The sequence below is a fragment of the Enterobacter sp. Sphag1F genome, assembly GCF_014193275.1.
GTDB classification, from domain to species: domain Bacteria; phylum Pseudomonadota; class Gammaproteobacteria; order Enterobacterales; family Enterobacteriaceae; genus Pantoea; species Pantoea symbiotica.
In genome coordinates this window covers 57,672-159,943 of the sequence record NZ_JACHZD010000009.1, presented here as the reverse complement: position 1 = coordinate 159,943, position 102,272 = coordinate 57,672, and the positions used below count along the sequence as shown (strand labels likewise).

The 102,272-nt window shown below is 56.1% G+C and carries 95 protein-coding genes, 2 tRNA genes and 1 riboswitch (1 of these 98 only partly in view); of the genes, 58 read left to right on the top strand and 39 right to left on the bottom strand.

Features of this window, described 5'->3' with window-relative positions; genetic code table 11:
- Window positions 1-17: 17 nt before the first annotated feature.
- Both FHW71_RS22640 and FHW71_RS22635 read left to right on the top strand, forming a co-directional pair.
- Window positions 18-94, top strand: a tRNA-Asp gene (locus FHW71_RS22640).
- Window positions 95-102: 8 nt separating this feature from the next.
- Window positions 103-178, top strand: a tRNA-Trp gene (locus FHW71_RS22635).
- 105 nt (window positions 179-283) lie between these two features.
- Here FHW71_RS22635 and hdfR read toward each other — a convergent pair.
- Window positions 284-1,105, bottom strand: a complete 822-nt coding sequence (gene hdfR, locus FHW71_RS22630; protein WP_008106614.1) for an HTH-type transcriptional regulator HdfR — start codon at window positions 1,103-1,105, stop codon at window positions 284-286.
- Between the two features lie 121 nt (window positions 1,106-1,226).
- Here hdfR and FHW71_RS22625 point away from each other — a divergent pair, with 121 nt between their 5' ends.
- Window positions 1,227-1,565: a DUF413 domain-containing protein gene (locus tag FHW71_RS22625; RefSeq protein WP_008106616.1), complete on the top strand. Its 339-nt coding sequence runs from the start codon at window positions 1,227-1,229 to the stop codon at window positions 1,563-1,565.
- A gap of 30 nt (window positions 1,566-1,595) precedes the next feature.
- Here the strand turns inward: FHW71_RS22625 and FHW71_RS22620 are convergent, their stop codons facing one another.
- Window positions 1,596-3,116: a YifB family Mg chelatase-like AAA ATPase gene (locus tag FHW71_RS22620; protein WP_008106618.1), complete on the bottom strand. Its 1,521-nt coding sequence runs from the start codon at window positions 3,114-3,116 to the stop codon at window positions 1,596-1,598.
- Window positions 3,117-3,444: 328 nt separating this feature from the next.
- Here FHW71_RS22620 and ilvL point away from each other — a divergent pair, with 328 nt between their 5' ends.
- From ilvL to ilvA, 6 genes are all read left to right on the top strand, one after another.
- Window positions 3,445-3,543, top strand: a complete 99-nt coding sequence (gene ilvL, locus FHW71_RS22615) for an ilv operon leader peptide (protein ID WP_071531048.1) — start codon at window positions 3,445-3,447, stop codon at window positions 3,541-3,543.
- Window positions 3,544-3,692: 149 nt separating this feature from the next.
- Window positions 3,693-5,339, top strand: a complete 1,647-nt coding sequence (gene ilvG, locus FHW71_RS22610; protein WP_179453148.1) for an acetolactate synthase 2 catalytic subunit — start codon at window positions 3,693-3,695, stop codon at window positions 5,337-5,339.
- Complete coding sequence (gene ilvM / locus FHW71_RS22605; protein WP_008106624.1) at window positions 5,336-5,593, top strand: acetolactate synthase 2 small subunit; 258 nt, start codon at window positions 5,336-5,338, stop codon at window positions 5,591-5,593. The genes ilvG and ilvM overlap by 4 nt, the downstream gene beginning before the upstream one ends.
- An 18-nt stretch (window positions 5,594-5,611) precedes the next feature.
- On the top strand, window positions 5,612-6,541 hold the full coding sequence (locus FHW71_RS22600) for a branched-chain amino acid transaminase (RefSeq protein WP_007888821.1): 930 nt from the start codon (window positions 5,612-5,614) through the stop codon (window positions 6,539-6,541).
- Between the two features lie 62 nt (window positions 6,542-6,603).
- Window positions 6,604-8,454 carry a dihydroxy-acid dehydratase gene (gene ilvD, locus FHW71_RS22595; RefSeq protein WP_008106626.1) on the top strand — a complete coding sequence of 617 codons (1,851 nt, stop codon included), beginning with the start codon at window positions 6,604-6,606 and terminating at the stop codon, window positions 8,452-8,454.
- 3 nt (window positions 8,455-8,457) lie between these two features.
- Complete coding sequence (gene ilvA / locus FHW71_RS22590) at window positions 8,458-10,005, top strand: threonine ammonia-lyase, biosynthetic (RefSeq protein ID WP_179453147.1); 1,548 nt, start codon at window positions 8,458-8,460, stop codon at window positions 10,003-10,005.
- Here ilvA and ilvY read toward each other — a convergent pair whose 3' ends face one another.
- Window positions 10,006-10,887: an HTH-type transcriptional activator IlvY gene (gene ilvY, locus FHW71_RS22585; RefSeq protein WP_008106630.1), complete on the bottom strand. Its 882-nt coding sequence runs from the start codon at window positions 10,885-10,887 to the stop codon at window positions 10,006-10,008.
- A gap of 161 nt (window positions 10,888-11,048) precedes the next feature.
- Here ilvY and ilvC point away from each other — a divergent pair, with 161 nt between their 5' ends.
- Window positions 11,049-12,524 (top strand): ketol-acid reductoisomerase, encoded by a 1,476-nt coding sequence (gene ilvC, locus FHW71_RS22580; RefSeq protein ID WP_061719835.1) that lies wholly within the window; start codon window positions 11,049-11,051, stop codon window positions 12,522-12,524.
- Window positions 12,525-12,691: 167 nt separating this feature from the next.
- On the opposite strand, the gene FHW71_RS22575 is transcribed toward ilvC, so the two are convergent.
- The 3 genes from FHW71_RS22575 to FHW71_RS22565 all read right to left on the bottom strand — a co-directional run bounded on the left by FHW71_RS22575 (window position 12,692) and on the right by FHW71_RS22565 (window position 16,268).
- On the bottom strand, window positions 12,692-14,026 hold the full coding sequence (locus FHW71_RS22575; protein ID WP_179453146.1) for an MFS transporter: 1,335 nt from the start codon (window positions 14,024-14,026) through the stop codon (window positions 12,692-12,694).
- 289 nt (window positions 14,027-14,315) lie between these two features.
- Window positions 14,316-15,323 carry an inner membrane protein YhjD gene (yhjD, locus tag FHW71_RS22570; protein ID WP_008106636.1) on the bottom strand — a complete coding sequence of 336 codons (1,008 nt, stop codon included), beginning with the start codon at window positions 15,321-15,323 and terminating at the stop codon, window positions 14,316-14,318.
- Between the two features lie 45 nt (window positions 15,324-15,368).
- Window positions 15,369-16,268, bottom strand: a complete 900-nt coding sequence (locus FHW71_RS22565) for a LysR family transcriptional regulator (protein ID WP_179453145.1) — start codon at window positions 16,266-16,268, stop codon at window positions 15,369-15,371.
- Window positions 16,269-16,383: 115 nt separating this feature from the next.
- Here FHW71_RS22565 and FHW71_RS22560 point away from each other — a divergent pair, with 115 nt between their 5' ends.
- The gene (locus FHW71_RS22560; RefSeq protein ID WP_179453144.1) at window positions 16,384-17,142 is read left to right on the top strand and encodes an SDR family oxidoreductase; all 759 of its coding nucleotides are present in this window, start codon (window positions 16,384-16,386) and stop codon (window positions 17,140-17,142) included.
- Window positions 17,143-17,212: 70 nt separating this feature from the next.
- Here FHW71_RS22560 and FHW71_RS22555 read toward each other — a convergent pair whose 3' ends face one another.
- Window positions 17,213-18,061, bottom strand: a complete 849-nt coding sequence (locus FHW71_RS22555) for a PhzF family phenazine biosynthesis protein (RefSeq protein WP_179453143.1) — start codon at window positions 18,059-18,061, stop codon at window positions 17,213-17,215.
- Between the two features lie 113 nt (window positions 18,062-18,174).
- Here FHW71_RS22555 and FHW71_RS22550 point away from each other — a divergent pair, with 113 nt between their 5' ends.
- Window positions 18,175-18,798, top strand: coding sequence for a glutathione S-transferase (locus FHW71_RS22550; protein ID WP_008106644.1), 624 nt, complete (start codon window positions 18,175-18,177; stop codon window positions 18,796-18,798).
- Here the strand turns inward: FHW71_RS22550 and FHW71_RS22545 are convergent.
- Window positions 18,765-20,255 (bottom strand): PLP-dependent aminotransferase family protein, encoded by a 1,491-nt coding sequence (locus FHW71_RS22545; RefSeq protein ID WP_179453142.1) that lies wholly within the window; start codon window positions 20,253-20,255, stop codon window positions 18,765-18,767. The genes FHW71_RS22550 and FHW71_RS22545 overlap by 34 nt on opposite strands.
- A 136-nt stretch (window positions 20,256-20,391) precedes the next feature.
- Between FHW71_RS22545 and FHW71_RS22540 the strand changes: the two genes are divergently transcribed.
- The gene (locus FHW71_RS22540) at window positions 20,392-20,979 is read left to right on the top strand and encodes a LysE family translocator (protein ID WP_061719830.1); all 588 of its coding nucleotides are present in this window, start codon (window positions 20,392-20,394) and stop codon (window positions 20,977-20,979) included.
- Window positions 20,980-21,053: 74 nt separating this feature from the next.
- Here FHW71_RS22540 and FHW71_RS22535 read toward each other — a convergent pair whose 3' ends face one another.
- The 4 genes from FHW71_RS22535 to FHW71_RS22520 form a co-directional block, all read right to left on the bottom strand.
- The gene (locus FHW71_RS22535) at window positions 21,054-21,359 is read right to left on the bottom strand and encodes a hypothetical protein (protein WP_179453141.1); all 306 of its coding nucleotides are present in this window, start codon (window positions 21,357-21,359) and stop codon (window positions 21,054-21,056) included.
- 38 nt (window positions 21,360-21,397) lie between these two features.
- Entirely contained in the window at window positions 21,398-21,835 is a 438-nt protein-coding gene (locus tag FHW71_RS22530; RefSeq protein ID WP_179453140.1) for a DUF417 family protein, read from the bottom strand.
- A gap of 257 nt (window positions 21,836-22,092) precedes the next feature.
- Window positions 22,093-23,703, bottom strand: a complete 1,611-nt coding sequence (mqo, locus tag FHW71_RS22525; RefSeq protein ID WP_179453139.1) for a malate dehydrogenase (quinone) — start codon at window positions 23,701-23,703, stop codon at window positions 22,093-22,095.
- Between the two features lie 535 nt (window positions 23,704-24,238).
- Window positions 24,239-24,478 (bottom strand): DUF1158 domain-containing protein, encoded by a 240-nt coding sequence (locus FHW71_RS22520; RefSeq protein ID WP_007891898.1) that lies wholly within the window; start codon window positions 24,476-24,478, stop codon window positions 24,239-24,241.
- Window positions 24,479-24,762: 284 nt separating this feature from the next.
- Here FHW71_RS22520 and mntP point away from each other — a divergent pair, with 284 nt between their 5' ends.
- The 10 genes from mntP to FHW71_RS22470 all read left to right on the top strand — a co-directional run bounded on the left by mntP (window position 24,763) and on the right by FHW71_RS22470 (window position 36,011).
- Window positions 24,763-25,332: a manganese efflux pump MntP gene (mntP, locus tag FHW71_RS22515; protein ID WP_061719827.1), complete on the top strand. Its 570-nt coding sequence runs from the start codon at window positions 24,763-24,765 to the stop codon at window positions 25,330-25,332.
- A 488-nt stretch (window positions 25,333-25,820) separates the two neighbouring features.
- A complete protein-coding gene (gene dgcN / locus FHW71_RS22510; RefSeq protein ID WP_179453138.1) occupies window positions 25,821-26,828 on the top strand; it encodes an N-acetyltransferase DgcN in 1,008 nt (335 codons plus the stop codon).
- A 2-nt stretch (window positions 26,829-26,830) separates the two neighbouring features.
- Window positions 26,831-27,796 (top strand): N-acetyl-D-Glu racemase DgcA, encoded by a 966-nt coding sequence (dgcA, locus tag FHW71_RS22505; RefSeq protein WP_179453137.1) that lies wholly within the window; start codon window positions 26,831-26,833, stop codon window positions 27,794-27,796.
- A gap of 18 nt (window positions 27,797-27,814) precedes the next feature.
- Complete coding sequence (locus tag FHW71_RS22500) at window positions 27,815-29,677, top strand: ABC transporter ATP-binding protein (RefSeq protein WP_179453136.1); 1,863 nt, start codon at window positions 27,815-27,817, stop codon at window positions 29,675-29,677.
- Window positions 29,678-29,698: 21 nt separating this feature from the next.
- Window positions 29,699-31,240 (top strand): glutathione ABC transporter substrate-binding protein, encoded by a 1,542-nt coding sequence (locus FHW71_RS22495; RefSeq protein WP_179453135.1) that lies wholly within the window; start codon window positions 29,699-29,701, stop codon window positions 31,238-31,240.
- Window positions 31,241-31,332: 92 nt separating this feature from the next.
- Window positions 31,333-32,262: an ABC transporter permease subunit gene (locus tag FHW71_RS22490; RefSeq protein WP_154193928.1), complete on the top strand. Its 930-nt coding sequence runs from the start codon at window positions 31,333-31,335 to the stop codon at window positions 32,260-32,262.
- Window positions 32,262-33,146 carry an ABC transporter permease subunit gene (locus tag FHW71_RS22485; RefSeq protein ID WP_007891891.1) on the top strand — a complete coding sequence of 295 codons (885 nt, stop codon included), beginning with the start codon at window positions 32,262-32,264 and terminating at the stop codon, window positions 33,144-33,146. Before FHW71_RS22490 ends, FHW71_RS22485 begins: the two co-directional genes overlap by 1 nt.
- Before the next feature lie 2 nt (window positions 33,147-33,148).
- Complete coding sequence (locus FHW71_RS22480; protein WP_179453134.1) at window positions 33,149-34,195, top strand: P1 family peptidase; 1,047 nt, start codon at window positions 33,149-33,151, stop codon at window positions 34,193-34,195.
- A gap of 49 nt (window positions 34,196-34,244) precedes the next feature.
- On the top strand, window positions 34,245-35,066 hold the full coding sequence (locus FHW71_RS22475) for a M55 family metallopeptidase (protein WP_154183244.1): 822 nt from the start codon (window positions 34,245-34,247) through the stop codon (window positions 35,064-35,066).
- A gap of 108 nt (window positions 35,067-35,174) precedes the next feature.
- Window positions 35,175-36,011: a fumarylacetoacetate hydrolase family protein gene (locus FHW71_RS22470; protein ID WP_179453133.1), complete on the top strand. Its 837-nt coding sequence runs from the start codon at window positions 35,175-35,177 to the stop codon at window positions 36,009-36,011.
- Between the two features lie 77 nt (window positions 36,012-36,088).
- Here FHW71_RS22470 and FHW71_RS22465 read toward each other — a convergent pair whose 3' ends face one another.
- From FHW71_RS22465 to FHW71_RS22440, 6 genes are read right to left on the bottom strand one after another with little or no spacing between them, the layout of a single operon-like run.
- A complete protein-coding gene (locus tag FHW71_RS22465) occupies window positions 36,089-37,600 on the bottom strand; it encodes a serine hydrolase domain-containing protein (protein ID WP_179453132.1) in 1,512 nt (503 codons plus the stop codon).
- Window positions 37,597-38,337, bottom strand: coding sequence for an ABC transporter ATP-binding protein (locus FHW71_RS22460; RefSeq protein WP_179453131.1), 741 nt, complete (start codon window positions 38,335-38,337; stop codon window positions 37,597-37,599). The genes FHW71_RS22465 and FHW71_RS22460 overlap by 4 nt, the downstream gene beginning before the upstream one ends.
- A 3-nt stretch (window positions 38,338-38,340) precedes the next feature.
- Window positions 38,341-39,168 carry an ABC transporter ATP-binding protein gene (locus tag FHW71_RS22455; RefSeq protein WP_179453130.1) on the bottom strand — a complete coding sequence of 276 codons (828 nt, stop codon included), beginning with the start codon at window positions 39,166-39,168 and terminating at the stop codon, window positions 38,341-38,343.
- A complete protein-coding gene (locus FHW71_RS22450) occupies window positions 39,169-40,068 on the bottom strand; it encodes an ABC transporter permease (RefSeq protein ID WP_154157288.1) in 900 nt (299 codons plus the stop codon). It lies immediately after the preceding gene.
- Window positions 40,065-41,075 (bottom strand): ABC transporter permease, encoded by a 1,011-nt coding sequence (locus tag FHW71_RS22445; RefSeq protein WP_008106687.1) that lies wholly within the window; start codon window positions 41,073-41,075, stop codon window positions 40,065-40,067. Before FHW71_RS22445 ends, FHW71_RS22450 begins: the two co-directional genes overlap by 4 nt.
- Window positions 41,075-42,670 carry an ABC transporter substrate-binding protein gene (locus FHW71_RS22440; RefSeq protein ID WP_179453129.1) on the bottom strand — a complete coding sequence of 532 codons (1,596 nt, stop codon included), beginning with the start codon at window positions 42,668-42,670 and terminating at the stop codon, window positions 41,075-41,077. Before FHW71_RS22440 ends, FHW71_RS22445 begins: the two co-directional genes overlap by 1 nt.
- 198 nt (window positions 42,671-42,868) lie before the next feature.
- Between FHW71_RS22440 and FHW71_RS22435 the strand changes: the two genes are divergently transcribed.
- Window positions 42,869-43,924: a dipeptidase gene (locus FHW71_RS22435; RefSeq protein ID WP_179453128.1), complete on the top strand. Its 1,056-nt coding sequence runs from the start codon at window positions 42,869-42,871 to the stop codon at window positions 43,922-43,924.
- Between the two features lie 2 nt (window positions 43,925-43,926).
- Complete coding sequence (locus FHW71_RS22430; RefSeq protein WP_179453127.1) at window positions 43,927-44,841, top strand: LysR family transcriptional regulator; 915 nt, start codon at window positions 43,927-43,929, stop codon at window positions 44,839-44,841.
- Window positions 44,842-44,895: 54 nt separating this feature from the next.
- Here FHW71_RS22430 and FHW71_RS22425 read toward each other — a convergent pair whose 3' ends face one another.
- Both FHW71_RS22425 and FHW71_RS22420 read right to left on the bottom strand, forming a co-directional pair.
- A complete protein-coding gene (locus tag FHW71_RS22425; protein ID WP_008109477.1) occupies window positions 44,896-46,248 on the bottom strand; it encodes an MFS transporter in 1,353 nt (450 codons plus the stop codon).
- A 174-nt stretch (window positions 46,249-46,422) separates the two neighbouring features.
- A complete protein-coding gene (locus FHW71_RS22420; protein WP_061723481.1) occupies window positions 46,423-47,325 on the bottom strand; it encodes a GntR family transcriptional regulator in 903 nt (300 codons plus the stop codon).
- 135 nt (window positions 47,326-47,460) lie between these two features.
- Between FHW71_RS22420 and FHW71_RS22415 the strand changes: the two genes are divergently transcribed.
- From FHW71_RS22415 to FHW71_RS22405, 3 genes are all read left to right on the top strand, one after another.
- A complete protein-coding gene (locus FHW71_RS22415) occupies window positions 47,461-48,489 on the top strand; it encodes a zinc-binding alcohol dehydrogenase family protein (RefSeq protein ID WP_179453126.1) in 1,029 nt (342 codons plus the stop codon).
- 125 nt (window positions 48,490-48,614) lie between these two features.
- A riboswitch (Fluoride riboswitch) is annotated at window positions 48,615-48,690 on the top strand.
- Between the two features lie 90 nt (window positions 48,691-48,780).
- Window positions 48,781-49,158, top strand: a complete 378-nt coding sequence (gene crcB, locus FHW71_RS22410) for a fluoride efflux transporter CrcB (RefSeq protein WP_039333080.1) — start codon at window positions 48,781-48,783, stop codon at window positions 49,156-49,158.
- A gap of 106 nt (window positions 49,159-49,264) precedes the next feature.
- Complete coding sequence (locus tag FHW71_RS22405; protein WP_179453125.1) at window positions 49,265-50,062, top strand: sugar phosphate isomerase/epimerase family protein; 798 nt, start codon at window positions 49,265-49,267, stop codon at window positions 50,060-50,062.
- On the opposite strand, the gene FHW71_RS22400 is transcribed toward FHW71_RS22405, so the two are convergent.
- From FHW71_RS22400 to FHW71_RS22390, 3 genes are all read right to left on the bottom strand, one after another.
- Window positions 50,059-50,664 (bottom strand): prolyl oligopeptidase family serine peptidase, encoded by a 606-nt coding sequence (locus FHW71_RS22400; protein ID WP_179453124.1) that lies wholly within the window; start codon window positions 50,662-50,664, stop codon window positions 50,059-50,061. The genes FHW71_RS22405 and FHW71_RS22400 overlap by 4 nt on opposite strands.
- 11 nt (window positions 50,665-50,675) lie before the next feature.
- Window positions 50,676-51,617: a glutathione S-transferase family protein gene (locus FHW71_RS22395; protein WP_179453123.1), complete on the bottom strand. Its 942-nt coding sequence runs from the start codon at window positions 51,615-51,617 to the stop codon at window positions 50,676-50,678.
- Between the two features lie 99 nt (window positions 51,618-51,716).
- Window positions 51,717-52,616: a LysR family transcriptional regulator gene (locus FHW71_RS22390; protein ID WP_154157279.1), complete on the bottom strand. Its 900-nt coding sequence runs from the start codon at window positions 52,614-52,616 to the stop codon at window positions 51,717-51,719.
- 187 nt (window positions 52,617-52,803) lie between these two features.
- Between FHW71_RS22390 and FHW71_RS22385 the strand changes: the two genes are divergently transcribed.
- Window positions 52,804-53,928 (top strand): GNAT family N-acetyltransferase, encoded by a 1,125-nt coding sequence (locus FHW71_RS22385; RefSeq protein ID WP_179453122.1) that lies wholly within the window; start codon window positions 52,804-52,806, stop codon window positions 53,926-53,928.
- Here the strand turns inward: FHW71_RS22385 and FHW71_RS22380 are convergent.
- Complete coding sequence (locus tag FHW71_RS22380; RefSeq protein ID WP_061719804.1) at window positions 53,925-55,757, bottom strand: ABC transporter ATP-binding protein; 1,833 nt, start codon at window positions 55,755-55,757, stop codon at window positions 53,925-53,927. The two genes, FHW71_RS22385 and FHW71_RS22380, sit on opposite strands and share 4 nt — an antisense overlap.
- Before the next feature lie 64 nt (window positions 55,758-55,821).
- On the opposite strand from FHW71_RS22380, the gene FHW71_RS22375 reads away from it, so the two are divergent.
- Complete coding sequence (locus FHW71_RS22375; protein WP_008109463.1) at window positions 55,822-56,313, top strand: GNAT family N-acetyltransferase; 492 nt, start codon at window positions 55,822-55,824, stop codon at window positions 56,311-56,313.
- A 93-nt stretch (window positions 56,314-56,406) separates the two neighbouring features.
- On the opposite strand, the gene FHW71_RS22370 is transcribed toward FHW71_RS22375, so the two are convergent.
- Window positions 56,407-57,321, bottom strand: coding sequence for a sugar ABC transporter substrate-binding protein (locus tag FHW71_RS22370; protein WP_008109461.1), 915 nt, complete (start codon window positions 57,319-57,321; stop codon window positions 56,407-56,409).
- Between the two features lie 413 nt (window positions 57,322-57,734).
- On the opposite strand from FHW71_RS22370, the gene FHW71_RS22365 reads away from it, so the two are divergent.
- The 8 genes from FHW71_RS22365 (at window position 57,735) to FHW71_RS22330 (ending at window position 68,238) form a co-directional block, all read left to right on the top strand.
- A complete protein-coding gene (locus tag FHW71_RS22365) occupies window positions 57,735-59,114 on the top strand; it encodes an MFS transporter (protein ID WP_179453121.1) in 1,380 nt (459 codons plus the stop codon).
- Window positions 59,115-59,277: 163 nt separating this feature from the next.
- Window positions 59,278-60,441, top strand: coding sequence for an HD-GYP domain-containing protein (locus tag FHW71_RS22360; protein WP_179453120.1), 1,164 nt, complete (start codon window positions 59,278-59,280; stop codon window positions 60,439-60,441).
- Between the two features lie 109 nt (window positions 60,442-60,550).
- On the top strand, window positions 60,551-60,640 hold the full coding sequence (gene kdpF, locus FHW71_RS24190; RefSeq protein ID WP_081113208.1) for a K(+)-transporting ATPase subunit F: 90 nt from the start codon (window positions 60,551-60,553) through the stop codon (window positions 60,638-60,640).
- Complete coding sequence (gene kdpA, locus FHW71_RS22350) at window positions 60,640-62,319, top strand: potassium-transporting ATPase subunit KdpA (RefSeq protein WP_179453119.1); 1,680 nt, start codon at window positions 60,640-60,642, stop codon at window positions 62,317-62,319. The genes kdpF and kdpA overlap by 1 nt, the downstream gene beginning before the upstream one ends.
- 7 nt (window positions 62,320-62,326) lie before the next feature.
- Window positions 62,327-64,375 carry a potassium-transporting ATPase subunit KdpB gene (kdpB, locus tag FHW71_RS22345; protein WP_154193973.1) on the top strand — a complete coding sequence of 683 codons (2,049 nt, stop codon included), beginning with the start codon at window positions 62,327-62,329 and terminating at the stop codon, window positions 64,373-64,375.
- An 11-nt stretch (window positions 64,376-64,386) separates the two neighbouring features.
- Complete coding sequence (kdpC, locus tag FHW71_RS22340; RefSeq protein ID WP_179453118.1) at window positions 64,387-64,956, top strand: potassium-transporting ATPase subunit KdpC; 570 nt, start codon at window positions 64,387-64,389, stop codon at window positions 64,954-64,956.
- Window positions 64,957-65,001: 45 nt separating this feature from the next.
- Window positions 65,002-67,674, top strand: a complete 2,673-nt coding sequence (gene kdpD / locus FHW71_RS22335) for a two-component system sensor histidine kinase KdpD (protein ID WP_179453117.1) — start codon at window positions 65,002-65,004, stop codon at window positions 67,672-67,674.
- 54 nt (window positions 67,675-67,728) lie between these two features.
- On the top strand, window positions 67,729-68,238 hold the full coding sequence (locus FHW71_RS22330) for a TIGR00645 family protein (RefSeq protein WP_008109449.1): 510 nt from the start codon (window positions 67,729-67,731) through the stop codon (window positions 68,236-68,238).
- Between the two features lie 78 nt (window positions 68,239-68,316).
- On the opposite strand, the gene FHW71_RS22325 is transcribed toward FHW71_RS22330, so the two are convergent.
- A complete protein-coding gene (locus FHW71_RS22325; protein ID WP_179453116.1) occupies window positions 68,317-69,249 on the bottom strand; it encodes a LysR family transcriptional regulator in 933 nt (310 codons plus the stop codon).
- 92 nt (window positions 69,250-69,341) lie between these two features.
- Here FHW71_RS22325 and FHW71_RS22320 point away from each other — a divergent pair, with 92 nt between their 5' ends.
- The 4 genes from FHW71_RS22320 (at window position 69,342) to FHW71_RS22305 (ending at window position 73,381) form a co-directional block, all read left to right on the top strand.
- On the top strand, window positions 69,342-70,547 hold the full coding sequence (locus FHW71_RS22320) for an MFS transporter (protein ID WP_061719794.1): 1,206 nt from the start codon (window positions 69,342-69,344) through the stop codon (window positions 70,545-70,547).
- Window positions 70,548-70,600: 53 nt separating this feature from the next.
- Window positions 70,601-71,950, top strand: a complete 1,350-nt coding sequence (locus tag FHW71_RS22315) for a sodium:proton antiporter (RefSeq protein ID WP_061719793.1) — start codon at window positions 70,601-70,603, stop codon at window positions 71,948-71,950.
- Window positions 71,951-71,976: 26 nt separating this feature from the next.
- Window positions 71,977-72,324, top strand: coding sequence for a hypothetical protein (locus tag FHW71_RS22310; protein WP_179453115.1), 348 nt, complete (start codon window positions 71,977-71,979; stop codon window positions 72,322-72,324).
- A 160-nt stretch (window positions 72,325-72,484) separates the two neighbouring features.
- Window positions 72,485-73,381 (top strand): alpha/beta hydrolase, encoded by an 897-nt coding sequence (locus tag FHW71_RS22305; protein WP_036649417.1) that lies wholly within the window; start codon window positions 72,485-72,487, stop codon window positions 73,379-73,381.
- An 89-nt stretch (window positions 73,382-73,470) separates the two neighbouring features.
- On the opposite strand, the gene FHW71_RS22300 is transcribed toward FHW71_RS22305, so the two are convergent.
- Complete coding sequence (locus FHW71_RS22300; protein ID WP_179453114.1) at window positions 73,471-74,388, bottom strand: bestrophin family ion channel; 918 nt, start codon at window positions 74,386-74,388, stop codon at window positions 73,471-73,473.
- 253 nt (window positions 74,389-74,641) lie between these two features.
- On the opposite strand from FHW71_RS22300, the gene FHW71_RS22295 reads away from it, so the two are divergent.
- Entirely contained in the window at window positions 74,642-75,283 is a 642-nt protein-coding gene (locus tag FHW71_RS22295) for a hydrolase (RefSeq protein ID WP_008108119.1), read from the top strand.
- Between the two features lies 1 nt (window position 75,284).
- On the opposite strand, the gene FHW71_RS22290 is transcribed toward FHW71_RS22295, so the two are convergent.
- Window positions 75,285-76,187 carry a LysR family transcriptional regulator gene (locus tag FHW71_RS22290; protein WP_179453113.1) on the bottom strand — a complete coding sequence of 301 codons (903 nt, stop codon included), beginning with the start codon at window positions 76,185-76,187 and terminating at the stop codon, window positions 75,285-75,287.
- A gap of 95 nt (window positions 76,188-76,282) precedes the next feature.
- Here FHW71_RS22290 and FHW71_RS22285 point away from each other — a divergent pair, with 95 nt between their 5' ends.
- Window positions 76,283-77,104: an SDR family oxidoreductase gene (locus tag FHW71_RS22285; protein ID WP_179453112.1), complete on the top strand. Its 822-nt coding sequence runs from the start codon at window positions 76,283-76,285 to the stop codon at window positions 77,102-77,104.
- Window positions 77,105-77,182: 78 nt separating this feature from the next.
- Here FHW71_RS22285 and FHW71_RS22280 read toward each other — a convergent pair whose 3' ends face one another.
- From FHW71_RS22280 to gorA, 5 genes are all read right to left on the bottom strand, one after another.
- Window positions 77,183-77,551: a helix-turn-helix transcriptional regulator gene (locus FHW71_RS22280; protein ID WP_179453111.1), complete on the bottom strand. Its 369-nt coding sequence runs from the start codon at window positions 77,549-77,551 to the stop codon at window positions 77,183-77,185.
- Window positions 77,552-77,638: 87 nt separating this feature from the next.
- Window positions 77,639-77,914 carry a hypothetical protein gene (locus tag FHW71_RS22275; RefSeq protein WP_008108126.1) on the bottom strand — a complete coding sequence of 92 codons (276 nt, stop codon included), beginning with the start codon at window positions 77,912-77,914 and terminating at the stop codon, window positions 77,639-77,641.
- 253 nt (window positions 77,915-78,167) lie between these two features.
- The gene (locus FHW71_RS22270; RefSeq protein ID WP_179453110.1) at window positions 78,168-78,947 is read right to left on the bottom strand and encodes a Sua5/YciO/YrdC/YwlC family protein; all 780 of its coding nucleotides are present in this window, start codon (window positions 78,945-78,947) and stop codon (window positions 78,168-78,170) included.
- Window positions 78,948-79,207: 260 nt separating this feature from the next.
- On the bottom strand, window positions 79,208-80,140 hold the full coding sequence (locus FHW71_RS22265) for a nucleoside recognition family protein (protein ID WP_179453109.1): 933 nt from the start codon (window positions 80,138-80,140) through the stop codon (window positions 79,208-79,210).
- A 252-nt stretch (window positions 80,141-80,392) separates the two neighbouring features.
- On the bottom strand, window positions 80,393-81,745 hold the full coding sequence (gene gorA / locus FHW71_RS22260; RefSeq protein ID WP_179453108.1) for a glutathione-disulfide reductase: 1,353 nt from the start codon (window positions 81,743-81,745) through the stop codon (window positions 80,393-80,395).
- A 126-nt stretch (window positions 81,746-81,871) separates the two neighbouring features.
- Here gorA and rnz point away from each other — a divergent pair, with 126 nt between their 5' ends.
- Window positions 81,872-82,783, top strand: a complete 912-nt coding sequence (gene rnz / locus FHW71_RS22255) for a ribonuclease Z (protein ID WP_179453107.1) — start codon at window positions 81,872-81,874, stop codon at window positions 82,781-82,783.
- Here rnz and FHW71_RS22250 read toward each other — a convergent pair.
- Together FHW71_RS22250 and FHW71_RS22245 are read right to left on the bottom strand one after the other, a co-directional pair.
- Window positions 82,780-83,592, bottom strand: coding sequence for a CPBP family intramembrane glutamic endopeptidase (locus FHW71_RS22250; protein WP_179453106.1), 813 nt, complete (start codon window positions 83,590-83,592; stop codon window positions 82,780-82,782). The two genes, rnz and FHW71_RS22250, sit on opposite strands and share 4 nt — an antisense overlap.
- Window positions 83,593-83,631: 39 nt before the next feature.
- Window positions 83,632-84,474 (bottom strand): 23S rRNA (adenine(2030)-N(6))-methyltransferase RlmJ, encoded by an 843-nt coding sequence (locus FHW71_RS22245; protein WP_007889903.1) that lies wholly within the window; start codon window positions 84,472-84,474, stop codon window positions 83,632-83,634.
- A 329-nt stretch (window positions 84,475-84,803) separates the two neighbouring features.
- On the opposite strand from FHW71_RS22245, the gene FHW71_RS24105 reads away from it, so the two are divergent.
- The 4 genes from FHW71_RS24105 (at window position 84,804) to rsmJ (ending at window position 89,806) form a co-directional block, all read left to right on the top strand.
- Window positions 84,804-85,253, top strand: coding sequence for a hypothetical protein (locus FHW71_RS24105; RefSeq protein WP_231103509.1), 450 nt, complete (start codon window positions 84,804-84,806; stop codon window positions 85,251-85,253).
- A 331-nt stretch (window positions 85,254-85,584) separates the two neighbouring features.
- The gene (locus FHW71_RS22235; RefSeq protein ID WP_179453105.1) at window positions 85,585-86,865 is read left to right on the top strand and encodes a hypothetical protein; all 1,281 of its coding nucleotides are present in this window, start codon (window positions 85,585-85,587) and stop codon (window positions 86,863-86,865) included.
- A 140-nt stretch (window positions 86,866-87,005) separates the two neighbouring features.
- Window positions 87,006-89,048 (top strand): oligopeptidase A, encoded by a 2,043-nt coding sequence (gene prlC / locus FHW71_RS22230; RefSeq protein WP_179453104.1) that lies wholly within the window; start codon window positions 87,006-87,008, stop codon window positions 89,046-89,048.
- An 8-nt stretch (window positions 89,049-89,056) separates the two neighbouring features.
- A complete protein-coding gene (rsmJ, locus tag FHW71_RS22225; RefSeq protein WP_179453103.1) occupies window positions 89,057-89,806 on the top strand; it encodes a 16S rRNA (guanine(1516)-N(2))-methyltransferase RsmJ in 750 nt (249 codons plus the stop codon).
- Between the two features lie 47 nt (window positions 89,807-89,853).
- On the opposite strand, the gene uspA is transcribed toward rsmJ, so the two are convergent.
- The gene (uspA, locus tag FHW71_RS22220) at window positions 89,854-90,291 is read right to left on the bottom strand and encodes a universal stress protein UspA (protein ID WP_007889892.1); all 438 of its coding nucleotides are present in this window, start codon (window positions 90,289-90,291) and stop codon (window positions 89,854-89,856) included.
- Window positions 90,292-90,708: 417 nt separating this feature from the next.
- Here uspA and uspB point away from each other — a divergent pair, with 417 nt between their 5' ends.
- Window positions 90,709-91,044, top strand: a complete 336-nt coding sequence (uspB, locus tag FHW71_RS22215; protein ID WP_008108136.1) for a universal stress protein UspB — start codon at window positions 90,709-90,711, stop codon at window positions 91,042-91,044.
- Window positions 91,045-91,102: 58 nt separating this feature from the next.
- On the opposite strand, the gene pitA is transcribed toward uspB, so the two are convergent.
- The gene (gene pitA / locus FHW71_RS22210; RefSeq protein ID WP_139221449.1) at window positions 91,103-92,602 is read right to left on the bottom strand and encodes an inorganic phosphate transporter PitA; all 1,500 of its coding nucleotides are present in this window, start codon (window positions 92,600-92,602) and stop codon (window positions 91,103-91,105) included.
- Between the two features lie 242 nt (window positions 92,603-92,844).
- Here pitA and FHW71_RS22205 point away from each other — a divergent pair, with 242 nt between their 5' ends.
- Window positions 92,845-94,029: an NAD(P)/FAD-dependent oxidoreductase gene (locus FHW71_RS22205; protein WP_179453102.1), complete on the top strand. Its 1,185-nt coding sequence runs from the start codon at window positions 92,845-92,847 to the stop codon at window positions 94,027-94,029.
- On the opposite strand, the gene FHW71_RS22200 is transcribed toward FHW71_RS22205, so the two are convergent.
- A complete protein-coding gene (locus FHW71_RS22200; protein ID WP_179453101.1) occupies window positions 94,026-95,372 on the bottom strand; it encodes an autotransporter domain-containing protein in 1,347 nt (448 codons plus the stop codon). The genes FHW71_RS22205 and FHW71_RS22200 overlap by 4 nt on opposite strands.
- 215 nt (window positions 95,373-95,587) lie before the next feature.
- On the opposite strand from FHW71_RS22200, the gene FHW71_RS22195 reads away from it, so the two are divergent.
- Window positions 95,588-95,935, top strand: a complete 348-nt coding sequence (locus FHW71_RS22195; RefSeq protein ID WP_061719844.1) for a hypothetical protein — start codon at window positions 95,588-95,590, stop codon at window positions 95,933-95,935.
- Here the strand turns inward: FHW71_RS22195 and FHW71_RS22190 are convergent, their stop codons facing one another.
- Window positions 95,936-96,631: a cysteine hydrolase family protein gene (locus FHW71_RS22190; protein ID WP_179453100.1), complete on the bottom strand. Its 696-nt coding sequence runs from the start codon at window positions 96,629-96,631 to the stop codon at window positions 95,936-95,938.
- A gap of 100 nt (window positions 96,632-96,731) precedes the next feature.
- On the opposite strand from FHW71_RS22190, the gene FHW71_RS22185 reads away from it, so the two are divergent.
- From FHW71_RS22185 to yfaU, 6 genes are all read left to right on the top strand, one after another.
- Entirely contained in the window at window positions 96,732-97,733 is a 1,002-nt protein-coding gene (locus tag FHW71_RS22185; RefSeq protein ID WP_179453099.1) for a helix-turn-helix domain-containing protein, read from the top strand.
- A 162-nt stretch (window positions 97,734-97,895) separates the two neighbouring features.
- Window positions 97,896-98,510 (top strand): DUF1640 domain-containing protein, encoded by a 615-nt coding sequence (locus FHW71_RS22180; RefSeq protein WP_179453098.1) that lies wholly within the window; start codon window positions 97,896-97,898, stop codon window positions 98,508-98,510.
- Between the two features lie 177 nt (window positions 98,511-98,687).
- Window positions 98,688-99,470: an IclR family transcriptional regulator gene (locus tag FHW71_RS22175; RefSeq protein ID WP_154194003.1), complete on the top strand. Its 783-nt coding sequence runs from the start codon at window positions 98,688-98,690 to the stop codon at window positions 99,468-99,470.
- A gap of 13 nt (window positions 99,471-99,483) precedes the next feature.
- Window positions 99,484-100,686 carry an L-rhamnonate dehydratase gene (gene rhmD, locus FHW71_RS22170; RefSeq protein WP_179453097.1) on the top strand — a complete coding sequence of 401 codons (1,203 nt, stop codon included), beginning with the start codon at window positions 99,484-99,486 and terminating at the stop codon, window positions 100,684-100,686.
- 48 nt (window positions 100,687-100,734) lie between these two features.
- On the top strand, window positions 100,735-102,021 hold the full coding sequence (locus tag FHW71_RS22165; RefSeq protein ID WP_179453096.1) for an MFS transporter: 1,287 nt from the start codon (window positions 100,735-100,737) through the stop codon (window positions 102,019-102,021).
- Between the two features lie 13 nt (window positions 102,022-102,034).
- On the top strand, window positions 102,035-102,272 hold the beginning of the coding sequence (yfaU, locus tag FHW71_RS22160) for a 2-keto-3-deoxy-L-rhamnonate aldolase (RefSeq protein WP_179453095.1). 563 nt of this gene lie beyond the right edge of the window; 238 of the gene's 801 nt are visible here — the first part of the coding sequence; the start codon lies at window positions 102,035-102,037; its stop codon lies off the right edge, out of view.

Sequence of the window (102,272 nt, the reverse complement as noted above, 5' to 3'; positions counted from 1 at the left end):
ATCAGTACAGAATCGGTGGAGCGGTAGTTCAGTTGGTTAGAATACCTGCCTGTCACGCAGGGGGTCGCGGGTTCGAGCCCCGTCCGTTCCGCCACCCTAATTAGGGGCGTAGTTCAATTGGTAGAGCACCGGTCTCCAAAACCGGGTGTTGGGGGTTCGAGTCCCTCCGCCCCTGCCAGAAAATAATCCTTTGCCTCGGCAAAGGATTTTTTTTGTGCAAAATTCGTCAGTGGAATGAGTTTGAGTTTCACTGCGATCCACTCAAACTCCCTCATTTATTATCTTATTGTGTCAAAACCGGATATTTAAGCAGCTGACGAATGTGACTTTGCTGATCGCTATTCTGCAGCCACACCGCATATAACGGTCGCACGGCGACGGGTGTATCTGGAATAACCATCAAATCACTATAAATGCCGTGCCAAAAATCAGGTAAAAATGCACATGCACCGGTGGTATGCAGTAATTCGCGCGTTAAATGTGCCGATGTCGTAGTTAATACTGGGACATCATCACTGGACAGATAACTTTCATGCTGATGAAAATCTGCGCCCCATTCCAGCTTGATATAGTCATATTTTTCACGCTTCTCAGTTTTGCGTGCCCGGAATAATGCGAGCGAAATATGACCTATTTGCTGGCTGGTTAACTCATCCATTTTTGGTGCTTCGGTAGTGATCAACAGGTCCAATTGACGTTCATGCAATTGCTTAACCAGCAAATGTCGCTGGGCGATACGTGCCTCAAGATGAAGGCTTTCGCGATTCTCATAAAGTGTTTGCAACCAAGGAGTTAAATACGCTTCCCAAAGGGATGCGCTACCTCCTATCGAAAGCTCATGATGCTGCTGTGTATGTGAAACTTCCTTTTTGGCCATCAACCAGGTACTCATCAAGCTTTCGGCATAGGGCAATAAACGCTCGCCCGCTGAAGTCAGCCGGATGTTATTACGGTGACGAGTAAAAAGGTTTACGCCCAGCTGATTTTCCAGCTGACGAATGCGAAAACTAACGGCAGATTGCGTGAGGTAAAGCGCTTCAGCAGCACGCCCGAAATGGCGTGTTCTGCTCACTTCGAGGAAAGTTTTCAGTAATTCCGTATCCACTGCATTCTCCCAAAAATTGTTTGTCGTACTGATTTAAATGTTTTGTTTTACACTCTGTCAAGCCTATCTAATACTCCGCGCCATAAATAGCACGGCCATATGAGAGTCAGGAGCGTGTAAAATGGCGGATAGCTTCGCAACAACGAATCGTTTCTTTGATAACAAACATTACCCACGTGGTTTTTCGCGTCATGGTGATTTCACCATTAAAGAAGCTCAGCTTCTGGAGCGCCACGGTTACGCCTTTAATGAACTGGATCTCGCTAAGCGTGAACCCATTACAGAAGAAGAGCGTTCATTTTTAGAAGTATGTCGTGGTCTTCGTGAGCCGCAAACTGAAGCTGAACGTGTATGGTCGAAATATACCGCACGTATCAAACGACCTAAGCGTTTCCACACGCTATCTGGCGGCAAGCCGCAGATGGACACGGTGGAAGATTTTAGCGATAGCGATGATTAAGAATAGCGGGGCTTATATAAGCCCCGTTTTTTATTCCAGAGTTTTGTGCAGATAGATCATTAAGCGGTCGATGCTGCGATATCCCACTGCTTCCTGCAAATGGCTCCGCGTAATCAGCTCTTCACCTGCTAAATCAGCGATTGTCCTCGCCACCTTTAAAATCCGCTGCCAGGCGCGTACCGAAAGCCCCAACGAATTCAACACCTCTTCCAGCCATTCAGCATCCTGCTGCTTCAATGGACACCAACGTAAAATCTCCGGGTTTGAGAGATGAGCATTCACTTTTCCGCTGCGTGCTGTTTGAATCTGTCGCGCGGCAAGGACGCGTGCTAAAACCTCAGCGCTGCTTTCGCTGACTTGTTGTTTCTTACTCAGCGATCCGCTCGGAAGAAGTGGAACTTCTAACGATAGATCAAAGCGATCAAGAAAAGGTCCTGATAGGCGATTGAGATAGCGCAACACCTGCTGAGGTGATGAGCGATTATGGTTGCCCTGATAATGCCCAGTCGGGCTAGGATTCATTGCACCGATCAATTGAAAGCGCGCGGGATAAGTCACTTTAGCGCGCGTGCGTGAAATGGCGATTTCCCCGGATTCGATCGGTTCGCGCAACGCATCCAGCGTTCTGCGCTCAAACTCGGGCAGTTCATCGAGGAATAACACACCGTTGTGTGCCAAAGATATTTCCCCAGGCCGTGGCAATGAACCGCCACCAACCAACGCATACAGTGATGCACTGTGATGAGGCGCTCTGAACGGCCGTTTGCGCCACTGATGATGGAGATTGCCACTGCTTACCAGACTGGCGATAGCGGCGCACTCCAGTGCTTCCTGGTCGTCTAATGGCGGCATGATACCGGGCAGACGCGTTGCCAGCATGGTCTTGCCGGTGCCCGGCGGTCCAATCAGTAACAGGTTATGCCCGCCAGCTGCAGTGATCTCCAGTGCTCGTCGGCCCTGATCCTGACCAATGATATCGCTGAGGTCCTGCTTTTCCTGTTCAAGCGTTTCAGGGTGATAATGCGCGACGGTGAGGGTAGTTTTGTTATGTAGAAACGCACAGATTTCTACCAGATGTTTGCCAACCAGCGTCTCGCCTTGTTGAATCAACCCGACATCCTGTTGATTCTGTTCAGCTAACACCATTTGTCTGCCCGCTTGCAGCGCCGCCATCGCCGCCGGAATAGCGGCCTGAACGCCACAGAGCGCGCCGTTAAGCGCTAACTCCCCCAGGAATTCATATTGCCCTAGTTTTGCGTCTGGCAGCTGCTCAGAGGCAGCCAGAATGGCGATTGCGATGGGGAGGTCATAGCGTCCGCCTTCTTTTGGCAGATCGGCAGGTGCCAGATTGATGGTGACGCGTTTCGCCGGAAAGGTAAATCCGCTATTAATAATCGCGCTACGCACCCGTTCCCGCGCTTCTTTTACCGTGGTTTCAGGCAGTCCAACTAGCGTCAGGGCCGGCAAACCGTTGCTAATGTGTACTTCCACCGTCACCAGCGGAGCCTGAACACCTAGCGCAGCTCGTGTTAATACTTTGGATAAAGACATAACCGCTCCTTGTTGTCCTTATCATCAGAGCAGCCAGGTGGATGAACAATGGCTATCTGCTCAACATCAGAACCAGATTCCTGACATTCGCTGAGAATTGCAGCTGTTTCACTAAAAATCAGAGCCTGTTCGTAAACCGCAAATGAAGATTACGAAGCGGGCGTTATGAATTTTTATCACAAATGTAAATAACCTTTTACTTACAATGTGATAACGCAAAACCGCCAACGCCGTCATAAAAATTCCCAATGAAAATTATTGTCAATGACGTGCTAACTATGATAACTCTGTAGGTATTACTTCGAACAATCGAAAAAACAAACAACACATGAAAGCCCTTCTACAAGTGATTAGCCTAGTCGTGATTAGCGTGGTGGTGATTATTATCCCACCGTGCGGGGCATCGCTTGGAGAAAGAAAGGCTTAAAAATCAAGTCTGGAATTCCAAAAACCCCCGCACCGAAAGGTCCGGGGGTTTTTTTTTAACCAGGCTAAATATCAGCAAATTAGCGAGGAACAGATTATGAGCAGTAGCATAAAATTCTGTTGTTCCCCTAGGAATACAGGAGAATAACCATGACAGGTGCACAGTGGGTAGTTCAGGCTTTACGCGCGCAGGGTGTCGATACAGTGTTTGGCTATCCTGGCGGCGCAATCATGCCAGTGTACGATGCGCTCTACGATGGCGGCGTGGAACACCTACTGTGCCGTCATGAGCAGGGTGCGGTGATGGCGGCCATCGGTTATGCCCGCGCAACCGGCAAGACTGGCGTCTGTATCGCCACTTCGGGTCCGGGCGCCACCAACCTGATCACCGGTCTGGCGGATGCGATGATGGATTCGATCCCGGTTGTAGCGATCACTGGCCAGGTCTCATCGGCCTTTATCGGTACCGACGCCTTCCAGGAAATTGACGTTCTCGGTTTATCCTTAGCCTGCACTAAACACAGTTTCCTCGTTGAATCCCTTGATGATTTACCTTCGGTGATGGCAGAAGCCTTTGCTATCGCGCAATCGGGTCGTCCCGGCCCGGTTCTGGTTGATATCCCAAAAGACATTCAGATCGCCAACGGCGAACTGACGCCGCATCTGCTGCCGGTTGAGGAAGAAATCAGCCACTCAGCGCAGCACATTGCGGAGGCGCGCGCATTGATGGCGCAGTCGCATAAGCCGATGCTGTATATCGGTGGCGGCGTTGGCATGGCGCAGGCGGTTCCTGCCTTACGTGCCATGGCGAAGGAAACCGGCATCCCGATGGTTTCCACCCTGAAAGGGCTCGGCAGCGCGGATGCCAGCAGCGATCTCTATCTCGGCATGCTTGGCATGCATGGCACCAAAGCCGCTAACCTCGCAGTACAATCCTGTGATTTGCTGATTGCCGTCGGCGCACGCTTTGACGACCGCGTTACTGGCAAGTTGGATACCTTCGCGCCGCACGCCAGCGTTATCCATATCGATATCGATCCTGCCGAACTGAACAAACTGCGCCGCGCGCACGTTTCACTGCAGGGCGATATGAATCAGGTTTTGCCCGCACTGAGCATGCCGATGCACATTGATGGCTGGCGCCAAGAAGTCAGCGCGATGAAAAAAGAGTTCGACTGGCGTTACGATCACCCAGGCGAAGCAATCTACGCGCCGTTGTTGCTGAAGCAGTTGTCCGATCGTAAAGCGGATAGCGCAGTGGTCACCACCGACGTCGGCCAGCACCAAATGTGGGCCGCACAGCATATGAGTTTCACCGCGCCAGAAAACTTCATCACCTCCAGCGGCCTCGGCACCATGGGCTTTGGCTTGCCGGCGGCGATTGGTGCACAGGTTGCACGTCCAGAAGATACGGTTATCTGCGTATCTGGTGACGGTTCCATCATGATGAACATTCAGGAGCTGGGCACTATCAAGCGCGGCAAATTGCCGGTGAAGATTCTGCTGCTGGATAACCAGCGTCTCGGCATGGTGCGCCAGTGGCAGCAATTGTTCTTTGATGGTCGCTACAGCGAAACCATTCTTACTGATAACCCCGATTTCCTCACGCTGGCCAGCGCCTTTGATATCCCAGGCCAGCGCATTAGCCGTAAAGATCAGGTCGACGCCGCCCTCGATGCTCTGCTGAACAGTGAAGGTCCTTACTTCCTGCATGTTTCGATAGATGAGCATGAAAACGTCTGGCCATTGGTACCGCCGGGTGCCAGCAACGCAAACATGATGGAGAAAACCGCATGAATCAGCATCAATTGTCTATCGAAGCCCGCTTTCGTCCTGAAATATTGGAGCGCATTTTGCGTGTCGTGCGTCACCGTGGTTTCCAGGTGTGTGCGATGAATATGGCCTCCGCGGTCAATGCCGAGAACATTAATATCGAAATGACCGTTGCCAGCCAACGCTCAGTCGATTTACTGTCTTCGCAGTTAAGCAAACTTATGGATGTCGCTTGCGTCGAGATCCAACAACAGACAACACAACAAATCCGCGCATAGTCGCCAAAGGAAAAAGCAATGAGTACGAAGAAAGCAGACTTTATTTGGTTCAATGGTGAGATGGTTAAGTGGGAAGACGCCAAGGTCAGCGTTATGTCTCACGCACTGCACTACGGTACTTCTGTGTTTGAAGGCGTGCGTTGCTACGACTCACACAAAGGTCCAGTAGTGTTCCGCCACCGTGAGCACATGAAGCGTCTGCATGAATCCGCCAAAATTTACCGTTTCCCGATTAAAGCCAGCGTTGATGAGTTGATGGAAGCGTGCCGCGAAGTAATCCGCGTGAACAAACTGAAAAGCGCTTATATCCGTCCGCTGGCCTTCGTCGGTGACGTGGGTCTGGGTGTGAACCCGCCAGATGGCTACACCACCGATGTAATCATCGCCGCCTTCCCTTGGGGTGCTTACCTGGGCGCTGAAGCGCTGGAAAACGGTATCGACGCGATGGTTTCTTCGTGGAACCGCGTTGCACCAAACACCTTGCCGACCGCCGCGAAAGCGGGTGGTAACTATCTTTCTTCTCTGCTGGTCGGTAGCGAAGCGCGCCGCCACGGCTATCAGGAAGGTATCGCCCTCGACACCAACGGCTATATTTCAGAAGGTGCTGGCGAAAACTTGTTCGAAGTGAAAGATGGCATTCTGTTCACGCCACCGTTCACCTCTTCTGCGCTGCCAGGCATCACTCGTGACGCCATCATTAAGCTGGCGCAAGACATGGGTATCGAAGTGCGTGAGCAGGTTCTGTCGCGCGAATCCCTTTATCTGGCAGACGAAGTCTTCATGTCAGGTACTGCAGCGGAGATCACTCCGGTGCGTAGCGTCGACGGCATTCAGGTCGGCGAAGGTAAACGTGGTCCGGTCACCGGTCGTATCCAGAAGGCATTCTTTGGCCTGTTCACTGGCGAGACGGAAGACAAGTGGGGCTGGTTGGATCCGGTTAACGCATAACGAGATTTTTTGCGGGCGTCAGATGGCGCCCGCAACCTGATTATTACTGGAGTAAATAGAGCATGCCTAAGTACCGTTCCGCCACCACCACCCATGGACGTAACATGGCCGGTGCCCGTGCCTTGTGGCGCGCGACAGGAATGACCGATGACGATTTCGGTAAGCCGATTATCGCCGTGGTCAACTCATTCACCCAATTCGTACCGGGCCACGTGCACCTGCGCGATCTTGGCAAACTGGTTGCTGAGGAAATCGAAGCAGCTGGCGGCGTGGCTAAAGAGTTCAACACCATAGCGGTGGATGACGGTATCGCCATGGGTCATGGCGGCATGCTGTATTCACTGCCTTCACGCGAGCTGATTGCCGATTCAGTGGAGTACATGGTTAATGCGCACTGCGCCGATGCCATGGTCTGTATCTCCAACTGCGACAAAATCACCCCGGGCATGCTGATGGCGTCACTGCGCCTTAACATTCCGGTGATCTTTGTGTCTGGCGGCCCGATGGAAGCCGGTAAAACCAAACTGTCTGATCAAATCATCAAGCTGGATCTGGTTGATGCAATGATTCAGGGCGCCAACCCGAACGTCAGCGATGCCGACAGCGATCAGATCGAACGTTCTGCTTGCCCAACCTGCGGTTCCTGTTCCGGTATGTTTACCGCCAACTCGATGAACTGTCTGACCGAAGCGCTGGGCTTATCTCAGCCAGGTAACGGTTCACTGCTGGCCACGCACGCAGATCGTAAAGAGCTGTTCATCAATGCCGGTAAGCGCATCGTTAGCCTGACCAAACGTTATTACGAGCAGGATGACGTCAACATGCTGCCGCGTAACATCGCTACCAAAGCGGCGTTCGAGAATGCGATGACGCTGGATATCGCCATGGGCGGTTCCACCAACACCGTTCTTCACCTGCTGGCAGCGGCGCTGGAAGGCGAAATCGACTTCAACATCTCCGATATCGATCGCTTGTCTCGCAAAGTACCGCAGCTATGTAAAGTGGCGCCAAGTACGCCGAAATATCACATGGAAGATGTGCACCGTGCGGGTGGCGTTATCGCCATTCTCGGTGAGTTGGATCGTGCCGGTTTGATCGACACCAGCGCGCGCAACATTTTGCAGCAGAGCATGCGTGAAACCCTGGATCAGTACGACATCATGCTGACCAAAGATCAGGCGGTGAAGGATATGTTCCGCGCCGGTCCTGCTGGTATTCGTACCACCAAGGCGTTCTCGCAGAATTGCCGTTGGGACACGCTGGATGACGATCGTACCGATGGTTGTATTCGTACTCGCGAACACGCTTACTCGCAGGATGGCGGCTTAGCCGTGCTTTACGGCAACATTGCGGAAGATGGCTGCATCGTTAAAACCGCGGGTGTAGACAAAGAGATCCTCACCTTCAAAGGCCCGGCCAAAGTGTACGAAAGCCAGGATGATGCGGTTGAAGCGATCCTTGGCGGCAAAGTTGTGGCTGGCGATGTCGTAGTAATCCGCTACGAAGGACCGAAAGGCGGGCCGGGCATGCAGGAAATGCTCTATCCGACCACATATCTGAAATCCATGGGCCTCGGCAAAAGCTGCGCACTGATCACCGATGGTCGCTTCTCTGGCGGTACGTCGGGCTTGTCGATTGGTCACGCCTCTCCGGAAGCGGCGAGCGGTGGCACCATCGCGCTGGTGAAAGATGGCGACATGATTGAAATCGATATCCCGAACCGTGGCATCAAGCTGGCGGTACCGGATAACGAACTGCACGCACGTCGTGAAGAAGAGCAAGCGCGTGGCGATGCGGCTTATACCCCGCACGGCCGTGTGCGTGAAGTCTCCTTTGCCCTGCGCGCCTATGCATCACTGGCGACCAGCGCAGACAAAGGCGCGGTGCGCGATAAGTCTAAGCTGGGAGGCTAACCCATGGCTGAGTCTCAACCGCTCTCCGCAAAGCCAAACGGCGCGGAGTATTTGCGCGCAGTGCTGCGTTCACCGGTGTATGAAATTGCTCAGGTGACGCCGCTGCAAAAAATGGAAAAAATTTCATCGCGTCTTGGCAACACCATTCTGGTGAAGCGTGAAGATCGTCAGCCGGTGCACAGCTTCAAGCTGCGCGGGGCCTACGCGATGATTGCCGGGCTGAACGAAGAGCAAAAAGCGCGCGGCGTGGTGACGGCTTCGGCCGGCAACCATGCGCAGGGCGTGGCGCTCTCGGCCAGCACGCTTGGCATCAAATCACTGATTGTGATGCCGTTGGCCACGGCAGACATCAAGGTTGATGCAGTACGCGCATTTGGCGGTGAGGCTTATCTGTTTGGTGCTAACTTCGACGAGGCGAAAGCCAAAGCGATTGAGCTGTCAGAGCAGCAGGGTTACACCTTCGTTCATCCGTTTGACCATCCGGCGGTGATCGCCGGGCAGGGCACGCTGGCGATGGAACTGCTGCAGCAGGATGCGCATCTCGATCGCGTCTTCGTGCCGGTCGGCGGTGGCGGTCTGGCGGCGGGCGTTGCGGTGCTGATCAAGCAGCTGATGCCGCAGATCAAAGTGATTGCCGTGGAGTCGGAAGATTCTGCCTGTCTGAAGGCGGCGCTCGATGCGGGTGAGCCGGTAGATTTGCCGCGCGTGGGTTTGTTTGCTGAAGGCGTGGCGGTCAAACGCATCGGCAGCGAAACCTTCCGCCTGTGTCAGGAGTATCTCGATGACATCATCACGGTGGATAGCGATGCGATTTGTGCAGCGGTGAAAGATCTGTTCGAAGATGTGCGCGCCGTGGCGGAACCTTCAGGCGCGCTGGCGCTGGCGGGCATGAAGAAGTACATCCAGCTGCACGACATCAAAGGCGAGCGCCTGGCGCACGTGTTGTCGGGTGCCAACGTGAACTTCCACGGCTTGCGCTATGTCTCCGAGCGTTGCGAACTGGGCGAACAGCGTGAAGCGCTGCTGGCGGTCACCATTCCAGAGCAACAGGGCAGTTTCCTCAAGTTCTGTCAGACCATCGGCGGGCGCTCTATTACCGAGTTCAACTATCGTTACGCGGATGCAGACAACGCCTGCATTTTCGTCGGTGTGCGTTTAACGCGCGGGCTGGAGGAGCGCAGTGAGATCATCAGCCAACTGAGCGAAGCCGGTTATAACGTGGTGGATCTGTCGGATGATGAAATGGCCAAGCTGCACGTGCGCTACATGGTGGGCGGACGTCCATCGAAGCCGCTGCGCGAACGCCTGTTTAGCTTTGAATTCCCGGAAGCACCGGGCGCGCTGCTGAAGTTCCTGCAGACGCTTGGCGCGCACTGGAATATCTCGCTGTTCCATTATCGCAGCCACGGCACGGATTACGGTCGCGTGCTGGCGGCGTTTGAAGCTAACGATCAAGAACCGGATTTCGAAACCCATCTCACCGCGTTGGGCTACGAATGGCATGACGAAGCGAACAACCCGGCGTTCCGTTTCTTCCTCGCCGGGCAGTAATTACAGCTGGTGCCAGAACGCATTGATAAGCGGCTCTCCGAGCCGCTTTTTTTGTACGCAAACGCCGAGTTCCAGCGGCGCGACAGACTCCACATTCTCTAGCGTTAACACGCGATTGCGCACCGGTTCCGGGCTGTTCTCCAGCACCACATCCGGTAACAGCGCAATACCGCATCCCAGCGCCACCATCGACACAATCGCTTCATGACCAGAAACCGTGGCATAAATCTGTGGATTAGGAATGCGCTGGCGGCGGAACCATAAATCGATACCACGGCGTGCAGGTCCTTGTTCCGGCAGGATAAACGGAATCTGCGCCCAATCGGGTTGCTCCTGCGTTGCCTGATTGCGTACCGGACAAGGCAGCGCCGGGGCGATCAGCACCAGCGGAATCAGGCCCAGTGGCGTAAAATCTATGCTGGCGGGCAGCGATTCAGGGCGACCGGCAATGGCGAGATCGGCATCACCGGATTGCACCATCTCAATCGCATCGGCGGCATCACCGGTAGTAAGTTTGATCTCTACCTGCGGATGTTCAGCGCGAAAGCGATCGAGAATCGGCGGCAAATGGCTGTAAGCGGCGGTCACCGAGCAAAACAGGCGCAGCTCGCCGCTCAGTGAAGGGCCGTTAAGATCCATCACATGGCGCAACTGCTGATACTGCAGCAACGTCTGCTGCGCAAACTGGCGCAGGCGCTCACCGGCTTCTGTTAGCGTCACGGTGCGGTTATCACGCAGGAACAGCGCGTGACCGACATCCTCTTCCAGGCGCTGAATCTGGCGCGATAGGGTTGAAGGGCTGACGTGCATGGCACGCGCGGTGCGACCAAAGTGGCAGCTTTCAGCCAGATGAAGGAAGAGTTTCAGGTCTCGTAAATCCATGCGCGTATCGCCTCAAGGTTATGTTGCAAATTTTGCAATGTGACCTTGCTAATATATCAATTTAAGCAACGGATTTCCTGTCATATGATGGGGTCATTCGCGGCGTAAGAGACAACGTCGTTACTGAACAAAAACAAACACAACATCTAACCGGAGTACCCATGGCTAATTACTTCAACACATTGAATCTGCGCAACCAGTTAGCGCAGCTGGGCAAATGTCGTTTCATGTCACGCGACGAATTCGCAGATGGCGCTAGCTTCCTGAAAGGCAAGAAAGTGGTCATCGTTGGTTGTGGTGCTCAGGGTCTGAACCAGGGCCTGAACATGCGTGATTCTGGTCTGGACGTGGCGTATGCCCTGCGTGCTGAAGCGATTGCTGAGAAGCGTGCCTCTTTCCGCAAAGCGACCGATAACGGCTTCAAAGTCGGTACTTACGAAGAGTTGATCCCACAGGCCGATCTGGTAGTAAACCTGACGCCAGACAAGCAGCACTCCGCGGTAGTTCAGGCTGTTCAGCCGCTGATGAAAGATGGCGCTGCGCTGGGTTACTCACACGGTTTCAACATCGTTGAAGTGGGCGAAACCATCCGCAAAGACATCACCGTTGTGATGGTAGCGCCGAAGTGCCCGGGTACTGAAGTACGTGAAGAGTACAAGCGTGGTTTCGGTGTTCCTACGCTGATCGCCGTTCACCCGGAAAACGATCCAAAAGGCGAAGGCATGGCGATTGCTAAAGCCTGGGCAGCAGCGACCGGCGGCGACCGTGCGGGCGTGCTGGAATCTTCCTTCGTTGCGGAAGTGAAATCTGACCTGATGGGCGAGCAGACCATCCTGTGTGGTATGTTGCAGGCCGGTTCTCTGCTGTGCTTCGACAAGCTGGTGGCTGAAGGTCACGACGCGGCTTATACCGAAAAACTGATTCAGTTCGGCTGGGAAACCATCACCGAATCACTGAAGTTCGGCGGCATTACGCTGATGATGGATCGCCTGTCTAACCCGGCGAAAATCCGTGCTTATGCGCTGTCTGAGCAGCTGAAAACCATCATGGCACCGCTGTTCCAGAAGCACATGGATGACATCATCTCTGGCGAATTCTCTTCAGGCATGATGGCTGACTGGGCTAACGACGACAAAAACCTGCTGACCTGGCGTGAAGAGACCGGCGCAACCGCATTCGAAAACGCACCGCAGTTTGATGGCAAAATCGAAGAGCAGGAATACTACGACAAAGGCGTCGTGATGGTTGCAATGGTGAAAGCAGGCGTTGAGCTGGCGTTCGAAACCATGGTTGACGCGGGCATCATCGAAGAGTCCGCTTACTACGAATCACTGCACGAGCTGCCGCTGATTGCTAATACCATCGCACGTAAGCGTCTGTATGAGATGAACGTGGTTATCTCAGATACTGCAGAATACGGTAACTACCTGTTCTCCTTCGCGGCAGTTCCACTGCTGAAAGAGTTCATGACCACGCTGCAGCCGGGCGATCTGGGCAAAGTAGTTGAAGGTACTCAGGTTGATAACGCACAGCTGCGTGACGTCAACGAAGCCGTTCGTCAGCATCCAATCGAATCTGTAGGCCGCAAACTGCGTGGCTACATGACCGATATGAAACGTATCGCTGTCGCTGGCTAAGCCACGCACGACACCGTTTTCAGCACAATAAAAACCCCGGCTTGCCGGGGTTTTTTGTTATGTAAGATTGTCGATTACAACGTAGGGTCGCCATTCATGGCGACCTGGTTTAAACCGCACCCAATAAAAAACCCGGCCTAAGCCGGGTTCTCTCAACGCTCAATCAATTACACCGCTTCATACAGCGTCTGATTACGCGTCTCTTTACAGGCAATCAGCGCGATCAACGTCAACACCGCCATCGAGGCCAGATAGAAACCCACCGCCTGCAAACCGTAATGGGCATTAAGCCAGGTCGCGATATAAGGCGCCACAGAAGCCCCAAGAATCGACGACAGGTTGTAGGAGAAGGATGCACCGGTATAACGCACTTCCGTCGGGAACAGTTCTGGCAGCAGCGCGCCCATCGGACCAAACGTCAGGCCCATAATGCTCAGACCAAGGATCAGGAAGCCCATCACCAGCACCTGAGAGCCAGAACCCAGCAGCATTGGGAACATCAATGCAAAGGCGATAATCATCAACGTAATGGTGATCATGGTTTTACGACGACCAAAGCGATCGGCCAGCAGACCGGCAATCGGTACCATCACACCAAAACCAATCACCGCCACCATCAGCATCCACAGGAAGCTATTACGCGAATAGCCAAGACCTGCCGGTACGGGCGCGGTGCCGTAACTCATTGAGTACACGGTCATGATGTAGAACAGCGTGTACGTGGCGAGCATAATGAAGGTGCCGAGAATGGTGGCGGTCAGATGCTTGCTCAGCAGCGTGCCAATCGGCATTTTCACCTGCTTGTTCTCTTTCTGCACTTTGGCGAATACCGGGCTTTCATGCAGCGAAACGCGCACATACAGACCAATTAACACCAATACCGCAGAGAGAATAAACGGCACGCGCCAGCCCCAGTTCATGAACTGCTCGTCGGTCAGCAACCATGAAAGCAGCAGGAAGGTGCCGTTAGCGAAGAAGAAGCCAATCGGCGCGCCGAGCTGTGGGAATGAACCATAAAGCGCACGTTTCTTCGCCGGGGCATTTTCGGTCGCCAGCAGTGCTGCGCCGCCCCATTCACCACCGAGTCCAAGGCCCTGACCAAAACGCGCCAGCGCCAGCAGCAGTGGCGCTGCCACGCCAATGGTTTCATATCCTGGCAGCAAACCAATCAGCACCGTCGAAACGCCCATGGTCAGCAGCGATGCCACCAGGGTTGCTTTACGGCCAACGCGGTCGCCAAAGTGGCCGAACACGGCAGAACCGATAGGACGCGCCACGAAAGCGATAGCGAAGGTTGCCAGCGACTGCAGCGTGGCCACGGTCGGATCGCCCTGCGGGAAGAAGATGTGCGGGAAAATAATCACCGCGGCGGTGGCATAGATATAGAAATCGAAGAACTCAATGGCGGTGCCGACAAGCGATGCCACAACCACTTTGCCACGTGAATTGACCGGCGCGTCGTCGTGTTTTTTGTCGAGTGTTTCTGTGATGGAGGCTTGCATAAGTGTTTCTTAATTGTAAATGTAGACAGAGAATCTTACGCACCTGGTTTGCGGCATTCAATGGCGAAAAACCGCGTCAGACCGGGCTTTTTCGGCGAATAAGTGGATAATTTCTGAGTTGCTGCAATCAGTGGCGGATGGGAACGGGAAGTGTCATTTTTTTGGCGGGAATCTCTGCAAAAGGGCCAAATTAAAGTGACCCTTTAGCGTTTCCTGCTGGTTTTTGCTGAAAAAGTAGCCAGCAGGAAACATTTTTAGCTAGTACGGCAATTGTAACAACTTCGTCGGCTTATTTAGCCTGATGCGGCTGCGGCATCTCTTTATCATCTTTGTATTTAGCGGTGGCGATCCACGCAGCGCAGAACAGCGTCAAACGCGCAAAGAAGTAGAAGAACGCCATCAAGCCGAGCACCGAACCAAAGGCGGCACCCGATGGCGAAGTCGCCAGCTTCGGCAGCGTCAGCGTCATCACAAACTTGATCACTTCAAAGCCAATCGCCGCCAGCAGCGTGCCACGGAACAGTGCTTTTTTACGTGGCTTGTGGCGCGGCAGAATCCAGAAGATCCACAGGAACAGCAGATAGTTAGCAAAGATGGAGATAGATAACGCAATCACTGTCATCGCCGGACGCAGCCACTCAATGTCTTCAAGCCCCAACGCATTAACGATCGCCGCCTGTGCCGCACCGGCAATCGAGGTCAGCGACAGTGTAATCACCAGCGCAAACATCAAACCCAGCAGCGAAAGCAGGTCGCGTGCGTACTTCTTCCAGAGTTTCTCCTGATCGTCTGGCGTGCGTTCCCACACGTCGCGCGACTGCGCACGTACCGCTTCACGCAAATTGCCCATCCAGTTAATGCCGGAGTAGAGCGCCAGCAGCAAACCGGTTATCCCCACTGTGGCGCGCTGTTGAATCGCGGTGTTCACCGTATTCTTCAGCGTGGTGGCCAGCGTCGGATCGCTGATGCTGTTAACGATTTTGTTGATCAACTCGGTGAGCAAATCCTGATTCGACGCCAGCACAAAGCCGACCGCCGCAAAGGAGACCATCAAAATCGGTATCAGTGAAAGAAATGAGAAGTAGGTGATAGCCGCGCCAAACTGGCTGCCGAGGCGATCGTTAAAGCGTTCCAGCGCGCGCATAAAATGCGCCACTGCCGGAATCGCCTGAAACCAGGCAGCGAAGCGCGACACATTTTGAATCGAGCCATCCACGGTTTTATTGCCGGTTTTAATATCAATTAGCGGCTTGGCTTCTGCCTTGGCCGCTGTCTCTGTAGGTTTTTTGTCCGTCATAGACGATAGTCATCCTGTTCACTGCGAAAATACAATTATAGCGCCTTATGTGACGTACTCCTGCAAGACGTGGCTTAACCACTCCATAAACACGCGTACGCGGCGCGCCACGTTACGGCGATGCGGGTAAAGCAGCGAGATTGGCATCGGTTTCGCCGGGAAGTGATGCAGCACTTCAACCAGTTGTCCCGACTCCAGCAGCGGCTGCACGCCAATCGCCGGCACCTGAATTATGCCAAGCCCGGCCATGCACGCCGCGCGATAGGTTTCGGTGCTGTTTACCGTCACCACGCCGCCGGTTTGAACGTAATGACACTGTTTGCCATCAAAATATTCAAAGCCCAGTGAAGGTTGTCCAAGCTGCTGGGTGTAATGCACCATCGCGTGTTGCGACAGATCTTCCAGCCGCACCGGCATGCCGAAGCGGGAAAGGTAGCCGGGGCTGGCGCAGTTGATCAAGGCATGTGAGCCGATTTTCCGCGCAATCAGCCCGGAATCTTTCAGCTCGCCAACGCGCACCACGCAGTCAAAGCCTTCGCGAATCACATCGACCTGGCGATCGCTACTGCTCAGCTCAATTTCCAGACCGGGATAGTGCTGCAAAAATTCTGGCAGGCGCGGCAGCACAAAGCCGGTTGCCATTGCCACCGACATATCCACGCGCAGCTTACCGCTTAAGGTGCCGGGATCGTGCTGGAACAGGCTGTCTATGTCGTCGAGCATCGAGAGCAAATCGAGACAGCGATCGTAATAAACCAGGCCGTCCTGCGTCAGATGCACGCGCCGCGTGGTGCGATGCAGCAGGCGCGTTCCCATTTGATTCTCCAGCGCCTGCAGCTGGCGCGATACGCTGCCTTTCGGTAAACCCAAACTTTCTGCCGCACGGGTAAAACTGCCCATTTCTGCCACTCGCACAAAAACCTGCATTGCGTGAATTTTATCCATGTTGTTCACCGATTGTTGTTGTTAGTGAAACAGTGCTGCGTATTCCTCTGCGTTTATAGATCAATTATTCACGAATATCCTTAACACGTGTTCAATTTTCCAACTGGAGCGAAACATGAGTCATAAAATTGCATTGATTACCGGCGGAAATCGCGGTTTAGGCAAGAATGGGGCGCTGAAACTGGCCGCCAAAGGCACCGATATCCTGTTTACCTATCGCGGTCACGCGGAAGAAGCGCAGGCGGTAGTGCAAGAGATTGAAGCGCTGGGTGCGCGTGCGGTGGCGTTGCAGCTGGATGTGGGCGATAGCAGCACGTTCGATGGCTTCGTGGCGCAGGTGAAAGAAGCGCTGCAGAAAATCTGGCAGCGTGACAATTTTGATTATTTAGTGAACAACGCCGGTCATGGTCACTACAAGCTGTTCGCCGAGACCACCGAAGATGAGTTTGATGCGCTGGTGAATGTGCACTTCAAAGGGCCGTTCTTCCTGACGCAAAAACTGCTGCCGCTGATCGTTGATGGTGGACGCATCCTGAATATCTCCAGCGGTTTAACCCGTTTGACGCTGCCGGGTTCAGGCACTTACGCCTCAATCAAAGGCGCGATGGAAGTATTAACTCGCTATCAGGCAAAAGAGTTGGGCGAGCGCCATATTCGCGTCAACATTCTTGCGCCAGGCGCGATTGAAACCGACTTCGGCGGCGGCCGCGTGCGTGATACCAAAGATCTCAACGATCATATCGCCTCGGTGACCGCGCTGGGCCGCGTCGGCTTGCCGGATGATATCGGCGATGCCATCAGCGCGATCCTCAGCGATGAAACCGGCTGGATCACTGCACAGCGCATCGAAGCCTCAGGCGGACAAGGCCTGTAATCCGTAGGGTCGCCATTCATGGCGACCTCGTTAAACAGCGACGCCAGCCAGGTTGCCATAAATGGCAACCTTACAGATCAATCGTCCCATCAATCACCGTCACCGTTTGGCCGCCAATCCAGATCGCCTTATCCGTAAAACTCACCTGAATCCGACCTTCACGCTGAATCGCGCTGCCCTGACGCGCCCGGTAATCCCGCGTTTGGTGGTTCGCCTCGAAGTAGCGTGCCAGACAGGCGTTGGCGCTGCCGGTCACCGGATCTTCGGTCAAACTGCCGTTCTCAACCAGCAATGCGCGCACTTCATACTGCTCGTTTTCGTCCGCCGGTAGCGCACCAAAAATCGCCGTGCCGTTAACCTCGGCATGCTGCTGTAAACGGTGTAAATCGGCTGCTGACGGCACCACATCCAGCACCGCTTGCGCGCTACTCATCGGAATCAGCAGCCAGCGAATGCCCATATCAACGATGGTCGGCGTTTGGCTGAGATCAAAAGCTTCACTGTTCAGCGCGCTGCTCATCAGTGCATCGCTAAAGGGTGTTAAGCGAGCGGCGGGTGCCGCAAAGGCCAGCGCGCCGTCGTCGCTGATTTTCACCTCAACCAGACCCACGCCGCACTCCTGTACGATTTTGCCCGGCGTTTTCAGCGGCCAGCCCGCTTCCAGCAGCGCATGCGCGGTGCCGAGCGTCGGATGTCCGGCAAACGGCAGTTCGCCTTCCACGGTAAAAATGCGCACGCGGTAATCTGCCGCCGCATCCTGTGGCGGCAGCACAAAGGTGGTTTCGGACAGATTGGTCCAGCGCGCAATCGCCGTCAGCTGCGCGTCACTCAATCCCTGTGCATCCATAATCACCGCCAGCGGATTACCTTTAAACGCCGATGAGGTAAACACATCCACCTGTTTAAATGCGACCTTCATTGTCACTCCTTCCTCGTTGAGGTTGTCTGAAATCGGGATTTACATCCTGCTGATTGCGAAAGGCCAGCAACAGGGCTATGAATAGATTAAGAATTCTGGAATCGGAGTCCGCAATGTTAAAAGTTCTTGGCCGTACTTCTTCAATTAACGTGCGAAAAGTTCTGTGGCTGTGCGCAGAACTCGATATTGCGTACGAATTAGAACCCTGGGGCGATGATCCGCAATCGCTGCACTCGCCAGAGTTTATGGCGCTCAATCCCAACGCCATGGTCCCGGTAATTATTGAGGACGACTTTGTGCTGTGGGAATCCAACACCATTCTGCGCTATCTCGCCAACAGCAATGGCGGCGAATGGCTCTATCCCGATAATCCGCGCGCACGTGCGCCGGTCGATCAGTGGATGGATTGGCAAGCCACCGAACTCAATACCTCATGGCGCTACGCGTTTATGTCACTGGTGCGCAACTCGCCAGCGCATCAGGATCCCCGTTTGCTGGCGGCGGCCGTTAAAGGCTGGACGCACACCATGAACATTCTCAACCAGCATCTGGAGAAAACCGGGCGCTACGTCGCAGGCCGCAACTTCTCGCTGGCAGATATTCCGGTTGGTCTGGCGGTGAACCGCTGGTTTGAAACCCCGCTGGAGCATCCTAACTTCCCGGCGGTACAGACCTATTATGAGCGTCTGACCGAGCGCGAGCCTTACACCACCTGGGGCCGCAACGGCAAACCCTGATCCTGTCCCGGCGCCAAACCTGTCATTTCGCAGGCCAGCGCGCCGGTACGCTGCAATGCCCACGTATAACGCTCATCAAACGGATAGCAGCAGGAGAGGCGCAAGGCGTGTTTATAACGATCGCTCAGCGAGTAGAGCGCGCCTGGCGTCACACAGATTTGCTCCTGCAGCAGACGATGAAACATCTCCACGGTATCGATATTTCCCGGCAGTTCGACCCAAAAAACAAACCCGCCGCGCGGCAGGGTAGCGCGCGTGCCCTGCGGAAAGTGGCGCGCCAGAATACCGCGCGCCGCATCCAGATTGGCGGCATAGCGCCGACGCAGCGTGCGCAGATGATGATCGTAGCCGCCGCTGGCAAGGAATTCGGCCAGGGTTTCACTCAACAAGCGTGACTCTGCCATCGATGAAACCGCTTTGAGGTGAGCGATGGCGTCATGAAAACGTCCGGCGGCAGTCCAGCCGACGCGGAAATCAGGCGCCACGGTTTTGGTAAAGCTGGTGCAGTAAATCACCCAGCCATCGCTATCAAACGCCTTCACCGGCGGCGACAGCGGCCACTCAAACTGCAATTCGTCATACAAACCATCCTCCAGCAGTGGAACGTGGTAAGTATTCACTAACTTCGCCAGCCGCTTTTTGTTCTCCAGCGGCATCACGTATCCCAACGGGTTCTGCGCGCCCGGCATGGCGATCACCGCCTGAATCCGCTTCTCCTGCAACAGCATCTCCAGCGCATCCAACGACAATCCCTGATGCGGATCGGTGGGGATTTCCAGCGCTTTCAAACCCAGCGACGCCAGCAGCGGGAACAGGAAGAAATAGGTTGGCGACTCCAAACCAATGCAATCGCCGGGTTTGGTCACCGCACGCAGCGCCAACTGGAGCGCTTCCATACAGCCGTGCGTCAGCGTGATCGCCTGCGGTGGCAGATTGATGCCGTTGTGCAGGGCGCGACGCGCAATCTCCTCCCGTAAGCGCTCACTACCAGGCGGAAGCGCATAGCGTCCGATAATGTCGGGATTCTGGCGCAAAATCGACGCAGTAATTCGCGCTATTCGCGCCGCCGGATAGAAGGTGCCATCCTGCGGACAGGCCAGCGAGATATTGGTGTAATCAGGATTATTTTGCGCCGCGAACACTTGCTCAATCAGCTCCAGCTTCTGCGCACTGGGATCGTTGATTTTTGCCGGCAGCGGTTTTACCGGGCGCGTCACGGCGGGCAGCACGCCACGCACGTAATAACCCGACTGCGGGCGCGATTCGATTAGGCCGCGATCTTCGAGGATTTGCCACGCATTGAGCACAGTATTGATACTCACCTGATGCGATTGTGCCACGCGGCGTATTGCTGGCAGCCGCTTGCCGGGCTTCAACGTGCCCTGATGAATCGACTCGGCAAAGCTATCGACCAGCTGCTGATACAGCGTTTGACCGGATGAAAGTGGAAGGGACACAAAAGCCTCCGCGCGCAATAGGTACAATTCATTTTTGAGACAACTGTATCCATTACAATAGTGGTTTTGTGTCTCTGTTTCCATTGCAGCGTTCGCACTAGCATGAAGACATCATTGATTCTTCAGGAAGCGCATCATGCTTGATCCCTCATTCTTCAGCTACGTCACCGTTATGTCGATCACGCCAGGCCCGAACAACCTGTTGCTGGCGACATCGGGCGTTAACTTTGGCTTTAAGCGCACGCTGCCGATGCTGTTTGGCATCCTGCTGGGCTGCGCGATACAGATGCTGCTGGCGAGTGTGGCGCTCGATGCGCTGCTGCACTGGATGGGCGCGATTCGCCTGCCGCTAACGGTGGTTGGCTGTAGCTATCTGCTGTGGCTGTCGTGGAAAATTTTCCGTGCCGGCGCGCCGCAACTGCGTGAACGTCCGCGTCCGATGACGCTGGTGGGCGGCATCCTATTTCAAGCGGTCAATCCCAAAGCCTGGCTGATGGTCACCAACGTGGCGCTGATGTACGCCAACAGCAACGGCGTGCTGACGGTATTGCTGGGATTTGCGGCACTGAATCTGCCGTGCATTTTGATATGGGCAGCGCTCGGCGATCGCCTTCGCAGCCATCTGCAGGTGGCGTGGAAACGTCAGGCGTTTAACAGCTTAATGGCGCTGTCGCTGGTGGCGACAACGGGCTGGATGTTGTACGACGCGGTATTGTTGAGTTAATCATATTCATTATCCACGTTGTTGCTTATTACGCAGCAACGTGGGTTTAAAAGCGTTTTCATTGCGATAAAATATTAACACCGTTTTAGCTCAATTCCTGCTTGTTTACCCATCATCGTCAGCATTAATTCAGCTAAGTCTTTATCTCCGGCGTGGAGTTTATGAAAAAGCGTTTCAACCACGCTGATTGTCAAAAAATCGGCATTAGCGGGGAAGTGGTGATTAAAGGTAATGCCGCGCGAAACAAAATCCCAGCTGGCAGTCGTTTCTGTTTCAATAATTTTGTCATTAATCTTCTCAACCAACGCATCTATATATTGAGGAATTTTTTTTGTCATATAAGCTTCATCAGCTTCAGAGAATTGTTGTTCCATGATCATATTGTCTCTTTGAATAATTCATTGTTTGGGAGGTGAGCTTAAGCTTGCTGCCAGCGAACTAAATCTTGTTTAAGCAATGTTAATCCAATAGCCACCACCATAATATCTTTTAGTATAAAACCGTCGATCGTGCCAAGCTGTGGTAGTAGGCTCAATGTCACCACACCCGTTAAAACGATCAACGTGGCGCCAGCGGCACCCGCCATCGGATTTTTGAATCCTAGCACCAGCAGCGCCACGGTGGTTAATTCCACTACGCCAAGAAAGTAGCTGGTGCCATGCAGTCCCAGCATGTCCTTCAAAATACTGAGCCATGTTGTGGTAATTATCGGAGTCAGCGCCTCCACTTCAAATTCAAACCACTTGGCGATACCAAAAAATAGGAAAACAACGATCAAGGATAACCGCAGGGCGATGGTGTCTTTTTTATTGAGAAAAAGAATGGCGCAGAATAAATAATCATTTTTCACTGTCATCGCAATGACCTCATTATACATTAAGAGATATTTGATGCGGATTATTATGATTGCATCAATTCGCGTATAGAGAGTATGCGAAGTCACTTAAATCAATTTTATACAGGGAAAGGTTTTTTAGCATTTAATTAACGTAATCATTAAATATAATCAACGATGTCATTAATTACGGGGGAATAGAAAAAAGGAATAAGGGGCGAGCGACGCTCACCCTTTGTAGGGTCGCCATTCATGGCGACCAGGATAGAACTACCTTGTTACTTCCCCACCACGTGCGCCGTTTCGCGCGCTTCATCGTTGGCGGCATCAGGTGTAATCACCGGCTCGTAATCGAGTTGCAGCACACGGCTGGTATCGGCCAGCACTTTCTCGGTCAGTGCGACGTCGCCGTTCAGCTTGCGGCCCCACGATGGGATAACCATGCGGATTTTGGTCTGCCATTCCGGTGAACGCATCTGTTCCGGGAAGGCTTTCGCCATCAGCTCGAGCATAATCGGCGCGGCGGTGGATGCGCCCGGTGATGCACCCAGCAACGCCGAAATCGAGCCATCTTCCGAGGTCACCACTTCGGTACCGAGACGCAGCACGCCGCCTTCAACGGCATCGTTCTTGATGATCTGCACGCGCTGGCCGGCAGTCACTAAACGCCAATCTTCCTGCTTCGCCTGCGGCACGTAAGCGCGCAACGCTTCCATACGATCGCTGTCGCTTTGCAAAACCTGATCAACCAGATATTTCACCAGGTCGAAGCTCTTCAGGCCAACCTGCACCATCGGCTTGAGGTTGCTGGTGTTCATCGCGCCGAACATATCCAGCAGCGAACCCTGCTTGAGGAATTTGGTTGAGAAGGTCGCAAACGGCCCAAACAGCAGCACCTGCTTGCCATCCAGCACGCGGGTATCGACGTGCGGCACCGACATCGGCGGTGCGCCGACGCTGGCTTTGCCATACACCTTCGCCATGTGCTGTTTGACGACGTCAGGATTTTCCGTCACCAGGAATGAACCGCCCACCGGGAAACCGGCGTAGCCTTTCACTTCTGGAATGCCGGATTTCTGCAGCAGCGGCAACGCCGCGCCGCCCGCACCAATAAACAGCTGGCGCGTGGTCAGCACGCGATTTTCACCGCTGGCCAGATTATGCAGCGTGACCTGCCAGCGACCGTCGCTCAGGCGTTTGATATCACGCACTTCCTGGCGCAGACGCAGGCGGAAATTGGCTTTCTTCTCTAAAGAAGCAATCAGCTGACGCGTTACTTCACCGAAGTTCACATCGGTGCCCATTTCGGTCCAGGTGGCCGCCACTTTCTGTTTGCTGTCACGGCCGTTCATCACCAGCGGAATCCACTCGGTGATTTGATCGCGGTCTTCAGAGTAATTCATGCCACGGAACAGCGTGCTTTTCTGCAACGCATTGAAACGCTTGCGCAGGAATTCAACGTTATCGTCGCCCCAGACGAAACTCATGTGCGGCGTACTGTGGATAAAGCTTTTAGGATTGCGCAGGTTGCCTTTCTGAACGTGATAGGCCCAGAACTGGCGCGAAATCTGGAACGATTCGTTAATCGCCACTGCTTTGGCGATGTCGATGCTGCCATCCGCCTTCTGCGGCGTATAGTTAAGTTCCGCCAGCGCGGCGTGTCCGGTTCCGGCGTTGTTCCAGCCATTAGAGGATTCAACGGCCACGTCATCAAGACGTTCAACCATCTCAATCGACCAGTCAGGCTCGAGATCTTGCAGCCATGCGCCCAAAGTCGCACTCATCACGCCTGCGCCAATCAGCAGTACGTCGACGTCTTTTCGTTCCTGAAGGTTTGCACTTTCCATGCCAGCGGCGGCGAGCGCCAGATTTACCGCAGTAGTACTCATGAGGCGACATCTCCTCTCTCTGTTGACCTGAAGCTCAACAGGTTCGCAGGCGAAATAGCCGCGCTTCTTTCGAGCGCGTGGCGCTATCTCTCAAAGGTTAAGACTCAGGTATAAGTCATGGGGACGATAACGGTTAACTGCACGTTATGCATATGCATTCGAATATAACATTCTCGTATCGGAATTAAACGTTTGTTTATTTTTTAAAGGCGGAAATGATTCAGCATAAGAATTAATCAGCTCAACCCCGCGGTCATAAGGGATTTTTATCTCTTAATCAGACGGTTAGAGTAATGCAGTTGTTACGCTATTGTGAGTGCTTTTGGTGGGGTTGAAAACGGTGAGTGAGGTGTGTCACATTTTAATGTGTTGAAAATTATGAGTTTTAACTAAATTGATTATTTATGCGGATTTTATGTTGCGCGATATTTCGCCATATCGTGTAAAAGTAATGTTACATTTTTGTGGTGATGAATTTCAGCTTGGGCGTAGGTGCCCGCCAGAAGAAAAATGCATCACCTTGCCGGAAAAATGATCAGCGCGATCGGCGGCGCCAGAGAAAGCGAATCACGAAAAACTCAATCGCGCCCAGCAGTAAAAACCACAAACTAAAGACGATGGTATACAGCTGATTAACATCCATCAGATGCAGGCTTTCCTGCAGCTGTTTTGCCAGCTCAATACCAAATGAAGGTGCAGGCAGCAGCAGGGCAGAAAGAAAGCCCAGCAGCAGAATGCCGCCTGGGATGATCAGCGTTTCGAATGGGTTATTCATGGTCATTTTCCAAATCAGTTAGCGCGGGCATTAGCGCATAAAACCGCGCTAAGGTGCAATCCCCGTGCCGAATCGCTCTAAGAAATTTCTTCTATTCCATTCACTTAGCGTCAAAAATAGCGAAAGTTAAGAGTTATAGCCTTTGCTATACTTAAATCCCTGATTTTACTGTCTTTTTTTTGCCGTTTTTGCGTGTTAGACTGCGCGCACTTTTTCATTACTGAACAATAAATGCGGAGAAGTAGCGGCTTTAGCGCCTGTTCCGCAGCATTGATTGAAAACCCATGACATTTATCGCAACCCTGATTTTGGCCTTTGGCATGTCGATGGACGCTTTCGCCGCAGCATTGGGCAAAGGCGCATCGCTGCATCGCCCGAATTTCAAAGAAGCGCTGCGTACCGGTTTGATCTTTGGCGTCATCGAGATGTTAACGCCGCTGATTGGCTGGGCAATTGGTCTTGCGGCCAGCCGCTACATCATGGCGTGGGATCACTGGGTGGCGTTCGTGCTGTTAACCGTGCTGGGCGGCCGTATGATGATGGAGGGCTTCCGTCAAACCGCCGATGAGCCGTGCGAAGCGCCGCAGCGTCACGGTTTTATGGTACTGGCGCTAACCGCTGTCGCCACCAGTCTTGATGCGCTGGCCGTGGGTGTTGGCCTGGCGTTCCTGCAAGTGAATATCATCATGACCGCCGTCACCATCGGCGCCGCTACCACTATTATGGCGACCACCGGCGTGCTGGTTGGCCGATTTATCGGTCCGGTGATGGGCAAATGGGCCGAAGTGCTGGGCGGTGTAGTGCTGATCAGCATTGGCTGCACAATTTTGGGCCAGCACTTAGGTTGGTTTTAATTTGTAGGGTCGCCATTCATGGTGACCGCTTTTAACTGCATCACTCAATTCCTAATTTCCCTTCATTATGTGATCTACTTCAAAAATAATTGCGGTAAAAACGCTCAGCGGCTATACTTTTTGCGTATTTCTTCAACAATTTTTGAACCAGGTGCCTTATGAAACGCTTTTTCCGCTACGTGTTTAACGCTTACGTTGAAACCTTCAAGCACGTACCGCCAGGCGCACAGCATTAATCCAGCGCTAACAGAATACCCTCGATAATCGCGGTCAGGGATCGACCTGTGGTTATCAACTGTTTTCTTATCTCTCCAGCCGCAATTCCCCCCATTTTCTCCCTAACTTGCTGATAAAACCCTTCAGCCATCAGATTTCGATCTGGCTATAGCCGCACGTTATACCCCGCAACTAAACAAGCATTCGTCACCCTTTCTCCTGCATGAAATAGTCAATTCAGGCCCTATAAACCGTCTGAAACGAGAAACATCATGCTGATCCCACAACCTTATTTACTCTTCCTCGGCGACGTAACCGATCCACTGGCCGCTAAAACCGCACGCGGCATCCACGTCTGGCGTCCAGAGCAGTGCGTTGGCGAAATCAAATTGCCGGGCTGCACCGTATCGCTGGGCCTCGACGTCCTCGACATTGCCGCTGCCAAAGCGCGCGGAGCCAAAACGCTGGTGCTCGGCACCGCAAATGCCGGTGGTTACTTGCCCACGCATTGGCTCGACACGGTAAAGAGCGCCATCTCAGCCGGGATGAACGTTGCCAGCGGTTTGCACCATCGTCTGGTGGATGAGCCAGAGCTGGTGGCGTTGGCTAAAGAGTTCGGTGTTGAGCTGTTCGACCTGCGCCACATGCGTCCAAAACTGGAAGTAGGCAGCGGTAAGAAGCGCACAGGTAAGCGTGTACTTACTGTCGGCACTGACTGCTCGGTAGGCAAGATGTACACCTCGCTGGCGCTGGAAGCCGCGATGCGTGAACGCGGCATGAAAGCCGATTTCCGCGCCACCGGCCAGACCGGCATTTTGGTGGCAGGCGAAGGTATCGCGATTGATGCAGTAATTGCCGACTTCATCGCCGGTGCGGTTGAAGCGCTGTCACCAGCCAATGACGCCGATCACTGGGATATCGTCGAAGGCCAGGGTTCACTGTTCCATCCTTCCTATGCTGGCGTCAGCATGGGCCTGATTCACGGTGCGCAGCCGCATTGGCTGGTGATGTGCCATGAAATGGGCCGTCCGCATATGCGTCATCTGCCGCATCAGCCGATGGTCAGCCTGAAAGATTGCGTCGAAGCCAACCTGCGCGCGGCGCACGTTACCAGCGACGCGGTACAACTGGCCGGTTTCGCCATCAACACCTCAAACTACAGCGAAGAAGAAGCGCGCGCCTATTGCGCAGAAATCAGCGCACAATTCGGCGTGCCAGCCACCGATCCGGTGCGTTTCGGCATTGCGGATATCGCCGCGCTGCTGCAGGAGCGAGGCTAATTATGCGGCGCATGCAGATTGAAGTGCTGGAGCTGCCGCTGGCGCGTCCGTTTGCCATCTCGCGCGGCACACGCACGGCGGTCACGGTGATTCGCGTGACGCTGGAGCAGAACGGCTTTATTGGCCGCGGCGAATGTACGCCCACGCCGCGCTACGATGAAACGCCAGAAAGCGTCAACGCTGAACTGGAAGCGCTGCGCGCCGACATGGAAGCGGGCCTGAGCCGCCTCGATCTGCAAAGCCGTTTGTCTGCCGGTTCAGCGCGTAATGCGCTGGACTGCGCACTGTGGCGACTTGATGCCGCGCTGGCGAAGCACACGCTGTGGCAACAGTGCGAGCGTCGTCAGCCGCCATCGGTAATCACAGCCGAAACCCTTAGCCTTGATTCCATCGAGAACATGGCCGCCGCCGCTGCCGATGCGGTATCACGCGGCGCCATCCTGCTGAAAATCAAACTCAATCGCGACGAGATTCTGGAAAAAGTCGCCGCGATTCGTCAGGCCGCGCCGCGCGCCACCTTAATCATTGATGCCAATGAAGCCTGGTCGGGCGTGGATTTGCCCAGCCTGTTCAACGCGCTGGCGAGTTTTAACATCGCGATGGTCGAGCAGCCGCTGCCAGCGGGCCAGGATCAGGAGTTGCAGCGCTTCGCGCACCCGATTCCGGTGTGTGCCGATGAGAGCTGCCACACACGTGAAGACATCGCGCCGCTGCGTAATCGCTACGAGATGATCAACATCAAGCTGGATAAATGCGGCGGGTTGACCGAAGCGCTGGCGATGGTGGAAGAGGCGCAGAAGCGCGATATGCGGTTGATGGTCGGCTGCATGCTCGGCTCTTCACTGGCGATGGAAGCAGCGCTGCCGGTGGCGATTGCCGCTGAGCATGTCGATCTCGATGGCCCAATGTGGCTGGCCGCCGATAGCTCGCCCTTCCTTTCTTACGCTCAAGGCCAAATCTGGCTGTAACCCGCACGCGGAGCAACGATGACGGACACTTTACTTACACCCAACGCCGCCAGCGTTGCCGGTTCAGCACCGGTGCTCGCGATTCAGGATCTCAGCGTCAGTTTTCGCGGCCGCAGCGGCGAAAATCAGGCGCTGAAGGGCATCAGCTTTAATATTCATCAGGGCGAAATTGTCGCCGTGGTCGGTGAAAGTGGCTCGGGTAAATCGGTCACCTCGCTGGCGGTAATGGGCTTGCTGGCCGCATCCGGGCGTATCGATCGCGGCAGCATGCAGTTCCGCGATCGGCAGGGCAAAGCGCATCAGCTTGCCACGCTGAATGAAACCCAGCGCCGTGCCTTGCGTGGTCGTGAAATGGCGATGATTTTTCAGGAGCCGATGACCTCGCTCAATCCGGTGTTGCGCGTCGGCGATCAGCTGACCGAAGCGCTGCGGGATCATCAGATTTGCGACAAAAGTCAGGCCGACGCGCGCGCACGTGAATTACTGCGCCAGGTGCGCATCGCCGATGTGGATCGCGTAATGAAAAGTTATCCGCATTCGCTGTCGGGCGGTATGCGCCAGCGCGTAATGATTGCCCAGGCGCTGGCCTGCGATCCGCAACTGTTAATCGCCGATGAGCCGACCACCGCGCTGGATGTCACGGTGCAGGCGCGCATTCTGCACATCCTGCGCGACCTGCAACGCGAGAAGCAGATGGCGGTGCTGTTCATCACCCACGACATGGGCGTGGTGGCAGAAATCGCCGATCGCGTGGTGGTGATGCTGCGCGGCGAAGTAGTTGAGCAGGGCACGGTAACTGAAATCTTCAACACGCCGCAGCATCCTTACACCAAAGCATTATTGGCCGCAGTGCCGAAACTTGGCGATATGCGCGAACACGCATGGCCGCAGCGCTTTCCGTTGTTGGGCAGCAATGCCAGCGATAACAGCGAGCAGCGCACCGCGCGCTACGACGAAACGCCGCTGCTGGATGTACGCGGCCTGAAAGTCTACTACCCGATTCGCAGCGGCATTTTCTCGGCGCTCACCCATCAGGTGCACGCGGTGGAGCAGATCGATTTCAGCCTGTGGCCGGGCGAAACCCTGGCGATTGTCGGCGAAAGCGGCTGCGGTAAATCCACCACCGGTCGCGCGCTGATGCGGCTGATCAACAGCGACGCCGACAGCATTCATTTCCAGGGCAATGAAATCGCCAACCTGAAAGAGGCGCAGTTCCAGCCGCTGCGTCGTGAAATTCAGATGGTGTTTCAGGACCCCTACGCCTCGCTCAATCCGCGTCTCACCGTCGGCTTCACCATTGCCGAACCGCTGCTGCTGCACGGTATGGTCAAGTCGCTGGAAGAAGCGTCGCCGCAGGTTGATGCGTTGCTGAAAAGCGTGGGCTTATTGCCGGAACACGCACAGCGCTATCCGCACGAATTTTCCGGCGGCCAGCGCCAGCGTATCGCCATTGCGCGCGCCATGGCGTTGAAACCCAAAGTGATCATTGCCGATGAAGCCGTCTCGGCGCTGGATGTGTCGATTCAGGCGCAGGTGGTGAACCTGATGATGGATCTGCAACAGCAAACCGGCGTGGCATGGATTTTTATCTCGCACGACATGGCGGTGGTGGAACGCATCGCTAATCGCGTGGCGGTGATGTATCTCGGCCAGATCGTTGAGCTGGGGCCGCGTCAATCGGTGTTCAACCAGCCGCAACATCCTTATACCCAACGTCTGCTGGCCTCGGTGCCGGTGGCCGATCCCCAGAACCGTCAACCCCGCACTTTCGAGGACGGCGAAATTCCGTCGCCGCTGCGCAAGGTGGGAGAAACGGTCGTTAAACCGCGTTATCGCCAGGTTGCTCCGCAACACTGGGTCGCTGATTTTGTTTCGCGCTAACCCTCAATACCAGGAGATTTCATGAACCCGATTTTCCGCCGTACTGCGCTCGCGCTGGGATTGACCCTCTCGCTGGCCGCCGCCGCTCAGGCGCAGGATCTGCGCATTTCGATGTATGCCGACATCACCGGCCTCGATCCGCACGATACCTCCGATAACGTCAGCTACTCGGTGCAGAGCGGCATCTTCGAACGTCTGTTCCAGTTCGATGCAAAGATGAAGCTGCAGCCGTGGCTCGCCACCAGCTACACCAGCAACGACAGCGCCACCGAATTTACCCTGACGCTGCGTAAAGACGTGACCTTCCAGGACGGCACGCCGTTCGATGCCGAAGCGGTAAAAGCCAACCTCGATCGCCTTGCCGATCAGACCAAAGGCCTCAAGCGCAACAGCCTCTACAAGATGGTTGCCAAGGTGACGGTGCTGGCACCGGATCAGGTGAAAATCGAGCTGAACCAATCGTTTGGTGCCTTCATCAACACGCTGGCGCATCCGTCGGCGGTGATGTGGAGCCCGGCGATTCTCAAACAGTATTCGGAAGAAGCGCAGCTGCGCCTGCATCCGGTCGGCACCGGTCCCTTCAAATTCGTGACCTGGCAGCCGGGTAAAGCCGTGACGCTGGCGAAGTACGACGGCTACTGGCAAAAAGGCTGGCCGAAAGTGGATAACGTGATCTTCTCGCCAAGCCCGGAAGATGCCACGCGCGTTGCGGCACTGAAGTCCGGTCAGGTGGATGCGATCTGGCCATTGCCATCCGATCTGATCGCCACCGTGCAGAGCGACAGCAAACTGGCGGTGCAGCGCGATCCGAGCATTTATCTCTATTACATGGCGATCAACACCCAGCACAAACCGCTGAATGATGTGCGAGTGCGTCAGGCGATCAACTATGCCATCGACCGCGATCTGTGGCTGAAAGTGGGATTTGCCGGCATGGGCAAACCGGCCAGCTCGGCGATTCCGGAAGGCGTGCAGTTCTACCAGAAGCAGAGCGCGCCGAACTATCGCTATGCGCCGGATGAAGCCAAAGCGCTGCTGAAAGCCGCCGGTTATCCGAACGGCCTCGATCTTAAACTGTGGGTCACCAACGCCACCGCCAGCGTGCGTGCCGCGCAGGTATTGAAAGCGCAGCTGGCAACGGTGGGTATTCGCGCCACGGTAACGCCGATGGATTCCGGCACGCGCAACGCCAAACTGTGGGGCGTGAAGGACCCGAAAGCGGCGGAATTTGATCTCTATTACGGCGGCTGGTCGACATCAACCGGTGATGCCGATTGGGCCTTGCGTCCACTCTACGCCACCGAATCCTGGGTGCCGACCTCGTATAACGTCTCGTACTTCAGCAACGCCGAAGCCGACAAAGCGATTGCTGGCGGCTTAGCCACTGCCGATCCGGCTAAGCGTGGCGAAGCCTACGCCGAGGCGCAGAAAGTGTTGTGGAAAGAGGCGCCAGTCGCCTTCCTCGGCACGCCAGACAATCTGGTCGGCAAACGCAGCACGCTGAGCGGTGTGTCAATGCTGCCGGATGGCAACTTCCTGTTTAATCAGGCGACGTTTAAGTAAAGGTTGGCGGTCGCCATTCATGGCGACCCTACGTTGTAGGGTGCGCATTCATGCGCACCTGGAACAATCCGCACCCAACCAAAAGGAACCGCATGTTCGCATACATCATTCGCCGACTGCTGGAGATGATCCCCGTATTGCTGGTGGTCTCGCTGCTGGTCTTCGGCTTCATCAAACTGCTGCCTGGCGATCCGGCGCGTATCTACGCCGGGCCGGATGCGCCTTTGGCCGCGGTGGAAGCAGCGCGTCAGCATCTTGGACTCAACGATCCGCTGCCGCAGCAATATATCAACTGGATCGGCGGCCTGCTGCGCGGCGATCTGGGCGTCACTTACCGCACTCAACAGCCGGTGCTGGAGGTGATCAAACAGGGCTTTATGCCCACGCTGTGGCTGGCGCTGGCCGGTTTTGCCTGGTCGGTGATTCTGGGCCTTTTCCTCGGCGTGTTTGCCGCCCTGAAGCGTGGTAAATGGCAGGACTGGACCTTAATGAGCGTCGCCGTCGGCGGCATCTCGATGCCCACGTTCTGGCTTGGCCTGCTGCTGATCCAGTTCGTCGCCATGCCGTTTGGCCTGTTCTCCGTCAGCGGCTTCAACCAACCCAGCGACATCGTATTACCGGCGATCACGCTCGGTTCCTCGGTGGCGGCGGTGATGGCACGCTTCACCCGCTCGGCATTTCTCGAAGTGGCGCAGGAAGATTACGTGCGCACCGCCAAAGCCAAAGGGCTGCGCAATCGGCTGGTGACGTGGAAACACGTCATGCGCAATGCGTTGATCCCGGTGATCACCATGCTCGGTTTGCAGTTCGGTTTTCTGCTCGGCGGATCGATCGTGGTCGAGAGCGTGTTCAACTGGCCGGGATTGGGCTGGCTGTTGATCGAGTCGATCAAGGCGCAGGATCAGCCGGTGATCCAGGCGTTAGTCATGCTGTTCGTGTTTGAATTTATTGTCATTAACCTGCTGGTCGATCTGCTGTATGCCGTGGTCAACCCAGCGATTCGCCTGCGACAGGAGCCCTGATGAGTCTGCAATCTCTGCCTGCCCACGCGCAGGAGGCGATCCGTTCGCCGTGGCGCGATTTCCTGCACGCGCTGGTGCGTAATCCGCTGGCGCTGGTCTCCGGCGGCTTTGTGCTGCTGCTGGTGCTGGTGGCCATTTTCGCACCCTGGCTGGCGCCGTGGGATCCAATGGCACCTGACTGGATGGCGCTGTCATCGCCGCCCTCCAGCACGCACTGGATGGGCACCGACGAACTCGGCCGCGATCTGTTCAGCCGCATCATCTTTGGCGCGCGTATCTCGCTGTATGTTGGCGTGTTGTCGGTAACGCTCGGCATGGTGGTTGGTGTGCTGCTCGGCCTGCTGGCGGGCTATTACGGACGCTGGATCGATATGCTGATTATGCGTGGTTCCGACGTGCTGTTCGCCTTTCCCGGTATGCTGCTGGCGATTGCGGTGGTGGCGATTCTCGGTCCAGGACTCAACAACGTCATCATCGCGGTAGCGATCTTCAGCGTGCCGGTGTTTGCCCGCATCGTGCGTGCGTCAACGCTGTCGCTGAAACAGGCGGCGTATGTCGAAGCGGTGCGCTGTGCCGGTGCGCCGGATCGCGTGATTCTGCTGCGCCACATTTTGCCGGGCACGCTGTCAAACGTGATTGTCTATTTCACTATGCGTATCGGCACCAGTATTCTGACCGCCGCCGGGCTGAGTTTTATCGGCCTCGGACCGGAACCCGATGTGCCGGAGTGGGGCAATATTCTGGCGATGAGCCGCAGCATGATGATGGCTGGCTTGTGGCACGTCAGCGTGTTTCCGGGTCTGGCGATATTTATTACCGTGCTGGCGTTCAACCTGTTGGGTGATGCGCTGCGCGACACGCTCGATCCCAAACTGAAGAGCTAAGCATGGACTTTCAACAACTGCAGCGCGACGTGCTGCTGCAACGCTGGCGCAGCGAGCGCCAACTGGGACAACCGCGCAGCGCCAGCGGGCCAACCAATCGCATTAGCGATGTGCCGGGCGTGCGCGTCGGTCACTACACGCTAGCGGACGGCGAGCGGCAAACCGGCGTCACCGCGATTGTGCCACCGGGCGACAATCTGTTTACCCAGCCGCTGCCTTGTGCGGCGGCGGTGTTTAACGGTTTCGCCAAACCGGTTGGTTTGGTGCAGGTTGAAGAGTTGGGCGTGCTGCAAACGCCGATATTGCTAAGCAACACGCTGGCGGTCGGCACGCTGTTTACCACGCTGGTGCGCGATGCCATCAGCCGCAACAGCGAGTTGGGCCGCAGCTTGCCCACGGTCAATCCGCTGGCGCTGGAGTGCAATGATGGCTGGCTCAACGATATTCAGGCGCTGGCGATCACCGAGACGATGGCGCAGCAAGCACTCTATGACGCCACGGCAGATTTCGATCGCGGCAGCGTCGGTGCCGGGCGCGGCATGAGCTGTTTCAGTTTGAAAGGCGGCATTGGCACGGCCTCGCGCATCATTCCGTCGCTCAATGCCACGCTGGGCGTGCTGGTGCTGGCGAACTTCGGCGCATTGACCGCGCTGACGCTGGACGGCGTGCGCCTGGGTGAAATGATCGCGCCGCTGCTGCCGGAACTGACGCCGCAGCGCGATGCCGGTTCCATCATCATTATTATGGCGACCGATGCGCCGCTTGATGCGCGTCAGCTGAAGCGCATCGCCAAACGCGCCGGGGCCGGTTTGGGGCGCTTAGGCAGCTATTGGGGCCACGGTTCGGGCGATATTGCAGTGGCATTTTCCACCCAGCCACAGCCGCAACCGCCAGAGGAATCCACGCTGGAACCGCTGCTTGCCGCCGCCGCCGATGCCACCGAACACGCGGTGCTGGATGCCTTACTCAGCGCCGAAGCCGTCACCGGTTTCCGCGGTCATCATCGCCCGTCGTTAACCGAAGTATTAGATCGATTAGCTGCATCGTAGGGTCGCCATTCATGGCGACCTCTGCCAATAACCGCACGGAATCAACCTCATGAAAATCTTCATCTCTGCCGACATCGAAGGCATCGCCGGCGTCATGCGCCCAGAACAGTGTTCTCCCGGCCACGCGGAATACCAACTGGCGCGCGGACTCATGGAACAGGAAGTTAACGCCGCCATCGATGGCGCCTTTGCCGGTGGCGCGACGGAAGTGGTGGTGGCCGACAGCCACGCGCAGATGACCAATCTGCGCGCGGAAAATATCGATCCCCGCGCGCGCATGGTGCAGGGCAAACCGCGCGGCTTATCGATGGTGGAAGGCATTGAGCAGCAGCCGTTTGATGGCCTGTTCTTTATCGGCTATCACAGCGCGGCGGGCGAACCCGGCGTGCTGGCGCACACCATTAATGGCCGTGCGTTCTGGCGCATTCACATCAACGGCAAGGTGATGGGCGAGACCGACATCTACGCCGCAGCCGCTGCCGAACAGGGCACGCCGCTGTGGCTGGTGAGCGGTGATGATCAGCTTAAAGGCTGGATTGCCGAGCATTATCCCTCAGTGGATTACGTCTGCGTGAAACGCGCCATCTCGCATACCTGCGCCGAATCCATCAGCCCGCAGGCGGCGCAAAACGCCATTCGCGCTGCGGCAACTGCTGCGGTACAGCGCAAACGTCAGATCAGCACCACGCGGCTGAGCGCGCCTTATGAGATGCAGCTGCAAGCCAGCAAACCGGTATTGGCGGACCTGTTTAGCCTGATTCCCGGCGTGACGCGCATTGACGCGGTCACCGTTGGCTATCGCGCCGACGACATGAATACGTTAATCAGCCTGCTGAGCGCCTTCTCCTATCTGGCAAGTACACAATCGTGATCGTAGGGGCGCCATTTATGGCGACCGCGCTAAATCATCAGGTCGGTCCGCATTTCCTGCTGAATTTTGCTAACCTGCGCGCAATTTATATATAACAACGAGGCAGTCATGCAGCTCTGCAGTTTTTATCTTATTGACCAGGAAAGAAAAAGTTACGGTATCGTGCAGCAAGAGGGCGTGATTGATATCGGCGCGCGTCTCGGCGCTGACTGCCCGGACCTGAAAACCTTGCTGCAACGCGGCGCGTTAAGCGATCTCGATGCTTTCGTTTCACAGCCCATTGATCATCCGTTTAGCGCCATCCGCTTTCTGCCGGTGGTAGAAAATCCTGGCAAAGTGTTCTGCGTTGGCATGAACTACGCCGACAAACGCAAAGAGTTCGCCGAGACGATTGAAGCGCCGACGCTGTTTGTGCGTTTCGCGGATTCGCTGGCGGCGCACGAGCAGCCGCTGCTGAAACCCGCTACCACGCAGGAATTTGATTACGAAGGCGAACTGGCGGTGATCATTGGCAAAGCGGCCTATCAGGTGAAAGCCGCCGATGCGCTAAATCACGTTGCGGGTTACAGCTGCTTTATGGACGCCACGGTGCGCGACATGCAGTTTACCTGGTTCACCGCCGGGAAAAACTGGCAGCAAACCGGCGGTTTCGGGCCGTGGATGACCACCGCCGACGAGATCCCCGATCCGCAGCAACTGGCGATCAAAACCTGGCTCAATCAGCGCGAAGTGCAGAACGACACCACCGCCAGCATGGTGCATCCGGTGGCGAAGATTATCGAGTACATTTCCGCCTTCAGCCCGTTGTCGCCTGGCGATGTGATCATCACCGGTTCACCGGGTGGCGTCGGTAAAAAACGCACGCCACCGCTGTTTATGTTCCCCGGCGATGAGATTGAAGTGGAAATCGAAAAGATCGGAAAATTACGTCACCGTATCGCATAAAACGGTCGCCATAAATGGCGACCCTACGACGGTTTTGTAGGGTGCGCATTAATGCGCACCTGGAATATTACGTTGCGTTAACGTGTAAACGTCACCACGCGGCTGCGATTCAACAGCAGCCGCAGCGTATCGCCTTCGCGCGCAATCGCGAAGCGCTTCTCCCACGGTCCATCCTGCGTGGTGGCTAACAGCCGATCGTTGCCCAGCGACTGCAAACGTGCGCGAATCGCCGCCGGGCCGATGCCCATGATTAAGCTGTCACCCTCAATCACCAACTCGCTGCGCCACTGCGGCGCGAACCAGCGGCCTTGCAGATTATCGAGACTGGCCTGATCGGCCTGTACCGGCACAAAACGTCGTGCGGCATGCCCGATCTCACCGACAATCGCCGTGCCATCATGACGTAACCGCATCGGGAAAGTGCTGGAGAGCGACACCGCCGTGCCGTGCACATCGTCACGCCACAAGGTTTCGCCTGCGCCGAGCCAGGTGGCGGTCACGCCTTTGATTTCCAGCCAGTCTGCGGCGTCTTGCGCCACGTAAAGTCCGGGCGTTAAATCGTGTCCTTTCTCCGGTAACGCGCGGTTGAGCAGCGCCGCCATCACCCGCAGCACGCTTTCCGAGGTAGTGACATCTTCGCGGTTGGCGACCAGCGCCACGCCGATTTTCAGTTCCGGATGCAGCAGGAAATAGCTCTTATAACCGGCATGCGAACCGCCGTGACCAAACAGCGTCTGGCTGCCGAGCGTCGAGCTGGTGATGCCCAAGCCATAACCGCTGGTGCGGCCATCGTTGAGATTACGCGGCGCGCTCAGGCGCTGCAGCACGCCCGCGCCCGGTCCGCTATCGGCGAGCAGGCTTTGCAGCCAGCGCGTCAGATGATTCAGGCTGCCAGTGACGCTGCCCGATGCCGAGAGATGCAAACCGGCGCTGGAGAGCTGCCACTGCGCGCCGTTTTGCCAGTAGCCAGGCACCAAACCAGGCACGATATCGAACCAGCTTTCCGGCGCAATCAGGTTGATATCCAGCGGATCGCAGATGTACTGCTGCAGCAGATCATTGAATAACACGCCTTTGGCTTTCAGCGCTTCTTCCACCAGCCGATAGCCGGTGTTGGTGTAGGAGATTTCGCTGCCGGGCGCATAGTTGAGCTCGCCTTCGCGCGCGATAAAATCCAGCAGGTCGTCGGCGCGGGTGGCGTTGTACACCGACAATCCCAGCAGCGATAAGGTTTCGCGCACGTCCGGCAAACCGCTGCTCATATCCAGCGCCTGGCCGACGGTGATTTGGCCGTTGGCTCCGCTCAGCTGTGGCAGATGCTGCACCAGCGCATCGTCGAGCTTGAGGTAGCGGCAGCCCGGCCCGGTCACCAGCGCGGCAAACAGATGTTTGGTGATCGAGGCGAAACGCACCACGCTGTCGGCGCTGAACGGCGTTTGCTGCGCCAAATCGGCCAATCCGGCGCAGTGCGTTGAGTGAATCTGGTGCGCATCAAACAGAACCATTGCGCCGCCCGGCGCGCCCGGCTGTTGCCAGCTTTCAGTGATCTGTTGTGCGACATCCGCAGCGTGTTGCCAGTTAGCGGTCATGCCGGTTCCTCCAGCGTCATGCTGAGATCGAAAAGTTGGGCGGTATGCGGATGCTGGATGCGCCGCGCGCGCAGATCGTCGGCGCTCAGCTGCTCCACCATCTCGCCATTCTGCATCACGCCAATGCGCTGACACAGGTGCGTTACCACCGCGAGATTGTGCGTCACCATAATGTAGGTGAGTTTGCGCTCGCTGCGTAGGTCGCTGAGTAAATTGAGGATTTCGGCCTGCACCGACACATCGAGTGCCGAGGTCGGCTCATCCAGCAGCAGCACTTCCGGTTCCGCGATCAGCGCGCGTGCAATCGCCACGCGCTGACGCTGGCCGCCCGACAGCTGATGCGGATAGCGGAAACGTACCGAGGCGGGCAAGCCCACTTCGCCTAACGCCTGGCTGATGCGCTGTTCGGCGCGATCGAGCTGATGCACCAGCAGCGGTTCGTGCAGGATGCGATCGATGGTTTGACGCGGATGCAGCGAACCAAACGGGTCCTGAAATACCATCTGCACCTGACAATAGAAGGCGCGGCTGCGTTTGGCGCTGAGCTGCATACCGCCAAACAGCATGCTGCCTTGCCAGTCAGCATTCAGTCCGGCGAGTGCGCGCAGGATGGTGGATTTGCCCGAGCCGCTTTCACCGACCAGGCCAAAGCTTTCGCCGTTACCGACCGAGAAGCTGACGTCTTTCACCGCCGTGTGCGCACCGAAGTTGATGCGCAGGTTATCGATTTGAATCATAGATTATTCTCGCCACGCGGCATCGCGCTGCAATACGGGTAAACGCTCGCGCGGATGGCGCAACGACGGCAAACACGCCAGCAAACCGCGCGTATAAGGATGCTGCGCCTGCTGCAACTGCCCGGCATCGAGCAGCTCGACGATGCGGCCGGCGTACATCACCGCCACGCGATCGCAGAAGTGCGACACCAGCGGCAAATCGTGGCTGATCAAGATCAGCCCCATGCCGCGCGCCGAGACCAATTCGTCAATCAGCTTGAGGATCTCCGCCTGCACCGTGGCATCCAGCGCGCTGGTGGGTTCATCAGCGATCAACAGTTCCGGATCGGGCGCCAGCATCATGGCAATCATCACGCGTTGGCCCATGCCGCCTGAGACTTCATGCGGATAGCGTTTCGCCACGGCTGCGGGATCGCGAATTTTCACCTGCTCCAGCAGCTCAATCGCCGCCTGCATCGCCGCTTTATGGCTGCCGCCTTTGTGCTCGCGCCAGGCTTCGGCAATCTGCTGGCCGATGGTCATCACCGGGTTGAGTGAATATTTCGGGTCCTGCAGGATAAAACCGACGCGCTTGCCGCGAATTTTACGCAGCACTTTCTCGCTGGCACCGCGCAGATCGATACCATCAAAGCGCAGCACATCGGCGCTGACTTCCGCATTGCCCGGTAATAACTGCATCAGGCTGCGCGCGGTCAGCGACTTGCCGGAACCGCTTTCGCCGACAATGGCGAACTTCTCGCGGCCAACGCTAAAACTGACGCCGCGCACTGCTTCAAAGGTTTCGCTGCGCGAGCGGAAAGCAACGCGCAGGTTCTCGATTTCCACCAACATTTAGCGCTCCTTAGGATCCAGCACGTCACGCAGACCGTCGCCGAGAAAGTTAAACGCCAGCGACGTCAGGAAAATCGCGATACACGGCATTAATGGCACCCACCATTCGCTGAACAGGAAGCGACGTGCGGTGGCGATCATCGTGCCCCATTCCGGTGACGGCGGCTGCGCGCCCATGCCAAGGAAGCCAAGGCTGGCGGCGGTGATAATGATGGAGCTCATGTCCAGCGTGACGCGTACAATCAGGCTTGGCACGCACAGCGGCATGATGTGGCGCAGAATAATGCGCAGCGGCGACGCGCCCGTCAGACGGCTGGCGGCGATAAAGTCGCTGTGGCGGAACTGCAGCGTTTCGGCGCGCGCCAGACGCGCATACGGCGGCCATGACGTCAGGGCAATCGCCAGAATCGCGCTCTCGACGCCGGGTTTCAGCGCGGCGACAAAAGCCAGCGCCAGAATCAGGCGCGGGAAGGCGAGGAAGATATCGGTCAGGCGCATCAGCGCTTTATCGATGAAACCTCCGGCATAACCGGCGATACAGCCAATCAGCAGACCGAGCGGCGCGGTAAGCAGCACCACGGCGATTACCATGCCGAGCGTGGTACGGCCGCCGTAGATAATGCGCGTCCAGACATCGCGGCCCAGTTCATCGGTGCCGAGCCAGTGTGCGGCGGAAGGTGCTGCGAGGCGGTTTTCCAGATGCTGCACGCCGGGATCGAACGGCGTCAGCCACGGCGCAAACAGCGCCAGCAGCAGCATCACCGCCACCACCAGCAGTCCGGCCATCGCCAGTGGATTACTGCGCAGGCTGAGCCACAGGCGATAACGCCGGCCCCACACCGCCTGCCGACGATTGGCGGGCGTGTCGTCGAGCAGCCATTCTCGTGAGAAGAAGATCATTTTACGCGCGGGTCCCAAAGTCGATAGAGAAGGTCAGCCAGCTGATTGAGCAGCACATACACGGTGCCGACCAGCAAGGTTGCGCCGATCACCGGGTTCATGTCGGCGTTCATCAGCGATGTGGTGAGATATTGGCCGATGCCGGGCCAGGCGAAGACGTTTTCCGTCACCACCGCGCCCTCCAGCAGTCCTGCATAGGTCAGCGCCAGTACCGTGACCAGCTGAACCGCCACGGTGGGAAACGCATGCCGCCAAATCACCCGCCGTGACGACAAACCTTTGGCGCGCGCGGTGATCACGAACTCGCCGCTCAGCGCGTTAAGCATAAAGGTGCGCGTCATACGCGTGATGTAGGCCATGCTGAAGTAGGCCAGAATCAGCACCGGCTGCGCCATGTGCGCCAGCGCATCCCAGAAGGCGTCCGTTTCCCCGGCCAGCAGCGAATCGATGGTGAGAAAGCCGGTGACCTGCGGCACCATATCTTGCCAGATGATGTCCTGCCGTCCGGGACCGGGCGCAATGCCGAGCACCGCGTAGAACACCAGCAGGCTCAGCAGCGCCAGCACGAACACTGGCAGCGAATGGCCCGCAAGACAGATCACGCGGATGGTTTGATCGACCCACGAACGTTGACGCACCGCCGCCCACACGCCGAGCGGAATGCCGATCAGCGCCGCGATGATGATCGCCGCCGTCGCCAGCTCCATGGTGGCGGGGAAGAAGCGGGCGATATCGGTAATCACTGGATTCGAGGTGAGAATCGATTTACCGAGATCGCCATGCAGCAGTTGATTGAGGTAGTGACCAAACTGCACGTAAAGGGGCTGATCCAGCCCCATTTCCGCACGCACGCGCTCAACCACCGATTGCGGTGCGTTATCACCGACCGCCGCCAGCACCGGATCGGTGGGCATGACGCGGCCAATGAAAAAGGTCAAAACCGACAGACCAAACAGCGTCAGCACCAGGCTTCCCAGGGTGCTGACGATTCTCTTCAGTAACGGCATCAGGCTTTTTTCACCTGCGCATACGGCCACTGCTCCAGCACGGTCATGTGGACATCACTCAGCGCTTTGCTGGTGGCCACGTTTTTGGTCTTCTGCATCATGAAAATGAACGGGCTCTTCTCGCGACCTAGCTGCTGAATCTGCTGATAGAGCGCGATACGCTTCGCTGGATCCGGCTCATGCAACGCCTGCTCGGTGAGTTTGTTGAACTCTTCATCTGACCAGCTGCAGCGCCATGCCAGCGTGCGCGCACGCGCGTTATCGCTGTTGTCGGTGTTAACGCAGAAGGCTTCGGTGTTGGAGTTAGGATCAAAGTAATCGGCACCCCAAACGGTCAATGCCAGCTGATGCTGACGCGCGCGCATTTTGGTCAGAACCTGACGGTTTTCGGCGGCGATCAGTGACACTTTGATGCCAATCGCGCCCAGCTGGGTTTGAATCGCCTGCGCGATGTCCGGATACGGTTGCATTGAGTAGTGATCGAGGGTGATTTCAAAACCGTCCGGATATCCCGCTTCGGCCAGCAGCGCTTTGGCTTTCGCCAGATCTTTGTGGAATGGCGTATCGTCCAGCGCCGCCGGGAAGCCGCTCGGCAGGAAACTTTGATGAGTAACAAAACTCATCGACAGAATGTTTTTCTGGATGCTTTCGTAATCCAGCGCCCACTTCAGCGCCTGCCACACCTGCGGTTTTTTCAGGTACTGATTATTGGTGTTGCACGACATCAGCATGATGGCCGACAGCGACTGATTCACCAGCGACACGCTGCTGTCGTTTTTCACCTGCAGCAGCTGTTCGGTGGTGAGGTCATATGCGGCATCGACATCGCCTTTTTTCAGCATCAGCGCCTGCGCGGCCGGGTCGGCGATGTGCTTGAGGATCACGCGTTTGGTTTTGCTTGGTCCTGCATATTGCGGGCTAATCTCCAGAATCACCGTTTCGCTGGCATTCCAGGTGCGCAGGGTAAAGGCACCGGAACCGGCGCTGTGCTGTTTCAGCCAGCCGTTACCGAAGTCATTGTTCTGCTGGTTCGCAAGACAGGCTTTCTTGGACACGATGCTGCCGACGGTGGCGGATAAGCAGTAGAGCAGGAAGGTTTCGGCAGCAGGCGCGCCGAGTTTCATCTCAACGGTGTGCGCATCTTTCGCGGTCACCAGCTGCGTCACGTTGTCTTTGGTAAAGCCGAACTGGTTGATAATAAAGGCCGGGCTCTTATCCAGCTTGACGATACGTTCAATTGAGAACGCCACGTCTTCTGCGGTGAGCGGCGAACCATCGGCGAATTTAGCTGCCGGATCGAGATGGAAGGTGTACGTGCCGTTATCGCTGCTGACATCCCAGCTTTGCGCCAGTTGCCCAATCACTTTATCGGCTTGCTTTGGATCGGGCGTGACTAGACGTTGATAGAGGTTGCCACAGATCTGGCCGCCGGTGGCTTCGAAGCTTTCGTGTGGATCGAGGCTGGTGATGTTATCGAGCTGCATCGCGATCACCAGCATGGTTGGCGGCGTCGCGGCAAAGGAAGAATTCAGGCTGAGGTAGGAAACAACAGGTACAGCAGTGCATCCTGCAAGAAAACGTCTTCTGGTAACCATGTAAACTCCCAACTGATTGATAAGTAAAATAAAAAATTGTTATTTGATTGTTTTTTGTCTTGACTTTACGCACCTGCCGGAGGATTAATACCGGCTCTAAGCCATTTGTTTCACGCGCGTGTGCTCGCCCTTTTTTGGTGCAATTTGCTCCGCCAGCTGGCAGTGCTGCGCTTTCCCCCGAACATGGAACTGAACAACATGTCTGACTCGATTACCCTCGATATTCCGGTCTTTGACGGCCACAACGATGTGCTGAATAAGCTGTGGCAGCACCATCAGCCGGACGCGGTTAATGCATTTTTCACTGGCACCAAAACGGGCCAAATGGACTTTCCGCGTATCCGTCAGGGAAATATGTTAGGTGGCATTTTCGCCACCTGGGTGCCGTCCCACCCTCTGATTGCAAGAAGTGCGCCAGACCTCGCAGATTTTCCTCAGGAAATTATCAACTCAGCGCGCGACGCGACCTTTTCCATGCTGGCGCTGCTGCTGCGCATTGAGCAGGCCTCAAACGGCCAGGTGAAGATTTGCCGCAGCGTGCGTGATATCCGCCACTGCATGGCAAACAAGGTGTTAGCGGTGGTGATGCACGTGGAAGGCGCGGAAGCGCTGGATACCCACGGCGAACTGCTCGACATGCTGTATGCCAGCGGCTTGCGCACGCTGGGGCCGCTGTGGAGCCGCCCGAATCAGTTCGGCGACGGCGTGCCGTTCCTCTATCCTTCGTCGCCGGATATCGGCAACGGCCTGACGGCAGCGGGCAAGCAGCTGGTACGCGACTGTAATCGCCGCCGCATCATGGTTGATTTGTCGCATATGGATGAGAAAGGCTTCTGGCACACCGCAGAGATCAGCGATGCGCCGTTGGTGGCGAGCCACTCCAACGCGCATGTGATCAGCGCGCAGTCACGTAACCTCACCGATCGCCAACTGGCGGCGATTGCCGAAACCAACGGCTTTGTTGGCGTCAATTTTGCCGTGCCGTTCCTGCGTGAAGATGGCGATCGCCATGCGCCGACCGGCGTCGATGCCATTGTGCGTCACGTAGAATATCTGCTGGAAAAAGTCGGGGAAGATGGCGTTGGTTTTGGTTCAGATCTTGATGGTGCCACCATGCCGGGCGATCTGAAAGACGTGGCCGGATTCCCGCTGCTGGTGCAGGCGCTGGCAGCACGCGGCTATTCGCGGGAGCTGCTGGAGAAGATTTGCCACGGCAACTGGCTGCGCGTGCTTGAAGCCACCTGGGGCGAATAATCATGCGGCTGCGGCATATTGAAGTGTTTCAGGCGATTGTGCAGACCGGCAGCATCAGTGCGGCGGCGCGTTTGCTGAATGTGTCGCAGCCGAATGTCAGCCGCGTGCTCAATCACGCCGAGCAGCAGCTTGGTTTTGCGCTGTTTGAACGGCGTGCGCAGGGCATGGTGGTGACCGCAGAGGGGCGGCGTTTGCTGCCGGAAGTGGAAGACATCTACCAACGTTTACAAGCGATTACCCAGCTCACCGAGCAACTGCGGCGCGGCGAAGGGCAAACGGTGCGCGTCGGTGCCGCTCATGCGTTTGGTCAGATGGTGTTAGCGCCAGCGCTGGTGAACTGGCGACAACAGGCGGCCTCGGTCAGCGTGGAATTGGTCACCGAGCATTTCAGCACCTTGTGCGGCATGCTCATGGCTAATCAGCTCGATTTCGCGCTGGTGTTTGGTCAGCAGGTGGATGCCGATTTATTGGCGGAACCGCTGTTTCAGTCGTCGATGGTGGCGTTGCTGCCGCGCGATCACACCCACAATGAGCCGGTGACGCTGGAGTGGCTGTGCGCTAACAACCTGCTGATGATGCAGAATCAGGATCCGCTCGGTCGCGTGCTGCACCGCGCGCTGCGCGATAAAGGGCTCAATCCAGCGGTTTCGCTGTCGATCAAAACCTATTCGGTGATTGCCGATATGGTGCTGGCGGGCGGTGGCGTCGGGATTGTCGATCTGTTTACCGCCTGCCGTTATGCCGACCAGCTCAAGCTGTTGCCGGTCGCGCAGCCGCTACCGTTTGAAGTAATGTTAATCAGCCGCCGCGATCAGCCGCAGTCGCAATCCACGCTGCAGCTGAAACAGGTGATTCGCAACAAGCTGTGGGAGATCGCGCGCCAATGTGAATCGCAGTTTTTCACCCGCCCATCGTAATGCCGGTTTCGTAGGGTCGCCATTTATGGCGACCGTCCCACATCCGACTCTTAATTAAACCCCATCGGTAATCGGTTTACGCACCAGCAGCAAATACGCCAGCGCACCCACCACCGTCACACCGGCGCAAATCATCAACGCCAGGCTAAACGACTTGGTAGTATCCAGCACCCAACCGGTGATCACTGGCGCGAACGAGGCGAACACGAAGCTGGCGAAGTTCTGGATGCTGCCGACCGAGGCCGTCATACGCGCCGTGACGTTGGCGTGAATCAAACCCCAGCACGATGTACCGGCAAAGTGGATGCAGAACAGCGCCATACCGATCATCGTCACCGCGCTGGTGGTGTCGGTGGCACGCGTTACAAAGGCGGTAAACGCAGCAGACAACAGCATGCCGGTGACTATAGAGACCTTACGCACTTTCACCGCATCATGACCACGACGCACCAGCGCATCGACTACATAACCGTTCAGCAGCATGCCCGCCGCGCCGAACAGGAATGGAATCGCGGCCAGTAAACCGGTGCTTTTCAGGTCGAGGTTATAAGTGGATTGCAGATAGCCCGGCAGCCACGCGATGTACAGCCATGCGGTGTAGTTGATGCCGCTGAAGCCAATCATCATGCCCCACATGGTGCGCTGCTTGAACAGGCCGCGCCACTCGGCAAAACTCAGCGGCTCTTTGCGCGATGCCACGCTGCCCGCCTGCAAATAGTGAATCTCTTCGCCACTCAGCTTGTTGTTATCGCGATCGCGATACATCAGATACCAGCCGATGGCGAGGAACATGCCGAGCACGCCGATGGTGACAAACATGCCGCGCCAGCCCATCACCATCATCATCGCGGCCAGAATCGGTGGCGCGATGGACAAACCAATCATCGAGGCGGCGTTAAACATGCCCATCGGCATGCCGCGATCTTTGATGTTGAACCAGTCGTTGATCACCTTCACGCCGCACGGGTTCATCGGCGCTTCACCAATACCTAACCCGATGCGCACCAAAATAAACTGGGTGAAGTTATGCACCAAACCGGCCGCGGCCTGGAAAAGCGACCAGAAGAACATGCCAATCGCCAGCATGATGCGCGGCCCTTTGCGATCGAGCAGCGCTCCGCACGGCAGCTGTGCTAAGCCGTACGCCAGTGAAAACGCTGACAGCAGCACGCCAATTTCGGTCGCAGATAAACCCAGTTCTCCACGGATGGTCATATTGGCGACCGACAGCGAGCTGCGATCGAGATAGTTGATCATGGCGGCGAACAGCAGCAGCAACATGGCGGTAATCTGGATCTTTCTGATGCGCGGCGAGCGCACCACGTCACTGCGTGCCGGGATAAAATCTTGCCCGTCTGCAGCCGGTTGTGGCGCGTTTTCGCGGCCACGAGCCGAAGTATTTTCCATTGCGACCTCCCGGATCTGGGTACTTATCGTTATGCGTTTGTGTGGGATCCTGCGGCAGCAAAACGGTGCTGCCCCAACGGATTGACTTCGAGACTAGAAGCAATCAGATCGGGATGTTGCGGAGATGTTTCAGATTCGTGCGGGAGCTAATGCTTTGTGGTTTTTAATCGGTTTTTAATTGTACTGACGAATTGAACGGATCATCGATGTCTTGGCGGTGCCGAGATGGTTGTGCAGGGCGCACAACGCTTCCACATCCTGGCGGCTAATTAGCGCCGTCAGAATCGCCATATGCTCCTCCAGCGCCACGATATTACGCTGTTTAAGATCGGTTTCATCCCATTGATAATGTGAATGAAAAATCACGGAAATAATCTCCAGCGACTGATTAAAAAACGGATTGTTGGCGGCGGAGAGAATCAGCGTGTGCATCTCTTTATCCAGCGCGGCGAAGTGGCGGTAATTGCTGGCGATGGTGTCACGCATCGAACGATGGCGATCCAGCAGGTCGCGTGCCTGCATCCAGCGCTCATCCTGCGAGGGCAGGTTGAGAAAGCGCGTCAGCGCGTGGGTTTCCAGCATTTCACGCAGCTCAAACAGGTTCTCGGCATACTTCTGATCGAACTTCTTCATGCGCCATTGTCCGCGCTTCACCGGCTCCAGCAGGTCATAACGCATAAAGCGCAGCAGGAATTCGCGCACCACAATCGGGCTGACCTTCACCTGCTGCGCTAACTGCAGCTCGCTAAAGGTATCGCCCGGCATCAGTTGACGCTGATTAATCAGGTTGAAAAAGGTCTGCTCAAACTGCAGCGCCTGCTGATCAATCGGCGGCGTAAGGGCGTTAAAACCATCTTCATCGCTGGGATCGCGCACGATAACGTAGGTTTCATCCACCTTTTCCAGCACGCCGCGCTCATGCAGATGCTGCAAGGTGTGGCGCACCGTGGTGCGGCTGATGTTGAACATTTCGGCAAGCGCCGCCTGCGGTGGCAACGGAGAACGGATATGCCGTTTGGCAATGCCTTCCAGCATCTGGTTAATCACGTTCTGACGTAGGTTCTGGCTGCGGCTCATGCGCGTCTCCGGTTTTTTATCTATTAAAAACCATACAAAGCCCAAAAAAAGCGGTTGGCTTCACACTTCCCCCAACGCAAAAAGCTGTCATCGGCGATTTTCGCCATAACTGCGACAACAGCACAGGAGAAGCCCATGACAACAATGAAAACGCTGGTGGTCGCCGAGCCGCGCCAGATGGTGTGGCAGCAGCGCGCGAAGCCGACACCCGCCGCCAATGACGTTCTGATCAAACCCATCGCCGCTGGGATTTGCGGCACCGATATCCACGCCTGGGCCGGCAATCAGCCGTTCTTCAGTTATCCACGCGTGTTGGGGCATGAGCTGTGTGGCGAAGTGGTGGAACTAGGCAGCCAGGCCAGCGGCTTCAGGCTGGGCCAGCGCGTGGCGCTGATTCCCTACGTTGCCTGCCAGCAGTGCGATGCCTGCCTAAGCGGCAAAACCAACTGCTGCGAAAACATCTCGGTGATTGGTGTGCATCAGGATGGTGGATTCTGCGAATTTCTTAGTGTGCCAGGCAGCAATTTGCTGGCGGTGGATGATGTTGATCCCGAAGCCGCCGCGCTGATTGAACCTTTCGCCATCAGCGCGCATGCGGTGCGCCGTGCGGCCGTGGCGGCGGATGAGCAGGTTTTGGTGGTGGGCGCAGGCCCGATTGGTCTTGGCGTGGCCGCGATTGCAGCGGCGGCGGGTGCCAAAGTGGTGGTGGCCGATACCAGCGAGCAGCGCCGTGCGCACGTGGCGCAGAAACTGGGTTTGGCGACGGTGAATCCGTTAGACGCCGATTTTGATGCGCAGCTTAAAGCGGAGTTTTGCGGGCGTTTGGCTGCCAAAGTGATCGATGCCACCGGCAGCCCAGCGGCGATGAACGGCGCGGTGAAACTGATTCGCCACGGCGGCACCATCGTGTTTGTCGGCCTGCATAAAGGCGATCTGGTGATCCCGGATATTGAGTTCCACAAAAAAGAGACCACGCTGCTGGGCAGCCGCAACGCCACGCTGGAAGATTTCGCTAAAGTCGGCGAACTGATGGCGAAAGGGCAGCTTCGTGCCGATATGATGCTGAATCGTCATTATGATTTTTCAACGCTGGTGGAGCGTTTTGAAGCGGATGTGATTAATAACCGGGAACTGATTAAAGGCGTAATTCACTTCGAGCGGTAGTTCTCCGGGAAGTTCGGTCGCCATGAATGGCGACCCTACGACAGATCGGTGACGTTTTCGTAGGGTGCGCATTAATGCGCACCTGGCTCGCATATTGTCTGCATTGCCAAGCCAGCGTATTATCTCCCGCCTAAGGTGATGGCGTGCCACCTTCCCCAACCGCCGTTCTGGTCACAGACGGCTGATGACGCCTGACAACACTCGTATCCCTGCGCGGGAGACGGCGGTGTGTCAGGTGTTATTCTGTCCTGCCGCGGCCCTGCGCGTAATTCATTTCAGGAGCTCCAAACTATGTTGAAGTCGTTACTGGCGGTGGTACTGGGCGGAGCGGTTGGCTGTTCGCTGCGTTGGTTGATCTCATTACGTTTTAACGCGCTGTTTCCCAATCTGCCGCCGGGCACCTTGATGGTGAATCTGGTGGGCGGTTTTATCATCGGTGCGGCGCTGGCTTTCTTCGTGCGTAACCCGCACATCGATCCCTTCTGGAAATTGCTGATTGTCACCGGTTTATGTGGCGGCTTAACCACGTTCTCAACCTTCTCAGCGGAAATCGTCGGGCTGCTGCAAACCGGCAAATACCTGTGGGCGATGTCGAGCGTGATGGTGCATGTCATCGGTTCGCTGCTGATGACCTTCGCCGGTTTTGCCGTGGTAAACCTGCTGGGATAACCTTCAGGCTTGAAATAACTCCTCAGAGGTAGATACTGATCGCCATTCTGTGCGCGTGACGCACAGAATGTGTCACCGATTATCCGGACGATTAAGGAGCTGTGTCATGCGTCGTAACCCCAAATTCCTTAACCTGGTGTTGTTAAACGGTGAACCTGAGGAGAAGCTGCGTGCCGCACGCGCCGCCGGTTTCGAGCAGGTTGAGATCTGGCGCGACGATGTGCAAGCCAGTACGCCACAGTTAGCAAAGCAGTTACAGCTTGGCTTCACCAATGTTCAGGTGCTGCGCGATTTCACCGGTGCGCCGGATCGTGAGCGCCAGCAAAAACGCGAAGAGCTGCGTCAGTTCATTCAAATTGCCCAAACCATTGGCTGCGACACCATTCAGGCTCCCGCCAGCACGCGTGAAGATTGCGTAGCATCGCGCATTGATGAAGATTTGCGTTGGATGGCCTCGGAAGCTGCGCGCTACAACATGCGCATCATGTATGAGCCGATGGCGTGGTGCAGCGTGGATAATAAGCTGCCGCTGGCGTGGGAACGGCTGCAACGGCTGGACCAGCCGAATATCGGTTTGGTGGTCGATCTGTTCCACATCTGCGCGTTAGGCGGCGATGCGTCTCAGCTGGATGGCATTCCTGCCGATCGTATCTACGAAGTGCAGCTGTGCGACATGGCCGAAATGCCGCCGCAGGATAAGCAGCCGCTCAGCGAGTACGCGCGTCATCAGCGCTTGTTGCCGGGCGATGGCATCATTGAAGTGGAACGCTTTGTCGATAAGCTGAAAAGTGCTGGTTATAGCGGGCCGGTCGGCATTGAAGTGTTTAACGATAAGTTGAAAGCGCAGCCAGCAGAGGTGGCTGCGCACAAGGCGTGGCAGGCGTTAAATCGTTACTGGCCTTAATCCTGCAAACATTGCGCAATAAAACCGGCGGCATCCATCGCACCCTGCGATGAAATGGTGTGGCCGGTGGCCGCTTCATAGCGCGCTTCCACCGTCACGCCAGCCTGTTGCAAACGCTGCTCCGCCGATGCGCTTTCGCTAAACGGAATCACATCATCAGCTTTGCCGTGAATCAGCAGCGCAGGCGTGTACTGTTGTGGCGTTAATGCGCCATCAAACGCCAGACGACCGGAAAATGCCACCACGCCCGCCAGCGGATAACGACCCGACGCCAGTGCATCCAGCGCCATGATCGAACCCTGCGAAAAGCCCACCAGAATCACTTTGTCCCACGCATCCGCCATGCCGTGTTGTGCCATCAGCTGTTGCAGTGTGTCATCAAAGGCCGCGCGCGCTTCACGCACGCGCGCCGGGCGATTTTCAGGCGTGATGCCGGTCAGGCTAAACCACTGATATCCCATCGCATGTTCAAAAGGATAGGGCGCATTCGGCGAGGCAAACGCCACATCTGGCAGCAGGCGCGCCCAATGTTCGCCGAGCACCGCGAGGTCATCGCCGTTGCTCCCGACGCCATGTAAAAAAATCACTAACGCTTTTGCCATCGCACTGCTCCTTATAAACCGTAGGCCGCCATATCCGGGCCAACCGGCACAATGCCGTTGGGATTCAGCGCTTTAATCGAATAATAGCCCTGCTTGATATGGTCGATATTCACTGTCTGACGCACGCCAGAAACCGACAGCATACTCTTGAGATAACGATCGAGCAGCGGATAGTCACGCAGGCGGCGCAGGTTGCATTTAAACAGGCCGTGATAGGCGGCGTCAAAGCGCACCAGCGTAACGAACAGGCGGATATCCGCTTCGGTTAAGCGCTCGCCGAGCAGGAAGGTGCGGCCATCCTGCAAACGCAGCTCCAGCTCATCCAGCTGGCTGAACACATCGTTAAACGCCTGCTGATAGCTGATCTGCGTGGTGGCGAAGCCGGTGCGATACACGCCGTTATTCAGGCGCGGATAGATCGATTCGTTCAGCGCGTCGATCTCTGCACGGAGATCTTCGGGATAAAGATCAATGCGATCGTCCGCCAGCGCGCCAAAGCCGCTGTTCAGCATGCGCAGGATATCGGCCGACTCGTTATTGACGATAGTTTGCGTCTTTTTGTCCCACAGCACCGGCACGGTGGCGCGGCCGGTGAAATCGGCATCGGCGCGGGTATAAAGTTCATGAATGTATTCGGCTTTATTCAGCCAGTCGCGGTCCGCGCCGGGATAATCACCGAAGCGCCAGCCTTGCGCACCGAGCTGCGGTTCCACCACCGACACGCTGATCACTTTCTCCAGCCCTTTCAGAGTGCGTGCCAGCAGCGTGCGCGAAGCCCACGGACAAATCAGTGCCACATAGAGGTGATAACGATCCGGCTCGGCAGCAAATTCGCTGGAACCATCTGCAGTGATCCAGTGACGAAAACTGGATGTCTGGCGCACAAATCCGCCTTGTTTGTCGGTGGCTTGCACCGGATGCCACTCTGCACTCCACTTACCGTTTACCAGCATCGTCTTCTCTCCTCAGTGTTGATGAAGTGAGCATACAGCGCTGCTAGTTGGGTGATAATCCGGGCAAAATGGCTTTAATTACTTCCAAATTGGAAGGAATCAGCCGGGCGGATGCTGCTGGAAATGGGCGGCGAGGAAATCGATCAGCAGCCGGGTTTTCTGCGCCAGATGACGTGCCGGCGGATAGAGCGCGAACAGGCCGAGCGGCGGCGTGGCGAACTCCTCTAATATCGAGACGATTTCACCGCGCTGCAGAGCGGGCGCGGCAATAAAACCCGGCAGCCGCGCAATGCCCAATCCGGCTATTGCTGCCTGCAAACAGGCTTCAGTATTCGAGAAACAGAGACGACCACGAATTGGCATGCTGACGCTATCGCCACACGGCGTGACAAACGGCCAGTGCCAGGGATCGCGGAAGTTGGTATCGCTGATGCACTGATGTGCCGCCAAATCGCGCCAATGCTGTGGCGTGCCGTGTTGCAGCAGATAACTGGAAGACGCGGCCACGCGGATCGGTACATCGCCGAGGCGGCGCGCAATCAGGCTGCTGTCGTCAAGCTTGCCGATGCGAATCGCCATATCGAAGCCTTCATCAACGATGTTAACTGCACGATCGGAGAAGTTCACGTCGAGTTCAATCTGCGGATAATGGCGCGCGAACTCAACCAGCACGCTGGCTAACACGGCGGTACCAAAGGTGCCGGGCGCGCTGATTTTCAGGCGGCCGGTCGGCGTGGTGGCGCTGTCGCGCACTGTGGCATCCAGCGTATCAAAGGCTTCGAGTAACGTTTTTACTCGTTCGTAATAGGCGCGACCAACTTCGGTGGGCGAGAGCGCACGCGTGCTGCGTTTAAACAGCTGCACGCCAAGTTCCTGCTCCAGCCGGGAGACCAGCTTCGACGCCTGGCCGCTGCTGGTGCCCAGGCGTTCAGCCGCACCGGCAAAGCTGCCGACTTCCAGCACGGCGACAAACATGCGGTCACAATCGAGTCGATCCATGGCGTTTCCTGTTAGTTCAGCGTTTTATGTTAATCGGTCGCCATGAATGGCGACCCTACGTCGTAGGGTGCGCATTAATGCGCATCGGGTCAAATCTGGTGATTACACATTCAGTGCGCTGCACCTTTTCCCACACGGGAAAACCTGTTGAACTAGGCGCCTGCTTTCATCTGGCCGGGAGCCGTGAATGTCTTTGCTACATCTGTCGTCGCTGGCGGAGATCTCCGCCGTCGAATGGGATGCATTGTTACCTGACGATCAACCGTTTTTACGCCATGCCTTTCTTCTTTCATTAGAAGAGAGCGGCAGCGTGCGGCCCGAAAACGGCTGGCAGACGGATCACCTGTTGTGGCGCGAAAACGGCACCCTGCGTGCCGCCATTCCGGGCTATCGCAAACGCCATTCGCGCGGTGAATATGTGTTTGACCATGCGTGGGCGGATGCCTGCCAGCGCGCCGGTATTCCTTACTATCCGAAATGGCTGGGCGCGATTCCGTTCAGTCCGGTGACCGGCGCACGTCTGCTGGGCGATGAAGACGCGGTGCTGAAACTGCTCAGCGCGCTGCCGGATAACCTCTACGAAAACGGTTTGAGCGGCGCGCACATCAATTTCACCACGCCGTTCGCCAATCAAATCATGCAGCAGCAGCCGGATTGGCTGGAACGTCTTGGCTTGCAGTATCACTGGCACAACAAAGGCTATCGCGATTTTCAGGATTTCCTCGACACGCTGATGTCGCGCAAGCGCAAACAGCTGCGCAAAGAGCGTGAACAGGTGATGAGCAGCGGCTTTGAATTCAGCTGGTATCGCGGCGATGGGCTGCGCGAAGATCACTGGGATTTCGTCTACACCTGTTACGCCAACACCTATGCGGTGCGCGGCCAGCGGCCGTATCTCACGCGCCACTTCTTTAGCCTGCTGGCGGAGCGCATGCCGCGTTCAATTCGCGTGGTGATTTCAACGCTGCAAGGCCAACCGGCCGCCATGGCGTTCTGCTTAATGGACGGCAACACGCTGTATGGCCGCTATTGGGGCTGTCTGGCGGAGTTTGATCGGCTGCATTTCGAAACCTGCTTCTATCAGGGCATGGATTTCGCCATCGCGGAAGGTTTACAGCGTTTTGATGCGGGCGCGCAGGGCGAGCACAAGCTGGTGCGCGGCTTTGAACCGCATATCACGCACTCATGGCACTATCTGTGTCATCCCGGCTTGCGCGATGCGGTGGGGGATTTTCTGCTGCAGGAACGGGAAGGCGTGCGCGGCTGGGCAATTGAAGCGCGCGACGCCTTACCGTATCGGCGTGGTGATTAATCCGCGCCGACAAAACCGCCGGTCTGATGCTGCCACAGGCGCGCGTAAAGTCCGCCGTGCGCCAGCAGCTCGCGGTGGTTGCCCATCTCGACAATCTCACCTTTCTCCAGCACCACCAGACGATCCATTTTGGCGATAGTTGAAAGACGGTGCGCAATGGCAATCACCGTTTTGCCCTGCATCAGCGTTTCCAGGCTCTCCTGAATCGCCGCTTCCACTTCGGAATCCAGCGCGGAGGTGGCTTCGTCCATGATCAGAATCGGCGCGTCTTTCAGCAACACGCGCGCGATGGCGATACGCTGACGTTGACCGCCCGACAGCTTCACGCCGCGCTCACCCACGTGCGCATCCAGACCGGTGCGGCCTTGCGGATCGGAGAGCAGCGGAATGAACTCGTCGGCGCGCGCGCGGATAATCGCCGCCTGCAGCTCCTCTTCCGTCGCATCCGGGCGGCCATACAGCAGGTTTTCGCGAATCGAGCGGTGTAGCAGCGATGTGTCCTGGGTGATCATGCCGATTTGCCCGCGCAGGCTTTCCTGCGTCACTTCGGCAATGTTCTGATCGTCAATCACGATGCGACCGCTGTTGATGTCATACAGCCGCAGCAGCAGATTCACCAGGGTGGATTTACCGGCGCCGGACGGCCCAATCAACCCGATTTTCTCGCCCGGTTTGATATTGAGGTTGAGGCGATTAATTACCTGACGGCTGCCGCCATAATCAAAGCGCACATCCTCAAAGCGAATCTGGCCGCGCGTCACCTGCATGTTTTTTGCATTCGGCTGATCCTGCACGCTCAGCGGCTGCGCAATGGTGTTCAGGCCATCCTGCACCATGCCGATGTTCTCAAAGATGCCGTTCACCACCCACATGATCCAGCCGGACATGTTCACCAGACGGATCACCAAGCCGGTCGCCAGCGCAATCGCACCGACGCTGATCAGCGACTGGCTCCACAACCACAGCGCCAGGCCGGAAGTGCTGACAATCAGCAAGCCATTGAGCGTCGAGAGCGTGATATCCATGGTGGTGACCATGCGGCTGGCGTGCTGGGTTTTGTCGGTTTGCTCCTGAATCGCCTCACGCGCGTAACGTTTCTCCAGATCGTTGTGCGAGAACAGTTTGATGGTGGCGATGTTGGTATAGCCATCGACGATGGTGCCCATCAATTTTGAGCGTGCCTCCGATGACACCACCGAACGCTGTTTAACGCGCGGCACGAAGAAGCTCAGCGACACGCTGTACGCCACAATCCAGATCACCAGCGGAATCATCAGGCGCCAGTCCGCTTCGGCAAACAGCACCAGCGAGGTCACCGCGTAAATCACCACGTGCCAGATGGCATCCACCAGCTGTACCGCCGAATCTCGCAGCGAGTTACCGGTTTGCATGATGCGCTGGGCAATGCGCCCGGCAAAATCGTTCTGGAAGAAGTTCAGGCTCTGGCGCAGCACGTAGTTGTGATGCTGCCAGCGGATCATGCTGGTCATGCTTGGGTTGATGCTTTGATGCACCAGCATATCGTGTGCGGCAATCACCACCGGCCGCAGAATTAGCGCCACAAAGCCCATCCACAACAATATTTGCCAGTTATCGCTGAACAACGAGGCGGGCGTGGAGTGATTAACCAGGTCAATGATGCGGCTGAGATAGCTGAACAGCGCCACTTCGATCAGCGCCTGCACCAGCCCGACAATCAGCAGCGCGACGAAACTCGGCCACACCTGACGCAGATAGTAGAAGTAGAACGGCCAGACGCTGGCGGGCGGGGAATCGGTTGGCGCATCCTGGAAAATATTGATAAAACGTTCAAAACGGCGATACAACATAGAGTCACTCTTCCCGAAATGGTGAGAGTTAACAGCTTAGTGCAAGTGAAAAGGGATTACCGACATGGATTTACACATTCGCGGTCGTGAGCCGGGCGATGCCGCCGCCTACCAACGTCTTTACAGCCATCCTGACGTTTATCGCTGGACCACGCAGCTGCCGTGCCCGAGCGTGGCGACCTGGCAGAAAAAATTCGAAAAAATGGATGAGCTGGGATACATCGGCTTTGTTGCGGAGATCGATGGCGCGATGGTCGGCGAGCTCACGCTGTTTGTCGAGCAGCGTCCACGCACGCGTCACAGCATCAGTTTTGGTATCGGCGTCGATCCGGCGTTTGGCGGGCGCGGCATTGGCGAAAAGCTGATCCGCAACGCGATGGATTACGCCTTTAACTGGCTCGGCATTATGCGCATTGAGCTGGAAGTGTTTCACGATAACGAACGCGCGCTGCGGCTGTATCAGAAGCTGGGCTTCGAGCGCGAAGGCGTGAAGCGCAAAGCCTGCCTGCGCGACGGCGAGTATCACGATATCGTGCAGATGGCGCAATTACGTTAACCGTAGGGTCGCCATTCATGGCGACCTTGTCGATAACCGCACCAAACCCGTATTACGGTCGCCATAAATGGCGACCCTACGATTTGGCGGTAATTATTGTGATTTATCAACGTACTTCTGCATATTCTCTTTGGTTACCAGCTCGAACGGAATCCACACGTGTGAATCGACTTTCTCGCCTTTGATCAGCTTCTGCGCCACATCCACCGACGTTTTGCCCTGGCCGACCGCATCCTGGAACACTGTGACCTGAATTTTGTCCTGCGACAGCGCTTTCAGGCCATCTGGCGTGGCATCGATGCCGCCAACCAGCACCTTTTTATTGCCCTTGGCCAGCGCCATCGCCGCGCCAATCGCCATCTCATCGTTATTTGCCGCTACGATATCAATCGCCTCATCGTTGCCTAGCCAGTTATTCATCAAATCCATGCCTTCGTTGCGCGCGTAGTTGGCGGGCTGTTTCTGTACCACTTTCATGCCGGGATACTTCGCCACCACTTGCTCAACGTCTTTAGTGCGTTGCAGCGCACCGGCATCGGTCAGGTTACCGATCATGATCGCCACATTGCCTTTGTAGTTAGCCATCTTGGCCAGCGCTTCCATCTGCAAGGTGCCGGATTCACGCTCGTCGGAGCCGACAAACACCACGCCGGCCGGCAGCGATTTATCGCCCGGCGTGCGGTTTACGTACACCAGCGGAATTTTTGCCTGCTGCGCCAGCTTGGTCAGCTGCGGCGTGCTGGCAGAATCGACCGGATCGACAATGATGGCATCCACGCCCGCGCCGATAAAACTCTGCACCTGATCGGTTTGCCGTCCAACATCACCGCGTGCATCTTCAAACTGAATATCGAGTCCGCGCGCTTTGGCTTCTTTATCAATCGACTGGCGAATAATGGTGAGGAAGTTTTGATCAAAGTAGGCCATCGACACGCCAATTTTTTCTGCCAGCGCCGAGGCTGATGTTGAGAGCAGGCCGAGCAACACAATCGCCTTGAGGGTTTTCATCGCAGACTCCAGAGTAAGCTTGTTATTAGAATGAATGTTTCATCAAGATCAAAAATGGCTTAATGAAATCATTTTCAGCCTACGAGCCCGCTACGCGGCTGACAATCAGCGCGGTTGGATTTTGCAGCCAGGCGCACACTTTGCTCTCGGGTGCGTCTTTGCTTTGCGCGCTCATAGTTGCGCTGCAAAGTATTTTCTTAGAGCTGGCGCACATTGCGGTGCAAAGGCGCGCGGATCTTTAAGGTTCTGTGCAGCACCGCACCTTGCTTTGTGCTGGCTGCCAAATCTGGCGCTAATTAGCACCGTCGATTCCGCCATTCGCACAATGACCACGCCTGAAACCGCTTCCTATAGTTGCTGAACAGGGGAAATAAAGCGGTATTCCGGTGTGTTTCATTTGAGGAATTCAGCCCATGCTAAAAGCCAATAATCGGCCACAGAACAGCCACGTACGCGTTTGGATCCTTTGCCTGATCCTGTTTCTTTCCGTGGTGGCGTATGCCGATCGCTCGATCCTGTCGATCTCGGGATCGGCGATCAAAGATGAGTTTGGACTTTCGGCGATCCAGCTTGGCCTGATCCTCTCGGCGTTTAGCTGGGCCTATGTGATCGGCCAGATCCCCGGCGGCCTGTTCCTCGATCGCTTCGGCACCAAAAAAGTGTATGGCGTGACGCTGGCGCTGTGGTCGATCTCCACGCTGCTGATGGGCTTTGTCGGCGAGTTCTCCAGCGGCATGACCATGGCGCTGACATTGATGTTTGCGCTGCGTTTCACGCTGGGACTGATTGAAGCACCCAGTTTTCCCGCCAATGCGCGCGCGGTGATCATGTGGTTCCCCAGCGCCGAACGCGGCCGCGCCTCTTCACTTTTCGCCTCGGCGCAATATTTTGCCGTCGCCATCTTCTCGCCGCTCTCCGGCTGGCTGGTGTCGTGCTTCGGCTGGGAATGGCCGTTCTTCGTTTTGGGCGGCATTGGCGTACTGGCGGTGTTTGTCTGGATGGGCTTTATGCGCAGCCCGCGCCATCATCCGCGGGTATCGGAACATGAGCTGCGCTACATCGAGCAGGGCGGCGCGCTGGTTGATATCGATTCGGCGCAAACGCTAAAAGCGCGTCCGCCGTTGAGCAAAGCGATGTTCAAAAAGCTGCTCAGCAACCGCATGCTGTGGTGCGCCTACATCGGCCAATATTGCATCATCGCGCTCAGCTACTTCTTTATCACCTGGTTCCCGATTTATCTGGTGCAGGCGCGCGGCATGAATATTCTCGACGCCGGTTTTGCCACCATCGCACCGGCGGTATTTGGCTTCCTCGGCGGCATCAGCGGCGGCTATATCTCCGACAAACTGCTGGCGAACGGCTGGAGTTTATCCTGGGCGCGTAAAACGCCGTACATCGTCGGCATGCTGATGGCGGCGTCGCTGGTTCTGGCGGCGGTGATCCCCAGCAACGTCGGCATTATCGCCATTATGTCGTTCGCCTTCTTCGGCAAAGGCGTGGCGGCAGGTGCCGGAACCTGGACGATTGTCAGCGATACCGCACCCAAAGAAGCGGTTGGCCTGGCGGGCGCGATCTTCAACGGCATCGGCAACATGGCGGGCTTTATCACGCCGCTGCTGTTCGGCATCATCGTCGGCTTAACCGGCAGCTACAGCATTGGGCTGGTGTTTGTCGGCGCGCACTGCGTGGTCGCTGCTTTACTGTTCCTGCTGGTGATGGGACCGATTGAACGCGTTGGCGAGGAGCAGAATGTTTCAAGCCAGGTCGCCATGAATGGCGACCCTACGACGTAGGGTGCGCATTCATGCGCACCTGGTCAAAGCCCGCACCATCGTAATGTGCGCATTTATGCGCACCCATCTCGCAAACCTCACCGATCGCACAAATCACTCCTGAAGATTTTTTGCTCAGCTGCCGATACCTCCTTACCACCCACTGATATTAAGGAGCGATATCGTGATAAAGCTGATTAACGTTGACGAACTGCGGCAGGGAATGTTTATCCACAAACTTGAGGTTTGGTGGGTCAAAGATAAGCGCATTCGCAACCAAATGCTGATCACTGATAAACGCCAGATCGCGATGATCCGCAATGAGGGGATCCTGCAGTTATGGATCGATCTCGACAAATCGGTTCAGGCGCCCGCTGCGCCTGCGCCGAAAAAAGATATTCCTAAAACCCCGTTTTTCCAGGAGATGGATCAGGCGCAAAGCATCTTCAATCAGGGGAAACCGCAGGTATTGGCGATGTTTAACGAGGCGCGCATGGGGCAGGGCCTCGACCTCGATTACACCCTTGATCTGGTAGATCAAATTGCCGGTTCGATCACCCGCGAACCCACTGCGCTGCTGAGCGTGGCGCGTCTGAAGAATCACGACGATTACACTTATCTGCACTCGATGGCGGTGTGCGGCTTGATGATCTCGCTGGGCAAAAAAATGGGCCTCGATGAGCATCAGCTGCGCCGTGTTGGCATGGGCGGTTTGCTGCACGATGTGGGTAAAGCCGCGGTGCCGCTGGAGATTCTCAACAAACCCGGCAAGCTCAGCGATGAAGAGTTCACCGTGATGCGCCAGCACCCGATTGTCGGCGCGCAGATGTTGATGGAGGCCAATGCCGGTGAAGATCTGCTGGATATCGCGCTGCATCACCATGAAAAGTACGACGGTAACGGTTATCCGCACGGTTTGAAAGGCGAGGAGATCTCACTTTATGCGCGCATGGCATCGGTGTGCGACGTCTATGATGCCGTCACCTCGAATCGTCCTTATCGCCAGGGCTGGACGCCTGCCGAAGCGATGCACAACATGTTGAGCTGGCGCGGCCACTTCGATAACACTTTGCTGCACGCCTTCGTGCGCACTATCGGCATCTATCCGGTGGGATCGCTGGTGCGACTGGCTTCCGGGCGCGTGGCGCTGGTGGTGCAGGCGGGCGAAAAATCACTGCTGAAGCCCAAAGTGCATGTGTTCTGGTCGCTGCACGCGCAGCGCGAAGTGAAACCGGAAGAGCTCGATCTCGGCGACAGCTTCTGCACCGACAGCATCACCGGCGCGGAAGACAGCGGCTTGTGGCAGAACATCGATCTGAACCGCATCTGGGCGTTAGAAAGCGCTTAATTCTTCACCATTTTTATACTTTATTTACGCCCGCTTCCCGCCTTTTTACCTCTTCTTTATGCCGCGCCGCGCATGCTTGCAGCACTACCAAAATCCTCTGGAGGTTGCTGTGAGCGTGGGCGTGATAGCCGGCATCGTGCTGGTGTTTGTTCTTCTGGGCTACCTGATTTATGCCCTGCTTAATGCGGAGGCATTCTGATGGCTGCGAATGCATTCATGCTAATTGCGGTGTTTCTGCTGGTACTGATGGTGCTGGCACAACCGCTGGGACGTTATCTCGCCCTGTTTGTGGCTGACAAGCCGCTGCTGCCGCGTACCGAACGCGCGCTGTGGCGACTGGCCGGAGCCGACGGCGACGCCATGCGCTGGCCGCACTATCTGCTGGCGGTTCTGCTGTTTAACGCGCTGGGTTTTGCCTTGCTGCTGCTGATGTTGATGACGCAGGCCGCGCTGCCGCTGAACCCGCAGCATCTGCCTAATCTGAGCTGGGATCTGGCACTCAATACCGCCATTAGCTTCGTCACCAACACCAACTGGCAATCCTACGCCGGGGAAAGCACGCTGAGCTATTTCAGTCAGATGGCGGGCCTCACGGTGCAGAACTTCCTGTCGGCGGCGACCGGCATCGCCGTGGCGTTTGCGCTGATTCGTGGTTTTGCTAACCGTTCGCTGGCAACGCTCGGCAACGCGTGGCGCGATCTGACGCGCATCACCGTTTACGTGCTGCTGCCAATCAGCCTGCTGATGGCGCTGTTTTTCGTTAGCCAGGGCAGCATTCAAACCTTCGAACCTTACCATGCGCTTACCACGCTGGAAGGCGCGCAGCAGACGCTGCCGCTCGGTCCGGTGGCGTCGCAGGAAGCGATCAAAATGCTCGGCACCAACGGCGGCGGCTTCTTCAACGTCAACTCGGCGCATCCGTTCGAAAACCCGACGGCGCTGACCAACTTCGTGCAGATGCTGAGCATCTTCCTGATCCCGGCGGCGCTCTGTTTCACCTTTGGCCAGCATCTGGGCGATCGTCGTCAGGGCCACATGCTGCTGTGGGCGATGACCATCATGTTCGTGCTGGCGGTGATCACCGTGATGTGGGCCGAAGTGCGCGGGAATCCGCACTTCCTCGCGCTCGGGGCGGACAGCGCCATCAACATGGAAGGCAAGGAGACGCGCTTCGGCATTCTCAACTCCAGCTTGTTTGCGGTGATCACCACGGCGGCGTCGTGTGGTGCGGTCAACGCCATGCATGACTCCTTCACCGCGCTCGGCGGCATGGTGCCGATGTGGTTGATGCAGCTGGGTGAAGTGGTGTTTGGCGGCGTCGGTGCTGGCCTGTACGGCATGCTGCTGTTCGTGCTGCTCGGCGTGTTTATCGCCGGGTTGATGATCGGTCGCACGCCGGAATACATGGGTAAAAAAATCGACGTGTGGGAGATCAAGATGACCGCGCTGGCGATTCTGGTGACGCCAACGTTGGTGCTGCTTGGCACCGCGTTGGCGATGATGACCGACGCCGGTCGCGCCGGCATGGCCAATCCAGGCATTCATGGCTTCAGCGAAGTGCTGTATGCGGTGTCATCGGCATCTAACAACAACGGCAGCGCCTTTGCCGGATTGAGCGCCAACACGCCGTTCTGGAACCTGCTGCTCGGCTTCTGCATGTTGGTGGGCCGCTTCGGCATCATCATTCCGGTGCTGGCGATTGCCGGTTCGCTGGCGGCGAAGAAAATTCAGCCGGTCGGCAACGGTACGCTGCCAACGCATGGCCCGCTGTTTATCGCGCTGCTGATTGGCACCGTCTTGCTGGTGGGCGCATTGACGTTCATCCCCGCGCTGGCATTAGGCCCGGTCGCGGAACATCTGCAACTTATTCAGGGATAACGGAATCATGAGTCGTCAACAACTGGCGCTGTTTGATGCGGCGCTAACCCGCGTTGCCATGCTGGATGCGCTGAAAAAACTCGATCCGCGCGTACAGTTCCGCAACCCGGTGATGTTTTTGGTGTGGATCGGCAGCGTGCTGACCTCGGTATTGGCGGTGGGCATGGCCAGTGGCACGCTCAGCGGCAACGCGGGCTTTACCGCTGGCGTCGCCATCTGGCTGTGGTTCACCGTGCTGTTCGCCAACTTCGCTGAAGCGCTGGCGGAAGGGCGCAGCAAGGCGCAGGCCAACAGCCTGAAAGGCATTAGCAAAACCAGCGATGCAAAAAAACTCGCCGAAGCGCGCTACGGCGCAGCGTGGCACAGCGTGGCGGCCGATACGCTGCGCAAAGGCGATGTGGTGCTGGTGGAAGCCGGTGACATCATTCCGTGCGACGGCGAAGTGCTGGAGGGCGGCGCGTCGGTGGATGAGAGCGCCATTACTGGTGAATCCGCGCCGGTGATCCGTGAATCGGGCGGTGACTTCTCCTCAGTGACCGGCGGTACGCGCATTCTTTCCGACTGGCTGGTGATTCAATGCAGCGTCAATCCGGGTGAAACTTTCCTCGACCGCATGATCGCGATGGTGGAAGGCGCGAAACGCCGCAAAACGCCGAACGAAGTGGCGCTGACCATTCTGCTGGTGTCGCTAACGATTGTGTTCCTGCTGGCAACCGTCACGCTATGGCCGTTCTCGGCGTATGGCGGCACGCCGGTCAGCATCACGGTGCTGGTGGCGCTGCTGGTATGTTTGATTCCTACCACCATCGGCGGCTTGCTGTCGGCCATCGGTGTGGCGGGGATGAGCCGCATGCTGGGCGCGAACGTGATTGCTACCAGCGGCCGTGCGGTGGAAGCGGCAGGCGACGTCGATGTGCTGATGCTGGATAAAACCGGCACCATCACGCTCGGTAACCGTCAGGCGACGCAGTTCCTGCCTGCGCCGGGCGTCAGCGAACAGCAACTGGCCGATGCGGCGCAATTGGCGTCGCTGGCTGATGAAACGCCAGAAGGGCGCAGCATCGTGGTGCTGGCGAAGCAGAAATTTAACCTGCGTGAGCGCGATCTGAGCAGCATGGGCGCGAGCTTTATTCCCTTCTCGGCGCAAACGCGTATGAGCGGCGTCAACGTGCAGGATCGTCTGATCCGCAAAGGCGCGGTCGATGCGGTTCGTCGCCACATCGAAGCCAATCATGGCCGTTTCCCGCTGGAAGTGAATGCCGCCGTGGAAGAGGTGGCGCGTGCTGGCGGCACGCCGCTGGTGGTATCGGAAGGCGCGCAGGTACTGGGCGTGGTCGCGCTGAAAGATATCGTTAAAGGCGGCATCAAAGAGCGCTTTGCCGAGCTGCGCAAGATGGGCATTAAAACGGTGATGATCACCGGCGATAACCCGTTAACGGCGGCGGCGATTGCGGCGGAAGCGGGCGTCGATGATTTCCTATCGGAAGCGACGCCGGAAGCCAAGCTGGCGCTGATTCGCCAGTATCAGGCCGAAGGGCGTTTAGTGGCGATGACCGGCGACGGCACCAACGATGCCCCAGCGCTGGCGCAGGCTGACGTGGCGGTGGCGATGAACTCCGGTACTCAGGCGGCGAAAGAGGCCGGCAACATGGTCGATCTCGATTCGAATCCGACCAAGCTGCTGGAAGTAGTGCACATCGGTAAACAGATGCTAATGACGCGCGGTTCGCTCACCACCTTCAGTATCGCCAACGACGTGGCGAAGTATTTCGCCATTATTCCGGCCGCGTTTGCCGCCACCTATCCGCAGCTCAATATGCTTAACGTGATGGGGCTGCATTCGCCGAATTCGGCGATTCTGTCAGCGGTAATTTTTAACGCGCTGGTAATTGTGTTCCTGATTCCGCTGGCGCTGAAAGGCGTGAGTTATCGCCCGCTGAGCGCGGCGGCGCTGCTGCGTCGCAACCTGTGGATTTACGGTGCGGGCGGATTAGTGGTGCCATTTATTGGTATTAAAGCCATCGACCTGCTGCTGACGCTGCTTGGTCTGGCTTAAGGAGAAGAGAAATGAGTCAGTTACGTCCGGCTATTGTATTGTTAATAGTGCTTACGCTGCTCACCGGCGCGGTCTATCCGCTGCTCACTACCGGTTTGGCGCAATGGTGGTTTCCATCGCAGGCCAACGGTTCGTTGATTGAGCAGGATGGTGCGGTACGCGGTTCCGAGCAGATCGGCCAGGCATTTAATCAGTCGGGCCACTTTTGGGGCCGACCTTCCGCAACCGGCGATGCGCCTTATAATGCGCTGGCCTCGAGCGGCAGCAATCTGGCAGGCAGCAATCCGGCACTGGACAAAGCGGTGGCGGAACGCGTCGCCGCGCTGCGTGCGGCTAATCCACAAGCACCCAAAGCAGTACCGGTGGAGTTAGTGACCGCATCGGCGAGCGGATTAGATCCAGATATTTCGCCGGAAGCCGCGTTGTGGCAGGCACCGCGCATCGCCGCCGCACGCAATATGGCGCTGCAGGATGTTGAGGCGCTGATTGTGCACCACACCGAGCGCCCGCTGTTGCCGTTTGTCGGCGAAGAGACGGTAAACGTGCTGCGCATCAATCTGGCGCTGGATGATTTGCAATAAACCGTAGGGTCGCCATTAATGGCGACCGTTTTCAATGGACGATCGATGAACGACGAAATTGCCCGCCCCGATCCCGATGCGCTACTGCTAAACCACAGCGATAGCCATCGCGGTAAGCTGAAAATCTACTTCGGCGCCTGCGCGGGCGTGGGAAAAACCTTCGCCATGCTGCAGGAGGCGCAGCGCCTGCGCGCGCAAGGCCTCGACGTGCTCGCTGGCGTGGTGGAAACCCACGATCGCGCAGAGACCGCCGCGCTCCTCAACGGGCTGGCGCTGTTACCCCGTCGTGCCACCGGGCGTTCGCGTCATGCTGAATTCGATCTCGATGCGGCATTAGCGCGCCATCCGGCGGTGATCCTAATGGATGAACTGGCGCACACCAACGTGCAGGGTTCGCGCCATCCCAAGCGCTGGCAGGACATTGAAGAGCTGCTCGAAGCGGGCATCGACGTCATCACCACCGTTAACGTGCAGCATCTGGAAAGCCTGAATGATGTGGTCGGCGGCGTCACCGGCATTCAGGTGCGTGAAACCGTGCCCGATCCCTTCTTCGATAGCGCCGACGAAGTGGTGCTGGTGGATCTGCCGCCGGACGATCTGCGTCAGCGGCTGAAAGAGGGCAAAGTCTACGTCGGCGACCGCGCCGAACGCGCCATCGAAAACTTCTTCCGTAAAGGCAATTTGTTCGCACTGCGCGAGCTGGCGCTGCGTCGCACCGCCGATCGCGTGGATGACCAGATGCGCGCTTGGCGTGACCAGCAAGGCCGCGACAAAGTGTGGCACACGCGTGACGCCATTCTGCTGTGCATCGGTGACGATACCGGCAGCGAAAAGCTGGTGCGCACCGCCGCACGTTTAGCGGCGCGGCTCGGCAGCGAATGGCACGCGGTGTATGTCGAAACGCCGCGCCTCAATCGGCTGCCGGAAGCTCGGCGGCGCGCCATTTTGCGCACGCTGCAGCTGGCGCAGGAACTTGGCGCGGATACCGCCACGCTCTCCGATCCCGATGAAGCGCGCGCGGTGCTGCGCTACGCGCGCGAGCACAATCTCGGCAAGATCGTGACCGGTCGCCAGCCGCAACGGCGCTGGCGGCGCGACAGCTTTGCCCAGCGCCTCGGCGAACTCGGTCCGGATCTCGATTTATTGGTGGTGGCGCTGGATGAACCGGTGCGCGACGCGCCGCATCCGCTTAGCGGCCAGCGCGCCAGCAGCGAAAAATGGCGGCTCTATCTACGTGGCTGTTTGATGGCGCTGCTGCTGTGTATTTTGGTCACCGGCGTTGGACGCTGGCTGCTGGTTGAGTTTGATCCCGCCAACAGCGTGATGATTTATCTGCTGGCGGTGGTGCTGGTGGCGCTGCGCTATGGCCGCTGGCCGTCGGTGTTCGCCACGGTGATCAACATCATCGCCTTTGACCTGTTCTTTGTCGCGCCGACCGGCACCGTTGCGGTGTCGGATTTGCAGTATCTGGTGACCTTCGCGGTGATGCTGGCGGTGGGCGTGATTGTCGGGAATCTCACCGCGGGCGTGCGCTATCAGGCCAAAGTGGCGCGCTATCGAGAACAGCGCGCGCGGCATCTGTATGAGATGGCGAAAGCGCTCGGCAGCGACCTGACGCCGCAGGATATCGCCAGCACCAGCCAGCGCATCATCGATGTCACCTTGCAGGCGCGCAGTTTGCTGCTGCTGCCGGATGAGCAGGGCGAGCTGCAAACCGTGGGCGATACCGCGATTGGTACGCCGCCGGATCTGGCCATCGCTAAATGGAGTTACAGCAAAGGCCAACCGGCGGGCGCGGGCACCGATACTTTGCCTGCGGTGCCGTATCAGATTCTGCCGCTGAAAAGTGGCAATCACTGTCGCGGCTTGCTGGTGGTAGAACCGGAAAACCTGCGCCAGCTGATGATTCCCGAACAGCAGCGTTTACTGGAAACCTTCACCGTGCTGATCGCCAACGCGCTGGAACGCATGGCGCTATCGCACAGTGAAGCCGCATCGCGGCTGGCCGCCGAGCGCGAGCAGCTGCGCAATGCGCTGCTGTCGGCGCTGTCGCACGACCTGCGTACGCCGCTGACGGTGCTGTTTGGTCAGGCAGAAATGCTGATGCTCGATCTGGCCAGCGAAGAGTCGAAGTATGTCGGCCAGGCCAATCAGATTCGCGAACAGACGCTGAGCACCATCCGGCTGGTGAGCAACATGCTGGATATGGCGCGCATTCAATCTGGTGGACTCAATCTGCGCGAAGAGTGGGTGGCGCTGGATGAGGTGATTGGCGGCGCGCTGAGCAGCATGGGCCCGTCGCTGAAGGGTCATGAATTTATGCTCGATTTGCCCGAGATGGTGTTGATCAAAGGCGACAGCGCCATGCTGGAACGGGTGTTTACCAATCTGATCGAAAACAGCCTGAAATACGCGGGCAACGCGGCGCAGCACGGTATTCGGGCGTGGCGCGATCGCGATCGGCTGGAGATTGCGGTGTGGGATAGCGGTCCCGGCATCGCGCCGGAGAACCTGACGCGTATTTTTGACAAGTTTGCGCGCGGCGATAAAGAGTCGGCGGTGCCGGGCGTCGGATTGGGGTTGGCGATCGGTAAAACCATTATCGAATCCCATCGTGGGCGCATCTGGGCGGAGAATCGGCCGGAAGGCGGCGCGGTGTTCCGTTTGTCATTGCCGCTGCCCGCCGCACCGGAAATTTCTGAAGAAGGGCTGAAATAACTTCACATAAGTTCGGTTATACTCGCCCACTTGTCTGTTGATTAATGGGAACTTATGGAACGTTTTATCGAAAACCTGATGTATTCATCGCGCTGGCTGCTGGCTCCGGTTTACATGGGACTTTCGTTGGGCCTGCTGGCGCTGACCATCAAATTCTTCCAGGAAATTTTTCACCTGTTGCCGCATGTCTTTACCATCGCGGAGAACGATTTGATTCTGTTGCTGCTGTCGCTGGTGGATATGACGCTGGTCGGCGGTTTGCTGGTGATGGTGATGCTCTCGGGTTACGAGAACTTTGTCTCCAAGCTGGATATTGATGAGCACAGAGAGAAGCTGAGCTGGCTCGGTAAAATGGACTCCGGCTCGTTGAAAAACAAAGTGGCGGCCTCGATTGTGGCGATTTCATCGATTCACCTGCTGCGTATCTTTATGGACGCGCGCAACATCGAGAATGAAAAGCTGATGTGGTACGTGATTATCCACCTGACGTTTGTGCTGTCGGCCTTTGTGATGGGCTGGCTGGATAATATGTCGAAGGGGGATAAGAAAGCGGTGAAGATGTGATGAATCCAGGTCGCCATAAATGGCGACCCTACAAACCATCGCGTAGGGTCGTCATTTATGGCGACCTTTTCATTTCCGCTACCGCGTTGGCGGCTGCGCTCCCGCTAACTTCGGCATCACTTCCCGTATCATGGCGAAAAACTTCTGTAACCGCGCCGGATAATAGCTCGCCCACGGATAAGTCAGCCACACCGGCAGCGGCGGCGCTTGCCACTCCGGCAGCAGCTGAATCAAATCCCCTTTCGCCAAATCCTCCTGTACCACCCACGACGACACCACTGCCGCGCCCATGCCCGCAATGGCCGCTTTGCGCACCGCGTACAAACTGTCGCTGGCGAGGCGCGGCGCAATCGCCAGATTCAGCGGCTGACCATCGCTAATGCGCTGCAAGGCGATTTCGTTGCGATAAAAGCTGGTCAGCGCCAGCCACGGCAGATTGGTGAGCTGCGAAACCTCTTCAACCGGCGGATGCGCGGCCAGCAGCGACGGTGCCGCCACCACAAAGCGCGGCACTTCCGCCAGTAACACCGCCACGATTGACGCATCGCTGGGCGCACCGACCTGAATCGCGCAGTCGATGTTTTCGCTGATGAAGTCTGGCGTGCGGTCATTCAGCGTCCACTCCACGTTTAAGCGTGGATAGCGATGCAGATAATCAATCAACGGTTCAATTAGCTGATCCTGACCAAACGCATGCGGCGCCCGCACGCGCAGCGTGCCAATCGGGTCGTCGCTGGCACCGGTAAGCTCATCCTCCAGCGCGTGCCAAGTCGCCACCAGCTGACGCGCCTGCGCATAGCAGCGCTCGCCATCATCGGTAAGTTTCAGCGCATGCGTGGTGCGCATAATCAGTTTGAGGCCGAGCCGCTGCTCAAGCGCCTGCAGGCGACGGCTGATGGTGGGCTGCGTGGTGCCGAGTTGGGTGGCTGCGGCTGAAAGCGATCCGCTCTCGACGATGCGGATAAAGGTCTGCATCAGTTCGATGCGATCAAGACTGGAGGTGTTGTTCATACGCACCACGCATAACAGTTCTGTGTTTGAGCAGTCTACCGCGTATGGCGGCGACGCGCTTTAATAAGCGCACATTCACGGGGGAATCCACTATGTCAGCCATCTCAACGTCAGCCATGCCAGCTGAAAAACTGCCCGCGCCGCTAGTCTTTACGCTCGCGGCCGGTGCCGGACTCAGCGTCGCATCGATTTACTACAGCCAGCCGATGCTGGATATCATCAGCAAACAGTTCAACGTCGGGATCGGCAGCGTCGGCATGGTGCCGATGTTGACGCAAGCCGGTTACGCGCTGGGGATTTTGCTGCTGGCCCCGCTCGGCGACCGTCACGATCGTCGCACCATTATTCTGATTAAAGGTTTGCTGCTGGTTGCTGCGCTGCTGCTGTGTGGCTTCTCGGGCGGATTGAATGCCTTACTGATCGCCAGCTTCGTCACCGGTTTAACCGCCACCGTGGCGCAGGACATCGTGCCAGCGTCAGCGGCGTTAGCGCCGGAGCGCAGCCGAGGCAAAACCGTTGGTACAGTGATGACGGGATTGCTGGTGGGGATTTTGCTGTCACGCGTGGTGAGCGGCGTAGTGGCGGAGTATTTCGGCTGGCGCACCATGTACATGATTGCGGCGGTAGCGGTGTTGCTGATTAGCGTTGCGCTGTGGCGCGTGCTGCCGCGCTTTACGCCGGGTACCTCGGTGAGCTATCCGCGTCTGCTGCTGTCGCTGGCACATCTGTGGCAACACCATCAAACGCTGCGCCGTGCCGCGCTGGCGCAAGGTTTGTTGTCGGTGGGCTTTAGCGCCTTCTGGTCAACGCTGGCATTGATGCTCAGTCAAAACTTCCATCTGGACAGCGCCGTCGCCGGGGCATTCGGTCTTGCTGGTGCCGCAGGCGCTCTGGCCGCGCCGTTAGCCGGCAGCGTGGCGGATCGCATCGGTCCAGCGCGTGTTACGCAATACGGTGCCACGCTGGTGATGGTGTCGTTCGCGCTGATGTTCCTGCTGCCGCTGCTGCCGATGCCGGCTCAGCTGAGTCTGATTATCATCAGCACCATCGGTTTTGATTTGGGTGTGCAGGCCACGCTGGTGGCGCATCAGACGCTGGTTTACAGCCTGGCGCCGGAAGCACGCAGCCGCCTTAACGCCTTGATGTTTACCGTGGTGTTTATCGGCATGGCAACCGGTGCGGCGCTGGGAAGCCTGGCGCTGGCACATTGGGGCTGGACCGGCGTGGTGGCACTCTCAACATTGGCCGCTGCGCTTGCTTTGATGATTCGCCTCGCCAGCCGTCATCTGAAAAACTGATCGCCTAACATGTGCCAGGCTTAAGGGAGAATGTTATTTAAAAACGGAGCGTTATGAATTTCCTGGCCTGGACCGCCGCCACCGGCGGTCTGCTACTTCTTATGTCACTGGCTTCCGGGTGGATTCACCGTGGGCCAGTGACCTCATTCGGTCTCTACCTGTTCGCGGGCATCCTGTGTGGTCCGTGGATGCTCAATCTGCTGCAAGTCGACATCATCGGTCACGCCAATCTCGCCGCGCATCTCACCGAAATCGCCATGGCGGCCTCGCTGTTTATCACCGGGCTGAAACTGCGCTTGCCGCTCAACGCGCATGCCTGGCGGATTGGCGTCAGGCTGGCGTTTCCGGCGATGCTGCTTACCGTCGGCGGCATGACGCTGCTGGTGCACTGGATCACCGGCTTTGACTGGGCGATGTCGCTGGCGTTTGGCGCCATTGTTGCGCCAACCGATCCGGTGCTCGCCAGCCTGATTTCCGTGAATGATGCGCGTGATGACGATGCCTTGCGCGTGGCGCTCTCCAGCGAAGCGGGCATGAACGACGGTTCCGCGCTGCCGCTGCTGATGCTGGCGATTTTGCTGTTGCAGCCGGGCGAATTGAGTACCGCTGCGCTGGGCGAGTGGTTTGCCAAAGATGCGCTGTGGGCGATTGGCGGCGGACTGGGAATCGGCTTTGCGCTGGGTTGGCTGATCGGTCAGTTGGCGACGCATTTACGTACTGCCAATCAGGATGTCGCACCTAACGATCTGTTCGCACTGGCGCTGATTGCGTTGAGCTATGCTGCCGCGCAGTCGGTTGATGCGTCAGGATTCCTCGCCACCTTTGCGGCGGGCGTCGGGTTACGTCGCGCGGAATTGCGCGTGGTGAAGCACTATCCGCAAGATGAGATGTCTGAAGAGGAGCGCTTCTTACCGGCAGAAGCGCGCGTGAATACCGGTCAGAGGATGGCGCAGGGCAGCAGCGGCATGGTGAAATCGGTGGGTTTGGTGATCGGCGATGCGCTCTCCTTTGGTGATACTATCGAGCGCTTGCTGGCGGCGGGCATGATGGTGGTGCTGGGCATTACGCTGGCGCAGCACTGGAATCTCACCGGCATTGGACTCGCGCTGCTGCTGTTTGTGGTGGTGCGTCCGCTGGCGGTGTGGATCACCACGTGGCGCTGCGATATTCCGCTGATGCGACGTTTGCTAATTGGCTGGTTGGGTATTCGCGGCATCGGCAGTATCAATTATATTGCCTATGCATGGGTGCACGGCATGCGTGGACCGCAGGCGGAACAGATGGTGGATATGGCGCTGACGTTAGTGGTGTGCAGCATTGTGTTGCACGGCATCACGGTAACGCCGTTGTTAAACTGGCGTGCTGCCCGTCAGGCCGCACGCGCCGAACAAAACGAAAACTGATTTATTGGAAATTATTGGAGCCTATTATGAAAGCGTTATTACTCGCCCTCGTTGGGCTGTCGCTGTCGGCCGGTGCCTTGGCTGCCGACGGTGACAATAATCAGGAAGAGAATGTTTATGCCAGCCAGCTGTGCCATCTGGTGAGCAGTGAAAAGAAGACCAGCGATTTAGATGGCTATACGGAGAAGCTGAAGTCTCAACTCGCGGCCAGCCAGTCTTCATCGTCCATGCAGCAACCTGAATTTAATGAAGAAATCGCGCAGGAAGTGATTAGCGCGTGGCTGGAGTTGGGCGAGGATGAGCGCGGCAAACTGCGTAAAGATCAGCAGCAATGCGAACAAACGGTAATGACCCAGTTCCAGCAACAGGACTGATTGTCTTTATCGCAAGAATACGCGCCTTTTTAGGCGCGTTTTTTTATGGCTTTTTTGTACGATTTACGTACATAATCGCCAACGTCGAAATCAGACATGCGTCACATAATGAGATTCAGCTGTTGAAGCTGGCATTTTTTGCATATTGGCACTGGGCAAGATGATTACACGTCGTCACTTTTTGTTGGCTACTGGAGCAACCGTTCTCTCAATGACCACGGGCAAACTCTTTGCTCGCGATGACGTCATTCCATTGTGGCCCGACGATCCGCCCGGCGGCGGCGGCCCTTCAGGCTTGCTCAAAGTCGATCGCCACGGCTCCTGGACCAATATCGTTTCACCCGCGATTCAACGCTTTCGACCGGAAAATCCCAACGGCGAAGCGGTGATTGTGGCGGCGGGCGGTGGCTATCGTTTTATCGGCATGGGCCGCGAAGCCTGGCCGGTGGCGCGCTGGCTGAATGGCAGCGGCTATACCGTGTATGTGCTTAGCTACCGTTTACCGGGTGAAAAGTGGCAGGCGGGCAATCTGGCGCCGCTGCAGGATGCACAACGCGCCATTCGTCTGGTGCGTTCGATGGAGCGCAAAGTGCATGTGCTGGGCTTCTCCGCCGGTGGCCATCTGCTTGGCATGGCGGCGGCGCGTCCGGATTTCGAATCCTATCCGGCGCAGGATCCGCTGGACCAGATCAGGCCAAATGTGGATAGCGTTGGGCTTATTTATCCGGTGATCACCCTTGAAGCGCCGTATCAGCGCACTAACACACATCTGATGATGGTGGGCCAAAACGCCACGCCAACCCAGGAAGCCAACTGGTCAGTGCAGAACTACGTGACGCGCCAATATCCGCCGACCTTCCTCGCGCAGGCCGAGGACGATCATACCTCCAATCCCCACAATACCGAAATGATGCGTGACGCTTGTCGCCGCATGCGCGTGCCGGTTGAGCTGATTGAGCTCAGCAGCGGCGGGCATGGTTTTGGTCTCGGCAAAGCGGGTACGCCAGCCGCGTTGTGGGATCAGGCGTATGTGCGTTGGTTGGATAATCAGGGTTAAAGCAGATTGGGTTGGTGTGTATTAGGAAGGTCGCCATGAATGGCGACCCTACAGGATCGGGGTAGGGTCGCCATTTATGGCGACCTGGTTCACGTCAAATTAAAATTCGCGTCCGGCTGCAACGGTTCCGGCAGCGGCGTATCACCATTCATTGCTTTCAAATTGCGTTCGATATTGACGCACAGCGCATCGAGCGGCAGATGATTCGGTGCGGTGCCAAACGGATGTTCCAGCTCCTCTGCCAGCGCTTCCAGCGACAAAAAGGTGTAGGAGATAAACATCGACACCAGCGGCGTCATCAGGTGTAAATCCGCCACCAGCGCAAACGGCAGCAGCGTACAGAACAGGTAAACCGTGCGATGCAGAATCAGGCTGTAGGCGAATGGAATCGGCGTGCTGGCGATGCGATCGCAACCGCCCAGAATCGCCGACAGCTGATTAAGATTTTCATCAATGCTCTGCCAGACAATATCCGACACCAACCCTTCATCGCGGCGCTGCGCCAGCCATTCACTCAGGCACAATAAAATCTGCGACGTCGGCATGGGATGATGCAGCACTTTGCTGTGCCAGCTGGCCGGCAGCAAACGCTGTAAATCGGCCTGCACATCGGTTTTACGCAAGCGATGATTCAGGCACCAGCAGAACGCCAGCAGCAAGCCGGTAAATTCCCGCACCTGTTCTTCACTCACGCCACGAATGCTTTTGATCTGCCGCAGCAGCGAGCGCTGGGTGATATGCAGGCTGCCCCACAAGGTGCGAGCTTCGATAAAACGCGCATAGCTGGCGTTATTACGAAAGCCGAGAAAGATGGCGATCGACACACCAACCAAACTAAAAGGCGCGGTGGTGAGGTGAATGCCGAAAGTGGAGTACCACGGATAGCCAAAGATGGCGATCAGCGACATCAGCAGGTTGAGCGACAGGCGGAACACGATGTTGCTGAGCACCGATCCATGCCAGTCAAACAGCCGGAGAAACCAGTGTTGATGAGGACGTACGATCATTTTGCGATGGTGTATTTTTTAGGTTTTGTGGTGACAGGTTACGCCGGTCAGTGATCTTGAACAACGCTAAATCCGGGTCTTTTTAAGGTGGGTTACGCAGTGAAAATGCCATTTTATTTATTTAAATCAAGCTTCTAAAAACACTTTGAACAAGTTGTAAAATTCTTTGCGTTATCTCTTCCTGCCTGCCTTCTCTAAAGTTCATTCCAGCAGCACAACACACAAATTTAAAACCACTTTAGAGGAACACATCATGTCTAAATTCGACCTGCTCGACCCACAGAACTCCACGCTGATCTTCATCGACCACCAGCCGCAGATGTCTTTCGGCGTTGCGAATATCGATCGCCAGCAGCTCAAAAATAACACCGTCGCTCTGGCGAAGACCGGCAAAATTTTCGACGTGCCGGTGATTTACACCTCGGTGGAGACGGAAAGCTTCAGCGGCTACATCTGGCCTGAACTGCTGGCGGTCCATCCCGAAGCCAAGCCGATTGAGCGCACCTCAATGAATTCATGGGAAGACGCGAAGTTTGTTGAAGCGGTAGAGAAAACCGGCCGTAAAAAGCTGATTATCTCTGCGCTGTGGACTGAAGTGTGCCTGACGTTCCCGGCGTTGATGGCGCTGAAAGAGGGCTATGAAGTCTATGTGGTGACTGATACTTCCGGTGGCACCAGCGTCGATGCGCACGAACGTTCTATCCAGCGCATGGTGCAGGCTGGCGCGGTGCCGGTGACCTGGCAGCAAGTGCTGCTTGAGTATCAGCGCGACTGGTCACGCAAAGAGACTTACGATGCGGTGATGGATCTGGTGCGCGAACACAGCGGCGCTTACGGCATGGGCGTTGATTACGCTTACACCATGGTGCACAAAGCGCCGCAGCGCAGCGCCTGAATCACGTCGGGCGCGGCAGGCTGACTTTCAGCGCATCGATAAACAGCCGCAGCGCCATGGATTGATGTCGGTTGGGCGGGAACCACAGCGCAATCCCCGCCGATTGCACCCGCCAATCGGCCAGCAACTCAACCAGCTGGCCGCTGCGCAGTTCTTTCTCCACATACAGCGACGGCACATAAGCAATGCCCAAACCGGCGAGGGCGGCCTGCGCCATCAGCGCGTTGCTGTCTAACGTCAGCGTGCCTGGCACGTCAATCTCATGCTTTTCGCCCGCCTGCGCATACTCCCACTGATAACGTTTACCGCTCGGCAAGCGCTGGCGGATGCACTGCTGTTGCAGCAGATCGCGCGGATGAAGAATCGATGCGTTTCTTGCCAGATAAGCGGGCGCGGCAACGGTCACAAACGTCAGCGGGCCGCCGAGCGGCACGGCCACCATATCCTGCGGTACATCCTCAATCAGCCGAATGCCGGCATCAAAACCGGCGGCGGTGATATCCACCAACGTACCTTGCGCGGCGAAATCGAGCTGAATATCGGGATAGCGCGCGCTAAAGTCCGCCACTACGTGATCCAGCAACAAACCGATCGAGGCATCGCTGGCGCTGATGCGCAGCGTGCCGTAATGCTGATGGCGGCTGGCGGAGATATCGTGTAGCACATCATCCATCTGGTTCAGCAGCGGCGAAAGCCGATCGAGCAGCTGCTGCCCGGCATCGGTGAGCGACACGCTGCGCGTGGTGCGTTGAAACAGCTGTACGCCAAGATTGTGCTCCAGCGTTTTCACCAGATGGCTGAGCGACGAGCGCTTTAAGCCGAGCATTTCAGCGGCACGGCGAAAGCTGCGCTGCTCGCCCAGCGTTTTGATGGCCTGCAGTTCGTGCCAGGAAGGACGTCTCATTGGTGGCTTTTCCTCACCGGGTCATGCGCGATTAGGTGGATTATCTCCACCAGTAAAGCGATCTACCATCAGGTTTTCAATATGAGGAGCACAACATGAAAACCTGGTTAATTACCGGTGCCAGCAGCGGGCTGGGCCGATTGATGAGTGAACGTTTACTGGCGCGCGGCGATCGCGTATTAGCGACGGTGCGGCGTGAACAGGCGATGGCCGATCTGCAGCAAACCTATGGTGAACAGCTGCAGGTTATTGCGCTGGATTTGGCGCACACCGCCAGCATCGCGCCCGTGATTGAACGCGCTTTTGCCGCCGTCGATCGCATTGATGTGGTGGTGAGCAACGCGGCTTACGGCCTGTTCGGCGCGGCTGAAGAGTTGAGCGATGCGCAGATTGAACGCCAGATCGTCACCAATCTCACCGGTTCAATCCAGCTGATTCGCGCGGTGATCCCTTTCCTGCGCCAGCAGGGCGGCGGGCGTATCGCGCAGGTTTCTTCGGAAGGCGGCCAGGTCGCGTACCCCAACTTCAGCCTGTATCACGCCACGAAATGGGGCATTGAAGGATTTGTCGAAGCGGTGCGCCAGGAAGTTGCCAGCTTCGGTATTGATTTCCTGCTGGTGGAGCCAGGCCCGACCGCAACCAATTTTGGTGCGGGTCTGGACGTGGCAGATGCGCTGGAGGTTTATCGCGATAACGCCGCAGGCCAGCTGCGCCAGGCGATTTTTTCGGGCGATTTCACCATTGCCGGCGATGCCGGGAAATGTGTCACGGCGATGATCGCCACGCTGGATCAGCCCAGCATGCCGCTGCGATTAGCGCTCGGCAGCACGGCGTATCAGAATATCGAAACGGCGCTGGAAAACCGGCTGGCAGAACTGCGCGGGCAACGGGATGTGGCGTTTGGCGCGGATGTGTAATCGTATAATCTAAAACATCACGCGAGCTTCATGCAGAATCGTGTGGCACAAAAAAGCCGGGAGTACCGGCTTTTTCGTTCAATCATCTGTAAGTTGTTCTGGCGTGCATTCGTAAAGCTCAGCGAGCTTGGCAAGATTGAAATCACGTGGTTTTTCGCTTTTTTCCATCGCGGATACAGACGCTTGCGTGATGCCCAGCGCTTCAGCAACCTGCTTTTGAGTCAGTTTACGATAGATACGCCATGCGGCGTGAAGCGTGACACCCTTATTAATGGTGATGTTTACTACATCACCAGGAATTAAGGCGTCGTCATTAATACCGGCCTCGTAAGGGACTGACTGCCATAATTCAGCGAAATCAGAATGTTGAGTCAGTTTTTCGAACAACTCGATTGGGACAATGGCCGCTTTGCGGTTACCAGCACTGTCAGTGATGAATTCGATCATAGGATTTATGTTCCAGTATTCAACGTTATCAGTTTCTTAGAAGCGTGATGAGAATCTGTGAATTATTGCAGCAAATCTCTATCTTGATTATTTGTAGGTTCCGCTGGTTCGTCTCATTACTTGCTGAATAGCGATGATTTTCGGTTCCTCGCCTTTGTGATAGTCGAACAAAACGCGATAATTTCCCCATCTAAGCCGGTAGTCAGCCTGACCATTTTTTAGAGACTTAACATCCAGATTGGGCGGAACAAGCGGAAACTTTTTTAACTCATTCACTTGCTCATTCAGCTTCTTCCTTTCGTTAGCGTCTGCAATGGCTCGCATCTGCTTCAGAGCAGCTTTACGCCAATGTAGCTCTGGCATTCCCTTACCTCACATGTTGCGAACACTCCTCACTGGATTTAATGAGTATAGATATAATTATCTATATCGGCAATATATATAGGTGTTTGGTGGGTGGTAAATCTATATTTTCAGTGATCAGCAATAGCTTCGATTCATTGAGTGAACTGCCAGCGGCGTTTAAACATCAGCAGAGTGCGGGGGGGACGGCGAGATTACGGTGGGGTGGTAAAACGAAAGCCTGTTTCTATAGAGGATACAGGCTTTTAAAAGATCAGTAATAATCGCCGTGGCGGTAATCCCATGAAGGGAAAATCTCGGACAGCAGCGCCATAATTTTATCCACATCCAACCCTTTACGAATCAGCACCGGGCACGGCGTGATTTTGCGCTCACCATTTTGCTGTGGAATCAGACGACCTTCGCTATCGACCATCGACACCATAACGCCTTGTTCATAGCGCACTTTATTGGCATCGTTAGGCTGAATGGATTTCACGTAAGCATTGGCTTCGATAATTAAATCGGCGCGGGCTTCAATGCGCTCGCCAATACCTTCGACCAAACCGCGATTTCCCTGGCCAGATGGATTTGCTGAGCTGGCAAAGGAGAATTTTCCGTGAGTATCCCACAATGCTTTTGCGATATTTTCGCCTGGCTTGCCGAATTTAATCACGAAGCAGCTGGTTTGACGGCCATCCATCATCAGCTCTTTTGAACCATCATCGGGAATACTCGACAGCGCATCGTCGCGCCACGGTAAAATACAGCCCAGCAGAATATCTTCATCCCAGTGACGCTGATAAAGCTGGTCGATTTCTGGTGTGAGTTGCGCCAGCGAACGCAGCTGTTCCAGCGAGCCGCACAGCACCACGCCAGGCTTGTTGCGCTTGCGCTGCTTGGCTTCAAACTTACGCTCCAGTCCGGCTTTATCGGAGGTCATGATGATGTAGCCCACTTTGGTTGGGCTAACGATCATGCCGCCATCTTGCGCCAGAATATCGATGGCTTCCGGTTGTAATCCGCCATTCCAGGTTATTTGCTTACCGCTCATGTATTTACCCTGTCTGCAATAAAAAGGATATGCAGGAATATTACCTGCAATGAATTTAAGGGTTTGGTAAATTAACCCGATATTTCATCAGGATTAATTATATTTTAGAAATTTCTGTTGCGATAATAGTACTAAAATTATCGCTAATGCAATGGGTGAAAATAACGATGAAATTAATAGGGGTAATAATAAATAACGCCTGAGAATTGTAGTGTTATTTACTTAATGGCGCTGAAAAGCGTATTCAGCGCCAACAGTAATCAGAACAGGATGGCGTGCACCGTCGCACGCAGCGCAATACCGAGCAGAATGCCAGGTACGGCAAAGCGGAACAGGCGCGGGAATCGGCTCGACAGACCAAGGTAAATCCCGATGCCGGGTAAATCAAAGGTTTGAATCAGTAATCCGGCCGACGCGTTGATGTTGTGCGCGCTGTATAAGCCTTTCTCCACCAATCCCGCCACCACGCCATAATAAGCGGTGCCGCCCGCCAGACATTTGGTCAGCGCCGGAAGAATATAGACTTCGGAAATATTCAGCTTATCCAGCAGCGGCGACACCAGACGCGTCAGCATTTCAATTCCGCCCGCTTCCTTCAAAATACCGACCACTGATAACGAGATAATCAACATCGGCAGCGAACCCAGCGCCAGACGAATCGCATCGGAACCGGCGCTATTAATGATGCCAATCAGCCCCATTTTAGTTTCGCTGCTGGTGACGGCTTCATCTTCATTTAACAGCGCCGCATCGGAGAGTTTACGGCCAAATAGGTGATAGGTCGCCGCCGCCGCTAATACGCCGCCGCAGATCGAAATAATCAGCGCCGTGCTCCAGTGTAATCCCGCCGGAATCAGCGGATAAAAGGTGCTGGCCTGGCCCATGGCAAACAGCATCGCCAGCGTGGCCGCCATATGACGATCGGAGGTGCCGCGCTTTTCCATAATAGCCAGCGCCGCCAGCGGTGCTGCAAAGCTGACGAAATTAAGCTGAATCATGGCAAAAAATGCCAGCCCGGTAATACCGAAGGGTTTTAATAACGGCGTGGCATGACGCACAACAAAATCCAGTAGACCTTTGACCTCCAGATATTTCATGATGAATAGCATCACCACCATAATCGGAATCAACGTGTAGAGCGCCACGTCTACCGAGGCTTTGCCTGCGGACATAATGATATCGATAATATTCATGCCCGCTTCCGACCTTTGTTCACACCGTTCTCCCCGTAAAAATATTTAAACTGGCAATGCCATTAAATTTTCGGTGCGCATTAATGCGCCCCCTACGTTGTAGGGTCGCCATTAATGGCGACCGCCAGCAAAGAAATAAATCTTATCCTGTGCATGCATTATTGAGTAGTGAAGAAAACGGAATGTAAATTGCAGCCATAAAAAAAACCAGCCATGAATTAATGGCTGGTTTTTCATTTCCGACAGGAAATATTAACGCATCGTCACAAACTCTTCCGCCGCTGTAGGGTGAATCGCTACGGTGTTATCGAAGTCTTTTTTGGTTGCGCCCATTTTCAGCGCCACCGCGAAGCCTTGCAGCATCTCATCCATACCGTTGCCGATACCGTGAATGCCGACAATCTTCTCTTCCGGGCCAACGCACACCAGCTTCATGCGGCACGGCTGGCGATGCTGGGTAACGGCGGTGTACATCGCGGTGAAGGAGGATGTATACACTTTCACCTGATCGTCGCCGTACTGTTCGCGCGCCTGCGGTTCGGTCAGGCCCACGGTACCAATCGGCGGATGGCTGAACACTACGGTCGGCACGTTGCTGTAATCCAGATGCTCGTCCGGCTTGTTGTTGAACAGACGCTCGGAAAGACGACGACCTGCGGCAACGGCTACTGGCGTCAGTTCCACCGCGCCGGTGTTATCGCCCACCGCGTAGATGCCTTTGACATTGGTGTTCTGGAACTTATCGACGTTGATGTAGCCTTTGTCGTTCAGCGCCACGCCGGTTACCGCCAGATTGAGGTTATCGGTCGCTGGTTCACGGCCAATCGCCCACACCAGGCAATCCACGGTTTGTTCGTGGCCGCTTTCCAGCTGCAGCGTCAGGCTGCCGTCGGCATTTTTAATCACTGCTTTTGGAATTGATTCGGTATGCAGCGTTGGGCCTTCGGCCTTCATCACTTCTACCAGCGTATCGACGATCAGCGGATCGAAGCTGCGCAGCGGCGCATGCTTACGCACGAACAGGTGCGTTTCCGCGCCCAGTGCATTGACCACGCCCGCCAGTTCCACCGCGATGTAACCCGCGCCCACTACCGCCACGCGTTTTGGCAGCGCATCGAGCTCGAAGAAACCGTCAGAGTCGATACCGTATTCCGCGCCCGGCACGTTGGGATGGCTTGGACGTCCGCCGGTGGCGATCAGGATATGATCGGCAGTGAGTGTTTCACCGTTCACTTCCACGGTATTAGCATCAATAAAGCGCGCGAAGCCTTTGATCACTTCAACCTTGTTTTTACCCAGCACGTTGTCGTAGGAGCTGTGAATGCGGTCGATGTAGGCGCTGCGGTTTTTCACCAGAACTGACCAATCAAAACGGTTTACCGTGGTGTCGAAGCCATAATCTGGCCCATAAAGATGAATAGCTTCAGCGATTTGCGCCGCATGCCACATGACCTTTTTCGGTACGCAGCCGACGTTGACACAGGTGCCGCCCAGCTCTTTGGCTTCAATCAGCGCGCACTTCTGGCCATGCATCGCTGCACGGTTAATCGAGGCGATACCGCCGCTGCCGCCGCCGATGGCGAGGTAGTCAAAATGTCTGGTCATCCGTTATGTCCATCTGTTGGAAGAAAATTGGCATAGAGTTTAACGCCAGGATGATTATTGACGCAAAGATTGCACCTATGATTGTAATAGCATTGATTTTTATGTCCGATTACAGGGAAGCATAGCATGCAACTGACATTCCTCGGCACCGGCGGCGGTGCGCCCAGCCTGCAACGTAACGTCACTGCGATAGCGCTAACGCTGTCAAAACGCGGCGATACCTGGCTGTTTGACTGCGGCGAGGCGACGCAGCATCAATACATGCGCTCTGCGCTGAAGCCGGGCAAGCTGGAAAAAATCTTTATCACCCATCTGCACGGCGACCACATCTTTGGGCTGCCGGGCTTGCTTACCAGCCGCTCAATGGCCGGTATCCCCGAACCGATGACTATTTACGGACCAAAAGGTATTCGTCAGTTTATCGAGACGGCGCTCAGTTTGAGCGGCTCGTACACCTCTTATCCGCTGGAAATTGTCGAGATTGAAGCCGGTTTGGTGCTGGATGACGGCGAAGTGCGCGTGACGGCCTGGCCGATGAATCATGTGATTGAGTGTTATGGCTATCGCATCGAACAACACGATAAACCGGGCTTCCTCGATGCGCCGCGTCTGAAAGCAGAAGGCGTACCGCGCGGGCCGTGGTATCAGGATTTGAAAGCGGGCAAACGCATCCAGCTGGAAGATGGTCGTGAGATCAACGGCGCCGATTATCTTGGCCCGGCAACCAAAGGCAAAGTGCTGGCGATATTTGGTGATACCGCGCCAACCGAAGTGGCGCTGCAGCTGGCCGCGAATGCCGATGTGATGGTGCACGAAACCACGCTAGAGGCGGCGCTGCAGGAGAAAGCCAATGGACGCGGCCACTCAACCACCATTCAGGCCGCCGAAGTGGCGAAACAGTCGGGGGCGAAGCGGATGATCGCTACGCATTTCAGCTCGCGTTATTTGTCTAAGGATCGGGAGAAACTGCTGGCGGAGTGCCAGTCGGTGTTTGCAGCGACCGAGCTGGCACATGATTTTGCGGTGTTCGAGGTTTAGTGCTGTAGCGCCGGATAGGTGAAAAACAGCAGATGCGTCATGTTGAACAGGAAATGGATGCCGGTGGCGACCCACAGGCGTCCGCTCCACTGCCATGCGAGGCCGTAAATCATCCCGGCGAAGGTGGCAAACACCATCAGCAGCGGCCCGCCGGGAAAATGCGACACGCCAAACAGCAGCGAAGTCAGTAACAACGCGGCAACGGGGCCGCCTTTCTGGCGCAGGCGCTGTTGCAGATAGCCGCGAAAGAACGCTTCTTCCGCCAGCGACACGAAGAACAGGTTCGCCAGCATAAAACTGCCCAACCACTCCGGCCAGTGTGGTTCAACGGCAAGGCCACCCAACTTAACCGCCACATACAGCAGCAGCGGAATCGCCGCCAGCAGCGCCAGCCACAAGATTTTGAGTCGCGGCGGCGCGGATTTGGTGCGGAACAGCTGCGGCAAGCAGATGAGCAACACAAACGGAATCAGCGCTTTATCGAAGTTATACGAGAAGCTAAAAGGCAGGCTGAGCGGCCCGGCTTGCACATCTTCTACCTGACGCGGATTTTTGAAACCGGGGAAAAAGTGCACAAACAGGCCGATAGCGATGGCAACCAGCGCGGCTTCGCTCACCTGCTGAATCCAGCGCGCGTTGTTTTCCACGCGAATCCAGGCGATGACGGCAATCGCACCGAGTAGCACCATCGCTGGCCAATCCAGCACATCCTCGAACAGCCCCAAAATAGTGGCGAGCGTGAGCAGCAGTACCGAAAAACGTTTGGCGGGCGACAGCACAGCAAGTGCGCCAGCCAGAATGATCCACATGATAATTGTCCTGATAGGCTGGCGACGTAGTAAGCGAACTTACTCTGGCACGATCTGCGTGACGCTGAAGTGACCGGTTCCGGCGGGCACCAATTTCTGATGCAACCACGGCAGCAGCTCTTCCATCTGCGCTTTCAGCTTCCACGGCGGGTTAATCACGATCATGCCGGAGGCCGTCATGCCGCGCTGATCGCTGTCCGGACGTACCGCCAGCTCAATCTGCAGGATGTTGCGGATATTGGTGGCCTGCAAATCTTTAACCATGTGCTTGATCTGCTGACGCATCACCACCGGATACCACAGCGCAAATACGCCGGTGGCGAAACGCTTGTGACCTTCCTGAATGCCTTTCACCACATCCTGATAATCGCTTTTCATCTCATACGGCGGATCGATCAGAATCAGGCCGCGACGGCTCAGCGGCGGCAGCTTGGCTTTCAGCTGCTGGTAGCCATCGCCACGCGCCACGCGCGCACGGGAATCTTTGCTGAACTCGGTGCGCAGCAGCGGATAATCGCTGGAGTGCAGCTCGGTCAGCTCCATTTTGTCCTCTTCACGCAGCAGGAAGCGGGCAATCAACGGTGAACCCGGATAATACTTTAAGGTGCCGTGCGGATTGAGATTACGCACCGCCGAGAGATACGGCTTGAGCAACTCCGGCACATCCGGCTGCTGCCAGATGCGGCCAATGCCTTCCAGATATTCACCGGTACGCTCGGCGTGCTCTCCGCTCAGCAGGTAACGTCCGGCACCGGCGTGGGTATCCAGATAGAGGAAAGGTTTTTCCTTCTCCATCAGGGCGGTGAGGATCAGGCTTTCAACGGTGTGTTTCAGCACGTCGGCATGGTTGCCGGCATGAAAACTGTGGCGATAACTCAGCATAAAGAAAGGGGGTCCGCGGTTGGATCAAAGGGAGTCAAAACATCGTGTGTGGCGCGATTATAGCCGCGCTGCATAAAAATTGCTGACGTTTTGGCAGGCGCTTAAGTTTTGCGCCAATGCGTCGCTATAGCCGGTTGCGACTTGTCTGGTATCAGTGAAAATTCCTAAGGAAAATTCGGTACTCGAATTTTATCCTCAGATTAAGTAAGTTAGTCTGCGCTAAACCAAGCGGTCACAAGCCAAATGCCAGAGAGTCTGGCAGGAAACTTTCCGGTTAAGGCCGTATAATTTTTTGCTTAAAGCATCTCTAACAATTCCTGGTGAAAATAATGAAAAAAATGACTGGTATCGCGGTGGCAAGCCTGTTGGCACTGACAGGCTGCGCGAAACAACAACCCGTTCATAGTTTAGTCACACCGCCGATGGCGGAAGAGCAGCCTGCAGCGCAAAATGCGCCAGAGCAGCAGGGTTCACCGTTTGTTGCTTCTGCGCCGGCACAAGCTGAAAGCGCATCTTTCAGCGACGACCGCGCGAGCAATATTCAGCAGTGTCGTAAAGAGTTGGATGCGATGCGTCTTTATAGCCAGGCTTCCTATGAAAGCTATCAAGCGGAATTCCAGAAAATCGGTGCACAGACCAATAAATATCTGCAAATTAAAGATTCCATTGGCTCTGATATCAATGATCTGGTGATGCCGCGTTATCAATTTCAGATCCGTGAATTGTGCTTCCGTATTAAGACTCGCCTTTCTCAGCTGATTATTCGCCAGGCTGGTTGAGTTAATAAAAGCAGCTCCAATTTATTATTTTTAACAGCGCAATGTGATTGCGCTGTGGTCGGGCTTCATCTTTATCTCAGTGATAAAGATGAAGCCTTTTGTTTACTTATTGTCGCGCCGGGAGGCCGTGATGACACCCCGTTATCTGTCTCGGATACTTGTAATGACTGTATCGCTGTTGCCTGCTTTAGCCTGCGCGGCTTCTGACGATGAGATGCTGCGCGCTTTTGGCGAGGCTTCTCACGCAAAACCTTTTATTCCGGCCGAAACGTCGAAACCACAGCCAACATCACAACCAAAAAGTACTACTAAATCAACGGACCAAGCGGAGTTGACACGCTTACGTGCGCGCATCAATCAGCTGGAGAAGCAGCAGGCTGAATCTAAGCGTGATAAGTCGCAAGAGGCGCTGAAACGTCAACAGGCTGAGAGCCAGAAAAAGCTGGCTGCGCTGGAAGCTGAAAATCAACAGCAGGCGCAAAACCTCGCCAAAGTCACGCAAGAACTGAAGGCGGCTCAACAGCAAGCGGCTGATGCAGCCCAGCGCAGCGTCCCGCAGCAATCGATCAGTGATAAGCAACTGGCTGCGTTACAGGCTGAGAAACAGCAGTTGGTAGAGGAAGTAAGTACACTTAAGCAGGCGCTGAAGGATGCACAACAGCAAAGCAGGGCATTAAGTGACATGCAAAAGAACGCTGAAGCTTTAAAGGTGCAACAAATCGAAAGCGCCAAAAAGCTTGCTACGCTGGATGCTGAGAAAAAACAGCAAGCCCAGGATGCGGCCCAGTTGAGTAAACAGCTGAATGAGGCGCAGGAAGCAGTAAAACGCAGCCACGAACAGCTTAAAACGCAGCATGCCGCAGATGCGGAGTTATTGAACCAACAACTGCGTGAAGCACACGATGCCGCCAAACGCAGTGAAGATGCTTTGAAGCAGCAGCAGGCAAAAAATATTGCCACATTGACTGCCGAGCTCGATAACGCAAAAAAGCACTCGACCATCGCGTTACCCGAGACACTTCCCAAAAGTGACGCTGATCGCGATGGTTACACCTTAGGTCAATTCATTGCCAGTAATGCCGTAGTGCAGTTGCAGATGGTGAAGGATGTGGGCCTCAATATCAGCCTTGATCAGTTGATCGCGGGGTTAACCACGCAACTGAAAACCGGCACGTCAGCCATGCGCAGTGAAGAGATGTCGCAGCGTTATGCAACGATGCAAGAATCGATCAATAAAGGCATGGGCAAGCTGATTGAGAAAGGCTATGCGCAACTCGATAAACAGGTTGAGAAGCGTAAAACGCTGCGCGCAGAAAATGGCGTGCGCTGGTTTGCGGTGAAGCCAGCGAAAGCGAAACTGATCCCCGAGCAGCAGGTTGAAGTGAGCGTCAAAGTCAGCACGCTGGGCGGCAAAGTGATTAATGATTTTGCAGATGACAAAGTGCCATTTGATAGCAATCTGCCGCCGCTGCTCTATGACGGGATGTCTCTCACCGGTAAAGGCGGTGCCGTGGAGGGCTGGGCGCTGGCGAAAGATATCTTCGAACGCGAGCCGTTGCCGCCGTGGGTGGCGCCTTACGATGTGATTCATTACCAACTCGCGATTAAATAATCTTCAGCCCGCCTTCTGGCGGGCTTTTCTTCGTTGGTCCAGACTTAGTGGCATTGATTTTCATGCCATCAAGCCGCATGTTAGTAAAATGCGTCGCGCGAAAGTTCGCGCCACTACTTCATCATGAAAGGACTGCGCTTATGACCAATCCGTTACTCACGCCTTTTTCGCTGCCTCCGTTTTCTGCCATCAAACCTGAACATGTGGTTCCTGCGGTTACCGAAGCGCTAAATGACTGCCGCGCAGCGGTGGAACGCGTTGTGGCACAAGGCGCGCCTTACACCTGGGAAAATCTGGTGCAGCCGCTGGCTGAAGTCGACGATCGTTTAGGTCGCCTGTTCTCGCCGGTTAGCCATTTGAACTCGGTAAAGAACAGCCCAGAACTGCGTGAAGCTTACGAGCAAACGCTGCCGCTGCTGTCGGAATACAGCACGTGGGTTGGCCAGAATGAAGGTTTGTATCAGGCGTATCGCAACCTGAAAGAGAGCGATAGCTACGCGGCGCTGGATACCGCGCAGAAGAAAGCGGTGGATAACAGCCTGCGTGATTTCGAGCTGTCCGGTATCGGCCTCGATAAAGAGAAGCAGAAGCGCTACGGCGAAATTGCGGCGCGTCTTTCTGAACTGGGTTCGACCTACAGCAACAACGTGCTCGACGCCACCATGGGGTGGAGCAAGCTGGTGACCGATGAAGCGGAGCTGGCGGGCATGCCGGAAAGTGCGCTGGCCGCCGCCAAAGCACAGGCCGAAGCCAAAGAGCAGCAAGGCTGGCTGCTGACGCTGGATATCCCAAGCTATCTGCCGGTCATGACTTACTGCGACAACGCCGCACTGCGTGAAGAGCTTTATCGTGCATATTCAACGCGTGCTTCCGAACAGGGCCCGAATGCAGGCAAATGGGACAACGGTCCTGTAATGGCGGAAGAGCTGGCGCTGCGCCATGAACTGGCTCAGCTGCTGGGCTTTGACTCTTACGCTGACAAATCGCTGGCGACCAAAATGGCGGAAAATCCGGCGCAGGTGATCGACTTCCTGACCGATCTGGCGAAACGCGCTCGTCCACAAGGCGAAAAAGAGCTGGCTCAGCTGCGCGCCTTCGCGAAGAAAGAGCACGGCGTCGACGAGATGAATCCGTGGGATCTGACGTACTACGGCGAGAAACAGAAACAGCATCTCTACACCATCAGCGACGAGCAGCTGCGTCCGTACTTCCCGGAAGCGCGCGCGGTGAGCGGTTTGTTCGAGGTGGTTAAACGCATTTACGGCATCACCGCCAAAGAGCGCAAAGACGTCGATGTTTACCATCCAGACGTGCGCTTCTTCGACCTGTTCGACGAAAGCGGCGAACTGCGCGGCAGTTTCTATCTCGATCTCTACGCACGTGAACACAAGCGTGGCGGCGCGTGGATGGACGATTGCGTCGGCCAGATGCGTAAAGCCGACGGCAGCCTGCAGAAGCCGGTGGCCTATCTCACCTGTAACTTTAATCGTCCGCTGCAGGGCAAGCCGGCGCTGTTCACGCACGATGAAGTGATCACGCTGTTCCATGAATTCGGTCACGGTCTGCATCATATGCTGACGCGCATCGAAACGCCGGGCGTATCCGGTATCAGCGGTGTGCCGTGGGATGCCGTCGAGCTGCCAAGCCAGTTTATGGAAAACTGGTGCTGGGAGCCGGAAGCGCTGGCGTTTATCTCCGGGCACTACGAAACCGGCGAGCCGTTACCGAAAGAACTGCTGGATAAAATGCTGGCAGCGAAAAACTATCAGGCGGCGCTGTTTATCCTGCGTCAGCTGGAGTTCGGTCTGTTCGATTTCCGTCTGCATACCGAGTTCGATCCTGCGCAAGGCGCGCGCATCCTCGAAACTCTGCGTGAAGTGAAGAAGCAGGTTGCCGTGGTGCCAAGCGCGGAATGGGGCCGTTTCCCGCACGCTTTCAGCCATGTCTTTGCTGGCGGTTATGCGGCGGGTTATTACAGCTATCTGTGGGCCGACGTGCTGGCTGCCGATGCCTATTCGCGTTTCGAAGAAGAGGGCATTTTCAACCGTCAGACCGGTCAGTCGTTCCTCGATAACATCCTGACGCGTGGCGGTTCCGAAGAGCCAATGGAGCTGTTCAAACGCTTCCGTGGCCGTGAGCCGCAGCTTGATGCGATGCTGGAACACTACGGAATTCAGGGATAAGCCGGCTTGTGAAAATTTGTTTAATCGATGAAACAGGCGCCGGAGACGGCGCCTTATTACATTTAGCCGAGCGCTGGGGTTTGCAGCAGGACGATCAGGCGACGATGGCGCTGGTGTTAACCGCCGAGCACCTTGAGCTGCGTAAGCGGGATGAGCCGAAACTCGGCGGCATCTTCGTGGATTTCGTTTCGGGCGCGATGGCGCATCGGCGCAAGTTTGGCGGCGGTCGCGGCGAAGCGGTGGCGAAAGCCGTCGGCATCAAAAGCGGTTATCTGCCAGACGTGGTTGATGCGACGGCCGGTTTGGGGCGCGATGCGTTTGTGCTGGCGGCGCTGGGCTGTCGCGTCCGCATGCTGGAGCGTCATCCGGTGGTCGCGGCCTTGCTGGACGATGGTTTGCGTCGCGGTTATCAGGATGCGGAGATTGGCGGCTGGCTGCGCGATCGGCTTACGCTGCTACACGTCGTTAGCCAGCAAGCGCTGAGCGATATCACGCCCGCGCCGGATGTGGTCTATCTCGATCCGATGTATCCACATCGCCAGAAAAGCGCGATGGTGAAGAAAGAGATGCGCGTGTTTCAGTCGTTGGTCGGTGCGGATGACGATGCGGATGCATTGCTGGAACCGGCGCGCCGGCTGGCGAAAAAGCGCATTGTGGTGAAGCGTCCGGATTATGCGCCGCCGTTAGCGGGCGTGGTGACGCAGGATGCAGTGGTGACCAAAAGCCATCGTTTTGATATTTATCCGCCGCTGGGGTAGATCGAGTGGTTTTGAGGAAGGTCGCCATGAATGGCGACCCTACGGGGTTACTCTTCGTCTTCGTCGCGCAGCGGAACAATTAACATGTCGATATGCACGGTGTTAATCAACTGGCGCGCCGATGACATCAGCTTGCTCCAGAAGTCCTGATGGTGACCACACACCACCAAATCCACATCATATTTCTTAATCGCATCCACCAGCACCTGGCCAAGATCGCCGCTGCCGCTCAGGGTTTCACTGATCGGATAGCCGGCATTGATCGACAGCTCTTTCAGCGCGGTGTGCGTCTCTTCAGAAATCCGCTTCTGCATGTCGCCCAGATTGACGTCAATCAGCCCGGTATACAGGTCTGAATAGTTCACATCAACGTGGATCAGCGAGATTTTTGCATCATAAGGACGGGCCAGCGAAACGGCTTTATCAACCAGCAACTGGCTTTCCGGGGAAAGGTCTACTGCAATCAGGATGTGTTTATAAGCCATGATAAAACTCCTTTCTCAAGATTCGGGGCAATCTTCCTGCTTTCACGGTAGGCGATTCCTTTGCGCGAGACGGCGATGAAGCGCCACCAACCAATTTTTCAGCCTTGCAGGCGGTTTTTATTATGTCCTGAGTATAGCCAGAGTTGTTAACAAATGCTGCAAGCGAAAGTTCGCATGTGAGGAAGATCAAGCGTTATCGGCTTTTTCACTCGCCCTGAACGAAAATCATCGCTGGAAAAAAATTGAACAGATCTCCTACACTGAAAATAAGTGCCACTGCCGTATGAGTCGCGCACTCAGGTTCGCATAACAACAATGCAATCGACATCATTCAGTGGCTGGTTTATTTCCCGTGCGGCGTCTACAGCAATTCCCCGCTGCGTTCGACGTCGTTGCGGCTCCAGCCGGGAGGGGAACATGATCAGCACTATCGCGCTTTTTTGGGCTCTGTGTGTGGTTTGTCTGGTGAATATGGCGCGCTATTTCTCTTCTTTGCGCTCACTTTTGGCCGTTTTGCGCGGTTGCGATCCGCTGTTATATCAATATGTGGATGGCGCGGGTTTCTTCACGTCGCACGGGCAGCCGAGTAAGCAGGTGCGGCTGGTGCGCTATATCTGGGAGAAGCGCTATCACGATCATCATGATGACGAGTTCATTCGCCGCTGTGAGCGGGTGCGCGGGCAGTTTGTACTGACCAGCGGGCTCTGTTTTTTGGTGGTGGTGAGCTTGATTGCGATGGCGATTTGGCAATGAAAAACGGCAATAAAAAAGGGCGACATCGCTGTCGCCCTGGAATATTTCTGCGCTTTGCTTAGATCAGTTTCAGTGCAATCCAGTAGAGCGCACCCGACAGCAAAATACACACCGGCAAGGTGAACACCCACGCCATAGCGATATTTTTGATGGTGCGACTCTGCAAGCCACCGCCATCAACCAGCATGGTACCGGCCACCGACGATGACAGAATGTGCGTGGTAGAAACCGGCATGCCGGTGTAACTGGCCACGCCAATCGATACCGCGGCTGTCACCTGCGCCGACATACCTTGCGCGTAAGTCATGCCTTTCTTACCGATTTTCTCACCAATGGTGGTGGCAACACGACGCCAGCCAATCATGGTACCGATGCCCAGCGCCAGCGCCACAGCAACAATAATCCAGATCGGAGCGTATTCAACGGTGCCCAGCAAATCGCTTTTCAGCTTGTTGAGGAAGCGCTTATCTTCCGCGCTGGTTTCCGGCAGCTTGGCCACTTTATCCACGGTATCGGAAACGCACAGCAGCAGACGACGCATCTGGCTGCGTTGATCAACCGTCAGCTGATCGTAGCTCTGCAGGTTGTTAAGCAGCAGCTGCGCACGATCGATGGCCTGCAGCGCACGGCTGCTGTCGCAATGGAACTCCTGCGGACCGCCAAGCGATTCATCCGGCGTTGGCACCACAGGCGGCGCCAGCTGCATCATGTGCGTCAGCGACTCGTTGTGCTGCTGATAATACTGCTCCAGATGATTGACTGCGTCACGGGTGCGGGTGATGTCATAACCTGACGCATTCAGGTTCACCACAAATCCCGCCGGCGCAACGCCGATCAGCACCAGCATAATCAGGCCGATGCCTTTCTGACCATCGTTAGCGCCGTGTGAGTAGCTCACGCCAATCGCGGAAACGATCAGGGCAATGCGCGTCCAGAACGGTGGCTTTTTCTTGCCATCAATCTTTTCACGGTCAGCAGGCGTCATGTGGATGCGGGAACGTTTGGTGGTTCCGCTCCAGTAGCGACGCAGGATAAAGATCAGACCGCCTGCAATCACCAGACCTACAATCGGTGAAAGAATCAGGGACATGAAGATATTGATGACTTTCGGCAGGTTGAGCGCGTCAACCACCGAGGTGCCGGTCATCAGGGCGTTGGTGAGACCAATACCGATGATAGCGCCAATCAATGTGTGAGAACTGGAGGCGGGCAAACCCAAATACCAGGTGCCGAGGTTCCAGATAATCGCGGCCAGCAGCATGGAGAAGACCATGGCGAGGCCGTGGGCCGAACCGACATTCAACAGTAAATCGGTCGGAAGCATGTGAACGATGGCGTACGCCACGCTCAATCCACCAAGCAAAACACCTAAGAAGTTGAAAACACCCGCCATGACAACCGCCAGTTGCGCCCGCATCGCACGGGTATAAATGACAGTCGCGACCGCGTTAGCAGTGTCGTGAAAACCGTTGATTGCTTCGTAAAACAATACAAACAGCAGAGCAAGAATCAGTAACAGGCTGGTACTGAGGTCGAGACCAGCAAACAGATGTAGCATAAACGTTACGCCATTTTGGGAGGACATGAACGCGGCGCATTATCTGCGACAACGTGCGCGATATGAAAGAAAAATATAGCTCTTTATTGTCTTAAAATTGTAATGCAGCGTATAGATTTAGCTGAAAACGGCTAAAAATTAGTGAGTTACATTATGACACATTTACGGCATTTTTTTGAAGCTGGCGCTAAAAGCCGCAAATCCCTACAATCAGCGCCTTTCGGGCAAGGCGGATAAAAGCAGTGGAAAAGTTTGACGTTATCATTATTGGTGCAGGCGCAGCTGGCATGTTCTGCGCGGCGCAGGCGGGACAATTGGGTCGTCGCGTATTGCTGCTGGATAACGGCAAAAAAGCCGGTCGCAAAATTTTGATGTCGGGTGGCGGTCGCTGCAACTTCACCAACATGCACACTGAACCCGCTGCATACCTGTCGCACAACCCGCATTTCTGCAAATCGGCGCTGGCGCGTTACAACCAGTGGGATTTCATCGATCTGGTCAATCGTCACGGCATTGCGTATCACGAGAAAACGCTGGGGCAATTATTCTGCGATGACTCCGCGCAACAGATTGTCGATCTGCTGTTGAAAGAGTGTGATGCCGGTCAGGTGACGCTTCGCCTGCGCAGTGAAGTGCTGAGCGTCGAGCGCGACGACAGCGGCTATACCTTACAGCTGAACGGTACTTCGGTGCAGGCTGAAAAACTGGTGATCGCCAGCGGCGGGCTCTCGATGCCGGGCCTTGGCGCCACGCCGTTTGGCTACAAAGTGGCGGAACAGTTCGGCTTGAAAGTGTTCCCCACGCGCGCGGCATTGGTGCCGTTCAATCTGCATAAACCACTGCTGGAACAGCTCAACACGCTGTCGGGCGTGGCGCTTCCCACCACCATCACCGCGCAGGATGGCACCTTATTTAAAGAAGCGATGCTGTTTACCCATCGCGGCTTATCGGGCCCTGCGGTGCTGCAAATCTCCAGCTACTGGCAGCCAGGTGAATTCGTCACCATTGATTTGTCACCCGCCACCTCCCTGGATGATTTCATTAATGTGCAGCGCGAGGCGCATCCCAACCTCAGCCTGAAAAACAGCCTGGCGAAGATTCTGCCAAAACGTTTGGTGGAAGTGCTGCAGGAGCTGAAGCAGATTCCTGACGTCACGCTGAAGCAGCTGAACAGCAAGCAACAGGGCGAGCTGGTTAATACGCTTCATCAGTGGCGCGTACAGCCGAACGGTACCGAAGGCTATCGCACCGCCGAAGTGACGCTGGGCGGCGTTGACACTACCCAGCTGTCATCAAAAACCATGGAAGCGCGCGGTGTGCCGGGCTTGTTCTTTATCGGCGAAGTGGTGGATGTTACCGGCTGGCTGGGCGGTTACAACTTCCAGTGGGCGTGGAGTTCAGCCTGGGCGTGCGCGCAGGCGCTTTAGAAGACAATCTGTACACCCAGTTGTGTCTGCCAGTTGCTGGCACCTTCCTGACTAAGGCGATGTTGCCACTTAAGCTGGCTATTAAGCTGAACATTCTCAGTCAGTTGCCAGCCAACGTAGCCGCTAAATTGCAGGTGCTCACCGCCTCGGCCAGTACGCAGATTATCTTTATCCACCGCAACATTGCCCGCATGGTCGCTGTACTGCATATAGCGTGTTTCAAGGCCAAATTTCAGGCTATCTGTCGGGCTGAAGCCATATTTCATACCGCCAGAGAACTGCAGCTGTTTTTGCTGCGAATAACCAATATGTAGATTGTCGTTGTCATGAATATCCTTGATGCGTGCCCATTGCATGGTGGTGCCCAACATCGGCGTGAAAGCATGTGAACCTTCTTGCCATCGCCAGCCAACATCCACACCTATATTGGCGCTGCGGGCTTTTACCTGCGCCACTTTATCTTTTTCATCACTGCTTATATTGCCGCGATAGTGACCGAAGCTAATCGGCAGAGCCAGTTGCAGGCCATGCTGTGGCTGCCAGCTCAACATGGCATTGATACCTTGAGTATCAACCTGCCCGTGGCTGTTGCCGCTGGACTGTGATGGCTCCAGAGTGAAGTGACCTTTACTGATCGCCACACTCAGCGCCAGCTGTCGTTGCTCATCTTCCGTCAGTAATCCACTTAAGCCGATCAGCCAGCCATAGTAGTGGTTTTCACTTTGGTTGTGATTGGCTTCGCTGCGATAGCGCTCATCAACGCTAAAACCCGAAATGAACAGGTTAGGGCGACCATCCCGGCCTGCAAGTTGTGCATCATAGATGAAGCGTGTTTGCAGATTTTCATCCATACCAAAGAGTGCGGCAGGCAGAGCGGCATAGGCTGGGATTTGTGGCTTAGGCCTTGGCACGACGGGCGGCGGTGGGGGAGGTGGATTGCCGTCGAGCACGGGGTCGATCAGATCCGGATCGGGTGGAAGCGGAGCAATCACTGAGCTCTGCAGCCGGTAAAACCAAAATAAATGGGGCCTGCTACCGGCAAGCTTTCCCTGAAAATGCGGACGGCTGGCCGCCGGATTGAAATCATCATACCAGCTGTTACGTGCGAAAAATTTCCCCACCATTTTTAAGCTGTCAGCGGCTGCATGTTTAGCGTTATGCAACAGCGAATCGGAATGGGGATGCTCGGATAAAGGCGCTGAAACCGCTTCGGTTGATGAGTGAGAAAGGGGGTTTACAGGAAGCGGTGGAGTGTCTGAAGAAAAGGGTTTTATCTCTTTAGCATATAACGGCTCGAAGCTACAAAGTGCACCGATAGCCAGCGTCAGCTGAGTCAGGTTCATCGTATCTGGTCGATTTATTGCGAAAGGGTTTGCAACTTATAGTGACCTGTTAGTCGAGCTATTTAAGACCTGTCTTGTTTTGACGGGCAAAATGAATTGCTCAGAAGCTGATCACAGTTAACTGGTTACGTTATTGATGCGACCGGCAAAATATGTGCGGCCAGCCGAATGCTGTTACTATCGCGCGTTTCCTATTTCCAGCGGATAAACCATTCATGTTAAAACTCAAATTCATTGTGCCGTTGCTGATCATCATCAGTGCGGCGGTTTGGTGGCTGATGCCGCATTACAGCGACGAGGATAAAGGTTATTACATCGCCATGTTCTGTACGCTGACTCACGATGGACGCGGCAATACCGCGCAGGATATGCAGCAGATAATTGAAGGCAGTAATTCAGATTACGCATTGCAGAAGATTCATTTCCAGCAGGGTTTGGCTGATCATCTGCAAGCGGTGTGGCAGGATTTGTCGCCCGAACAGCAGCAGCAAGCGCGGCAGGAAAATCTCTCCTGCCGCCGTTTGATGTCTGAGAAATTGCTACCGGGCCAGCCGGTGCAGTGATTATTGCACCGGCAGTGCAAGCACCTGATCGGTGGTTTTAATCTCTGCGAACACATCTGCCACACCCGCCAGTGCGGCTTGCTGCAACACTTTGTGATCGACCACGTTATTGTCCCAGGTTGCCAAATCGCGTGTAGCGGTGGCATCTTCCGGAATGATCACCGAATACCCCAGCGGCACGGCGTCACGTGCGGTTGATGACACGCACATATGCGTCATAAGGCCAGTGACAATCAACTGTTTGATGCCCAACGAATCCAGCTGTTTCTGCAGGTCTGTGCCCACAAACGAGCTTGGTGTGGCTTTGCTGATCACGCGGTCACCTTTAGCCGGCTGCAAATCTTTGTGAAACTCGGCGAAACGGCTGCCTTTGGCAAACAGCGGGCCATTCGCCTCACCCAAATGCTGCACAAAGAACACTGGCATGTTGTGTTTATGCGCGAATGCCACCAGACGTTTGCTGTTGTTCAGCGCCTGCATGCCATCGGGAATCGGCATCTTGCCGCCCGGGAAATACTCGTTCTGGATATCAATGACAATCACCGCGGTCTGCTTCGCGTTAAGTGAAGTGGAAGCAGTGGCGCCGCTCATGGTGCGGATGGTTGGTGCTTTTTCTGACTTAGTCTCGGCGGCGAACGCATTGCCAGACATCGCCATGGCCAGCGCTAAGGTTCCTGAAGCGAAAATGTTTTTCATGAGTAATAATCCTTTGATGGTTTAGCGGAAAGAAGAGGCCAGCGCGGCCTCCGATGTGGTGCAGTATGGCGATTTCGCCGTGAGTGAAGGAGTACAACGGATGACAAATAGCGTTCAATTTGCGCCAAAAATGCCAGGCACGGCTGCGCCCATCAAAGTGGGTATCGTGGTGTTCGATGACATCATTCCCTTCCACCTTTCGGTGCCCTGCGCGGTGTTTGAAAAAGCCGCTCAGGATGACGGCGCGTTGTGCTATCAGTTGCTGATCTGCGCCACGCATCCCGGACCGTTAAAAACCAACAGTGGCTTTTCCATTCTGGCCGAACACGGCTTAGATCAACTGGCCGATGTTGATGTGGTGGTGGTGCCAAGCTGGAGCGATCCTGACGTGCTGCCACCGGCAGAATTACTGCACGCCTTGCAGCAGGCGGCGCAGCGCGGTGCGCAGGTGGTGGGTTTGTGCCTTGGTGCATTCGTATTAGGTGCCGCCGGATTATTAAGTCAGCGCCGCGCCACCACGCACTGGCGCTGGATGGCAGATTTCGAACGGCTCTATCCGGATGTGGCGATTGATCGCGACGTGCTGTATATCGACGAAGGTCAAATTGTGACCTCAGCGGGTACGGCGGCGAGCATTGATTGCTGTCTGCATCTGGTGCGCGAACAGTGCGGTGTCGATGTGGCTAACAGCGTGGCGCGGATGCTGGTCGTGCCGCCGCATCGGCAGGGCGGGCAGGCGCAATATATTGAACAGCCGGTTTATCATTCGGCGGGCAACGATCGTTTTATGTCGGCGCTGAGTTGGGCGACAGAAAATCTGCAGCAGGCGCTCACGCTGGAACAACTGGCGGATAAAGCCTTGATGAGCCGCCGCAGTTTTACCCGGCGCTTCAATCAAACGACCGGTGGCTGTTTTAGCACGTGGTTAGTCAATCAGCGCCTGGCACTGGCGCAGCGTTTTCTCGAGAAAACCGATCAGCCGGTAGAACTGATTGCCGAAAAAGCGGGTTTTTCCTCGCCGCTGATGCTGCGCCGTCATTTCAAGAAGCAACTCAACACCTCCCCGCTGCAATACCGCAAAACTTTTCGCGGCAGATCCTGACGCCAATTTTGCGAGATGCCCCGCATCCGCCTGTACGTTACTTGTTGTACTAATTGATATTTTTCGCAGCGCCACGCAAAATACCAACAGTCACATGGTGCAACAATCGCTCGCTGAGCAAGATGTCGGCTTACGCCTCACCTCAACTCAGGAGCTTCACGGATGACACTCGCGATGATGAATACACATAAAGCTTTTAAAGCACTGCAGCTGGCCGGCGTCAGCGACCAGCAGGCTGAAGCCATGGTCGAGATCTTTACCGAAATGCAGCAGGATAATGCGTTGTCTCGTTCTGATTTGATGAAGGCCGGAGAAGGCATTACAGGGAGTATTAAAGAACTGGATGTTCGACTTATCGGTGTGATTAAAGAGCTAGATGACCGGCTAAGTGGCGATATTAGAGAACTGGATGTTCGACTTACTGGTGCGATTAAAGAGCTAGATGATCGGCTTAGCGGTGCTATTCGAGAACTGGATGATCGGCTTAGCGGTGCTATTCGAGAACTGGATGACCGACTTAGTGGTGTAATTAGGGAGCTTGATTTTCGGCTTACTAATGCGATTAAAGATCTGGATATTCGACTAAGTGGTGAAATAAAAGCGTTAGATGTGCGCCTGACCAGAGTCGAAGCTCGCCTTGATCGCATTGAAAAAGACATTGAGGTTATCAAAGCCGATGTCTCTGCCCTGAAAACCGATATGCGCTGGATAAAGCGTTTGTTAATGGTGATGGCCACTACGATGGTCATTGCAGCCATCAAATACATTTTCTCTTAAATTTCCTGATTCTGCGCTGCAAGTACAGTCGGCTGTACTCGTAGCGCGGCGCGATTCACATTCCCGCATACCCGTTGCCGCCAAATGCACTGTGCGCCACGTAATTTGAAGCGGCGCACACTTCTTAGAGGTTAAAACCACAACACTGCGCTCCAGATCATCAGACTGGAGTCCAGCATGTTGGAAATTACGCCCGTCCCGGCGCTGACGCGCGCCATTGCGATTCTCGACTACATTGCCCAGCACGGACCGTGCAGCGCCGCCGAGATCATTGAAACGCTGGCGCTTCCCAAAAGCAGCGCCTATCTGCTGTTCGCTGAATTGAAAAAACAGCGTCTGATCACCATCGATCGCAACAACAACTACTGCCTGTGGACGCGGCTGGTGGAGTTTGCCGGCCACGCGTTGCAGCACATGGATATCCGCGATATCGCGCGTCCACGTCTGACGCGCTTAATGCAGCAGACCAATCTGCTGTGTCACCTCGGCATCCTCGATGGCGGCCACGCCTGCTACATCCTCAAACTCGAATCAGCTGCCACCATCAGCGTGCGCTCGCACGAAGGGAAAAGCCTGTCGCTCTATCGCTCGGGCATTGGCAAATGTTTACTGGCCTGGCAACGGCCTGAAGAGCAGGAACGCATCATTAGCGACATGCGCTTTGTGGCTGTGACGCCAACCTCGCTGCGCAATGCCGACGCGCTCCGCACCGAGCTGGCACGCATTCGCCGTCAGGGCTGGAGCTTTGATAACGGTGAAGATTATCCCGATGTGCGCTGCGTTGCCGCGCCGATTTTCAATGCCCGCCAGCAATTAGTTGCCGCCATTTCACTGGTCGGCACCCGACTCGAGATTGACGACGACAAACGCGATTACCTTGCTGGTCAGGTGATTGCCTGCGCCCGCGATATTTCCCGTCTGCTGGGCTGGCGTAGCCCGGCGGAAAAACACGCCTCGTAACCAGGAGAAGAGCATGTCCCTACCTAAAATTAAAACTGTCCGCGCCTACTTTGCCGGTGGCGCTACCGCTGATAAAGCGGCGGCTGGCGGCGATTATCACGATCAAGGTGCTAATCACTGGATTGACGACCACGTCGCCACGCCAATGAGCAAATACAAACAGTATGAGCAGTCGCGTCAATCCTTTGGCATCAACGTGTTAGGCACGCTGATCGTTGAAGTTGAAGCTGATAACGGTCAAACCGGTTTCGCCATTACCACCGGTGGCGAAATGGGCTGTTTCATCGTGGAAAAGCATCTCAATCGTTTCCTCGAAGGGCGCTGCGTTAGCGATATAAAACTGATCCACGACCAGATGATGAACGCCACCATGTACTACGCCGGATCGGGCGGGTTGGTGATGAACACCATTTCATGTGTCGATTTGGCGCTGTGGGATCTGTTCGGCAAAGTCACCGATCTGCCGGTCTACAAACTGCTGGGCGGCGCGGTGCGCGATGAACTGCAGTTCTACGCCACCGGCGCGCGTCCGGATCTGGCGCAGAAGATGGGCTTTATCGGCGGCAAAATGGCGGTGCAGTGGGGACCACATGATGGCGATGAAGGCATCCGAAAAGAGGTAGCGCGCATCGCTCACTATCGCGAAACCTGCGGCCCGGATTTCTGGCTGATGCTTGATTGCTGGATGAGTCAGGACGTCAATTTCGCCACCAAACTGGCACACGCCTGCGCGCCTTATAACGTCAAGTGGCTGGAAGAGTGTTTGCCGCCGCAACAGTTTGAAGGTTACGCACAGCTTAAACAGCAAGCGCCGCAGGGCATGTTGATCACCAGCGGTGAACATCACGGCACGCTGCAATCGTTCCGCACGCTGGCAGAAACCGGCATCGATATTCTGCAGCCGGATGTGGGTTGGTGCGGCGGCCTGACCACGCTGGTTGAGGTAGCGGCGCTGGCGAAATCACGCGGTCAGCTGGTGGTGCCGCATGGCTCTTCAGTTTACTCGCATCATGCGGTGATCACCTTCACCAACAGCCCATTCAGTGAATTCCTGATGACCAGCCCGGATTGCAGTACGCTGCGCCCGCAGTTTGATCCGCTGCTGATCAACGAACCGGTGCCGGTCAACGGTCGCATGCACAAAACGGTGCTGGATAAACCGGGCTTCGGCGTGGAACTGAATCGCGATGGACTGAAGCGTCCTTATCAACACTAATCGCAGCGGCTGCGGCGACGCGTCGCAGCCGTGCGTGAGGGTTTTACCATGGATAATCTGGTGTTAAGCGCGGTTAAAAAGAACCGCGCACGTCTTATTCCTTTCATGTTGATGCTCTACGTGCTGGCGTTTCTCGATCGCGCCAACATCGGTTTCGCTAAAGAGGCGTATCAACTTGATACCGGTCTGAGTAATGAAGCTTACGCGTTAGGTGCCGGAATCTTCTTTGTGGTGTACGCGCTGCTTGGCGTACCAGCCAATTTGTTGATGAAGCGATTCGGCGCGCGCAGCTGGATTGGCGGCACCACGCTGCTGTGGGGATTTCTTTCGGCGGCGATGGCGTTTGCTGATACCGAAGCCAAATTCCTGCTGGTGCGTACCTTGCTCGGCGCCGCTGAGGCGGGTTTCTTCCCCGGCATGATTTATCTCACCTCGCTGTGGTTTCCGCAGCAGCAGCGCGCCAGCGTAATGGGGCTGTTCTATATGGGCGCGCCGCTGGCGTTGACGCTGGGTTCACCGCTTTCTGGCGCACTGCTGGAAATGCACGGCGTACTGGGTCATCCCGGCTGGTTCTGGATGTTTATCATTGAAGGATTGCTGGCTGTAGCGGCCGGTGTTTTCACCTTCAGCTATATCGACGACACGCCGGCAAAAGCGCGTTTTCTCAGCGCAGAGGAGAAGCAGGCGCTGCAACGTCAGCTGGACAGCGAAGAGCAGCAAAAGCCGACTGCACACCTGCGTGATGCGCTGCGCAATGGTCGCGTCTGGCAACTCGCCATCATCTACATGACCATCCAGATTGCGGTATATGGACTGATCTTCTTCCTGCCATCGCAAGTGGCGGCGCTGTTGGGCACTAAAGTCGGTTTCCTCGCCTCGCTGGTGGCGGCGATTCCGTGGGTTGCGGCGCTGTTTGGTACCTGGCTGATTCCACGCTATTCCGATCGCAGTGGCGAGCGTCGCCGGGTGGCGGCGTTTACGTTGCTGGCGGCGGCGGTCGGGATTGGTTTGTCCGGATTAGTTTCGCCGCTGTTGGCCATCATCGCGCTTAGCGTCGCGGCGGTGGGGTTTATTGCCGTGCAACCGGTGTTCTGGACCATGCCGACGCAGCTGCTTTCTGGTACCGCGCTGGCGGCAGGCATCGGCTTCGTCAACTTGTTTGGTGCTGTGGGTGGCTTCCTCGCGCCGTTGATTCGCGTAAATGCCGAGATGCAATTTAACAGCAGTGCCGCTGGATTGCTGGCGCTGGCGCTGATTGCCGCCATCGGTTCAATCATTATCCTCAGCCTGAAAGTGGAGCGTCAGTTGCCGCACTCTCAGCAGCCAAGTCATTGAATAAGGAGAAGCTATGCAGGACCCATTAAAAAATCCTTTCAAAGCCGGATTGGCTAAAGGTGAAACGCAGATTGGTTTGTGGCTGAGCAGTACATCGTCGTATCTGGCCGAAATTGCTGCCACCAGCGGCTACGACTGGTTACTGATTGATGGCGAACACGCCCCGAATACCGTGCAGGATCTCTATCATCAATTGCAGGCGGTTGCACCTTATCGCAGCCAGCCTGTGATTCGCCCGATTGAATTCCAGA

Excerpts from the sequence above, each read along its gene's own strand:
- FHW71_RS22290 (WP_179453113.1), bottom strand. The coding sequence starts at position 76,187 with ATGAGACGTCCTTCCTGGCACGAACTGCAGGCCATCAAAACGCTGGGC.
- FHW71_RS22445 (WP_008106687.1), bottom strand. The coding sequence starts at position 41,075 with ATGCCGTTACTGAAGAGAATCGTCAGCACCCTGGGAAGCCTGGTGCTG.
- rnz (WP_179453107.1), top strand. The coding sequence starts at position 81,872 with ATGCAACTGACATTCCTCGGCACCGGCGGCGGTGCGCCCAGCCTGCAA.
- FHW71_RS22295 (WP_008108119.1), top strand. The coding sequence starts at position 74,642 with ATGTCTAAATTCGACCTGCTCGACCCACAGAACTCCACGCTGATCTTC.
- ilvD (WP_008106626.1), top strand. The coding sequence starts at position 6,604 with ATGCCTAAGTACCGTTCCGCCACCACCACCCATGGACGTAACATGGCC.
- FHW71_RS22285 (WP_179453112.1), top strand. The coding sequence starts at position 76,283 with ATGAAAACCTGGTTAATTACCGGTGCCAGCAGCGGGCTGGGCCGATTG.
- FHW71_RS22470 (WP_179453133.1), top strand. The coding sequence starts at position 35,175 with ATGCAGCTCTGCAGTTTTTATCTTATTGACCAGGAAAGAAAAAGTTAC.
- dgcN (WP_179453138.1), top strand. The coding sequence starts at position 25,821 with ATGCTGATCCCACAACCTTATTTACTCTTCCTCGGCGACGTAACCGAT.
- FHW71_RS22175 (WP_154194003.1), top strand. The coding sequence starts at position 98,688 with ATGTTGGAAATTACGCCCGTCCCGGCGCTGACGCGCGCCATTGCGATT.
- kdpB (WP_154193973.1), top strand. The coding sequence starts at position 62,327 with ATGAGTCGTCAACAACTGGCGCTGTTTGATGCGGCGCTAACCCGCGTT.
- ilvG (WP_179453148.1), top strand. The coding sequence starts at position 3,693 with ATGACAGGTGCACAGTGGGTAGTTCAGGCTTTACGCGCGCAGGGTGTC.
- yhjD (WP_008106636.1), bottom strand. The coding sequence starts at position 15,323 with ATGACGGACAAAAAACCTACAGAGACAGCGGCCAAGGCAGAAGCCAAG.
- prlC (WP_179453104.1), top strand. The coding sequence starts at position 87,006 with ATGACCAATCCGTTACTCACGCCTTTTTCGCTGCCTCCGTTTTCTGCC.
- FHW71_RS22600 (WP_007888821.1), top strand. The coding sequence starts at position 5,612 with ATGAGTACGAAGAAAGCAGACTTTATTTGGTTCAATGGTGAGATGGTT.
- FHW71_RS22550 (WP_008106644.1), top strand. The coding sequence starts at position 18,175 with ATGTTAAAAGTTCTTGGCCGTACTTCTTCAATTAACGTGCGAAAAGTT.
- FHW71_RS22270 (WP_179453110.1), bottom strand. The coding sequence starts at position 78,947 with ATGAGCGGTAAGCAAATAACCTGGAATGGCGGATTACAACCGGAAGCC.
- FHW71_RS22310 (WP_179453115.1), top strand. The coding sequence starts at position 71,977 with ATGAAAGCGTTATTACTCGCCCTCGTTGGGCTGTCGCTGTCGGCCGGT.
- mqo (WP_179453139.1), bottom strand. The coding sequence starts at position 23,703 with ATGAGTACTACTGCGGTAAATCTGGCGCTCGCCGCCGCTGGCATGGAA.
- uspB (WP_008108136.1), top strand. The coding sequence starts at position 90,709 with ATGATCAGCACTATCGCGCTTTTTTGGGCTCTGTGTGTGGTTTGTCTG.
- FHW71_RS22320 (WP_061719794.1), top strand. The coding sequence starts at position 69,342 with ATGTCAGCCATCTCAACGTCAGCCATGCCAGCTGAAAAACTGCCCGCG.
- FHW71_RS22245 (WP_007889903.1), bottom strand. The coding sequence starts at position 84,474 with ATGCTGAGTTATCGCCACAGTTTTCATGCCGGCAACCATGCCGACGTG.
- FHW71_RS22455 (WP_179453130.1), bottom strand. The coding sequence starts at position 39,168 with ATGTTGGTGGAAATCGAGAACCTGCGCGTTGCTTTCCGCTCGCGCAGC.
- gorA (WP_179453108.1), bottom strand. The coding sequence starts at position 81,745 with ATGACCAGACATTTTGACTACCTCGCCATCGGCGGCGGCAGCGGCGGT.
- FHW71_RS22490 (WP_154193928.1), top strand. The coding sequence starts at position 31,333 with ATGTTCGCATACATCATTCGCCGACTGCTGGAGATGATCCCCGTATTG.
- FHW71_RS22420 (WP_061723481.1), bottom strand. The coding sequence starts at position 47,325 with ATGAGCCGCAGCCAGAACCTACGTCAGAACGTGATTAACCAGATGCTG.
- ilvC (WP_061719835.1), top strand. The coding sequence starts at position 11,049 with ATGGCTAATTACTTCAACACATTGAATCTGCGCAACCAGTTAGCGCAG.
- FHW71_RS22565 (WP_179453145.1), bottom strand. The coding sequence starts at position 16,268 with ATGGATAAAATTCACGCAATGCAGGTTTTTGTGCGAGTGGCAGAAATG.
- FHW71_RS22460 (WP_179453131.1), bottom strand. The coding sequence starts at position 38,337 with ATGATTCAAATCGATAACCTGCGCATCAACTTCGGTGCGCACACGGCG.
- FHW71_RS22500 (WP_179453136.1), top strand. The coding sequence starts at position 27,815 with ATGACGGACACTTTACTTACACCCAACGCCGCCAGCGTTGCCGGTTCA.
- FHW71_RS22405 (WP_179453125.1), top strand. The coding sequence starts at position 49,265 with ATGCGTCGTAACCCCAAATTCCTTAACCTGGTGTTGTTAAACGGTGAA.
- kdpA (WP_179453119.1), top strand. The coding sequence starts at position 60,640 with ATGGCTGCGAATGCATTCATGCTAATTGCGGTGTTTCTGCTGGTACTG.
- FHW71_RS22450 (WP_154157288.1), bottom strand. The coding sequence starts at position 40,068 with ATGATCTTCTTCTCACGAGAATGGCTGCTCGACGACACGCCCGCCAAT.
- FHW71_RS22325 (WP_179453116.1), bottom strand. The coding sequence starts at position 69,249 with ATGAACAACACCTCCAGTCTTGATCGCATCGAACTGATGCAGACCTTT.
- FHW71_RS22265 (WP_179453109.1), bottom strand. The coding sequence starts at position 80,140 with ATGAATATTATCGATATCATTATGTCCGCAGGCAAAGCCTCGGTAGAC.
- FHW71_RS22535 (WP_179453141.1), bottom strand. The coding sequence starts at position 21,359 with ATGATCATGGAACAACAATTCTCTGAAGCTGATGAAGCTTATATGACA.
- FHW71_RS22365 (WP_179453121.1), top strand. The coding sequence starts at position 57,735 with ATGCTAAAAGCCAATAATCGGCCACAGAACAGCCACGTACGCGTTTGG.
- FHW71_RS22165 (WP_179453096.1), top strand. The coding sequence starts at position 100,735 with ATGGATAATCTGGTGTTAAGCGCGGTTAAAAAGAACCGCGCACGTCTT.
- FHW71_RS22185 (WP_179453099.1), top strand. The coding sequence starts at position 96,732 with ATGACAAATAGCGTTCAATTTGCGCCAAAAATGCCAGGCACGGCTGCG.
- FHW71_RS22520 (WP_007891898.1), bottom strand. The coding sequence starts at position 24,478 with ATGAATAACCCATTCGAAACGCTGATCATCCCAGGCGGCATTCTGCTG.
- FHW71_RS22190 (WP_179453100.1), bottom strand. The coding sequence starts at position 96,631 with ATGAAAAACATTTTCGCTTCAGGAACCTTAGCGCTGGCCATGGCGATG.
- FHW71_RS22540 (WP_061719830.1), top strand. The coding sequence starts at position 20,392 with ATGCTTGATCCCTCATTCTTCAGCTACGTCACCGTTATGTCGATCACG.
- FHW71_RS22195 (WP_061719844.1), top strand. The coding sequence starts at position 95,588 with ATGTTAAAACTCAAATTCATTGTGCCGTTGCTGATCATCATCAGTGCG.
- ilvA (WP_179453147.1), top strand. The coding sequence starts at position 8,458 with ATGGCTGAGTCTCAACCGCTCTCCGCAAAGCCAAACGGCGCGGAGTAT.
- uspA (WP_007889892.1), bottom strand. The coding sequence starts at position 90,291 with ATGGCTTATAAACACATCCTGATTGCAGTAGACCTTTCCCCGGAAAGC.
- FHW71_RS22620 (WP_008106618.1), bottom strand. The coding sequence starts at position 3,116 with ATGTCTTTATCCAAAGTATTAACACGAGCTGCGCTAGGTGTTCAGGCT.
- FHW71_RS22250 (WP_179453106.1), bottom strand. The coding sequence starts at position 83,592 with ATGTGGATCATTCTGGCTGGCGCACTTGCTGTGCTGTCGCCCGCCAAA.
- mntP (WP_061719827.1), top strand. The coding sequence starts at position 24,763 with ATGACATTTATCGCAACCCTGATTTTGGCCTTTGGCATGTCGATGGAC.
- FHW71_RS22560 (WP_179453144.1), top strand. The coding sequence starts at position 16,384 with ATGAGTCATAAAATTGCATTGATTACCGGCGGAAATCGCGGTTTAGGC.
- ilvY (WP_008106630.1), bottom strand. The coding sequence starts at position 10,887 with ATGGATTTACGAGACCTGAAACTCTTCCTTCATCTGGCTGAAAGCTGC.
- FHW71_RS22370 (WP_008109461.1), bottom strand. The coding sequence starts at position 57,321 with ATGAAAACCCTCAAGGCGATTGTGTTGCTCGGCCTGCTCTCAACATCA.
- FHW71_RS22485 (WP_007891891.1), top strand. The coding sequence starts at position 32,262 with ATGAGTCTGCAATCTCTGCCTGCCCACGCGCAGGAGGCGATCCGTTCG.
- FHW71_RS22385 (WP_179453122.1), top strand. The coding sequence starts at position 52,804 with ATGTCTTTGCTACATCTGTCGTCGCTGGCGGAGATCTCCGCCGTCGAA.
- FHW71_RS22440 (WP_179453129.1), bottom strand. The coding sequence starts at position 42,670 with ATGGTTACCAGAAGACGTTTTCTTGCAGGATGCACTGCTGTACCTGTT.
- FHW71_RS22390 (WP_154157279.1), bottom strand. The coding sequence starts at position 52,616 with ATGGATCGACTCGATTGTGACCGCATGTTTGTCGCCGTGCTGGAAGTC.
- FHW71_RS22430 (WP_179453127.1), top strand. The coding sequence starts at position 43,927 with ATGCGGCTGCGGCATATTGAAGTGTTTCAGGCGATTGTGCAGACCGGC.
- FHW71_RS22315 (WP_061719793.1), top strand. The coding sequence starts at position 70,601 with ATGAATTTCCTGGCCTGGACCGCCGCCACCGGCGGTCTGCTACTTCTT.
- FHW71_RS22375 (WP_008109463.1), top strand. The coding sequence starts at position 55,822 with ATGGATTTACACATTCGCGGTCGTGAGCCGGGCGATGCCGCCGCCTAC.
- FHW71_RS22300 (WP_179453114.1), bottom strand. The coding sequence starts at position 74,388 with ATGATCGTACGTCCTCATCAACACTGGTTTCTCCGGCTGTTTGACTGG.
- FHW71_RS24105 (WP_231103509.1), top strand. The coding sequence starts at position 84,804 with ATGAAAAAAATGACTGGTATCGCGGTGGCAAGCCTGTTGGCACTGACA.
- FHW71_RS22425 (WP_008109477.1), bottom strand. The coding sequence starts at position 46,248 with ATGGAAAATACTTCGGCTCGTGGCCGCGAAAACGCGCCACAACCGGCT.
- FHW71_RS22475 (WP_154183244.1), top strand. The coding sequence starts at position 34,245 with ATGAAAATCTTCATCTCTGCCGACATCGAAGGCATCGCCGGCGTCATG.
- FHW71_RS22200 (WP_179453101.1), bottom strand. The coding sequence starts at position 95,372 with ATGAACCTGACTCAGCTGACGCTGGCTATCGGTGCACTTTGTAGCTTC.
- FHW71_RS22495 (WP_179453135.1), top strand. The coding sequence starts at position 29,699 with ATGAACCCGATTTTCCGCCGTACTGCGCTCGCGCTGGGATTGACCCTC.
- FHW71_RS22530 (WP_179453140.1), bottom strand. The coding sequence starts at position 21,835 with ATGACAGTGAAAAATGATTATTTATTCTGCGCCATTCTTTTTCTCAAT.
- dgcA (WP_179453137.1), top strand. The coding sequence starts at position 26,831 with ATGCGGCGCATGCAGATTGAAGTGCTGGAGCTGCCGCTGGCGCGTCCG.
- FHW71_RS22280 (WP_179453111.1), bottom strand. The coding sequence starts at position 77,551 with ATGATCGAATTCATCACTGACAGTGCTGGTAACCGCAAAGCGGCCATT.
- rhmD (WP_179453097.1), top strand. The coding sequence starts at position 99,484 with ATGTCCCTACCTAAAATTAAAACTGTCCGCGCCTACTTTGCCGGTGGC.
- kdpC (WP_179453118.1), top strand. The coding sequence starts at position 64,387 with ATGAGTCAGTTACGTCCGGCTATTGTATTGTTAATAGTGCTTACGCTG.
- FHW71_RS22465 (WP_179453132.1), bottom strand. The coding sequence starts at position 37,600 with ATGACCGCTAACTGGCAACACGCTGCGGATGTCGCACAACAGATCACT.
- FHW71_RS22180 (WP_179453098.1), top strand. The coding sequence starts at position 97,896 with ATGACACTCGCGATGATGAATACACATAAAGCTTTTAAAGCACTGCAG.
- FHW71_RS22305 (WP_036649417.1), top strand. The coding sequence starts at position 72,485 with ATGATTACACGTCGTCACTTTTTGTTGGCTACTGGAGCAACCGTTCTC.
- ilvL (WP_071531048.1), top strand. The coding sequence starts at position 3,445 with ATGAAAGCCCTTCTACAAGTGATTAGCCTAGTCGTGATTAGCGTGGTG.
- pitA (WP_139221449.1), bottom strand. The coding sequence starts at position 92,602 with ATGCTACATCTGTTTGCTGGTCTCGACCTCAGTACCAGCCTGTTACTG.
- FHW71_RS22625 (WP_008106616.1), top strand. The coding sequence starts at position 1,227 with ATGGCGGATAGCTTCGCAACAACGAATCGTTTCTTTGATAACAAACAT.
- FHW71_RS22380 (WP_061719804.1), bottom strand. The coding sequence starts at position 55,757 with ATGTTGTATCGCCGTTTTGAACGTTTTATCAATATTTTCCAGGATGCG.
- FHW71_RS22435 (WP_179453128.1), top strand. The coding sequence starts at position 42,869 with ATGTCTGACTCGATTACCCTCGATATTCCGGTCTTTGACGGCCACAAC.
- FHW71_RS22330 (WP_008109449.1), top strand. The coding sequence starts at position 67,729 with ATGGAACGTTTTATCGAAAACCTGATGTATTCATCGCGCTGGCTGCTG.
- FHW71_RS22555 (WP_179453143.1), bottom strand. The coding sequence starts at position 18,061 with ATGAAGGTCGCATTTAAACAGGTGGATGTGTTTACCTCATCGGCGTTT.
- kdpD (WP_179453117.1), top strand. The coding sequence starts at position 65,002 with ATGAACGACGAAATTGCCCGCCCCGATCCCGATGCGCTACTGCTAAAC.
- FHW71_RS22480 (WP_179453134.1), top strand. The coding sequence starts at position 33,149 with ATGGACTTTCAACAACTGCAGCGCGACGTGCTGCTGCAACGCTGGCGC.
- ilvM (WP_008106624.1), top strand. The coding sequence starts at position 5,336 with ATGAATCAGCATCAATTGTCTATCGAAGCCCGCTTTCGTCCTGAAATA.
- FHW71_RS22415 (WP_179453126.1), top strand. The coding sequence starts at position 47,461 with ATGACAACAATGAAAACGCTGGTGGTCGCCGAGCCGCGCCAGATGGTG.
- FHW71_RS22575 (WP_179453146.1), bottom strand. The coding sequence starts at position 14,026 with ATGCAAGCCTCCATCACAGAAACACTCGACAAAAAACACGACGACGCG.
- FHW71_RS22400 (WP_179453124.1), bottom strand. The coding sequence starts at position 50,664 with ATGGCAAAAGCGTTAGTGATTTTTTTACATGGCGTCGGGAGCAACGGC.
- crcB (WP_039333080.1), top strand. The coding sequence starts at position 48,781 with ATGTTGAAGTCGTTACTGGCGGTGGTACTGGGCGGAGCGGTTGGCTGT.
- FHW71_RS22275 (WP_008108126.1), bottom strand. The coding sequence starts at position 77,914 with ATGCCAGAGCTACATTGGCGTAAAGCTGCTCTGAAGCAGATGCGAGCC.
- FHW71_RS22395 (WP_179453123.1), bottom strand. The coding sequence starts at position 51,617 with ATGCTGGTAAACGGTAAGTGGAGTGCAGAGTGGCATCCGGTGCAAGCC.